Source organism: Pseudomonas chlororaphis, assembly GCA_001023535.1.
Lineage (GTDB): Bacteria > Pseudomonadota > Gammaproteobacteria > Pseudomonadales > Pseudomonadaceae > Aquipseudomonas > Aquipseudomonas chlororaphis_E.
This window is the reverse complement of record CP011020.1, coordinates 3,153,668-3,269,010: the sequence shown is the minus strand read 5'-3', so window position 1 is coordinate 3,269,010 and position 115,343 is coordinate 3,153,668. Positions and strand designations below refer to the sequence as shown.

Annotated in this window: 100 protein-coding genes and 1 pseudogene (2 of these 101 running past the window's edge); 38 read left to right on the top strand and 63 right to left on the bottom strand. The window is 62.5% G+C overall.

Features of this window, described 5'->3' with window-relative positions; genetic code table 11:
• The 10 genes from VM99_14490 to VM99_14445 form a co-directional block, all read right to left on the bottom strand.
• On the bottom strand, positions 1–858 hold the 5' portion of the coding sequence (locus VM99_14490; GenBank protein AKJ99218.1) for an isocitrate lyase. It extends 468 nt beyond the left edge of the window; only the first 858 of its 1,326 coding nucleotides appear in the window; the start codon lies at positions 856–858; its stop codon lies beyond the left edge, outside the window.
• Between the two features lie 504 nt (positions 859–1,362).
• The gene (locus tag VM99_14485; protein AKJ99217.1) at positions 1,363–2,124 is read right to left on the bottom strand and encodes a secretin; all 762 of its coding nucleotides are present in this window, start codon (positions 2,122–2,124) and stop codon (positions 1,363–1,365) included.
• 190 nt (positions 2,125–2,314) lie between these two features.
• A complete protein-coding gene (locus VM99_14480; protein ID AKJ99216.1) occupies positions 2,315–2,938 on the bottom strand; it encodes a hypothetical protein in 624 nt (207 codons plus the stop codon).
• A gap of 1,935 nt (positions 2,939–4,873) precedes the next feature.
• Positions 4,874–5,299, bottom strand: a complete 426-nt coding sequence (locus tag VM99_14475) for a GNAT family acetyltransferase (protein AKJ99215.1) — start codon at positions 5,297–5,299, stop codon at positions 4,874–4,876.
• The gene (locus tag VM99_14470) at positions 5,292–6,458 is read right to left on the bottom strand and encodes a cupin (protein AKJ99214.1); all 1,167 of its coding nucleotides are present in this window, start codon (positions 6,456–6,458) and stop codon (positions 5,292–5,294) included. Before VM99_14470 ends, VM99_14475 begins: the two co-directional genes overlap by 8 nt.
• 84 nt (positions 6,459–6,542) lie before the next feature.
• On the bottom strand, positions 6,543–7,913 hold the full coding sequence (locus VM99_14465) for an adenylosuccinate lyase (protein ID AKJ99213.1): 1,371 nt from the start codon (positions 7,911–7,913) through the stop codon (positions 6,543–6,545).
• Between the two features lie 272 nt (positions 7,914–8,185).
• Positions 8,186–8,809: a DNA repair protein gene (locus VM99_14460; protein ID AKJ99212.1), complete on the bottom strand. Its 624-nt coding sequence runs from the start codon at positions 8,807–8,809 to the stop codon at positions 8,186–8,188.
• Positions 8,806–9,930, bottom strand: a complete 1,125-nt coding sequence (gene mnmA / locus VM99_14455; protein AKJ99211.1) for a tRNA 2-thiouridylase — start codon at positions 9,928–9,930, stop codon at positions 8,806–8,808. Before mnmA ends, VM99_14460 begins: the two co-directional genes overlap by 4 nt.
• Positions 9,931–9,989: 59 nt before the next feature.
• Positions 9,990–10,436 carry an NUDIX hydrolase gene (locus tag VM99_14450; protein ID AKJ99210.1) on the bottom strand — a complete coding sequence of 149 codons (447 nt, stop codon included), beginning with the start codon at positions 10,434–10,436 and terminating at the stop codon, positions 9,990–9,992.
• Between the two features lie 196 nt (positions 10,437–10,632).
• On the bottom strand, positions 10,633–12,858 hold the full coding sequence (locus tag VM99_14445; protein ID AKJ99209.1) for an isocitrate dehydrogenase: 2,226 nt from the start codon (positions 12,856–12,858) through the stop codon (positions 10,633–10,635).
• 496 nt (positions 12,859–13,354) lie between these two features.
• Here VM99_14445 and VM99_14440 point away from each other — a divergent pair, with 496 nt between their 5' ends.
• On the top strand, positions 13,355–14,611 hold the full coding sequence (locus VM99_14440; protein ID AKJ99208.1) for an isocitrate dehydrogenase: 1,257 nt from the start codon (positions 13,355–13,357) through the stop codon (positions 14,609–14,611).
• Positions 14,612–14,690: 79 nt separating this feature from the next.
• On the opposite strand, the gene VM99_14435 is transcribed toward VM99_14440, so the two are convergent.
• Positions 14,691–14,957, bottom strand: a complete 267-nt coding sequence (locus VM99_14435) for a cold-shock protein (GenBank protein AKJ99207.1) — start codon at positions 14,955–14,957, stop codon at positions 14,691–14,693.
• A 226-nt stretch (positions 14,958–15,183) separates the two neighbouring features.
• On the opposite strand from VM99_14435, the gene VM99_14430 reads away from it, so the two are divergent.
• Positions 15,184–15,546, top strand: a complete 363-nt coding sequence (locus VM99_14430) for a Clp protease ClpS (GenBank protein AKJ99206.1) — start codon at positions 15,184–15,186, stop codon at positions 15,544–15,546.
• Between the two features lie 29 nt (positions 15,547–15,575).
• On the top strand, positions 15,576–17,846 hold the full coding sequence (gene clpA, locus VM99_14425; GenBank protein ID AKJ99205.1) for a Clp protease ClpX: 2,271 nt from the start codon (positions 15,576–15,578) through the stop codon (positions 17,844–17,846).
• A 235-nt stretch (positions 17,847–18,081) separates the two neighbouring features.
• On the opposite strand, the gene VM99_14420 is transcribed toward clpA, so the two are convergent.
• The 4 genes from VM99_14420 to VM99_14405 form a co-directional block, all read right to left on the bottom strand.
• Positions 18,082–18,300: a translation initiation factor IF-1 gene (locus VM99_14420; GenBank protein AKJ99204.1), complete on the bottom strand. Its 219-nt coding sequence runs from the start codon at positions 18,298–18,300 to the stop codon at positions 18,082–18,084.
• 100 nt (positions 18,301–18,400) lie between these two features.
• Positions 18,401–19,108: an arginyl-tRNA-protein transferase gene (locus VM99_14415; protein AKJ99203.1), complete on the bottom strand. Its 708-nt coding sequence runs from the start codon at positions 19,106–19,108 to the stop codon at positions 18,401–18,403.
• A 57-nt stretch (positions 19,109–19,165) separates the two neighbouring features.
• Positions 19,166–19,846 carry a leucyl/phenylalanyl-tRNA--protein transferase gene (locus tag VM99_14410; protein ID AKJ99202.1) on the bottom strand — a complete coding sequence of 227 codons (681 nt, stop codon included), beginning with the start codon at positions 19,844–19,846 and terminating at the stop codon, positions 19,166–19,168.
• Positions 19,847–19,931: 85 nt separating this feature from the next.
• Positions 19,932–20,891, bottom strand: a complete 960-nt coding sequence (locus VM99_14405; protein AKJ99201.1) for a thioredoxin reductase — start codon at positions 20,889–20,891, stop codon at positions 19,932–19,934.
• Between the two features lie 318 nt (positions 20,892–21,209).
• On the opposite strand from VM99_14405, the gene VM99_14400 reads away from it, so the two are divergent.
• The 6 genes from VM99_14400 to VM99_14375 all read left to right on the top strand — a co-directional run bounded on the left by VM99_14400 (position 21,210) and on the right by VM99_14375 (position 28,829).
• Complete coding sequence (locus tag VM99_14400; protein AKJ99200.1) at positions 21,210–23,615, top strand: cell division protein FtsK; 2,406 nt, start codon at positions 21,210–21,212, stop codon at positions 23,613–23,615.
• Between the two features lie 57 nt (positions 23,616–23,672).
• Positions 23,673–24,296, top strand: a complete 624-nt coding sequence (locus VM99_14395) for a membrane protein (GenBank protein AKJ99199.1) — start codon at positions 23,673–23,675, stop codon at positions 24,294–24,296.
• Between the two features lie 145 nt (positions 24,297–24,441).
• Entirely contained in the window at positions 24,442–25,767 is a 1,326-nt protein-coding gene (locus tag VM99_14390; GenBank protein ID AKJ99198.1) for a recombination factor protein RarA, read from the top strand.
• Positions 25,764–26,138: a camphor resistance protein CrcB gene (locus tag VM99_14385; protein AKJ99197.1), complete on the top strand. Its 375-nt coding sequence runs from the start codon at positions 25,764–25,766 to the stop codon at positions 26,136–26,138. The genes VM99_14390 and VM99_14385 overlap by 4 nt, the downstream gene beginning before the upstream one ends.
• Positions 26,139–26,153: 15 nt before the next feature.
• Entirely contained in the window at positions 26,154–27,434 is a 1,281-nt protein-coding gene (locus tag VM99_14380; GenBank protein ID AKJ99196.1) for a seryl-tRNA synthetase, read from the top strand.
• A complete protein-coding gene (locus VM99_14375) occupies positions 27,435–28,829 on the top strand; it encodes a sirohydrochlorin ferrochelatase (GenBank protein ID AKJ99195.1) in 1,395 nt (464 codons plus the stop codon).
• Between the two features lie 138 nt (positions 28,830–28,967).
• Here the strand turns inward: VM99_14375 and VM99_14370 are convergent, their stop codons facing one another.
• The 7 genes from VM99_14370 to VM99_14340 all read right to left on the bottom strand — a co-directional run bounded on the left by VM99_14370 (position 28,968) and on the right by VM99_14340 (position 32,903).
• Entirely contained in the window at positions 28,968–29,972 is a 1,005-nt protein-coding gene (locus VM99_14370) for a glutathionyl-hydroquinone reductase YqjG (GenBank protein AKJ99194.1), read from the bottom strand.
• An 88-nt stretch (positions 29,973–30,060) separates the two neighbouring features.
• Complete coding sequence (locus VM99_14365; GenBank protein ID AKJ99193.1) at positions 30,061–31,062, bottom strand: hypothetical protein; 1,002 nt, start codon at positions 31,060–31,062, stop codon at positions 30,061–30,063.
• On the bottom strand, positions 31,059–31,394 hold the full coding sequence (locus VM99_14360; protein AKJ99192.1) for a sulfurtransferase TusE: 336 nt from the start codon (positions 31,392–31,394) through the stop codon (positions 31,059–31,061). Before VM99_14360 ends, VM99_14365 begins: the two co-directional genes overlap by 4 nt.
• Positions 31,391–31,684 (bottom strand): sulfur relay protein DsrH, encoded by a 294-nt coding sequence (locus VM99_14355; protein ID AKJ99191.1) that lies wholly within the window; start codon positions 31,682–31,684, stop codon positions 31,391–31,393. The genes VM99_14360 and VM99_14355 overlap by 4 nt, the downstream gene beginning before the upstream one ends.
• Positions 31,684–32,046, bottom strand: a complete 363-nt coding sequence (locus tag VM99_14350) for a sulfur relay protein TusC (GenBank protein AKJ99190.1) — start codon at positions 32,044–32,046, stop codon at positions 31,684–31,686. Before VM99_14350 ends, VM99_14355 begins: the two co-directional genes overlap by 1 nt.
• Positions 32,046–32,438 carry a sulfurtransferase gene (locus tag VM99_14345; GenBank protein ID AKK01761.1) on the bottom strand — a complete coding sequence of 131 codons (393 nt, stop codon included), beginning with the start codon at positions 32,436–32,438 and terminating at the stop codon, positions 32,046–32,048. Before VM99_14345 ends, VM99_14350 begins: the two co-directional genes overlap by 1 nt.
• 129 nt (positions 32,439–32,567) lie before the next feature.
• On the bottom strand, positions 32,568–32,903 hold the full coding sequence (locus VM99_14340; GenBank protein ID AKJ99189.1) for a DNA repair protein: 336 nt from the start codon (positions 32,901–32,903) through the stop codon (positions 32,568–32,570).
• A 130-nt stretch (positions 32,904–33,033) separates the two neighbouring features.
• Here VM99_14340 and VM99_14335 point away from each other — a divergent pair, with 130 nt between their 5' ends.
• Positions 33,034–33,384 carry a lipoprotein gene (locus VM99_14335; GenBank protein ID AKJ99188.1) on the top strand — a complete coding sequence of 117 codons (351 nt, stop codon included), beginning with the start codon at positions 33,034–33,036 and terminating at the stop codon, positions 33,382–33,384.
• A 28-nt stretch (positions 33,385–33,412) separates the two neighbouring features.
• Here the strand turns inward: VM99_14335 and VM99_14330 are convergent, their stop codons facing one another.
• On the bottom strand, positions 33,413–33,847 hold the full coding sequence (locus tag VM99_14330; GenBank protein ID AKJ99187.1) for a GCN5 family acetyltransferase: 435 nt from the start codon (positions 33,845–33,847) through the stop codon (positions 33,413–33,415).
• A gap of 107 nt (positions 33,848–33,954) precedes the next feature.
• Here VM99_14330 and ggt point away from each other — a divergent pair, with 107 nt between their 5' ends.
• Positions 33,955–35,682 carry a gamma-glutamyltranspeptidase gene (gene ggt, locus VM99_14325; GenBank protein ID AKJ99186.1) on the top strand — a complete coding sequence of 576 codons (1,728 nt, stop codon included), beginning with the start codon at positions 33,955–33,957 and terminating at the stop codon, positions 35,680–35,682.
• 27 nt (positions 35,683–35,709) lie between these two features.
• A complete protein-coding gene (locus VM99_14320; GenBank protein AKJ99185.1) occupies positions 35,710–36,243 on the top strand; it encodes an isochorismatase in 534 nt (177 codons plus the stop codon).
• A gap of 76 nt (positions 36,244–36,319) precedes the next feature.
• Here VM99_14320 and VM99_14315 read toward each other — a convergent pair whose 3' ends face one another.
• Complete coding sequence (locus tag VM99_14315; protein AKK01760.1) at positions 36,320–37,282, bottom strand: membrane protein; 963 nt, start codon at positions 37,280–37,282, stop codon at positions 36,320–36,322.
• A 250-nt stretch (positions 37,283–37,532) separates the two neighbouring features.
• Between VM99_14315 and VM99_14310 the strand changes: the two genes are divergently transcribed.
• Positions 37,533–38,624: a gluconolactonase gene (locus VM99_14310; protein AKJ99184.1), complete on the top strand. Its 1,092-nt coding sequence runs from the start codon at positions 37,533–37,535 to the stop codon at positions 38,622–38,624.
• Between the two features lie 97 nt (positions 38,625–38,721).
• Here VM99_14310 and VM99_14305 read toward each other — a convergent pair whose 3' ends face one another.
• On the bottom strand, positions 38,722–39,378 hold the full coding sequence (locus VM99_14305) for an alginate lyase (GenBank protein AKJ99183.1): 657 nt from the start codon (positions 39,376–39,378) through the stop codon (positions 38,722–38,724).
• Positions 39,379–39,623: 245 nt separating this feature from the next.
• Here VM99_14305 and VM99_14300 point away from each other — a divergent pair, with 245 nt between their 5' ends.
• Positions 39,624–39,959: a lipoprotein gene (locus VM99_14300; protein ID AKJ99182.1), complete on the top strand. Its 336-nt coding sequence runs from the start codon at positions 39,624–39,626 to the stop codon at positions 39,957–39,959.
• A 43-nt stretch (positions 39,960–40,002) separates the two neighbouring features.
• Here the strand turns inward: VM99_14300 and VM99_14295 are convergent, their stop codons facing one another.
• The 5 genes and pseudogenes from VM99_14295 to VM99_14275 all read right to left on the bottom strand — a co-directional run bounded on the left by VM99_14295 (position 40,003) and on the right by VM99_14275 (position 44,882).
• Positions 40,003–41,766 (bottom strand): lactate permease, encoded by a 1,764-nt coding sequence (locus tag VM99_14295; protein AKJ99181.1) that lies wholly within the window; start codon positions 41,764–41,766, stop codon positions 40,003–40,005.
• Positions 41,767–41,856: 90 nt separating this feature from the next.
• The gene (locus VM99_14290) at positions 41,857–42,396 is read right to left on the bottom strand and encodes a thioesterase (GenBank protein ID AKJ99180.1); all 540 of its coding nucleotides are present in this window, start codon (positions 42,394–42,396) and stop codon (positions 41,857–41,859) included.
• 220 nt (positions 42,397–42,616) lie between these two features.
• Entirely contained in the window at positions 42,617–42,997 is a 381-nt protein-coding gene (locus tag VM99_14285) for an endoribonuclease L-PSP (GenBank protein AKJ99179.1), read from the bottom strand.
• Between the two features lie 165 nt (positions 42,998–43,162).
• A pseudogene (locus VM99_14280) lies at positions 43,163–43,774 on the bottom strand (hypothetical protein).
• 208 nt (positions 43,775–43,982) lie between these two features.
• Entirely contained in the window at positions 43,983–44,882 is a 900-nt protein-coding gene (locus VM99_14275; GenBank protein AKJ99178.1) for a LysR family transcriptional regulator, read from the bottom strand.
• Between the two features lie 100 nt (positions 44,883–44,982).
• Between VM99_14275 and VM99_14270 the strand changes: the two genes are divergently transcribed.
• Positions 44,983–45,855, top strand: a complete 873-nt coding sequence (locus VM99_14270) for an oxidoreductase (protein AKJ99177.1) — start codon at positions 44,983–44,985, stop codon at positions 45,853–45,855.
• Positions 45,856–45,870: 15 nt separating this feature from the next.
• Here VM99_14270 and VM99_14265 read toward each other — a convergent pair whose 3' ends face one another.
• The 8 genes from VM99_14265 to VM99_14230 form a co-directional block, all read right to left on the bottom strand.
• Positions 45,871–47,685 carry a potassium transporter KefC gene (locus tag VM99_14265; protein AKJ99176.1) on the bottom strand — a complete coding sequence of 605 codons (1,815 nt, stop codon included), beginning with the start codon at positions 47,683–47,685 and terminating at the stop codon, positions 45,871–45,873.
• Between the two features lies 1 nt (position 47,686).
• Positions 47,687–48,208 carry a potassium transporter KefF gene (locus VM99_14260; protein ID AKJ99175.1) on the bottom strand — a complete coding sequence of 174 codons (522 nt, stop codon included), beginning with the start codon at positions 48,206–48,208 and terminating at the stop codon, positions 47,687–47,689.
• Positions 48,209–48,316: 108 nt separating this feature from the next.
• On the bottom strand, positions 48,317–49,522 hold the full coding sequence (locus tag VM99_14255) for a transposase (protein ID AKJ99174.1): 1,206 nt from the start codon (positions 49,520–49,522) through the stop codon (positions 48,317–48,319).
• A 1,381-nt stretch (positions 49,523–50,903) separates the two neighbouring features.
• Positions 50,904–52,400 (bottom strand): deoxyribonuclease, encoded by a 1,497-nt coding sequence (locus tag VM99_14250; protein AKJ99173.1) that lies wholly within the window; start codon positions 52,398–52,400, stop codon positions 50,904–50,906.
• A 237-nt stretch (positions 52,401–52,637) separates the two neighbouring features.
• The gene (locus VM99_14245; protein ID AKJ99172.1) at positions 52,638–54,017 is read right to left on the bottom strand and encodes a histidine kinase; all 1,380 of its coding nucleotides are present in this window, start codon (positions 54,015–54,017) and stop codon (positions 52,638–52,640) included.
• Positions 53,992–54,666: a transcriptional regulator gene (locus VM99_14240; protein ID AKK01759.1), complete on the bottom strand. Its 675-nt coding sequence runs from the start codon at positions 54,664–54,666 to the stop codon at positions 53,992–53,994. Before VM99_14240 ends, VM99_14245 begins: the two co-directional genes overlap by 26 nt.
• 9 nt (positions 54,667–54,675) lie before the next feature.
• Positions 54,676–57,774, bottom strand: coding sequence for an acriflavine resistance protein B (locus tag VM99_14235; protein ID AKJ99171.1), 3,099 nt, complete (start codon positions 57,772–57,774; stop codon positions 54,676–54,678).
• A complete protein-coding gene (locus VM99_14230) occupies positions 57,771–58,928 on the bottom strand; it encodes an RND transporter MFP subunit (GenBank protein ID AKJ99170.1) in 1,158 nt (385 codons plus the stop codon). Before VM99_14230 ends, VM99_14235 begins: the two co-directional genes overlap by 4 nt.
• A 301-nt stretch (positions 58,929–59,229) precedes the next feature.
• On the opposite strand from VM99_14230, the gene VM99_14225 reads away from it, so the two are divergent.
• On the top strand, positions 59,230–59,472 hold the full coding sequence (locus tag VM99_14225; protein AKJ99169.1) for a hypothetical protein: 243 nt from the start codon (positions 59,230–59,232) through the stop codon (positions 59,470–59,472).
• Positions 59,473–59,498: 26 nt separating this feature from the next.
• On the opposite strand, the gene VM99_14220 is transcribed toward VM99_14225, so the two are convergent.
• Entirely contained in the window at positions 59,499–60,467 is a 969-nt protein-coding gene (locus VM99_14220; protein AKJ99168.1) for a LysR family transcriptional regulator, read from the bottom strand.
• A gap of 341 nt (positions 60,468–60,808) precedes the next feature.
• Here VM99_14220 and VM99_14215 point away from each other — a divergent pair, with 341 nt between their 5' ends.
• From VM99_14215 to VM99_14200, 4 genes are all read left to right on the top strand, one after another.
• Positions 60,809–62,269, top strand: coding sequence for an RND transporter (locus VM99_14215; protein AKJ99167.1), 1,461 nt, complete (start codon positions 60,809–60,811; stop codon positions 62,267–62,269).
• 67 nt (positions 62,270–62,336) lie between these two features.
• Complete coding sequence (locus tag VM99_14210) at positions 62,337–64,529, top strand: fusaric acid resistance protein (protein ID AKJ99166.1); 2,193 nt, start codon at positions 62,337–62,339, stop codon at positions 64,527–64,529.
• Positions 64,519–64,719, top strand: coding sequence for a Na+-dependent transporter (locus VM99_14205; protein AKJ99165.1), 201 nt, complete (start codon positions 64,519–64,521; stop codon positions 64,717–64,719). Before VM99_14210 ends, VM99_14205 begins: the two co-directional genes overlap by 11 nt.
• A 10-nt stretch (positions 64,720–64,729) precedes the next feature.
• Positions 64,730–65,593 (top strand): membrane protein, encoded by an 864-nt coding sequence (locus tag VM99_14200; protein ID AKJ99164.1) that lies wholly within the window; start codon positions 64,730–64,732, stop codon positions 65,591–65,593.
• 562 nt (positions 65,594–66,155) lie between these two features.
• Here VM99_14200 and VM99_14195 read toward each other — a convergent pair.
• The 15 genes from VM99_14195 to VM99_14125 form a co-directional block, all read right to left on the bottom strand.
• Positions 66,156–66,980 carry a short-chain dehydrogenase gene (locus VM99_14195; protein AKJ99163.1) on the bottom strand — a complete coding sequence of 275 codons (825 nt, stop codon included), beginning with the start codon at positions 66,978–66,980 and terminating at the stop codon, positions 66,156–66,158.
• A gap of 36 nt (positions 66,981–67,016) precedes the next feature.
• On the bottom strand, positions 67,017–67,481 hold the full coding sequence (locus VM99_14190) for a multidrug transporter (protein AKJ99162.1): 465 nt from the start codon (positions 67,479–67,481) through the stop codon (positions 67,017–67,019).
• Positions 67,482–67,641: 160 nt separating this feature from the next.
• Positions 67,642–69,093, bottom strand: a complete 1,452-nt coding sequence (locus VM99_14185) for a mannose-1-phosphate guanylyltransferase (GenBank protein AKJ99161.1) — start codon at positions 69,091–69,093, stop codon at positions 67,642–67,644.
• Between the two features lie 215 nt (positions 69,094–69,308).
• Entirely contained in the window at positions 69,309–69,974 is a 666-nt protein-coding gene (locus tag VM99_14180) for an alginate O-acetyltransferase (GenBank protein AKJ99160.1), read from the bottom strand.
• Positions 69,975–69,988: 14 nt separating this feature from the next.
• Positions 69,989–71,164 (bottom strand): alginate O-acetyltransferase, encoded by a 1,176-nt coding sequence (locus VM99_14175; GenBank protein ID AKJ99159.1) that lies wholly within the window; start codon positions 71,162–71,164, stop codon positions 69,989–69,991.
• Between the two features lie 11 nt (positions 71,165–71,175).
• A complete protein-coding gene (locus tag VM99_14170) occupies positions 71,176–72,741 on the bottom strand; it encodes a poly(beta-D-mannuronate) O-acetylase (GenBank protein AKJ99158.1) in 1,566 nt (521 codons plus the stop codon).
• Positions 72,742–72,927: 186 nt separating this feature from the next.
• On the bottom strand, positions 72,928–74,064 hold the full coding sequence (gene algL / locus VM99_14165; GenBank protein AKJ99157.1) for a poly(beta-D-mannuronate) lyase: 1,137 nt from the start codon (positions 74,062–74,064) through the stop codon (positions 72,928–72,930).
• 11 nt (positions 74,065–74,075) lie between these two features.
• Positions 74,076–75,524 carry an alginate O-acetyltransferase gene (locus VM99_14160; GenBank protein ID AKJ99156.1) on the bottom strand — a complete coding sequence of 483 codons (1,449 nt, stop codon included), beginning with the start codon at positions 75,522–75,524 and terminating at the stop codon, positions 74,076–74,078.
• Positions 75,525–75,535: 11 nt separating this feature from the next.
• Positions 75,536–77,125: a poly(beta-D-mannuronate) C5 epimerase gene (locus tag VM99_14155; protein AKK01758.1), complete on the bottom strand. Its 1,590-nt coding sequence runs from the start codon at positions 77,123–77,125 to the stop codon at positions 75,536–75,538.
• A 26-nt stretch (positions 77,126–77,151) separates the two neighbouring features.
• The gene (locus VM99_14150; protein ID AKK01757.1) at positions 77,152–78,636 is read right to left on the bottom strand and encodes an alginate regulatory protein; all 1,485 of its coding nucleotides are present in this window, start codon (positions 78,634–78,636) and stop codon (positions 77,152–77,154) included.
• 5 nt (positions 78,637–78,641) lie between these two features.
• Positions 78,642–80,147 carry an alginate biosynthesis protein gene (locus VM99_14145; protein AKK01756.1) on the bottom strand — a complete coding sequence of 502 codons (1,506 nt, stop codon included), beginning with the start codon at positions 80,145–80,147 and terminating at the stop codon, positions 78,642–78,644.
• Positions 80,148–80,162: 15 nt separating this feature from the next.
• Entirely contained in the window at positions 80,163–81,332 is a 1,170-nt protein-coding gene (locus VM99_14140) for a hemolysin D (protein ID AKJ99155.1), read from the bottom strand.
• Between the two features lie 35 nt (positions 81,333–81,367).
• Positions 81,368–82,858: a glycosyl transferase gene (locus VM99_14135; protein ID AKJ99154.1), complete on the bottom strand. Its 1,491-nt coding sequence runs from the start codon at positions 82,856–82,858 to the stop codon at positions 81,368–81,370.
• A gap of 91 nt (positions 82,859–82,949) precedes the next feature.
• Complete coding sequence (locus VM99_14130; protein AKJ99153.1) at positions 82,950–84,266, bottom strand: GDP-mannose dehydrogenase; 1,317 nt, start codon at positions 84,264–84,266, stop codon at positions 82,950–82,952.
• An 811-nt stretch (positions 84,267–85,077) separates the two neighbouring features.
• Positions 85,078–85,857, bottom strand: coding sequence for a hypothetical protein (locus tag VM99_14125; protein ID AKJ99152.1), 780 nt, complete (start codon positions 85,855–85,857; stop codon positions 85,078–85,080).
• 311 nt (positions 85,858–86,168) lie between these two features.
• Here VM99_14125 and VM99_14120 point away from each other — a divergent pair, with 311 nt between their 5' ends.
• From VM99_14120 to VM99_14100, 5 genes are all read left to right on the top strand, one after another.
• Positions 86,169–87,293 carry a polysaccharide deacetylase gene (locus VM99_14120; GenBank protein ID AKJ99151.1) on the top strand — a complete coding sequence of 375 codons (1,125 nt, stop codon included), beginning with the start codon at positions 86,169–86,171 and terminating at the stop codon, positions 87,291–87,293.
• Positions 87,294–87,631: 338 nt separating this feature from the next.
• Positions 87,632–89,026: an ATPase gene (locus tag VM99_14115; protein AKJ99150.1), complete on the top strand. Its 1,395-nt coding sequence runs from the start codon at positions 87,632–87,634 to the stop codon at positions 89,024–89,026.
• 258 nt (positions 89,027–89,284) lie between these two features.
• Positions 89,285–89,758, top strand: a complete 474-nt coding sequence (gene moaC / locus VM99_14110) for a molybdenum cofactor biosynthesis protein MoaC (protein AKJ99149.1) — start codon at positions 89,285–89,287, stop codon at positions 89,756–89,758.
• Positions 89,755–89,997, top strand: coding sequence for a molybdenum cofactor biosynthesis protein MoaD (locus tag VM99_14105; protein AKJ99148.1), 243 nt, complete (start codon positions 89,755–89,757; stop codon positions 89,995–89,997). Before moaC ends, VM99_14105 begins: the two co-directional genes overlap by 4 nt.
• Positions 89,998–90,000: 3 nt before the next feature.
• A complete protein-coding gene (locus tag VM99_14100; protein ID AKJ99147.1) occupies positions 90,001–90,453 on the top strand; it encodes a molybdenum cofactor biosynthesis protein MoaE in 453 nt (150 codons plus the stop codon).
• A 137-nt stretch (positions 90,454–90,590) separates the two neighbouring features.
• On the opposite strand, the gene VM99_14095 is transcribed toward VM99_14100, so the two are convergent.
• The gene (locus tag VM99_14095; GenBank protein AKJ99146.1) at positions 90,591–92,063 is read right to left on the bottom strand and encodes an ATP-dependent RNA helicase RhlB; all 1,473 of its coding nucleotides are present in this window, start codon (positions 92,061–92,063) and stop codon (positions 90,591–90,593) included.
• Between the two features lie 98 nt (positions 92,064–92,161).
• A complete protein-coding gene (locus tag VM99_14090; protein AKJ99145.1) occupies positions 92,162–92,818 on the bottom strand; it encodes a carboxylesterase in 657 nt (218 codons plus the stop codon).
• A gap of 472 nt (positions 92,819–93,290) precedes the next feature.
• Between VM99_14090 and VM99_14085 the strand changes: the two genes are divergently transcribed.
• The 8 genes from VM99_14085 (at position 93,291) to VM99_14050 (ending at position 101,026) form a co-directional block, all read left to right on the top strand.
• Positions 93,291–94,322 (top strand): amino acid ABC transporter substrate-binding protein, encoded by a 1,032-nt coding sequence (locus VM99_14085; protein AKJ99144.1) that lies wholly within the window; start codon positions 93,291–93,293, stop codon positions 94,320–94,322.
• A gap of 65 nt (positions 94,323–94,387) precedes the next feature.
• Positions 94,388–95,569 (top strand): amino acid ABC transporter permease, encoded by a 1,182-nt coding sequence (locus tag VM99_14080; protein ID AKJ99143.1) that lies wholly within the window; start codon positions 94,388–94,390, stop codon positions 95,567–95,569.
• A 10-nt stretch (positions 95,570–95,579) separates the two neighbouring features.
• Positions 95,580–96,677: an amino acid ABC transporter permease gene (locus tag VM99_14075; GenBank protein ID AKJ99142.1), complete on the top strand. Its 1,098-nt coding sequence runs from the start codon at positions 95,580–95,582 to the stop codon at positions 96,675–96,677.
• A 10-nt stretch (positions 96,678–96,687) separates the two neighbouring features.
• A complete protein-coding gene (gene glnQ, locus VM99_14070) occupies positions 96,688–97,452 on the top strand; it encodes a glutamine ABC transporter ATP-binding protein (protein AKJ99141.1) in 765 nt (254 codons plus the stop codon).
• A gap of 321 nt (positions 97,453–97,773) precedes the next feature.
• Entirely contained in the window at positions 97,774–99,102 is a 1,329-nt protein-coding gene (locus VM99_14065; GenBank protein AKJ99140.1) for an MFS transporter, read from the top strand.
• Positions 99,103–99,189: 87 nt separating this feature from the next.
• Positions 99,190–99,660, top strand: a complete 471-nt coding sequence (locus VM99_14060) for a ketosteroid isomerase (GenBank protein AKJ99139.1) — start codon at positions 99,190–99,192, stop codon at positions 99,658–99,660.
• A gap of 40 nt (positions 99,661–99,700) precedes the next feature.
• The gene (locus tag VM99_14055; protein AKJ99138.1) at positions 99,701–100,033 is read left to right on the top strand and encodes a GIY-YIG nuclease; all 333 of its coding nucleotides are present in this window, start codon (positions 99,701–99,703) and stop codon (positions 100,031–100,033) included.
• Positions 100,034–100,090: 57 nt separating this feature from the next.
• Entirely contained in the window at positions 100,091–101,026 is a 936-nt protein-coding gene (locus VM99_14050; protein ID AKJ99137.1) for a glutathione S-transferase, read from the top strand.
• 29 nt (positions 101,027–101,055) lie between these two features.
• On the opposite strand, the gene VM99_14045 is transcribed toward VM99_14050, so the two are convergent.
• Both VM99_14045 and VM99_14040 read right to left on the bottom strand, forming a co-directional pair.
• Positions 101,056–101,334, bottom strand: coding sequence for a hypothetical protein (locus VM99_14045; protein AKJ99136.1), 279 nt, complete (start codon positions 101,332–101,334; stop codon positions 101,056–101,058).
• Positions 101,335–101,509: 175 nt separating this feature from the next.
• The gene (locus tag VM99_14040; protein ID AKJ99135.1) at positions 101,510–102,514 is read right to left on the bottom strand and encodes a nucleoid-associated protein; all 1,005 of its coding nucleotides are present in this window, start codon (positions 102,512–102,514) and stop codon (positions 101,510–101,512) included.
• 396 nt (positions 102,515–102,910) lie between these two features.
• On the opposite strand from VM99_14040, the gene VM99_14035 reads away from it, so the two are divergent.
• A complete protein-coding gene (locus VM99_14035; protein AKJ99134.1) occupies positions 102,911–103,192 on the top strand; it encodes a dipicolinate synthase in 282 nt (93 codons plus the stop codon).
• Between the two features lie 96 nt (positions 103,193–103,288).
• On the opposite strand, the gene VM99_14030 is transcribed toward VM99_14035, so the two are convergent.
• The 5 genes from VM99_14030 to VM99_14010 form a co-directional block, all read right to left on the bottom strand.
• Complete coding sequence (locus tag VM99_14030) at positions 103,289–104,314, bottom strand: 23S rRNA methyltransferase (protein AKJ99133.1); 1,026 nt, start codon at positions 104,312–104,314, stop codon at positions 103,289–103,291.
• 255 nt (positions 104,315–104,569) lie between these two features.
• The gene (locus tag VM99_14025; GenBank protein ID AKJ99132.1) at positions 104,570–107,422 is read right to left on the bottom strand and encodes a valyl-tRNA synthetase; all 2,853 of its coding nucleotides are present in this window, start codon (positions 107,420–107,422) and stop codon (positions 104,570–104,572) included.
• A 128-nt stretch (positions 107,423–107,550) separates the two neighbouring features.
• Positions 107,551–107,928, bottom strand: coding sequence for a DNA polymerase III subunit chi (locus VM99_14020; protein ID AKJ99131.1), 378 nt, complete (start codon positions 107,926–107,928; stop codon positions 107,551–107,553).
• Positions 107,929–107,935: 7 nt separating this feature from the next.
• Entirely contained in the window at positions 107,936–108,364 is a 429-nt protein-coding gene (locus tag VM99_14015; GenBank protein AKJ99130.1) for a DNA polymerase III subunit chi, read from the bottom strand.
• Between the two features lie 60 nt (positions 108,365–108,424).
• Positions 108,425–109,915, bottom strand: coding sequence for a cytosol aminopeptidase (locus VM99_14010; protein ID AKJ99129.1), 1,491 nt, complete (start codon positions 109,913–109,915; stop codon positions 108,425–108,427).
• Positions 109,916–110,280: 365 nt separating this feature from the next.
• Between VM99_14010 and VM99_14005 the strand changes: the two genes are divergently transcribed.
• The 4 genes from VM99_14005 to VM99_13990 all read left to right on the top strand — a co-directional run.
• Positions 110,281–111,402: a permease gene (locus VM99_14005; GenBank protein ID AKJ99128.1), complete on the top strand. Its 1,122-nt coding sequence runs from the start codon at positions 110,281–110,283 to the stop codon at positions 111,400–111,402.
• Positions 111,395–112,456: a permease gene (locus VM99_14000; protein ID AKJ99127.1), complete on the top strand. Its 1,062-nt coding sequence runs from the start codon at positions 111,395–111,397 to the stop codon at positions 112,454–112,456. The genes VM99_14005 and VM99_14000 overlap by 8 nt, the downstream gene beginning before the upstream one ends.
• Positions 112,457–112,688: 232 nt before the next feature.
• Positions 112,689–114,485 (top strand): elongation factor 4, encoded by a 1,797-nt coding sequence (locus VM99_13995; protein ID AKJ99126.1) that lies wholly within the window; start codon positions 112,689–112,691, stop codon positions 114,483–114,485.
• A gap of 9 nt (positions 114,486–114,494) precedes the next feature.
• Positions 114,495–115,343: the 5' portion of a signal peptidase gene (locus VM99_13990; protein AKJ99125.1), read on the top strand. It continues 6 nt past the right edge of the window; 849 of the gene's 855 nt are visible here — the first part of the coding sequence; the start codon lies at positions 114,495–114,497; the stop codon falls past the right edge of the window.

Below are 115,343 nucleotides of genomic sequence, written 5' to 3'. Positions count from 1 at the left end.
GGCCAGGCCGCGGGCGATGGCCTGGTCGAGGCCGGCGCGGACCTTATAGAAGCCTTCCTGGGTGCGAGTGCCGGTCACGAACGGCTGGTCGTACGGGTCGCAGTCGGAGGTCAGCAGGTCAGCGGCGTTGGCGTCGGTACGGGCCAGGATGATGGTCGGTACACCGGCAACGTCGGCGGCCAGGCGGGCAGCGGTCAGCTTCTGCACGGCTTCCTGGGTCGGAACCAGTACCTTGCCACCCATGTGGCCGCATTTCTTCACCGAGGCCAACTGGTCTTCGAAGTGCACGCCGGCGGCGCCTGCCTCGATCATGCTCTTCATCAGTTCGTAGGCGTTCAGGACGCCGCCGAAACCGGCTTCGGCGTCAGCCACGATCGGTGCGAAGTAGTCGATGTAGCCTTCATCGCCCGGGTTCTTGCCAGCTTTCCACTGGATCTGGTCGGCGCGACGGAACGAGTTGTTGATGCGCTTGACCACGGTTGGAACCGAATCCACCGGGTACAGCGACTGGTCAGGGTACATCGACTCGGCGGAGTTGTTGTCCGCGGCCACTTGCCAGCCCGACAGGTAGATCGCCTGGATGCCGGCCTTGACTTGCTGAACGGCCTGGCCGCCGGTCAGGGCGCCCATGCAGTTGACGAAATCTTTCTCGGGACGGAAGGATGGCTTGGCGCCCTGGGTGACCAGGTTCCACAGCTTCTCGGCGCCCATCTTTGCAAAGGTGTGCTCAGGTTGAACCGAGCCACGCAGGCGGACGACGTCAGCAGCGGAATAATTGCGCTTCACGCCTTTCCAGCGCGGGTTTTCAGCCCAGTCTTTTTCAAGGGCTGCAATTTGCTGTTCGCGTGTCAGTGCCATGGAGATAAACCTCGTCGCGTCGTGTAGAAAAAATCGGTCTGGGTCAAATGTCCTGCGTGCCTACGGCGCCAGTCATTGGCGAAGGAGGCTGCTCGCTGGCCAGGGGGCCGGGCGGACAAGTCGGTTCAGGCGGGGCGGCGACGGGATGAACGATGGGCTCGAGGGGAAAGTGAGCAGGTAGGGGCGAACTGCGGGCGCATGCGGGCGTCGTGGGCCTTTATACGAACTCAGAGTGATGCCGGGTTACCTAGTTACGCTTCCGTCCCTCGGGACAACTTCGTTCCAGTCGCAACCTCGTCAAACACACCTTGTGGGCGGTACAGACACGAATCGGCTCGCAGGGTGGTTGCAAGCGTCGACCCGAAGGCCCTTGCCAGGGCCCCTGATTAGCGGGAGCGAGGCCATCATGCCTTCGGTTTTTTGGCTCGTCAAACGTTTTGTAGTGCTTTTTTTTGAGCACTACATCTTTGGTCTAATACGACTCATCAGTCAGTTTTTGGTGCTTCAGTTCAGGGTGTCGACCTTGACCCGCAAAATCATGTCATCGCGGCCCTGGGTCGAGTAGCTGCGGGTCAGCCCCTGTTTATCGGCCTGGGTCTGGCGATTCACGCCGGCCAGGGTGATCCATTCGCCCAGGCGCCCGCTGACGGTTGTGTCGGTACTTTGCACGTTCACTACATCGGGACGTTCCTGGCTCATGCGGTCACGGTTGGTACTGATGCTCAGGTGAACGGTTTCGCCGGTGACGCTGGCGGTGACGTAGAAACCCTGGGTGACGTTGCGGTATTCGGTCTGGCTTTGCACGCGACCGTAGTTGTCGCTCTGGCTGCTGGTGAACGGCACGCTCTGGCCCACCTGGATCAGGGCCGGCTGGCCTTCGCTGGCCTGCACCTGCTGCACGCCGCCGTCGCGGCTCGCGGTGCTGCGGTTGATGATGCGGGTCTGGCTGGGGGCGGCGCCGTTGATGGAATAGCCCTGGTCACCCTGCAGATTGTTCTCGTTGGTGTCGACCGTGATCAGCAGGCGCTTGGGGGCGGTGTCCAGTTGTGCCAGGAACTGGCGCAGTTCTTCGATCTTGCCGGGCTCGCCATTGACGATCAGTTGATTGCCATAGGCGCTGACCTGGCCGTCCTTGCCCATGAAATTCTGCGCCACCGGCAGCAAGTCGGCGCTGGTTCGGTAATTCAATGGGACGATTTGCGTGTCGGCCATCACAGACAGGCTGCACCCCAGTAGCAGGGTGGTCAGGAGGGTGCGTAGGGACATTCCATTTCTCCGCGGGACAAAGGCTTGATATTGCCAGTTTGTCGGCCCAGCGTGGTGCAAGTTGAATGATAGGCAGCAAAACGCCCCGGCATTGGAGGATGGCGGGGTGTTTTCTTGGACAGGCGTCTGGTAGAGCGATAGGCGGCGAACCGCCCATCTGATGAGATTGTCTCAGAAAGTCTGCCGCGCCTCAGCTGACAATGACTCGTATTAGGCTTGACTGGTTGTCATGCATGCCGTCTCCCCTGTCGTTCATTCTCAAGAAAATGTCTCCGATCTTCTGTTCACCTCGCTCCTCCGAATGCCAAGCGGGCAGCGGTGTCCCGTTTTCTCCCCATTTATAGATGAGCTGGCCATATCTGGCGCCTGGCCCGCTGTAGGGATAAGACGTGTCGCCGACGATGGAAATAAGTTTTTCCGATACGCCTGCTGGGCCGCAATCTCCTGAAATCGAGGCAACCGTAGTGGTGAGCGCCGGGGCTCCCCAGTTGTTTTTTCGTGAGACGGCCGGTGCATCGAGCGCCATGAATATCGGTTCACTGGAATTTCCCAAGTGAACGATCTTGTCCCAGTTCTGATGTCTGGTGATGCCGCACCTGACCCAGCCGCTGTCCGGGATTACTGTAACGAATACGAGTTCTCCACTGGGTCTGAATGTGCCGACGTAAACCTGCATGGCGCCGTAGCATCGGGTAAGCCGCTCGTCAGGTATGTTCATTCTCAGAAAAAGTTCACCTTGCTCGCTCAGTGTGCTTGCATAGTGTTCGTTATAAATCGGCAAGGCCTTTCCGTTCTCCCCAAACTTATAGAGCAATTGTCCAACATAGGCTCCCGGCCCATTGAAAGGGAAGTTATTGTCACCGCTGGCTATAGGATAATTGGTGTCGCCAGCTGCTTTGCAGTAAAGATTATGGCCGTATTCCCATGTGTCGGCAGGCAGGGGGATCGGCACCGGGAAAGCAACACTTGAAGATACAAATGACACCAGCCAGTCCCTGCTTACGGATACGCTGGCACGTTGCGGAGTCCGCGTATTTGCGTCGACTGTGAGTATGACCCCCGTGCGGTCGTGGCGTGTGGTGTCAGGTGTTCTATTCCATATGAAGCCATACTCTTTTATATCGTTGTATACATTCAAGGCGACACCTACAACATCTCCTGTAATAGGTATTGCACTTCCGCCCCCGGAGGGAGGGGTGTAAGCGCCGCTTTGTATAAGTCCAAGTATTTTATTCGCAAACGGGACAATCTCGTTTAAATAGCCAGTCACTTGGTGGGCGATCTTGTCAATGTCTGGGGGGGAGGGGGCCACATAAATATATCGATTGTTTGACCAACCATTACCATCGTTGGCGACCAGCCCGAACCTGGTCTGCGGCAGATCATCGGAGAGGATAATGTACCATCGTCCATACTGGTCAGCATAACCGCTGCCCCATATCTTGTTTCCGACATATGACTCGTAGATGTCAATTTTCGAATTTGGAGCAGCGGTTCCGGATACCATCGGACGCCGCGATACCTGAGTGTCCTCGCCGGGCCTGTCGATGTTCAGGGCGGTGTTTTGCCCTGGGGATGGATTGCCCAAGTTCGATACATTGACATATCGATTGTTCGACCATTGTTTGCCATCACTGGCAATCAGACCAAACCTGGTCTCTGGCAGATCCTCGGGAAGATCGATGCTCCAATATCCATATGGGTCGGTATTGCCACTGCCCCATATCTTGTTGCCGACATTAGCCTCATATATATCTATCTTTGAATTGGGTTCGGCGAATCCGGCTACCGTGGGGCGTCGTGGTACCTGATCATCCTCGTGAGGGTACCAGATGAGCAGAGAAAAAGACGGCGTCGGAGAGAGAACACCCGCCGTTACAGTGATATATCGATTGTTTGACCATTGTTTACCATCATTGGCAACCAGCCCAAACCTGACGTCTGGTAGATCTTCGGAAAGTGTAATGCTCCAAGATCCATATTTGTCGGCATGGCCGCTACCCCATATCTTGTTTCCGACATTAGACTCATAAATATCTATTTTTGAATCGGGTTCGGAGATTCCGGATATCGTGGGGCGTCGTATTACTCGGGCATCCTCTTCGGGGGTGTTAATGAGAAAGTCCCAATCCCGTACTTGGACATAACGATTATTCGACCATTCACCATTTTCCGAGACTACTAGCCCAAACCTCCCCAGCGGCAGGTCTTCGCTGGGTACAAGGGTCCAGTTGCCACTGGCATCTGCATAAGTGCTACCCCATATCTTATTACCGACATTGGACTCGTAGAGCGTGATGGCAGCGTTTGGGCTGCTGGTGCCTGTCACTTTGGGTCTGCGGGCGACTGCAATCTCATCATAAAGGGGATTTAGAATCATAGCTGTCATTTCACTTCTCCATTCGGCATAAACATAAACTGAAGGATTGGAAAAGCTAAACTCACATACTGTTCTGGGTGCCCATGTGTGCAACGCGTAGGCAGCAGACCTAACTTCATCGTCTTTTCCAAGTTTCAGTTCGATGCTAGGGGCTGACGATTCAAGCGGCTACTGTCAGAAATGGCAGTATTGACCAACGGTGATCCGTTTATCGGGAGGGTGCTTAAGGAAGGTTTCTGGTATTAGGTGTTATGCAAAAAAGCGGCCATCTCACGATGGCCGCTTTTTTGCCGATCCATTTATTTGGGCAACCTGCATGCAAGCCCATGGCTTTCTTGCTGGTGCTCGATCAATCGTGGGGCGCAGCGCTCAGGCGCTACCGCGCACCATATCCACATGAGGAATCCCGGCTTCCAGGAACTCCTCGCTGACCACGGCGAAGCCCAGTCGCTCATAGAACGGCGTGGCGTGCACCTGGGCGCTGAGTTTCTGTTGCTTGAGGCCGCGCTTCTCGGCCTCCGCGATCACCGCGTGCATCAGGGCGTCGCCGACCTTCAGGCCGCGCCAGTCCTTGAGCACCGAGACGCGCCCGACATGGCCGTCGGTCAGCAGGCGCGCGGTGCCGATGGGGAAATCGCCTTCGAAGGCGAGGAAGTGCACGGCGCCCTGGTCGTCGGCATCCCATTCCAGCTCGGGTGGGACGGATTGCTCGGCAATGAACACCGCTTCACGAATGCGCCGGATCTCGGCGTTATCCTTTTGCCAGTCTGCGACACGAACGTGAATTTTATTCATCGGCGAACCCCAGGCTGCCTTGTTTGACCAGCTCGCAGATCAGGCCGCGGCCGTCTTCATCGGCCAGCCAGGGGCCGAGGTTCTCGATGTGCAGGGCGTCGGCGGCGCAGATCATCTTCAGCAGATCGCGCAGCTTGCCCGGCAGGTAGCGGCTCTGGCCGCTGGCGAACAGCAGCAGGTCGTCGTCGACTTCCGACCAGGCCAGGCGCGCGCTCGGATTGCGGATGATCACCGCGCCTTGTTCCAGGCCGGCCAAAAGGTCGTCTTCTTCCAGTTCCGGGCCAACCACCAGTTCCGGGTAGCGTGGCTCGGTCATGAACTGGCCGAACCAGGTCAGCAGCAGGCGTTCGTCGCTCATGTGTTCGGCCAGCAGGCCCTTGAGGCGGTCGAGAGCATCGTGCTGGATCTGGTGTGGATCGCTTACCGGGCGCGCGTCGGCGTCGGTGTAGCGTTCTTCGTCCGGCAGGAACTGGCTGAGGAAGTCGGTGAAGTGGGTCAGCACTTCGGCCGCGCTCGGTGCGCGAAAGCCCACGGAGTAAGTCATGCAGTCATCCACGGCCACCCCGCAATGGGCCAGGCGCGGCGGCAGGTAGAGCATGTCGCCGGGTTCCAGGACCCATTCGTCGGTGGCCTCGAAGTCGGCGAGGATGCGCAAGTCGGCGTGGGGCAGCAGCGGGCTGTCGGAGTCGCACATCTGGCCGATCTTCCAGTTGCGCTTGCCATGGCCTTGCAGCAGGAATACGTCGTAGTTGTCGAAATGCGGGCCGACGCTGCCACCTGGGGCAGCGAAGCTGATCATCACGTCATCGATGCGCCAGCTCGGCAGGAAGCGGAAGTGCTCCAGCAGTTCGCTGACTTCCGGGACGAACTGGTCGACGGCTTGCACCAGCAGGGTCCAGTCTCGCGCCGGCAGTTGGCTGAATTCGTCTTCGGCGAACGGGCCGCGACGCAGTTCCCAGGGGCGCTCGCCGTGCTCGAGCACCAGGCGCGATTCGACTTCTTCTTCCAGGGCCAGGCCGGCCAGTTCGTCGGCATCGATCGGGCTTTCGAAGTCAGCAATGGCCTGGCGGATCAGCAGGGGCTTTTTCTGCCAGTAGTCGCGCAAGAACTCCCGTGCCGTGATGCCGCCCAAGAGTTGCAGAGGAATATCAGGATTCATGTGTAACCTATTGAAAAAATATACTTTTCATACGCGAATAAAAACGCCCGGCGCGGCCGGGCGTCTCAAGGGTGCAGCGGTGCGTCAGATGCGCTTGGCTTGTGCCGCGGCGTTGCCGATGTAGCTGGCCGGGGTCAGCTTCTTCAGTTCGGTCTTGGCGTCGGCGGGCATGTCCAGGCCATCGATGAAAGTCTGCAACGCTTCAGGGCTGATGCCTTTGCCGCGGGTCAGTTCTTTCAGTTTTTCGTAGGGGTTTTCGATGTTGTAGCGGCGCATGACCGTCTGGATCGGCTCGGCCAGGACTTCCCAGCAGGCGTCCAGGTCGGCGGCGATCTTCTGCTCATTGAGTTCCAGCTTGCCGATGCCCTTGAGGCTGGCTTCGTAGGCGATGACGCTGTGGGCAAAGCCCACGCCCAGGTTGCGCAGCACGGTGGAGTCGGTCAGGTCGCGCTGCCAGCGGGAGATTGGCAGCTTGCTCGCCAGGTGCTGGAACAGTGCGTTGGCGATGCCCAGGTTGCCTTCGGAGTTTTCGAAGTCGATCGGGTTGACCTTGTGCGGCATGGTCGAGGAACCGATTTCGCCGGCAATGGTGCGTTGCTTGAAGTAACCCAGGGAGATGTAGCCCCAGATGTCACGGTCGAAGTCGATCAGGATGGTGTTGAAGCGCGCGATCGCATCGAACAGCTCGGCAATGTAGTCATGCGGCTCGATCTGGGTGGTGTACGGGTTGAAGCTCAGGCCCAGTTCGTCTTCGATGAAGGCGCGGGCGTTGGCTTCCCAGTCGATGTCCGGGTAGGCCGACAGGTGGGCGTTGTAGTTGCCCACGGCGCCATTGATCTTGCCCAGCAGCGGCACGGCGGCCACTTGAGCGATCTGGCGCTCCAGGCGGTACACCACGTTCGCCAGTTCCTTGCCCAGGGTGGTCGGCGATGCCGGTTGACCGTGGGTGCGGGACAGCATCGGGACGTCGGCAAAGCGGATGGCCAGCTCGCGGATCGCCTGGGCGACCTGACGCATCAGCGGCAGCATCACCTCGTCACGGCCTTCGCGCAGCATCAGGGCGTGGGACAGGTTGTTGATGTCCTCGCTGGTGCAGGCGAAGTGGATGAACTCGCTCACGTTGGCCAGTTCCGGCAGCTTGGCCGCCTGCTCCTTGAGCAGGTACTCGATGGCCTTGACGTCGTGGTTGGTGGTGCATTCGATCTCTTTGACGCGCTCGGCATGCTCCAGCGCAAAGTTGTCCGCCAGGGTGTTCAACACCGCGTTGGCTTCGGCGGAAAACGCCGGGACTTCGCCGATGGCGGGGTGGGCGGCCAGGCGCTGGAGCCAGCGCACTTCAACCAGGACGCGGGCACGGATCAGGCCGTACTCGCTGAAAATCGGGCGCAGGGCCTGGGTTTTGCCGGCGTAGCGGCCGTCTACAGGGGAAACCGCAGTGAGCGAAGAGAGCTGCATGGGGTGTTCTCGGACAGTCGGGCAACGAAATGGGGCGCGTATCATACATGAAAACAATCGCCGATCCGTCGCCAACTGACCGGCGTGTTACGCGTAACGAAATAAAACTGTTTATTACCTGTGGCGAGGGGATTCATCCCCGCTGGGCTGCGCAGCAGCCCTAAAAGCAGCGAACTCAATCTTCTTGGCGCACCGAGTTACCTGGTTTGGGGCCGCTTCGCAGCCCAACGGGGATGAATCCCCTCGCCACAAAAAAAACCGGTTGAAGCGACTTATTCGTTGCGCATCAATGGGTAAAGCTCTTTCAGCAACTTGCGCCGGCTGATCACCAGTTGCCAGCGATGGCCGCCCAGTTGCCGCCACAACCGCGCCGAGCGGATCCCGGCGAGCAGCAGGGCGCGGATCTTCGAGGCGTTGCTCGGTTGCTGCAGGTTGCGCATGTCGCCGTGCACCTGGATGCGTTGGCGCAGGGTGCTCAGGGTATCTTGGTACAGGGCGCCACAGGCGGCCACGACATTCTCGTGGGACGGGCCGAAGTGTTCGACCTGGGATTGAATCTGCGGCAGACGCTTGCCGATGGTCTCCAGCATGTCGTCGCGCTTGGCCAGCTGGCGCTCTAGCCCCAGCATAGACAGGGCGTAGCGCAGCGGTTCGCGCTGCAAGGCGCTGGGGTCGCGCTCCAGGGCGCCGACCAGTGCGCGGTAGCCTTCGCGCAGGTTGAGGTCGTCGCCACCGTAGACTTCCAGGGTGTCCTTGGGGTCGCGAACCAGCAGGCTGCCGAGCATGCAGCTCAGGCCCGCTTCGGAGGCCTGGCCGGTCTTGGCGATCCGGTCCACCAGCACGGCGGCGAGAAACACGCCGCCCAACGCCGTCAGTTGTTCCTGGATCGGGGTCATGCCTTGCTGCTCCAGGGCTCGGCCACTTCGATGACGCCGCCGCCCAGGCAGATTTCGCCATCGTAGAACACCACGGACTGGCCAGGCGTGACCGCCCGTTGCGGATCGTCGAACGTGGCTCGGTAGCCGGTGGCGGTCTTTTCCAGGGTGCAAGGCTGGTCGCCCTGCCGGTAGCGGACCTTGGCCGTCAGGCGGCGTGGCTCGCTGAGGTCGATCGGGTTGACCCAATAGATGTCGGAGGCGAGCAGGGCGCGGGAAAACAGCCACGGATGGTCATTGCCCTGGCCGACGATCAGCTCGTTGTGTTCCAGGTCCTTGATCAGTACGTACCACGGCTCTTCGCCGGCGTCTTTCAGGCCGCCGATGCCCAGGCCCTGGCGCTGGCCGATGGTGTGGTACATCAGGCCATGGTGGCGGCCGATGACTTCGCCTTCGGTTGTCTTGATCTCGCCTGGCTGGGCCGGCAGGTATTGCTTGAGGAAGTCGCTGAAGCGGCGCTCGCCGATGAAGCAGATCCCGGTGGAGTCCTTCTTCTTCGCGGTGGCGAGGGCGTGTTTCTCGGCGATGGCCCGTACTTCGGGCTTTTCCAGTTCGCCCACCGGGAACAGCGTCTTGGCGATCTGTTCGCCGCCGACCGCATGCAGGAAGTAGCTCTGGTCCTTGTTCGGGTCCAGGCCCTTGAGCAGCTCGGTGCGACCGTCGATGTCGCGACGGCGCACGTAGTGACCGGTGGCGATCAGGTCGGCGCCGAGCATCATCGCGTAGTCGAGGAACGCCTTGAACTTGATCTCGCGGTTGCAGAGGATGTCCGGGTTCGGCGTGCGACCGGCCTTGTACTCGGCCAGGAAGTGCTCGAACACGTTGTCCCAGTACTCGGCGGCAAAGTTGGCGGTGTGCAGCTTGATGCCGATCTTGTCGCACACGGCCTGGGCGTCCGCGAGGTCGTCCATGGCGGTGCAGTATTCGGTTCCGTCGTCTTCTTCCCAGTTCTTCATGAACAGGCCTTCCACCTCATAACCCTGCTCGATCAGCAGAAGGGCGGAAACGGAAGAGTCCACGCCGCCGGACATGCCGACAATGACGCGCTTCTTTTGTGTGTCAGAAGGGGCTGGATCGCGCATAGCAGTTCAATGAGTGTCTTGAAAAAGGACGCGATTCTATCAGGCCCGGGCGCTCAAGGCTAAAGAGAAGGACGGATCAGCGTCAGACTGTGGCGATGACCGGCCAGATAATCGTCGATGCAGCGGATGATCAGCTCGCTGCGCCAGCGTTCGCGCTGTTCGAGCAGTTCGTCGCGGGTCAGCCATCGGGCGCCGAGAATGCCGTCGTCCAGCGGTGCCTCGGGGTGGTGCCTGAGCGCCTTGGCGGCGAAGCAGACCCGCTGGTAGGTCACGCCATTGCTGGGGGCGGTGTACAGGTAGATGCCCACCACGCTGGTGGGCTCGACGTCCCAGCCGGTTTCTTCCAGGGTTTCGCGCACGGCGGCCTCGATCAGCGTCTCATCCGGGTCCAGGTGCCCGGCAGGCTGGTTGAGCACCGCGCGCCCGCCCTTGGATTCCTCCACCATCAGGAAGCGGCCGTTGTCCTCGACGATGGTGGCGACGGTGATGTGGGGGGTCCAATTCATGTGGCGTCCTCGATCTCAATGTCTGAATGCGATTAATGTGGGAGCGGGCTTGCTCGCGAAAGCGGTGGGTCAGTCGGCCTATTCGTTCGCTGACCCACCGCCTTCGCGAGCAAGCCCGCTCCCACAAGGTGATGTGGCAAGGCTGAAAACACAAACCCCGGCACAAGGCCGGGGTTCGTGGTGCTTCCTGAGGACCTTACACCAGCGCAGCGATTGCCGCGTTGAAGGTGGCGCTCGGGCGCATGGCCTTGCTGGTCAGTTCCGGGTTGGCGAAGTAGTAGCCGCCAATGTCCACGGGCTTGCCCTGCACGGCGTTGAGTTCGGCAACGATCTTCTCTTCGTTGTCGGTCAGCGTCTTGGCCAGGGCGGTGAACTGAGCCTTGAGGGCTTCATCGTCATTCTGTGCGGCCAGTGCCTGGGCCCAGAACAGGGTCAGGTAGAAGTGGCTGCCACGGTTGTCGATGCCGCCCACTTTGCGCGAAGGCGACTTGTTGCGGTCCAGGAACTCGCCAGTGGCCTGATCGAGGGTCTTGGCCAGCACCAGTGCCTTGGGGTTGTTGTAGGTCACGCCCAGGTGTTCGAGGGACGCGGCCAGGGCCAGGAACTCGCCCAGGGAATCCCAGCGCAGGAAGTTTTCTTCCAGCAGTTGCTGGACGTGCTTGGGCGCGGAACCGCCGGCGCCGGTTTCGAACAGGCCACCACCGTTCATCAGCGGCACGATCGACAGCATCTTGGCGCTGGTGCCCAGTTCCATGATCGGGAACAGGTCGGTCAGGTAGTCGCGCAGCACGTTGCCGGTCACCGAGATGGTGTCCTTGCCTTCGCGAGTGCGGGCCAGGGTGAACTTCATCGCTTCGACCGGCGACATGATGCGCAGGTCCAGGCCGTTGGTGTCGTGGTCTTTCAGGTAGGCCTGGACTTTCTCGATGACCACGCCGTCATGGGCGCGCATCGGGTCCAGCCAGAAAATCGCCGGCGTGTTGCTGGCGCGGGCACGGTTGACGGCCAGCTTGACCCAATCCTGGATCGGCGCGTCCTTGGTCTGGCACATGCGGAAGATGTCGCCAGCCTCGACGTTCTGCTCCAGCAGAGTGCGACCGGTGCTGTCGGATACACGCACTACGCCGTCGACCTTGATCTGGAAGGTCTTGTCGTGGGAGCCGTATTCCTCGGCCTTCTTGGCCATCAGGCCGACGTTCGGCACGCTGCCCATGGTGGTGGGGTCGAAGGCGCCGTGTTGCTTGCAGTCTTCGATCACCGCCTGGTAGATGGTGGCGTAGCAGCGGTCCGGGATCACAGCCTTGGTGTCGTGCAGTTGGCCATCGGTGCCCCACATCTTGCCGGAGTCACGGATCATGGCCGGCATCGAGGCGTCGACGATGACGTCGCTCGGCACGTGCAGGTTGGTGATGCCTTTGTCGGAGTTGACCATCGCAAGGGATGGACGCACCGCGTAGACCGCCTGGATGTCGGCTTCGATCTGCGCCTGCTGCTCGGCCGGCAGGGCCTTGATGCGGGCGTACAGGTCGCCGATGCCGTTGTTCAGGTTGAAACCGATCTGCTCCAGCACCTCGGCGTGCTTGGCCAGGGCGTCTTTATAGAACTCGGCCACGATCTGACCGAACATGATCGGGTCGGAGACCTTCATCATGGTGGCCTTGAGGTGCACCGACAGCAGCACGCCTTGTTTCTTGGCGTCTTCGATCTGGGCTGCGATGAATTCGCGCAGGGCTTTCTTGCTCAGTACGGCGCAGTCGAGGATCTCACCGGCTTGCACGGTGGTTTTTTCCTTCAGGACAGTGGCAGTGCCGTCCTGGGCGATCAACTCGATTTTCACGCTGCCAGCGGCGTCGATCAGGGCGGCTTTTTCGCTGCCGTAGAAATCACCGTTGCTCATGTGGGCCACGTGGGACTTGGAGTCCGCTGCCCAGGCGCCCATCTTGTGCGGGTGCTTGCGCGCGTAGTTCTTGACCGACAGCGGCGCACGACGGTCGGAGTTGCCTTCGCGCAGGACCGGGTTCACGGCGCTGCCTTTGACTTTGTCGTAACGGGCGCGAGCGTCTTTCTCGGCATCGCTGGTCACGGTTTCCGGGTAGTCCGGCAGCGCGTAGCCCTGGGCCTGCAATTCCTTGATCGCGGCCTGCAGTTGCGGCACCGAAGCACTGATGTTCGGCAGTTTGATGATGTTGGCTTCAGGCGTAACGGCCAGGTCGCCCAGTTCGGCGAGGTGGTCGGCTACGGCTTTGTCACCCAATTGCTCGGGGAAGCTGGCCAGGATGCGCCCTGCGAGGGAGATGTCGCGGGTTTCCACGGCGATATCGGCCGAAGCGGTAAAGGCTTCGACGATCGGCAGCAGTGAATAGGTGGCGAGGGCGGGAGCTTCGTCGGTGAAGGTATAGATGATCTTCGAGCGGGTGGGCATATTCGGATTAACTCTCTTCTTTGCTAAAGCATGCGCAGAAACTCGAGGGGCGCCGGGTAAGCGCGTTCGTTCAAAGTCATCCGTGAGCCGAATGTCGAGGTTTCTTCGCGGTGATGTTGGGTGCATCAGTCGAGCGTCAAGCGGTGGAGCCGCGGTAACGGTCCGGCTTCGTAACTGGCGGAAAATCCTGGCTTTTTCTTCTCAAGCGCAAGCGTCCGGCCGTCGTGACCCTGTGGTCAGCGGCGGCATTATACATAGGTAGCTGGCAATCTGCCGATGCTTCATAGACTTCCGTACACGTCCATTGGTCTAAACGTCGCAGGCGCGGGCGGTCGGACTATGCTCATGTTTGGCACTTTTCCCTTGGTTTTCAGGCTTGTACGCGGCCAACTGCAGCGCTTTGTGCCGGATGAGTCGAACGTAGGGTTTGCGTGCCGATACAACTGGGTTACGCTCGAATGCAGCCAGATGTTCAATCCAAGCAATGGAGTTCAGCATGGGGTATCAAAAGATTCAGGTTCCAGCCGTCGGTGACAAAATTACCGTCAATGCAGACCATTCTCTTAATGTTCCCGACAACCCGATCATCCCCTTCATCGAAGGCGACGGCATTGGCGTCGATATCAGTCCGGTCATGATCAAGGTTGTGGACGCTGCGGTGCAGAAGGCCTACGGCGGCAAGCGCAAGATTTCCTGGATGGAGGTCTATGCCGGTGAGAAGGCCACCCAGGTCTACGACCAGGACACCTGGCTGCCCCAGGAAACCCTGGATGCGGTCAAGGATTACGTGGTGTCCATCAAGGGCCCGCTGACCACGCCGGTCGGTGGCGGCATCCGTTCGCTCAACGTGGCGCTGCGCCAGCAACTCGACCTGTATGTGTGCCTGCGCCCGGTGCGCTGGTTCGAAGGCGTGCCGAGCCCGGTCAAGAAGCCGGGTGACGTGGACATGACGATCTTTCGCGAGAACTCCGAAGACATCTACGCGGGCATCGAGTGGAAGGCCGGCTCGGCCGAAGCCACCAAGGTCATCAAGTTCCTGAAAGAAGAAATGGGCGTGACCAAGATCCGCTTCGACGAAAACTGCGGCATTGGCGTCAAGCCGGTGTCCAAGCAAGGCACCCAGCGCCTGGCGCGCAAGGCCTTGCAATATGTCGTCGACAATGACCGGGATTCGCTGACCATCGTGCACAAAGGCAACATCATGAAGTTCACCGAAGGTGCCTTCAAGGAATGGGCCTACGAAGTGGCGGCCGAGGAGTTTGGCGCGACGCTGCTCGACGGCGGCCCATGGATGCAGTTCAAGAACCCGAAGACCGGCAAGAACGTGATCGTCAAGGATGCCATCGCCGATGCGATGCTCCAGCAGATCCTGCTGCGTCCGGCCGAGTACGATGTGATTGCGACGTTGAACCTCAACGGTGACTACCTCTCCGATGCCCTGGCGGCGGAAGTGGGCGGGATCGGTATCGCGCCAGGTGCCAACCTGTCCGACACCGTGGCGATGTTCGAAGCCACCCACGGTACTGCGCCCAAGTATGCGGGCAAGGACCAGGTCAACCCGGGGTCGCTGATCCTGTCGGCTGAAATGATGCTGCGTCACATGGGGTGGACCGAGGCGGCCGACCTGATCATCAAGGGCACCAACGGCGCGATTTCGGCCAAGACCGTGACCTATGACTTCGAACGCCTGATGGACGGTGCCAAGCTGGTGTCGTCTTCGGGCTTCGGCGATGCCCTGATCTCGCACATGTAAACGGATCGGCGCCCAACGCGAATGCCCGGCTCGAGTCGATCGAGCCGGGCATTTTTCGTTCGTCCGGGGTAGTTGCCGGTCAAAGCGTCTCGACGACCCTGGCGGGTGCGGGGGCGGCGGTGTCTTCGACGCAGTCCACCTTGATGTTGACCGCGTGCAGGCCCTTGGGTCCCTGGATGACTTCGAACGTCACAGGTTGTCCAGCCTTCAGGGTCTTATAGCCTTCCATGCTGATTGCCGAGTAATGGGCGAAAAGGTCCTCATCCCGGCCGGCTGCGATAATGAATCCGTAGCCCTTGGCATTGTTGAACCATTTCACCTTGCCACTCATCTTGACAGCCGACATAAACCATATCCCTCTGCAACGCACTCCATCACTGGAGTATCATCCAGTCCATCCGCAGGCTAATCTTGAAAACAGGGTAGAAGCCACGGACCTTTTTAACCCACGATGGGCTCTATTGGTTGTAACACCGTTTTGCCGATAGTCAAGGTGGCCGGGTGGTCGTGGTTGAAATCGCCCGAAAGCGCCCCCATCACTGTATTCGCCAACTAAACGAACCTTTCTTTCCATGCATGCAGTCAGCCAGATTCGACTAACATTCAATCAGGATCGCCCGGATCTACACGACGACGATTCCGCAGGCATTGCTGTTCAGGAGGCAAAGCCTGCATTACAGGCGCCACCGATGTACAAGGTGGTTTTGTTCAACGATGACTACACACCGATGGATTTCGTCGTCGAAGTGCTCGAGGTGTTTTTTAACCTGAATCGCGAGCTGGCGACCAAGGTCATGCTGGCCGTTCATACAGAGGGACGGGCAGTATGTGGAGTGTTTACCCGCGACATCGCCGAGACAAAGGCCATGCAGGTCAACCAGTACGCCCGGGAAAGCCAGCATCCGCTACTCTGTGAAATCGAGAAGGACGGTTAACGCCGACCACTTGGGTATGAGGTGAAGCTATGTTAAACCGCGAGCTCGAAGTCACCCTCAATCTTGCCTTCAAGGAGGCTCGTTCGAAGCGTCATGAGTTCATGACCGTCGAGCACCTGCTGCTGGCCCTATTGGATAACGAGGCTGCCGCCACCGTATTGCGTGCCTGCGGCGCGAACCTCGATAAACTCAAGCATGACCTGCAGGAGTTCATCGACTCCACCACGCCCTTGATCCCCGTTCATGACGAGGATCGGGAAACCCAGCCAACCCTGGGCTTCCAGCGTGTCCTGCAGCGTGCTGTCTTCCATGTACAGAGCTCGGGCAAGCGTGAAGTCACTGGCGCCAACGTGCTGGTTGCGATCTTCAGCGAGCAGGAAAGCCAGGCCGTATTCCTGCTCAAGCAACAGAGCGTTGCACGTATCGATGTCGTCAACTACATCGCCCATGGCATCTCCAAGGTGCCGGGGCATGGCGATCATTCCGAGGGTGAGCAGGATATGCAGGACGACGAGGGCGGTGAGTCTTCTTCTTCGGGCAATCCGCTGGATGCCTATGCCAGCAACCTGAACGAACTGGCGCGCCAGGGGCGTATCGACCCGCTCGTGGGCCGAGAGCTCGAAGTCGAGCGCGTGGCGCAGATCCTCGCCCGGCGGCGCAAGAACAACCCATTGCTGGTGGGCGAGGCGGGCGTAGGCAAGACCGCGATCGCCGAAGGCCTGGCCAAGCGCATCGTCGACAACCAGGTGCCGGACCTGCTGGCCAACAGCGTGGTGTATTCCCTCGACCTGGGTGCCTTGCTGGCCGGCACCAAGTACCGCGGTGATTTCGAGAAGCGCTTCAAGGCGTTGCTCGGCGAGTTGAAGAAACGTCCGCAGGCGATCCTGTTCATCGACGAGATCCACACCATCATCGGTGCCGGCGCCGCGTCAGGTGGGGTCATGGACGCGTCCAACCTGCTCAAGCCACTGCTGTCGTCGGGTGATATCCGCTGCATCGGTTCGACCACGTTCCAGGAATTCCGCGGCATCTTCGAGAAGGACCGGGCCCTGGCGCGGCGTTTCCAGAAGGTCGACGTGTCGGAGCCGTCGGTGGAAGACACCATCGGTATCCTGCGCGGCCTGAAAGGGCGTTTCGAGCTGCACCACAACATCGAGTACAGCGATGAAGCCCTGCGCGCGGCGGCCGAACTGGCCTCGCGCTACATCAATGACCGGCACATGCCGGACAAGGCCATCGACGTCATCGACGAGGCGGGTGCCTATCAGCGCCTGCAACCGGTGGACAAGCGCGTCAAGCGCATCGACGTACCTCAGGTCGAGGACATCGTGGCGAAGATCGCGCGGATTCCGCCCAAGCATGTCACCAGTTCCGACAAGGAACTGCTGCGTAACCTGGAGCGTGACCTGAAGCTGACGGTGTTCGGTCAGGACGCGGCCATCGACTCGTTGTCGACGGCCATCAAGCTGTCCCGCGCCGGACTCAAGTCGCCGGACAAGCCGGTGGGTTCGTTCCTGTTCGCCGGGCCTACCGGCGTGGGCAAGACCGAGGCTGCGCGGCAACTGGCCAAGGCGATGGGCATCGAGCTGGTGCGCTTCGACATGTCCGAGTACATGGAGCGCCATACCGTGTCCCGTCTGATCGGTGCGCCTCCGGGCTATGTCGGGTTCGACCAGGGCGGCTTGCTGACCGAGGCCATCACCAAGCAGCCGCATTGCGTGTTGCTGCTCGATGAGATCGAGAAGGCCCACCCGGAAGTCTTCAACCTGCTCCTGCAGGTCATGGACCACGGTACGCTGACCGATAACAATGGGCGCAAGGCGGATTTCCGCAACGTGATCCTGATCATGACCACCAACGCCGGTGCCGAGACGGCGGCGCGCGCTTCGATCGGTTTCACCCATCAGGACCATTCGTCCGATGCGATGGAAGTGATCAAGAAGAGCTTCACGCCTGAGTTCCGCAACCGCCTGGATACCATCATCCAGTTTGGTCGCCTCAGCCATGAGGTGATCAAGAGCGTGGTGGACAAGTTCCTCACCGAACTTCAGGCGCAGCTCGAAGACAAGCGTGTGTTGCTGGAAGTCACCGACGCGGCGCGCAGCTGGCTGGCGGAAGGCGGCTACGATGTGACGATGGGTGCACGGCCAATGGCTCGCCTGATCCAGGACAAGATCAAGCGTCCGCTGGCGGAGGAGATCCTGTTTGGCGAGTTGTCCGAGCATGGCGGTGTGGTGCACATCGACATCAAGGACGGCGAACTGACCTTCGACTTCGAAACCACGGCCGAAATGGCCTGATCGAAACCCGTAACAAGCAAAAGGCGCCGAAAGGCGCCTTTTTGCTGTCTTCGCAACCGCACCCTAACCCCTGTGGGAGCGAGCTTGCTCGCGAATGCGGTTTCTCATTTGACATCCATGAAAGCTGATCCACCGCTTTCGCGGGCAAGCCCGCTCCCACAGGAGAGGCGGGGGATTATCAAATCGCGGACAAACAAAAACGCCCGGCATCAGCCGGGCGTCTTGTATTGACTTGTTAGCGAGCGCGGTAAGTGATGCGCCCTTTGCTCAAGTCATAGGGCGTCAGCTCGACGCGCACTTTGTCACCGGTAAGAATACGAATGTAGTTCTTGCGCATCTTGCCGGAGATATGCGCGGTTACGACGTGCCCATTTTCCAACTCCACGCGAAACATGGTGTTGGGCAGGGTGTCGACGACAGTGCCTTCCATTTCGAAGCTGTCTTCTTTCGACATGCAGTAAAGCCCTCGGTGTCCAGTGAATGGCCCGGTGCAACTGCGCCAGGCAAAAGCGGCGTGCATTGTGCCCGAAAAAGGGGGGGCAAGCCAAGGGGTTCTAGTTCAGGACAACCCAGCGCTGGTTAATCAGCAGTTCAATGGGGCGATATTGGGTCTTGTAGTTCATTTTCTTGCAGTTCTTGATCCAGTAGCCCAGGTACACCGCATCGAGCCCCAGGCGCCGGGCTTCGCTGATTTGCCAGAGGATGGCGAAGCGCCCCAGGCTGCGTCGCTCTTGCTCTGGCTCATAGAAGGTGTACACCGCTGAAAGACCGTTGGGGAGCAGGTCGGTGACGGCAATCGCCACCAACCGTCCGTCGAGACGGAACTCGTAGAAGCGCGAAAAAGGCAGGTCGCGCACCAGGAAGGTGGAAAATTGATCGCGGCTGGGCGGGTACATGTCGCCATCGGCATGGCGTTGCTCGATGTAGCGTTGATACAGGTCGAAATACTCCTCGGTGAACTGCGGCTTGGCCGGCCGGACCTGAAGGTCGGCGTTGCGCTTGAAAATGCGTTTCTGCTGGCGATTGGGCGCAAATTGCACCACGGGGATGCGCGCCGGGACGCAGGCGTTGCAGTGCTGGCAATGGGGCCGGTAGAGATGATCGCCGCTGCGACGAAAGCCCATTTCCGACAGGTCAGCGTAGACATGCACATCCATCGGCTGGCTGGGGTCGAGGAACAGCGTCGTGGCCTGCTCCTCCGGCAGGTAACTGCAAGAGTGGGGCTGAGTGGCATAGAACTTCAAACGCGCCAACTCGGTCATGATCAACCCTCGGGATAAGCTATGGGGTTAAGTGTAAGCCAGGAGCGCCAATGTCGCTCAGCAAACCCAGGTCGCGTGGTTGGGTTGATCCAGGTGCGCCTCGAGGTAGCCGGCGAACGTTGCACGAGGGATCGACCGGGCGCCCAGGCTGTGCAGGTGCTCGGTAGGCATCTGGCAGTCGATCAGCACGAAGCCGGCGGCCTTGAGGTGTTGGACCAGCGTGGCGAAGCCGAATTTCGACGCGTTGTCGGCCCGGCTGAACATGGACTCGCCAAAAAACAGCTGCCCCATTGCCAGGCCGTACAGACCGCCCACCAGCGCGCCCTGGTCCCAGACCTCCACGGAGTGGGCGAAGCCGCGCCGATGCAGCTCCAGGTAGGCGCTCTGCATGGCCTCGGTGATCCAGGTGCCTTCGGCGTAGTCCCGTGGCGCGGCGCAGGCCCGGATGACGGCGGCGAAGTCCTGGTCGAACGTCACCTGGTAGCGTTGCTTGCGCAACAGTTTGCCAAGGCTGCGGGAGACGTGCAGCTCGTCGGGAAACAGCACCGTGCGAGGGTCCGGAGACCACCACAGGATCGGCTGGCCCTCGGAGAACCATGGAAAGCAGCCGTGGCGATAGGCCTGGACCAGGCGGTCAGCGGACAGATCGCCACCAGCGGCCAGCAGCCCGTTGGGGTCGCGCATGGCTTTTTCCAGCGGTGGGAAATCCAGGGAGTTGCGTTGTAACCAGGTCAGCATTGTCATTCGCTTGCAGAAGGGGAGGGTGGGCGCGCGCAGATGAACTGTGGCGAGGGCTGTCAGGTCCTCGCCACAAGACTAACCGTCAAACGGCCGGAATGTCATCGAGATACTTCTCCGCATCGAGCGCGGCCATGCAGCCGGCGCCGGCAGACGTGATGGCCTGGCGATAGACGTGGTCGGCGACGTCGCCGGCGGCGAACACCCCTTCAATGTCGGTGGCCGTGGCATTGCCCTCGCTGCCGCCGCGCACGAGCAGGTAGCCGTCATGCATGTTCAACTGGCCCTGGAACAGTTCGGTGTTGGGCTTGTGACCGATGGCAATGAACACCCCAGCCAGGGACAAGGTGCTGGTTTCGCCGGTCTCGCTGTGGCGCAGGCGAGCGCCGGTCACGCCGCTGGCATCGCCCAGGACCTCGTCCAGGTTCTGGTTCCAATGCAGCTTTATGTTGCCGTTGGCGGCTTTTTCGAAGAGCTTGTCTTGCAGGATCTTCTCCGAGCGCAACTTGTCGCGACGGTGGATCAGGTGGACTTCCCGAGCAATGTTCGACAAGTACAGGGCTTCCTCGACCGCGGTGTTGCCACCGCCGACCACCGCGACCACCTGGTTGCGGTAGAAAAAACCGTCGCAGGTCGCGCAGGCGGAAACGCCCTTGCCGGCGAAGCTTTCTTCCGACGGCAACCCCAGGTACTGGGCCGAGGCGCCGGTGGCGATGATCAGGGCGTCGCAGGTGTAGGTGCCGCTGTCGCCGATCAGTTCGAACGGGCGCTGCTGCAACTTGGCGGTGTGGATATGGTCGTAGACGATCTGCGTGTCGAAACGCTCGGCGTGCCGCTGCATGCGCTCCATCAGCACCGGCCCGGTCAGGCCTTCGACATCGCCCGGCCAGTTGTCGACTTCCACCGTGGTGGTGAGCTGGCCACCGGCCTGCATGCCGGTGATGACAACGGGCTTGAGGTTGGCCCGGGCGGCGTACACCGCCGCGCTGTAGCCAGCAGGCCCGGAGCCGAGAATGATCAAGCGTGAATGCTTCACTTCGTTCATAAAAACACCTCATAAGCCTTTGTCACAAAAGACAATGCATGGTCCAATTGACGCCTGTGCAGGCCGTTGTGGGCCAGGTGGGGATCCAGGGGCCGGGCGATGCCTCGGGGCCGACAAACCCGTACAATGCTTGAGTTTTGAGCGCAGGATGGGCTAAAGATCAAAATTTTCGGCAGCACCTGCGGTTTTCTGGATGCACCTCACAGTGGTAAAAGTAGTACCGGTTGTGCACATTCACTTTTTTACCTGTTCGTCTTGAGCAGTTTTTTATAGTCATTCAACAGATGGACGCGCCGTTGGCGCAGGAAAAGAAGCGTTTTGAAGAAATCCACCGCAGCACCTAAAACAGTCGTTCCGCTCTGGCGCCAGCAATTGCACTACCGGCTCAAGGAAGGTGCGTTGATCGCGATCGGTGCCTTGTGCCTGTTCCTGATGATGGCTTTGCTAACCTACGGCAAGGACGATCCGGGCTGGAGCCACAACAGCAAGATCGAGGACGTGCAGAACTTCGGCGGGCCGGCCGGCTCCTACAGCGCCGACATCCTGTTCATGGTCCTGGGGTATTTCGCCTACATTTTCCCGCTGTTGCTGGCGATCAAGGCCTACCAGATCTTCCGCCAGCGCCACGAGCCGTGGGAGTGGAGCGGCTGGCTGTTCTCCTGGCGGCTGATCGGCCTGGTGTTCCTGGTGCTGTCGGGCGCTGCGCTGGCTCATATTCATTTCCATGCGCCCACCGGCTTGCCGGCCGGGGCGGGCGGGGCGCTGGGGGAAAGCCTCGGCGACCTGGCCAGGAACGCCTTGAACATCCAGGGCAGCACGCTGCTGTTCATCGCCCTGTTCCTGTTCGGCCTGACGGTGTTCACCGACCTGTCGTGGTTCAAGGTCATGGACGTCACCGGCAAGATCACCCTCGACCTGATCGAATTGATCCAGGGTGCGATGAACCGCTGGTGGGCGGCGCGCACCGAGCGCAAGCAACTGGTGGCGCAACTGCGTGAAGTCGACGACCGCGTCCACGACGTGGTGGCCCCGACGCTGCCGGACAAGCGCGAGCAGGCCAAGGTCAAGGAGCGCCTGATCGAACGCGAGCAGGCGTTGAGCAAACACATGTCCGAACGCGAGAAGCAGGTGCCGCCGGTCATCAGCATGGCCCCGCCCAAGCCGCCGGAGCCGAGCAAGCGCGTGCAGAAGGAAAAACAGGTGCCGTTGTTCGTCGACAGCGCCGTGGAAGGCACCTTGCCGCCGATCTCGATCCTCGACCCGGCCGAAAAGAAACAGCTCAACTATTCTCCCGAATCCCTGGCGGCCGTCGGCCATCTGCTGGAGATCAAGCTCAAGGAGTTCGGGGTCGAGGTCTCGGTGGATTCGATTCACCCGGGCCCGGTCATTACCCGCTACGAGATCCAGCCGGCCGCCGGCGTGAAGGTCAGCCGCATCGCCAACCTGGCCAAGGACCTGGCACGTTCCCTGGCCGTGACCAGCGTGCGGGTGGTGGAAGTGATTCCCGGCAAGACCACCGTGGGCATCGAGATCCCCAACGAAGACCGGCAGATCGTGCGCTTCTCCGAAGTGCTGTCGACCACCGAGTACGACAACCACAAGTCGCCGGTCACCTTGGCCCTGGGCCACGACATCGGCGGCAAGCCGGTGATCACCGACCTGGCGAAGATGCCCCACCTGCTGGTGGCCGGTACCACCGGTTCGGGTAAGTCGGTGGGGGTGAACGCGATGATCCTGTCGATCCTGTTCAAGTCGGGCCCGGAAGACGCCAAGCTGATCATGATCGACCCGAAAATGCTCGAATTGTCGATCTACGAAGGCATTCCGCACTTGCTGTGCCCGGTGGTCACCGACATGAAAGACGCTGCCAACGCCTTGCGCTGGAGCGTCGCCGAGATGGAGCGCCGCTACAAGCTGATGGCGAAGATGGGCGTGCGCAACCTGTCGGGCTTCAATGCCAAGGTCAAGGAGGCCGAAGAGGCCGGCACCCCGCTGAGCGACCCGTTGTACCACCGCGAAAACATCCACGATGAAGCGCCGCTGCTGCACAAGCTGCCGACCATCGTGGTGGTGGTGGACGAATTCGCCGACATGATGATGATCGTCGGCAAGAAGGTCGAAGAGCTGATCGCCCGTATCGCCCAGAAGGCCCGTGCCGCCGGTATCCACCTGATCCTGGCGACCCAGCGGCCGTCGGTGGACGTGATCACCGGCCTGATCAAGGCCAACATCCCGACCCGCATGGCGTTCCAGGTGTCGAGCAAGATCGACTCGCGGACCATCATCGACCAGGGCGGTGCCGAGCAGTTGCTCGGTCACGGTGACATGCTCTACATGCCGCCGGGCACCAGCCTGCCGATCCGGGTCCATGGCGCGTTCGTTTCCGACGATGAAGTGCATCGCGTGGTGGAAGCCTGGAAGCTGCGCGGGGCACCTGAATACAACGACGACATTCTCAATGGCGTCGAGGAAGCCGGCAGTGGCTTCGAGGGCGGCAGCGGCGGCGGTGAAGAAGATGCTGAAACCGACGCGCTCTATGACGAAGCGGTGCAGTTCGTCCTGGAAAGCCGCCGGGCCTCGATTTCCGCGGTTCAGCGCAAGTTGAAGATCGGCTACAACCGCGCCGCGCGCATGATCGAAGCCATGGAAATGGCCGGGGTCGTGACGGCCATGAACACCAACGGCTCGCGCGAAGTGCTGGCGCCGGGCCCGATGCGCGACTAACGACCCGAGCGGCGTGCTTCACGCCGCTCGCCCCCCTATGAATTCATGAGGATTCCCATGCGCCTGATTCGCATGTTGCTGTTGCCCGTACTGGCCCTGACCACCTTGTCGGCCCACGCTGACGAAAAGGACGTGGCCCGCCTGACCCAGCTGTTGGAAACATCCAAGACCCTGACCGCGCGCTTCTCCCAACTGACCCTGGACGGCAGCGGCACCCAGTTGCAGGAAACCGCCGGCGACATGGCGCTGCAACGTCCAGGCCTGTTCTACTGGCACACCGATGCGCCGGCCGAGCAGTTGATGGTGTCCGATGGCAAGAAGGTCTCCTTGTGGGACCCGGACCTGGAGCAGGTCACCATCAAGACCCTCGACCAGCGCCTGACCCAGACCCCGGCGTTGCTGCTGTCGGGTGACATTTCCAAGATCAGCCAGAGCTTCGACATCAGCGCCAAGGAAGCGGGCGGCGTGATCGACTTCACCCTCAAGCCCAAGACCAAGGACAGCCTGTTCGACAGCCTGCGCCTGTCGTTCCGCAATGGCCTGGTCAATGACATGCAACTGATCGACAGCGTCGGCCAGCGCACCAATATCCTGTTCACCGGCGTGAAGGCCAACGAGCCGATCGCCGCGTCCAAGTTCAAGTTCGACATTCCCAAGGGTGCCGACGTCATCCAGGAATAAGCACAGCCGACTTGTGGGAGCGGGCTTGCCCGCGAATGCGATGTAACATTCAACATCAATGTTGACTGACCTGCCGCATTCGCGGGCAAGCCCGCTCCCACAAGGGTCTCCGGCAACAGGATCGAGTGAGGTTGCATAAGCAGTGATGGACCTGTTTCGAAGCGCACCGATTGCCCAGCCATTGGCCGCCCGCCTGCGCGCGACCAACCTGGATGAGTACGTCGGCCAGGAGCATGTGCTCGCCCGCGGCAAGCCGCTGCGCGAGGCCCTGGAGCAGGGGGCCCTGCACTCGATGATCTTCTGGGGCCCGCCGGGCGTGGGCAAGACCACCCTGGCGCGGTTGCTGGCGGAAGTTTCCGATGCCCACTTCGAGACGGTGTCCGCGGTGCTGGCCGGGGTCAAGGAAATCCGCCAGGCGGTGGAAGTGGCCAAGCAGCAGGCCGGCCAATACGGCAAGCGCACGATCCTGTTCGTCGACGAAGTGCACCGTTTCAACAAGTCCCAGCAGGACGCGTTCCTGCCGTACGTCGAGGACGGTACGCTGATCTTCATCGGCGCGACCACCGAGAATCCGTCGTTCGAACTCAACAACGCCTTGCTGTCGAGGGCGCGGGTCTATGTGCTCAGGAGCCTCGACGAGTCGGCGATGCGCAAGCTGGTGCACCGGGCGCTGACCGAGGAACGCGGCCTGGGCAAGCGCCAACTGACGCTTGACGAGGAAGGTTTCCAGATCCTGTGTGCCGCCGCCGACGGCGATGGCCGGCGGTTGCTCAACTTGCTGGAGAACGCGTCCGACCTGGCCGAGGACAACAGCGAGATCGGCGTCGAGCTGTTGCAAAGCCTGCTGGGCGATACCCGTCGTCGTTTCGACAAGGGCGGCGAGGCGTTCTACGACCAGATCTCGGCGCTGCACAAATCCATCCGCGGTTCCAATCCCGACGCGGCCTTGTACTGGTTCGCGCGGATGATCGATGGCGGTTGTGATCCGTTGTACTTGGCGCGGCGCGTGGTGCGCATGGCCAGCGAAGACATCGGCAACGCCGACCCGCGGGCCTTGAGCCTGTGCCTGGCGGCCTGGGATGTGCAGGAACGCCTCGGCAGCCCGGAAGGCGAACTTGCCGTGGCCCAGGCCATCACCTATCTGGCCTGCGCGCCCAAGAGCAATGCGGTGTACATGGGCTTCAAGGCCGCGATGCGCAGCGCCACCGAGCACGGCTCCCTCGAAGTACCGCTGCACCTGCGCAATGCGCCGACCAAGCTCATGAAACAGCTGGGCTATGGCGAAGAATACCGCTATGCCCATGATGAACCGGACGCCTACGCCGCCGGCGAGGATTATTTCCCCGAGGCCCTCGAACCCCAGCGGTTCTATGAACCCGTGCCCCGGGGCCTGGAATTGAAGATCGGCGAAAAGCTCAACCACCTGGCCCAACTCGATCGCCTGAGCCCACGGCAGCGGAGAAAACCTTGATCCCCCTGATCCTTGCAGTGTCCGCCGGCGGCGTGGCCGGCACGTTGTTGCGTTTCGCCACGGGCAATTGGATCAATGCAAATTGGCCCCGGTACTTCTATACCGCGACGCTCGCCGTTAATATCGTGGGCTGTCTGCTGATCGGCGTTCTATACGGTCTGTTTTTGATTCGTCCCGAAGTGCCCATTGAAGTGCGCGCGGGGCTTATCGTCGGCTTCCTCGGCGGCCTGACGACTTTTTCATCCTTTTCACTGGATACGGTGCGCCTGTTGGAAAGCGGGCAGGTGCCGCTGGCCCTGGGCTATGCGGCCATCAGCGTATTCGGCGGGCTGCTCGCCACCTGGGTCGGCCTGTCCCTGACCAAACTTTGATAACGAGAGACCGACATGCTCGATTCCAAACTGTTACGTAGCAACCTCCAGGACGTAGCGGGCCGCCTGGCGTCCCGCGGGTTTGTCCTGGACGTCGCGCGCATCGAAGCGCTGGAAGAACAGCGCAAGACCGTCCAGACGACCACCGAAAAGCTCCAGGCCGAGCGCAACGCCATTTCCAAGAGCATCGGCCAGGCCAAGCAGCGCGGTGAGGATATTGCTCCGTTGATGGCCAGTGTCGAGAACATGGGCAGCGAACTCAACAACGGCAAGATCGCCCTCGACGCGATCCAGACCGAGCTGGACGCGATCCTGCTGGGCATTCCGAACCTGCCACACGAGTCGGTGCCGGTCGGTGAGGACGAAGACGGCAACGTCGAAGTGCGCCGCTGGGGTACGCCGAAGACCTTCGACTTCGCGGTACAGGACCATGTCGCCCTGGGCGAGAAGTTCGGCTGGCTGGATTTCGAAACCGCCGCTAAATTGTCCGGTGCCCGTTTTGCCTTGCTGCGTGGGCCGATCGCCCGCCTGCACCGCGCCCTGGCGCAATTCATGATCAACCTGCACGTGACCGAGCACGGGTACGAGGAAGCCTATACCCCGTACCTGGTCCAGGCGCCGGCTTTGCAAGGCACCGGCCAGTTGCCGAAATTCGAGGAAGATCTGTTCAAGATCGGCCGCGAAGGCGAGGCCGACCTGTACCTGATCCCGACCGCCGAAGTGTCGCTGACCAACATCGTGGCCGGCGAGATCGTCGACGCCAAGCAACTGCCGATCAAGTTCGTCGCTCACACCCCATGCTTCCGCAGCGAAGCCGGGGCATCGGGGCGCGACACCCGCGGGATGATCCGCCAGCACCAGTTCGACAAGGTCGAGATGGTGCAGATCGTCGAGCCTTCCAAGTCCATGGAAGCGCTGGAAAGCCTGACGGCCAACGCCGAGAAGGTTCTGCAACTGCTGGAGCTGCCGTATCGCACCCTGGCGCTGTGCACCGGCGACATGGGCTTCAGCGCGGTCAAGACCTATGACCTGGAAGTGTGGATCCCGAGCCAGGACAAGTACCGTGAGATTTCGTCGTGCTCCAACTGCGGCGACTTCCAGGCCCGCCGCATGCAGGCGCGTTTCCGTAACCCGGAGACCGGTAAACCGGAACTGGTACACACCCTCAATGGCTCCGGCCTGGCCGTGGGCCGGACCCTGGTGGCCGTGCTGGAAAACTACCAGCAGGCCGACGGCTCGATCCGTGTGCCCGAGGTGTTGAAGCCGTACATGGGCGGTATCGAGGTCATCGGCTAAATGGAATATTTGCCACTGTTCCACAACCTGCGCGGCAGTCGCGTGCTGGTGGTTGGCGGCGGGGAGATTGCCTTGCGCAAGTCCCGCCTGCTGGCCGATGCCGGTGCGCTGTTGCGGGTGGTCGCACCCGAAATCGAACCGCAATTGCGCGAACTGGTGAGTGGCAGCGGTGGCGAATGCGTCCTGCGCGGTTACCTCGAAGCGGACCTGGACGGCTGCGGCCTGATCATCGCCGCCACTGACGACGAGGCACTCAACGCCCGGGTCTCGGCCGATGCCCATCGGCGCTGCGTGCCGGTCAACGTGGTGGACGCGCCGGCCCTGTGCAGCGTGATCTTCCCGGCGATCGTCGACCGTTCGCCGCTGGTGATCGCGGTGTCCAGTGGCGGTGATGCACCGGTGCTGGCGCGGTTGATCCGGGCCAAGCTGGAAACCTGGATTCCCTCGACCTACGGGCAACTTGCCGGCCTGGCGGCGCGGTTTCGCAGCCAGGTCAAGGGCCTGTTCCCAGACGTACAGCAACGCCGGGCGTTCTGGGAAGACGTGTTCCAGGGGCCGATCGCTGATCGCCAGTTGGCCGGGCAGGGCGCCGAGGCCGAGCGTCTGCTGCGCGAGAAGATCGCCGGCCAGGCGCCGCATGCGCCGGGCGAAGTCTACTTGGTGGGGGCAGGGCCCGGTGATCCGGACCTGCTGACCTTCCGCGCCTTGCGGCTGATGCAACAGGCGGACGTGGTGCTCTACGACCGCCTGGTGGCGCCCGCGATCCTCGAGTTGTGCCGGCGTGACGCCGAGCGGGTTTATGTGGGCAAGCGTCGCTCCGAACACGCCGTGCCCCAGGACCAGATCAACCAGCAACTGGTGGACCTGGCCCGACAGGGCAAGCGCGTGGTGCGGTTGAAGGGCGGCGATCCGTTCATTTTCGGTCGCGGCGGCGAAGAGATCGAAGAACTGGCCGCCCACGGCATCCCGTTCCAGGTCGTGCCGGGTATCACCGCGGCCAGTGGTTGCGCGGCGTACGCGGGCATTCCGTTGACCCACCGCGACCACGCCCAGTCGGTACGTTTCATCACGGGCCACCTCAAGGATGGCAGCAGCGACTTGCCGTGGGCAGACCTGGTTTCCCCGGCCCAGACGCTGGTGTTCTACATGGGGTTGGTGGGCTTGCCGATGATCTGCAGCGAGCTGATCAGGCATGGCCGCGCGGCGGATACGCCGGCGGCCTTGATCCAGCAAGGCACGACGGTCAACCAGCGGGTATTCACCGGCACCCTGGCAGACTTGCCGCGGCTGGTGGCGGAGCATGAGGTGCATGCACCGACGCTGGTGATCGTGGGGGAAGTGGTGCAACTGCGCGAGAAGCTGGCGTGGTTCGAAGGGGCCCAGGGGCAGGTCTGAAGACTGCGTCGCGCCCTTCGCGAGCAAGCCCGCTCCCACGTTGGATCGTTGTTCACCATGAATCGGTGGCCATACACGGTCCAGTGTGGGAGCGGGCTTGCTCGCGAAGAGGCCCTCAGTGACAACGGACTTCCCGGATCAATCCCCAGTCCCCCGCCAAATCCCTTTCCCACTCAACCGCGTCCGATCATGGGCCCCGGTGAAGTCCTGCTTCGGCCCCTTCGGTACGATCCCATTGGGGTTGATGGTCTTGTGGCTGCCGTAGTAATGACCCTGGATGTGAACGAAGTCCACGGTCTCGGCGATGCCCGGCCACTGGTACAACTCCCTCAACCAGTTCGACAGGTTCGGATAGTCGGCGATGCGCCGCAGGTTGCATTTGAAATGGCCGAAATACACCGCGTCGAAGCGAATGATCGTGGTGAACAGGCGGATGTCCGCCTCGGTCAGGTATTCACCGGCCAGGTAGCGGCGGCTGGCCAACAGGGCCTCCAGCCGGTCCAGCTCGGCGAACAGGCCGTCGAAGGCTTCTTCGTAGGCGGCTTGGGTGGTGGCGAACCCGGCGCGATACACGCCGTTGTTCACCGCCGGGTAGATCCGCTCGTTGAGCGCGTCGATCTCGCTGCGCAGGTGCGCCGGGTACAGGTCCAGGTGATTTTCAGTCAGGCCGTCGAATGCGCCATTGAACATGCGGATGATCTCCGCCGATTCATTGTTGACGATGCGCCCCTGTTGCTTGTCCCACAGCACCGGCACGGTGACGCGGCCGGTGTAGTCGGCGGTGTCGGCGGTGTAGCGCTGGTGCAGGAAGTCGAGGTCGTCCAGTTTGTCGCCGGTGGAACCGTGGGTTTTGTCGAAGGTCCAGCCGTTTTCCAGCATCAGGTAGCTGACCACCGAGACGTCGATCAGGTTTTCCAAGCCTTTGAGCTTGCGGAAAATCAGCGTGCGGTGGGCCCAGGGACAGGCCAGGGAGACGTATAGATGATAGCGCCCGGCCTCGGCGGCAAAACCACCCTCGCCGCTAGGGCCGGCGCTGCCATCGGCGGTCACCCAGTGACGGCGCTGCGCCTGCTCGCGTTGGAAGCTGCCGTCCTTGCTTTCATACCACTGGTCCTGCCAGCGGCCTTCAACTAACAAACCCATCTCGATTTCCTCGATCTATAAACGTTGGAGAGGAGTCTATTCCGATAGGTTCGAACAAAAAGCGCAAAGGTTAGGCGTTAATCATCAGTTAAATCGAACGATCCCGGCCGTCCCAGTACTGGCGGGCGCGCTCGAACGCCGCTTCACGAGTCAGGCCCAGGCCGCGCAAGGCCAAGGCCATGGTGGCGATCAGGGCCAATTGCGGGTAGCTGTCCTGTACGTCACCGCGCCAGACGGCCTTCAAGTGTTCGGGGTCGAGGCTTTCCGGCTTGACGTGGCGCTGTTCGGCCAGTCGCGGCCATTGCTCGTCCCAGCTGACGCCGCCGGACGTTCCGTAGAGGTGGCTGTCGGCGTCCGGGTTGATCTCGATTTCGCCGCCGTCACCCTTGATCACGATGGCGGTATCGCCCAGCAAGCCGCTGGCTTCGCGGTGCACGGCCTGGTAGCCGGGGTGGAAAATGCTTTGCAACCCGCACCGTGCGCCCAGCGGGTTGAGGATCCGCGCCAGGGAATGGATAGGCGAACGCAACCCGAGGGTGTTGCGCAGGTCGATCATCCGTTGCATTTGCGGCGCCCAGTCCACCAGTGGCATGAAGGCCAGGCCGCCGTTGTCCAGGGCGCCGGCGACTTGCTGCCAGTCCCGGCACAGCGGGATTTGCAGAAAGCCCAGCAATTGTTCGGTGTAGAGGCGACCCGCCGTATGAGCGCCGCCGCCGTGCATGAAGATCCGCACGCCGTTCTGCCCAAGGCACTTGGCTGCCAGCAGGTACCACGGCAAATGGCGTTTCTTGCCGGCGTAGGTTGGCCAGTCGAGGTCCACCGTCAACCCCGGCACGACCAGGCGCTCACGCAGGGCTTCGGTGAAACCGGCCATTTCCTCGGCGCTTTCTTCCTTGTGCCGCAACAGCATCAGGAAAGCGCCGAGCTGGGGGTCCTCGACCTGTTCATCCAGCACCAGGCCCATGGCCTGGCGCGCTTCTTCGCGGGTCAGGTTGCGGGCGCCGCGCTTGCCTTTGCCAAGGATGCGCACGAACGGGGCGAACGGATGTTCGGCCGGGGTCTCTAGGGTCAGCGAAGCAAAGTCGGTCATAGGCAATTCGTCGGTTTGGGCAGGCCCGCCAGCTTGGCGGCAAGTTTGGCGGGAGTGCCTTTGAACAGTCGGTTCAAGTGCAGGCTGTTGCCTTTGTCCGCGCCCAATTTCAGCGCGGTGTACTTGATCAGTGGCCGGGTCGCGGGGGAGAGCTGGAACTCGCGGTAGAAGCCGCGCAGCAGTTCGAGGATTTCCCAGTGCTCGGGGCTCAGTTCGATTTCTTCGGTGGCGGCCAGGGCCGTGGCGACATCGGCCGACCAGTCGTCCAGGTCGGCCAGGTAGCCGTCCTTGTCCAGCGCGATGGCGCGTTCGCCCACATTCAACGTGTTCATAGCCAGGTGTTGACCTTGTCATGCTCGATCGACAGTTCGACGAAGGCCGGATAGTCGATGGCCTTGGCCCAGTCTGGCGCTTGCAAGGCGCGGGCCTGGACGTCTTCAGCGAGCACGAACAGTTTCAGGCCGCGGCCCAGCAGGGTTTCAAACGGCGCGGTGCCAGGTCGTAGGGCATACGTCGCGTCGCCGCACAGCAGCAGGGCATCGTGTTCGCCGAGTATGCGCAAGCAACTGGCGAAACGAGAGTCGCCGAAGGGCGAGTGAGACAATACGTGCAAGGTCGACATCAGAGGGTGATCACCTGGTCGTAGCGGTCAATGAGCGCGGCGATCTGTGCCGCGTCCAGTACATTCACGTCGTCCAGCGCCAGCGTGTCAGGGGCGACGCCGCGCTCGGCGGCGCTGTCGGCGCAGACAAACAGTTGCTCGACGCCGAACAGCGGCAGTGCCTGCAGGTTCGCGCTCAGGTCCTTCTGCTGGACGGCCCTGGCGTCTTGCGCCGTGAGTAACTGGAGCACGCCGTCGTCGAGAAACAGCAGGCCGATGGGCAGGTCGAACGCGCCGCCGGCCAGGACGATGTCCAGCGCTTCGCGGGCGCTCGGGCCCGACCATGGGGCCTGGCGGCTGATCAGCAGTAATGACTTGGGCATCAAGCGCCTCCAAAACAGATCAGGCGGTCCGCGTCCTGGATTGCATCGTGCAACTGGCCGAGGCCGGACAGGGCCCAGGGCGCCTCGACACTGGCCGCCGAACGCTGGTAGCGCTGGGCTTCCTCATCGTTCAACACACCCCGGCGCAACGCCGCGGCGATGCACACCACGCCGTCGAGCTGGTGGTCGCTGACGAACGTGCGCCATTCGCGTGGCAGGTCCTGTTCGTCCTGGGGCGTGACGATGCTGGCGCCGGCGTTATAGACGCCGTCCTGGTAGAAAAACAACCGCACGATTTCGTGCCCACCGGCCAGCGCAGCCTGGGCGAACAGCAAGGCACGGCGCGAGGAGGGCGCGTGGGCGGCGGAAAACAGCGCGATGGCGAACTTCATGACAGACCCGGTCAGCGAAACTGCGGCCATGATAAAGCTTTATGGGCGGTGGGGCGATTGCCAAGGGGGCTCGACACGAAGGGCATGGCGATCACTGTGTGGTGAGCGAGCTTGCTCCCTCGCCACGGTTCACGGCTTGTCTTCAAGGCCATGCAGCTGGCAATACTCCGCCCAGTCCATCCCCGCCATTTCCGCCACTTCCTTGTGCACCTCCAGGCGCTGGACCTGGTAGTCCTCGGGCGAGGCGGCGGTCAGTTGCAGGGTCAATTCCCAGGCGAACAGGTGCTGGCGCTCGGCCTCGGCTTCGAAGGCTTCATGCAGCCGTTCGGCGCGATATTGTTCGGCGGTCTCGCCCTTGGCCTGGGCGAGCAGCGGGTTGAGGGTGTCCAGTTCATGGCGCAGGTGCGGGCGTTCGTCGAGAAACCTTGCCAGGGCCCGTTCGTGTTGTTGTTCGGTTGCCGCCATGGTGACTCCTTTGGTTGATGGCCCACAGGTTGCGCGAATCGAGGCCTGCTGTCGCGGGTAAATTTCAGTAAAGCAGCGCGACGGTTCGGGTCCTAGTGCTACAGTCGGCTTTTTTCGGTGAGAGAACGCAATGCGAATGTTGACGGTGGCCCTGGCCGCTACCTTGCTGGCCGGCTGTGCGGGTTCGGCGATGAACCAGGCCCGGACCCAGGCGCCCTACAAGACCCTGGCCTCGGACAAGCCTGCGCAGGTCGTGGCCCAGTGCGTGCAGTTTGCCTGGCAGGACGAAGCAGTGTTCGGCGTCGATGCCGCGGCGTACCTGCAACCCGGCGAGAAGGGTGGCCTGACGGTGTACACCCGCTCCGCCGAATCGTTCGTCGATGTCCTGGCCGGCGCCAACGGCACCGCGTTGAACTACTACGCCCAGCACGACGACTTCGTCGCCAAGCGTCGGTTGGCGGCGCTGGCGACCTGTTTGTAAGTCGCCAGCCCAGCAGCCCTGTGGGCGTTCAGTCCGCAGCTTTCAGGCGCTTCTGGAAGAAAAAGTGCTGGTGGCCCGGAGGGTAGTCGTCGATGTGGCCGACTTCCGTGAAGCCTTGCTTGCGATAGAACGCCGGTGCCTGGAAGTCGAAGGTGTCCAGAAAAATGCCCACGCAGTTTTTCTCCCGCGCCAGGTCTTCGGCCATTTGCATCAGGGTCGAGCCCGTGCCTTGGCCGCGGGCCTGTTCCGGCACGACCAGCAACTCGATGTAGAGCCAGCGGAAAAATATTCGCCCGTAGAGCCCGCCGACGACTTCAGTGCTGTGCTCGTCGCGTATCAGCAAGGCGACGAGCTCGGGCACCGTGGCGCCGGTCTGGGCGCTGTTGTAGGCGCGCAGCGGCGCGAGAATGGCCTGGCGCTCCTCGTCGGTGGGCGCATCGGTGCGTTCGATTCGCAGCGTCATTGGGGATGTCCTCAAGCGGGAATGATCTGCGCGAGACTATCGCAACGGGCGCATTGCGCAAACCGGGCCATACTGGCTAGGTCCTAAAACAAGAAGAGACCTGACCCATGATGTTCCAATCCCTTGCCAGGACCCTCCTGGCCACCTCGCTGACCCTTGGCTGCCTGGCCGCGCAGGCCGCGTCCCAGGCGCCGGTTGCCGCCGAAAACGGCATGGTGGTCACCGCCCAGCACCTGGCCACCCACGTGGGCGTCGATGTGCTCAAGAACGGCGGTAATGCCGTGGATGCAGCAGTGGCGGTGGGCTATGCCCTGGCGGTGGTCTACCCGGCGGCGGGCAACCTGGGGGGCGGCGGCTTCATGACCCTCCAACTGGCCGACGGCCGCAAGACCTTCCTGGACTTCCGCGAAAAAGCCCCTCTGGCGGCCACCGCCAACATGTACCTGGACAAGGACGGCAACGTCGTGCCCGAACTCAGCACCCGTGGCCACTTGGCGGTGGGTGTGCCCGGCACCGTGTCCGGCATGGAGCTGGCGTTGCAGAAATACGGCAGCAAGCCCCGGGCTGAACTGATCGCCCCGGCCATTCGCCTCGCCGAAGAAGGGTTCACCCTCGAGCAGGGCGATGTCGACCTGCTGGAAACCGCAACCGATGTGTTCAAGAAGGACATGCGCGACTCCGGGGCGATTTTCCTGCACAACGGCGAGCCCATGCAGGTTGGCCAGAAACTGGTGCAGAAGGACCTCGCCAAGACCCTGCGGGAAATCTCCGCCAAGGGCGCCGATGGCTTCTACAAGGGCTGGGTCGCCGATGCACTCGTTACCTCCAGCCAGGCCAACAAGGGCATCATCACCCAGGCCGACCTGGACAAGTACAAGACCCGTGAGCTGGCACCGGTGGAGTGCGACTACCGCGGCTACCACATTGTCTCGGCGCCACCGCCCAGTTCCGGTGGGGTGGTGTTGTGCCAGATCATGAACATCCTCGACGGCTATCCGATGAAGGAGCTGGGCTTTCATTCGGCCCAGGGCATGCATTACCAGATTGAAGCCATGCGCCACGCCTACGTGGACCGCAACAGCTACCTGGGTGACCCGGACTTCGTGAAGAACCCCATCGACCACCTGCTGGACAAGCAATACGCCGCCAAGTTGCGCGCCGCCATCGAGCCGCAAAAGGCTGGCGATTCGCAGAAGATCAAGCCGGGCGTGGCGCCCCATGAGGGCAGCAACACCACCCATTACTCCATCGTCGACCAGTGGGGCAACGCCGTTTCCGTCACCTACACCCTCAACGACTGGTTCGGTGCCGGGGTGATGGCGAGCAAGACCGGGGTCATCCTCAACGACGAGATGGACGACTTCACCGCCAAGGTCGGCGTGCCCAACATGTACGGCCTGGTGCAGGGCGAGGCCAATGCCATCGCACCGGGCAAGGCGCCGCTGTCGTCCATGAGCCCGACCATCGTCACCAAGGACGGCAAGACGGTGATGGTGGTGGGGACGCCGGGCGGCAGCCGCATCATCACGGCGACCTTGCTGACCATCCTCAACGTGATCGACTACGGCATGAACCTCCAGGAAGCCGTCGATGCGCCGCGTTTCCATCAGCAGTGGATGCCCGAGGAGACCAACCTGGAAACCTTCGCCGCCAGCCCCGATACGCAGAAGCTGTTGGAAAGCTGGGGCCACAAGTTCGCCGGCCCGCAAGACCCCAACCACATCGCGGCGATCCTGGTCGGTGCGCCGTCGCTGGGTGGCAAACCGGTGGGCAAGAACCGCTTCTATGGCGCCAACGACCCTCGCCGTAACACTGGGTTGTCGTTGGGTTACTGATCCCATCAACGTTTGCAGAGGAAAGTCATGAGCACCGCATTGCTGATCATCGATGTCCAGAACGGACTGTGCAGTGGCGAAGAAGAATGTTTCGACATCCAGCGCGTCATCCGGACCATCAACGACCTCAGCGCCAAGGCCAGGGCGGCCGGCTGGCCGGTGATCCTGGTCCAGCATGAGGAGCTGGAAGGTTCGCTGACCCATGGCTGTGACGCCTGGCAACTGGCTGACGGCCTGCTGACTGACGCAGACGATCTGCGGGTGCGCAAGACCACGCCGGACGCCTTCTACCAGACCGACCTGCTGTCGCTGCTGCAAGCGCGGAGTATCGATCGGCTGGTGGTCTGCGGGCTGCAGACCGATTACTGCGTCAACGCCACTGTGCGCCAGGCCCATGCTCTCGGCTATGACCTGGTGCTGGCGGCCGACGCCCACTCTACGGTGGACAACGGCAGCATGACGGCAGAGCAGATCATCGCCAACCACAACAACCGCCTGGGGCGCCTGAGCAGCGCGGTGTCGCGGATCGATGTGGTGCCGGCGGAGGCCGTGCGGTTCTGACCCCACTCAGCACCTGTGGCGAGAGAGCTTGCTCCCTCGCCACAAACCCTGGTCGCCAGGTCCGAACGTCGGTGCTTCAGTTACGCCCAGCCACCCCGGCCACGGGCGCCTTGTCCCGTTCAACCTTGCGGTACGTCAGCAGCACGATACCGGTGACCACGATCGCGCCGCCCAGCACCTGGCCCGGGTTGAGCATCTGGTCCAGCACCAGCCAGCCAATCAGCAGCGTGGCCAGCGGTTCGATGTTCATCACTGGGGCGTTGCGCGGCATGTCCAGGCGCGGCACGCAGATGAACAGGACGGTGAACCCGGTGCCGTAGAGCACCACCAGCGTGGCCAGGGCCAGCCAGCCGGTGCTGCTGGCCGGCAGGTCGAAACCGCCGGGCAGGGCGCCGGTCAGGCCGGCGAGGTTGACGCTGCTGAAGACGATGAAAATCGTCAGCAGGCTGCGCACCGAGCCGCGCACCTGGGACAACTTGTGGTCGGTAATCCACAAGGCGCAGGCAAACACGCAGGCGGCGCAGAAGGCCAGCCCCACCCCGACCAGCCATTGCGGGCCGACGCTCTGTTCAGAGGCGAGCCGCGCCGGCACCTCCAGTACGAACACCAGGCCCACCAGGATCATCCCCATCAGCGCGGCGGTGCGCGCGGTCGGGCGGGGCCCACCCAGTGCCCAGGTGAGCAGCGCCAGCAGAATCGGAAAGAGGTTGCCGACCAGCAGCGCCAACGCCACGGGCACCCGCGCCACGGCGGAGTAGAGGCATAGGCTCTGGGCACCGATCAACAACCCCAGCGTCAGCTGCCAGCGCCACGCACCGCGGGGCAGGCGCAGGCTCTGGCGTTGCCACAGCACCAGGGCGGCCAGCACCAGCAAGGTCCCGCCCGAGCGCAGCAGGATCGCCAGCAACACGCCGGCACCGTCGTCGAAGGCGGCCCGGGCGGCGACATGATTACCGGCAAAGGCGCAGCCCATGCACAGCAGGACAAGCACCGCGAGGTGCCGGGGAAGTGGAGTGGGAGCGGCAGTAGCGAGGGTCATGGCGGTCTCGAAGGGCAGGCCGCCGAGCAAGTATTTCGGATGGCCGTTATTGTTATTAGTTATCGTACAACATGAGTTTTTACCCCACGAAGGGCCAGGAAACAAGCGCGCAGTCGGTATCAGTGGCTCGCCATCAGTGGGCTGAAATGCGGAGCATCGCGAAAAAACGCTGAATTGCCTGTCTTGTACGATGTCTTATCACGGAGTAAAACTGTGCTCCCGTCCAATAACAATAACGGAGAGACGCACGATGGATGCTTCGCAATCTTCAACCGCCGCCGATCAGGGGCGTCGGGTCTTCCTGAAAAAATCCCTGGTGGTTTCGGCGGCTGCCGCTACCTTGGGCAACCTGCCGGGGCTCGCCCAGGCCGAACCGCTGAGCCAGCGTTACCCGGACCCGTTGATCAATATCCTCGACCCTAGCTTCATGGACTTGCGCATCTTCAACGCCAGCGTGGAAAAGCTCGCCACCGGCCTGCGCTGGGCGGAAGGGCCGGTGTGGATCGGCGACGGTCGTTACCTGCTGGTCAGTGACATTCCCAACAACCGCATCGTGCGCTGGGATGAAATCACCGGCGATCTCTCGGTGTACCGCGAACACTCCAACTTCTCCAACGGCATGTGCCGGGATCGCCAGGGACGATTGCTGGTGTGCGAAGGTTCCACCACGTCCAGCGAAGGCCGGCGCGTGACCCGCACCGAGCACAACGGCACGATCACCGTGCTGGCGGACAGTTTCGAGGGCAAGCCGCTCAACTCGCCCAACGACATCGTCTGCAAGAAGGACGGTTCGATCTGGTTCACCGACCCGCCGTTCCAGACCGGCAACAACTACGAAGGGCACAAAGTCACGCCGGCCCAGCCCCATGCGGTGTACCGCATCGATGGCGAGACCGGTACGCTCAGCCGGGTGATCGACGACCTGGCGGGGCCGAACGGGCTGTGCTTTTCCCCGGACGAGAAAATCCTCTACGTGGTCGAAGGCCGGGCCAAGCCCAACCGCCTGATCTGGGCGATCACGGTCAAGGACGACGGCACCTTGGGCGAGCGGCGCAAGCACATCGAGGGCCTGGACTACGCCGCCATCGATGGCATCAAGTGCGACGAAAGCGGCAACCTCTGGTGCGGCTGGGGCGGCAACGGTGACCCCAAGGCCGACCTGGAAAAACTCGATGGCGTGCGGGTGTTCAACCCTCAAGGCAAGGCTATCGGGCACATCTCCCTGCCGGAGCGCTGCCCCAATGTCTGCTTTGGCGGCCGGGAAGGTAACCGGTTGTTCATGGCGGGCAGCCATTCGTTGTATTCACTGTTCGTGAATACGCGGGGGGCGACGTTCGCCTGATCGATCGAGTGCTGTCAGGCAGCCCTTTTCCTGTGGCGCGGGCTGCCTCGCAGCCCCGCGCAAGCAAGCGCCCTCGCCACGGAAGGGGCGACGCCGGTCATTTATGGCCGACGTCCAGCCTGGTGTAGGTCACTTTCCCGCCTTCGCTGGCGTACCCGACGTTGTCCAGGGTGTAGACGCCGGCCTTGAAGTAAAAGTCGTAGGCGTACCAGGAAGGGTTCAGCTTGACCTGCTTGCCGAGGCTGTTGATCAGCACGGTGAGCGTGCCTTGCTTGTCCATCTGCAACGCATAGGTGAAGGCTTTGTTCAGCGCCATGTTCGGCACGCTGAAGAGCACCGGGCTCTTCACGTCCTTGGGCTTGACCCGGTATTCCACGTCGAGGTTGCCGGTGCCCTTGGCGTAGCGATACACCAGTTTCAGCAGCGGGGCGGGGGCGTCCTTGGCGTGGATCTGCGCCACCACGACCCGTCCTTCCGACGGTACCTGGTTTACCGACAAGGTGCCGTTGAGGGTGTTGAGGCCACTGTTGTAGCGCCAGTTGCGCAGCTTGCCGTCCTTACCGGTTTCCCGCAGTTCGGAGCGCGGGAAGTCGCTTTTGCCGGTGTGGGAACCGGTCACCGGTGCCCAGAACACGATGCGCTCGCCGTTGCGGTTGAAATACGGGCTCTGCAGCGTCGGCATGGCCTTGGTGGCTACGGTCAGGGCCGGCGTTTGCACGGGCAGGGTGATGTTCCAGACAGTCAGGTCAATCATGCTCAAGCGCTCCAACGGGGCTGGCCGTCGTTCATCGATACTTGGTCTGCTGGGCAACCAATGGCCTTGCCGGGCGCAGTGACTGGTTTATCGACGGCGCGCCGTTTCGCTGGAGCGGCAACTGACGAGCGGCTCTGGGTGGCGCCTCGCAGCTGAACAAGTGAATGCTGTCAATCTGATGCTGATCGGTTAGAGTACGCGCCGCCCGAGAGATGGATCCCGGGCGTTTTCCCATGGAGTATTCAATGAACCACCTCAGCAAGATCGCTGCCTGCGCACTGCTCGGCCTGGCCCTGGCGGGCTGCACCGGCGCCCCGATGAAAACCCAGCAATACGACAGCAGCCAATACACCGTAGTCGGCCACAGTGAAGCCAAGGCCACCGGCCTGCTGCTGTTCGGGGTGATCCCGATCCAGCAGAACAGCCGTTTCGTGCGCGCCCAGACCGCTGCGATCAAGGCTAAGGGCGGCGACGCCATGATCAACACCCAAGTCCAGGAAAACTGGTTCTGGGCGTGGGTCCTGACCGGCTACACCACCTCGGTGTCCGGTGATGTGGTCAAGCTGAAGAACGTTCAGTAAGCCATCGCTGTGGCGAGTCAGCGTCTCCCTCGCCACAGTCCCCTCAGTGCCCCCCGACCACCATCCGACTGAACGGCACCACATACGCCTGCAACGTCACCAGCCCGCCCACCAGGATCGCCAGCACGACCGAGTGGAAGAATACGTAGCGCAGGATTTCCCCTTCATGGCCGTACCAGCGAGTCGCGGTTGAGGCGACCACGATCGATTGCGCATCGACCATCTTGCCCATCACCCCGCCGGAACTGTTCGCCGCCGCCATCAGCACCGGGCTGATCCCCAACTGTTCCGCCGTGACCCGCTGCAAGCCACCGAACAGCACGTTGGACGCCGTGTCCGAACCGGTCAGCGCCACGCCGAGCCAGCCCAGCAGTGTGCCGAACATTGGGTAGAAGATGCCCGTCGCGGCGAAGGCCAGACCCATGGTGGCGTCCAGTCCCGAATAGCGCGTGAGGAACCCCAGGGCCAGCATCGCCACGATGGTGATCAGCGAATAGCGCACCACCCAGAGCGTGCGCAGGTACTGGCGCAGCAGTTGCGGGATCGAATAGCCCATCAGCAGGCCGCCGAGGATGGCCGCCAGGAAGATGCCGCTGCCGGTGGCGGTGAACCAGTTGAACTTGTAGATCGCTTCCTCGGTTTTCGGTTGTGGCACCACCGGCGGGACTTTCTCGATCTGCTGGTGCAGGGTAGTGAATGTCAGCATCGGCGAGAACAGCGGATTGGCCTCGCGCACCGGCTTGCCTTGCTGATCCAGCTTGACCGACTGGGTCTGCGGGTCGAGCGCCGGACGGGTGTCGAACAGGTTCTTGAAGCCCTGGGTGCCCCAGGCGAAGACGAACACGGTGAGGATGATCCACGGCATCCACGCCCGCAGCACGGCCGGGCGCGCATCGCTGGCGAACGCACCGCCGGCGACGGGCTGCGCCTGCTCGCTGGCCTCGATCTTCGAGTCATCGACCCGCCCCGACAGCGCGGCGGAGGTGTGCACCGTGGCCGGTTTCCAGACCTTGAGGAAGCCGGTCAGGCAGGCCATGGAAATCAGCGCGGCAATCACGTCCACCAGCATCGGCCCGTGGTAGTTGGAGACCAGGAACTGCGGGATGGCGAAGCTGACGCCGGCCACCAGGATCGCCGGCCAGATTTCCAGCATCTTGCGCCAGCCGGCGAATGCCCAGATCAGCCAGAACGGGACGATGACCGAGAAGAACGGCAGTTGCCGGCCGACCATCATCGACAGCTCCATTTCATCCAGGCCGGTGACCTTGGCTAGGGTGATGATGGGCGTGCCCAGGGCGCCGAACGCCACGGGCGCGGTGTTGGCGATCAAGGCCAGGCCCGAGGCGGCCAGGGGCGAGAAGCCCAGGCCGATCAAGATGGCCCCGGTCACCGCCACCGGCGTACCGAAGCCGGCCGCGCCTTCGAAGAATGCGCCGAAGCAGAAGGCGATCAGCAGCAATTGCAGGCGCCGGTCGTCGGTGATGCGTGCGAGGGAATCCTGCAGGACCTTGAACGAGCCGTTCTCGGTGGTCAGTCGGTGCAGGAAAATGATGTTGAGCACGATCCAGCCAATGGGTAACAGGCCGTTGGCCGCGCCGTACAACGCCGCCGACCCGGCCATCCCGGCGGGCATGCCGAAGGCGAAGATCGCGATCAGCAGGGCCGACGCCAAGGCCAGCAGCGCCGCCAGGTGCGCCTTGATATGAAAGAACGCCAGGGACGCCAGCATCACCACCACCGGGACCGCCGCCAGGAGCGTCGACAGCACTGCATTACCGAAGGGATCGTAGACTTGTTGCCAGACCATGTTCCACCTCTGCTTTTTATTATTGGAAGTGCAGGCCCCGTGGGGGTTGGCAGAACAGTATAGAAGGGGATTGGGCGGTAGGCCGTCCCGTCAGTTTTGCTCCTCTCGCAGCGCCAGGCTCAAGCCGTCGCAGCTTTGCGACCAGGCACTCAACCAGGGCGCCAGCGCCGGCGACTGTTCGGCCAGCCCCAGTGCGCGGATGAACTCACCCGGTGCAACCGTGCCCCGGGCCGAGCGGAACAGGCCCCGCATGATCACCACGCCGACCACGCGCCCCTGGCTGATGAAGCGATGCTCCATGAAGGTCCACTTGTCGTCCCAGCCGAGCATCCGCGAGTGCACCTCGAACGCTTCGAACAACTTGAGTTCGCGCCGGAACTTGCCCCAGACATCCCCCACGATCGGCACCGCGCGTTGGCGCAGGGCGACTTTGTAGGCGCCGCTGCGCAGCACGTAATCCATGCGCCCGACGTCGGCCAGGGTGAAGTAGCGCCCGTTGGTGACGTGGCGGTTGAGGTCCAGGTCCAGTGGCCAGACGCGCATCCGCACCACGGTGGTGCCCAAAGGGTCAGTGGGCTTGCGCCAGGGACGACGCAACAGCATCAACAAGAGTCGGAACCAGAGATTCATGAGCACGCCACCAGGATGGAAACGGCGCACTTTAGCGGCGTGGTCGAGGCCGGGCTAGGTGCGTAAATGACTGTTTTTCGGGAAAACGCGCGTTTGGGGCAGGTGGCATATCCTGTGGCGAGGAAACTTGCTCCCGTTGAGTGATCAACCCGCCGGGAGCCTGGGACCGCTGCGCGCTCCAGCGGGAGCAAGCTCCCTCGCCACGGGGTGGATTGTTGACTCAGGCCTTGGCGGCCATTGCCGTCACTTCCACGCGCATGCCTTCTACTGCCAGCGCCGCCACGCCCACGGCCGCGCGTACCGGCCAGGGTTTGGCGAAGAAGCGTTTGTAGACTTCGTTGAAGGCACCGCGATCCGCCATGTCGGTAAGGTAGATGGTCAGGTGCAGGACCCGGTCCATGGAACTGCCGGCGCGCTCCAGGGCGGTCTTGAGGGCTTGCAAGGTGCATTCGCTTTGCAAGGTGATGTCGCCCAGCTCCAGGCTGCCATCGGCCCGGGTCGGGATCTGGGTGGAAACCAGCAGGCCGCCGAAGCCGGCAACGTCGGAGGAGATGGAATCTGCGTCTGGGTCGGGGGTGAAGGTGATGTCTGGATTGGCCATGCAAGTCTCTTGTTCGAAAGGATGAGGGGCGGTGTTGCGCGGCCAGTCTACCGTCCCTCGTCGAGCCTTTCGTGATTTCCTTGAGTGGCGCTGTCAGCCTCGGCCCTGGATCAGCCGTTGGGGTGGCGGGATGTGTCCGAGGGGTGGGTTGATCAGCGCCGCGCTCGCCGCGATCTGCTGCGCCTGTTCCCAATCCAGGTCGGGCCGTAGCCACTGGAGGGCTTCCTCGCCGGTGAAGGCCAGCAGGCGCTGCTGCTTGCTGGCGATGTCGCCGTAGGTCACCAGGGTCAGGCCGTCGCAGCCGTTGGGTGTTTCGCTGGCCTGGGCCAGAGCCGCGAGGAAGATCGGCGCGCCCTGGTTGGACGCGGTGTAGCTCAGGCGCGGGGAGGCGGGCGCCACGGTGGCGTCGGCCGACTCGTACCAGCCGTTCACCGCCACCAGCACCCGGCCCTCGCGCTTGATTCGATCGAAGACCTTGGAGCGCATCACCAGGTGCAGCGGCAGATGGGTCAGCGGCGGCATCGTTCCGACGGACCAGATCGGCGACCAACCCCAGCGCACCTTGATGCACTCCAGGCGCCCGCCCCGGCAGCGAATGGCACTGAGCTGCATGTTCGGCTTGATCAGGTTCTGCTGGTCGTGGGGTTTGAACTGAGCCGTCACCGACAGCCCGGCGGCGGGCGCACTGGCCTTGAAACCCGTGCCGTGGGTATCGCGTTGGGCAAAAAACGCCAGGGACTCCTTCGAGGAAACCTGTTGGACTAGGCATTCGTACATGGCGAAACTCCGGCAGTGAACTGCAAGGACACTCAATGCGCCCGCCGTTCAAGCCGTGATGCCCCGTCGCTTGCAGCGGTGTCATGTAGCTACGAGCCGTAGCGAGACGCTTGGTTCGAAAATCCTGAGGGCGGGGGGACGAGTGGCGGGTGGGCTGGGCCGAAACCGCCGGATCGGCGTGCAGCCCTGTCGAGGCGGGCCGCCACCGTCATTTGCGGGCCTGGATGAAATCCACGAAGGCCCGCAGCGGCGAGGGCAGGTAGCGGCGGCCGGGGTAGTAGAGGAAGGGGCCGGTGAAGCGCTGCCACCAGGGTTCGAGGACCGGTTCGAGGGCGCCGCTGTCGAGGTAGGGGCGCAGCCAGTCTTCGAACAGGTAGATTACGCCTAGCCCATCCAGGGCGGCCTGGACCGCCAGGTCCACCGCGCCGCCGATCCGCACGATCAACGGGCCGCTCGGGTCGACGCTCACGGTTTCGCCGTCGCGTTCGTACTCCCACGGCGGCATGGCGCCGCTGGCGAACTTGCCCCGCAGGCAGGCGTGCTGGAGCAGGTCCCGCGGGTGTTCGGGGCGGCCCCTGGCGTCCAGGTACGCCGGTGAGGCCGCCGTGGCGAAGCGTTGGAAACGCGGGCCGATGGGGATAGCGATCATGTCCTGCTCAAGGCGCTCGTCGTAGCGGATGCCGGCGTCGCAACCGGCCGCGAGCACGTCCACGAAGCTTTCTTCGGCAATCACCTCCAGGCGAATGTCGGGGTAGCTTTTCAGGAACGGCGTGACGATCGCGGGCAGCACCAGCCTGACCGCGCTGGCCGGTACGTTCAGCCGCAGCGTGCCCGAAGGGCGGTCGCGAAATTCGTTGACCACGTCCAGCGCCGACTCGACCTCGCCCAGGGCCGGCACGATGCGCTCCATCAACCGGGCACCGGCCTCGGTTGGTACCACGCTGCGAGTGGTGCGGTTGAGCAGGCGCACGCCCAGGCGCTGCTCCATCCGGCGTACCGCATCGCTGAGGCTGGAGGCAGACTTGCCGCTGAGCCGCGCGCCTTCGCGAAAGCCCCCTGCGTTGACCACCGCCACGAAGGCCAGCAAGTCCTGGATATCTGCCGCCATTGTTCTCTCCGTCGTACAAGCTGTGCCGATTGCACCTGATTATCAGCGCAATGGTCAATGCTTATAGTGCTCGTACTTTCATTGATCCAAGGGGCACGCGATGAGCATTGCAGACAAGGCAGGCACTTTTCTACTGGGCGACCGTGCGGTCAAGCGCATGGGCTACGGGGCGATGCAACTGGCGGGGCCCCATGTATTCGGGCCACCCAAGGACCCGGCGGCGGCCGTCGCGGTGCTGCGTGAGGCCGTGGCTAGCGGGGTCAACCACATCGACACCGCCGACTTCTACGGCCCGCACGTCACCAACCGGTTGATTCGCGAAGCGTTGCACCCCTACGCCGAGGACTTGACCCTCGTGACCAAGGTGGGCGCAGTGCGCGGCGCCGATGCATCCTGGAACCCGGCCCAGAGCCCCGCCGAGTTGACCCAGGCGGTGCACGACAACCTGCGCAACCTGGGCCTGGATGTGCTGGATGTGGTCAACCTGCGGGTATGGGGCAATATGAATTCACCGTCGGACGAATCCATCGAGCAATCCTTCACGGCCCTGGCTGAGTTGCAGCACCAGGGGCTTATCCGGCATTTGGGCGTGAGCAACGTCACCGCCGCGCAGGTCAGGCAGGCCCAGGGCATCGCCAAGGTTGTCTGTGTGCAGAACCACTTCAACCTGACCCATCGGGCCGACGAGTCCCTCATCGCCGAGCTTGGCCGCGAAGGCATCGCCTACGTGCCGTTCTTCCCGTTGGGCGGCTTCACGCCGTTGCAATCGCAAACCCTGTCCAGCGTCGCGGCGCGCCTGGAGGCGTCGCCGCTGTGCGTGGCCCTGGCGTGGCTGCTGCAACGGGCGCCCAACATCCTGTTGATCCCGGGTACGTCATCGTTGGCGCACCTGCGGGAAAACCTCAGTGCCAGCGAGCTGACCCTTGCACCGGCGCTGCTCGCCGAGCTGGACGCCTTGGTGGAGGTGGGCTGACGTCGGGCGCGCGACTCAGTCCGGCTCCGGCCGATGCTGTTCGGACCAGCCGTGGGTCGGCCGGGCGCGGTCTTCGTTGAACATTTCTTCGAGCAATGCGTTGGCTCGTAGGTAGGCGTTGTGGCGGAAGTCGAGGTCGTCCGCCGGGTGGGCCACGATCTCGTCGAGCATCTGCAGGTTCAGGCGACGGAACTGGTCCGCGCGCTCCCGTGCCTCGTAGCTGCCCACACCCATCTGCACCAGGGCGCTTCGACCCAGCGCCAGCGCGCTTTCGAAGGTTTCTCGCTCGGCGGCCTCCACGCCCAGTTGCCGCAGGGCGATGATGTGCCCCATGTCCCGGGCCCGGGCAAGCAGCTTCAAGCCGGGGAAGTGTTCCCGGACCAGGCGCGTCAGCTTCAGGTTGTCTTCCTGGTCGTCGATCGCATTGATCATCACCACGGCCTGGCCCGCGCCGGCCGCTTCCAGCAGGTCGAGGCGGGTGGCGTCGCCGTAGAACACTTTCACGCCGAATTTGCGCAAGGTCTCGATGTTGTCCGGGTCGTGGTCCAGGACCACCACCTCGACGCCGCAGGACATCAGCAGGCGGCCGGCGATTTGCCCGAACCGGCCGAACCCGGCGATGATCACCCGGGGCGTCTGCGGGTCGACCAGGTCGGATTCCTGGCGGTTCTTCTTGCTGGCGGACTCCATGCGCGCCAACAGCAGGATGAGCAACGGCGTCAGGCACATGGACAAGGCCACGGCCAGCGTCAGGCTTTTACCCCATTGCTCGGTCAGGATGCCCGCGACCGTCGCGGCGCCGAACACCACGAAGGCAAATTCGCTGCCCTGGCCGAGCAGCACCGCCTGCCATGAGCGCTGGCCACCGGGGACATTGAGCACGCGTGCGATAAGCCGGATCACCAGCAGCTTGATCAGGATGAAACCCAGGGTCAGGGTCAGGACCTTCAGCGGCGCATGGATCAGGGTGCCGAAGTCGATCGACATGCCCACGCCGATAAAAAACAACCCCAGCAGTAAGCCTTTGAACGGCTCGATGTCGCTTTCCAGGGCGTGCCGGTATTCCGAGCTGGCCAGCAGCACCCCGGCGAGGAATGCGCCCATCGCCATCGACAGGCCGGCTTCCTCCAGCAGGAACCCGAAGCCGAATACCAGGAAGAGGGCGACGGCACTGAAGATTTCCCGCAGGCCGGATTTGGCGACAAAGCGCAGCAGCGGCCGGGAAACGTAACGGCCGAGCACCACGACAAGGCCGACTGCCGCGACGATCTTGCCGATCGACAAGGCCAGGTCGGCGCCTGACGGGGTTCCGCCGTGGGCCGCCAACAGGGGGATCATGGCCACCAGGGGAATGGCGGCGATGTCCTGGAACAGCAGCACGGCAAAACTGCTGCGCCCCACGGCAGTCGCGGTCAGGTTGCGCTCACTCATGGCCTGCATGGCAATGGCCGTGGAGGACAGGCTCAAGGTCAGGCCCACCAGCAGCGCCGCCGTCCAGTTCAGGCCAAGCAGCGCGCAGAACGAGGCGATGGCTGCGCCACAGGCGAGCATTTGCAGCGCGCCGCCGCCAAACACCATTTTGCGCAGCGCCCACAAGCGCTTGGGGTCCAGTTCGAGGCCGATGATGAAGAGCATCAGCACCACGCCGATCTCGGCGAATTCCAGGATCGCCTTGACGTCGGTGACGAGCTTCAGGCCCCAGGGACCGATGGCGCAACCGGCGAGCAGGTAGCCCAGCACCGGGCCCAGCCCCAACCGGACGGCGATCGGCACGATCAGAGCCGCCGAGCCCAGGTAGATGAGCATTTCAATCAGGCTATGTGTTTCCATTTCAATCGTCCTTCCAGACGGCCAGGCGAGCGCAATAGTGCTCGATTTGTGCGTCTTGGGCGTCGCAGGCACCGGCATACGCGCCGTGCACGGCTACCGGCTCCAGCCACCGCATGTGGCAATAGAGGGCTGTCGCGTGGAGGGGTTGGGCCAGCGCCAAAAAACCGGGGTAGTCGCCCATCTGGAAATGATCGTGCGCGCCACCGGTGGTGACGGCCCACAGCAAGGGCTTGCCCTTGAGGGCGACGGCGCCCTTGCCATAGGCCCAGCCCTGGGTGAACACCTTGTCGATCCACAATTTCATCAGCGGTGGGGCGCTGTACCAGTACATCGGGTGTTGCAGCACCACCAGTTGCGCTTGCTCGACTGCCCGCTGTTCGGCCTCGACATCGATGTCGAAGTCCGGATACAGCTCGTAGAGGGAGCGGATGACCACGTCCGGGTGACGGGCGGCGCGCCTGAGCATCTCCTGGTTGACCCGCGATTTATCGGGGTAGGGATGGGCGTAAATGATAAGAATCATCGGGTGAACTCCATAACGTTCAATTGGCTCCGTCGATCCTTTGGCACACGTGAGCGAAGGGGGAACGATTGCGCCCGAGCGCGGTGTCGGGCAGAAAAAAAAGGTTCATCACGGATTGCCGGGAAAGACGCTCTTGATCTTCATGAAAAAGAATTCGCTATCCCGGTAACCGTACGCCATCCGCTTGATGACCTTTATTCGATTGTTTATTCCTTCCAACTGACCGGTGTGCATCGGCCAGCGAACCCGGCTCACGATGCCCCGCCAGTAACCCTTTAGCCGTTTGGCGAACTGGATCAGAGCCGGTATTTCGCTTTCATGCGCATGACGCAGCCATTGCTTCCAGGCCGCTCGCCAACCCCAGGCAGTACTCGGCGTCCAGAGTGTTTTGAGTTCAGCCTTCATCAAATAGACCGTCATCAACGCTTGGTTGGCCGCCAGCAGATCCTCCAGGCGGACCTGTTGCTCCGGTGTTTTCAAGTTCTGCGGATTGCGCAGCAACAGCCATCGCGCCTGCTTGATGACCTTGCGGGCAGGCTTGTCGTGACGCAACCGGTTAGCCTCGTCGACGCGGACCCGATCAATCACCTCTCGGCCATATTTGGCCACCACATGGAAAAGGTCGTAGACCACTCGCGCGTTGGGACAGTGCTGGCGAACCTCCAGGTCAAAAGCGGTGTTCATGTCCATCGCCACCGCTTCGATGCGAGCACAACCCTCGGGTCCCAGTTCTTCGAAGAAAGGCCTGACCGCCGCTCGGCTGCGGCCTTCACCGATCCACAGCACGCGTCGTGTGTCCGCATCCAGGACCACGCTGGCGTAACGATGACCTTTGAACAGGGCGAACTCGTCCATCACCAGGCGTCGCGGTTGCGCCTTTGGCAAAACGCTCAACGCCGCTTGCAAGGCTCGACGCTCCAGCAACCGAACGGTGTCCCAATGCAGCCCGAACAGTTGAGCCACGTGCAGTGTGGGGAGGCGTTCGCAGGCCTGAATGACCGCCTCGGCCAAACGGCGCGTCATGCGGGCATAGCGGTCCAGCCAACTGACGGCCTCCATGCGTTTACCGCAGTCACGACAGCCCACCCGCCTGAGCAACACGCTCAGGCGTACCGCACGACCGAGAATCGGCAGGTCACGAACGGTACGCTCGCAATACTCATGAGTGGTTGAACAGGGTTTCTGGCACCCGCCGCAGGATGGGAATCGGGTGGGATGGGGAATCAGATCGATTTGTAGATCGTCGCCATCAGGCTTGATCGTGACGACAGAAAAGCCCTCCCAAAAAGGAAGGAAAGTATTAATATCGCGCATAAGAACGCCGGTTTGTTAGATGTGTTTGCTCGCACGAACATCATCAATCAAATCGGCGTTCTTGTTTCTGTGTTTCCCGGGATTCCGTGAAGAACCTTTTTTTATGCCGGTTGTTTATCAAGGGACCGTTTCGGATAAACCCCATCGCACAGAGGTTCAGTGTGAGCGGGTTTTCGTGGCGAGGGAGCTTGCTCCCGCTGGGCTGCGAAGCGGCCCTCTCTGGAGCAGGCGCCTGGGTGTATCAGGCATATCGCATTGATCTTTTTTGGGCCTGCTGCGCAGTCCAACGGGGATAAATCCCCTCGCCACAGGGGCTTGTGTGAGCTTGTTTTTGTGGCGAGGGAGCTTGCTCCCGCTGGGCTGCGAAGCGGCCCCCCCTGGAGCAGGCGCCTGGGTGTATCAGGCGCACCGCATTGATCTTTTTGGGCCTGCTGCGCAGTCCATCGGGGATAAATCCCCTCGCCACAGGGGGGCGGTGTGAGCTTGTTTTTGTGGCGAGGGAGCTTGCTCCCGCTGGGCTGCGAAGCGGCCCCTGGAGCAGGCGCCTGGGTGTATCAGGCGCACCGCATTGATCTTTTTTGGGCCTGCTGCGCAGTCCAGCGGGAGCAAGCTCCCTCGCCACGGTTGTGTGGTTGCCCATTATGCAAGTGAGGGACTGTGGCGAGCGCTTTTGTGGCGAGGGGATTTATCCCCGATGGGCTGCGAAGCGGCCCCCCTGGAGCAGGCGCCTGGGTGTATCAGGCATATCTCATTGATCTTTTTTGGGCCTGCTGCGCAGTCCAACGGGGATAAATCCCCTCGCCACAGAGGTTTGGTGTGAGCGGGTTTTCGTGGCGAGGGAGCTTGCTCCCGCTGGGCTACGAAGCGGCCCCCCCTGGAGCAGGCGCCTGGGTGTATCAGGCGCACCGCATTGATCTTTTTGGGCCTGCTGCGCAGTCCATCGGGGATAAATCCCCTCGCCACAGGGGGGCGGTGTGAGCTTGTTTTTGTGGCGAGGGAGCTTGCTCCCGCTGGGCTGCGAAGCGGCCCCTGGGGCAGGCGCCTGGGTGTATCAGGCGTACCACATTGATCTTTTTGGGCCTGCTGCGCAGTCCAACGGGAGCAAGCTCCCTCGCCACGGTTGTGTGGTTGCCCATTATGTAAATGAGGGACTGTGGCGAACGCTTTTGTGGCGAGGGGATTTATCCCCGTTGGGCTGCGAAGCGGCCCCCTGGAGCAGGCGCCTGGGTGCATCAGGCATATCTCATTGATCTTTTTTGGGCCTGCTGCGCAGTCCAACGGGGATAAATCCCCTCGCCACGGAGGTTTGGTGTGAGCGGGTTTTCGTGGCGAGGGAGCAAGCTCCCTGGCCACGGTTGTCCAGATGTAGAGAGGGCGGGGATTACATGGCGCACACGACGCGGTTGCGGCCGCTGGCCTTGGCTTGGTACAGCGCCTTGTCGGCGGCGACCAGGAGTTGTTCGAGGTCGCTGTACGGTCCTTTGGCCCAGGTGGCGATGCCGATGCTGACGGTCATCGGGGCTTCTCCCGGGACGGGAGGCGGCAGTTGTTCAACGGCCTGGCGGATATTCTGGGCCATGGTGAAGGCGCCGGCGGTGGTGGTTTCCGGAACCACCACCGCGAACTCTTCACCCCCATAGCGCGCGGCGAGGTCGGCGGGGCGACGGACGTGTTCGTCGATGAGCTGGGCGAGGCTTCGCAGGGCTTCGTCCCCGCCTTGGTGGCCGTGGCGATCGTTGTAGGCCTTGAAGTGGTCGGCATCGATCATCATGACCGACAGCGGTTGCCCCGAGCGCTGGGAACGCAGCCACTCCTGATGCAGTTTCACATCCAGGGTCCGGCGGTTGGCCAGGCCGGTCAGGGCGTCGATCGACGCCAGTTGTGCCAGGTTCCGCTCGGCCCGATGGCGGCGGCGCAATTCGCGACGTAGCAGCCAGGTGAGCCAGAGCAAGGCGATGCACAGCGCGCCGGTCGCGCCGCTGACCATCAACGCCGTGCGTTTCCACGAGGCGAACACTTCCTGGGACGACAACGCCACCACGACAATCAACGGCAGGTTGCCCACCTGGGAAAAGGTGTACAGGCGCGTGCTCTGGTCGACGCTGGACACGCTGGTAAAACTGCCATTGCCTTCCTTCAGGATGCGCACGAAGTTCGGTCGGTTGCTGAAGTCCTTGCCGATCATGTCGTCGGCCAGGGGCGGCTCCTGTGCCAGCAGGATCCCGTCGCGGCTGATCAGGTTCACCGTGCTGCCGTGGCCAATGTTCAGGCTCTTGAACAGCTGGCTGAAGTAGTTCAAGCGCATCCCGGCCTCGGCCACGCCCATGAACTCACCCTGTTCATCGTTCAATCGATAGCTGAAGCTGATGCGCCAGTCCTGGGCGACACTCCTGGAGCGAAACGGACGGCTGATCATCATGCCCAGGCTCGGGTCGTCGAGGTGCACGCGAAAATATTCCCGGTCGGCGTAATTGCCCTGGCGCGGGATGACCGAGGCGGAGTCGGCGATCACGTCACCGCGCCTGTCGAGCAGCAGGATGTCGCCCTTGTAGGGCGCGGCGGTGGCGCGGTCGAACAGGGCCAGGTGACGAATCGCCGGCGACACCCCGATGAGGTCACTGCGCTTGGCCGTGCTGATCAGGCCTTGTAGCGACAGGTCATAGAGCTCGACGTTGCGCAGCACGTCGGCGTCGATCAGTTGCACGATGTTGGTGGCCGCGCGGGTAGCGGCCAGTTGTGCGCTGGTATGTTCGCGAATCAGCAGGAACGTCACGATGCTCAGGATGGCCGTGACCACCAGCGAGCTGGCGAAAACGAGTGCCCGTTCCGAGCGTATCGAAAACAGGGTATTGCCGGGTGTCGCACTGCTCGTGCTCATGGTTACAGTGTCTGCATTGTTTGTGGCGGGGATCCATCCCAAAGGGCACACGGCTGGCAAATGAGCCGTATGCTGGCCTTTTGCTGATTGTGCTTGGATCGGTGAGGGCGGGCAATCCATCTCTGCGTAATCACCCGTTCGCCGATGTCCCAGGCCGTGATCGCCTGATTCTGATTCAATTGCCTTTCGCCCAGCATTCAATGGGCAAAAGGCCGTTGGGATGCGACGTGTGGAACGTCAGGCGGGCAAGCGGATCCCGAAGGTGTTGGCCCCCCGCTCGCTGCGCACGAACACGTCGCCGCCATGCATCAGGGCGATGGCCTTGACGATCGCCAGCCCCAATCCGTGGTTGGCGCCGCTGTTGCTGCGCGAGGCATCGACCCGGTAGAAGCGTTCGAACAGGCGCGGCAGGTGTTCACCGGCAATCGGCTCGCCGGGGTTGGTGACGGCCAGGGTGATCTGGTCGGCCTGGACCTCGATGCGCACGTCGATGACCTGTCCGGCAGCGGTGTGCTGCACGGCATTGCTCAGCAGGTTGATCAGCGCCCGGCGCAGGTGGGCGATCTCGATGTTGGCCTGGGCGTCGCCGCTGACCCGAACCTGGACCTGGGCGTCTTCCAGGATGAAGTCCAGGTAGTCGAGGGTGGTCGCCACTTCGCTGGCCAGGGAGGTGCTGGTCAGCTTGGTGGCCTTGCTGCCCTGGTCGGCGCTGGCGAGGAACAGCATGTCGTTGATGATCGAGCGCAGCCGTTCCAGCTCTTCGAGGTTTGACTGCAGCACTTCGAAGTAATGTTCGGCCGAGCGCCCGCGGGTCAACGCCACCTGGGTCTGGCCGATCAGGTTGGTCAGCGGGGAACGCAGTTCGTGGGCGACATCGGCGTTGAACGATTCGAGCCGCGAGTAGGCCAGTTCGACCCGGTCGAGGGTGGCGTTGAAGGAGCTGACGAACTGACTCAGCTCCGGCGGCAATGGCGTCAGTTGCAAGCGCCCGGACAGGCGCGGCGGCGTCAGGCGCTGGGCTTCGTCGGACAACTTGATCAAGGGCTTGAGGCCGATCCGCGCCACCCAATACCCCAGCAGGGATGCCAGCAGCACGCCGACGATGGCCAGGCTCACCAGCGCCACCAGCAGACGGTGCTGGGTCTGGTAGAACGTCTCGGTGTCGATGCCGATCATGAAGCGCAACGGTGGGCGTTGGTCCTTGGCCGGGAACTGACTGACCAGCACTTTCATCGGATAGGGGCGGTGAGGCAGCTTCAAGTCGCGCTTGCCCAGCGGCCCCTCGGCGAAGGCGCGGATCTGCGCATCCGGGTTGCCGTACTCGAAGCGTGGGTCGCCGCTGACGATCCAGAAATGGATGCGTTTGTCTTCTTCGCCCAGCAACCGCAGCTTGTTATTGATCTTCACCCAGTGTTCGGGGGTGCCGTAGCGGCCCACCGTGGATTCGAGCACGCTGTAGCGCGCATCGAGTTCGGCTTCCGGCAACAGGCCCAGGCCCTTGGCAACCTGCTGGTACAGCGCGCCGCCGATCAACAGGAACACCAACGCCGCCACCAGCGTGAACATCCCGCTCAGGCGCAGGGCGAGGCTGTTACTCACTGCGGCTCTCCAGCACATAGCCCATGCCGCGGATCGTGTGCAGCAGCTTCTGCTCGAACGGCCCGTCGAGCTTGGCGCGCAGGCGCTTGATCGCCACTTCGACCACGTTGGCGTCGCTGTCGAAATTGATGTCCCAGACCATTTCGGCAATGGCGGTTTTCGACAGGATCTCGCCCTGGCGACGGGCCAGGACGCTGAGCAGGGAAAACTCCTTGGCGGTCAGGTCCAGGCGTTGCCCGGCCCGTGTGGCCTTGCGGCTGATCAGGTCGATCCACAGGTCGGCGATGGTCACCTGCACGGGTTCGTGGCCACCGCTGCGGCGGGTCAGGGCTTGCAGGCGGGCCACCAGTTCGAGGAAGGAGAACGGTTTGCCCAGGTAGTCATCGGCGCCGTCGCGCAGCCCCTTGATGCGATCCTCGACCCGTTCCCGGGCGGTCAGCATGATCACCGGGGTCTGCTTGCGGGCGCGCAAGGCCCGCAACACGCCGAAGCCGTCCAGGCCCGGCAGCATCACGTCGAGCACGATCACCGCGTAATCGGTTTCCAGGGCCAGGTGCAGGCCCTCTATGCCGTCCGGCGCGACGTCCACGGTGTAGCCCTGTTCGCTCAAGCCGCGGTGCAGGTAGTCGGCGGTTTTTTCTTCGTCTTCGATGATCAGGACACGCATGGGCCGGCCTCAGTGTGTGGTCGCCAGGGCCGTCGGCGCTGGCTTGGGCCGATGGAACAGTCGCTCGAGCCACAAGTATATGACCGGCGTGGTGAACAGCGTCAGCGCCTGGCTCACCAGCAGGCCCCCCACCACGGCGATGCCCAATGGCTGGCGCAGTTCCGCGCCAGTGCCGTAGCCGAGCATCAGCGGCAGGGCGCCGAGCAGGGCGGCCAAGGTCGTCATCATGATCGGCCGGAAGCGGGTCACGCAGGCCTGGAAGATCGCTTCCTGAGGGGACAGCCCGCCGTTGCGCTGGGCGTCGAGGGCGAAGTCGATCATCAGGATGCCGTTTTTCTTGACGATGCCGATCAGCAGGACCAGGCCGATCAGGGCCATGATCGAAAAGTCCTGGCCCAGCAGCCAGAGCATGATCAGCGCACCGAGGCCCGCCGAGGGCAGGGTGGAGATGATGGTCAACGGATGCACGAAGCTCTCGTAAAGCACGCCGAGGATGATGTACACCGCCACCAGCGCGGCGAGGATCAGCCACGGCTGGCTGGCCAGCGAACTCTGGAACGCCTGGGCCGCGCCCTGGAAGTTGCCGGTGATGGCGGCCGGCATGCCGATCTCGTTCTTGGCCTGGTCGAGCATCCACACCGCATCCCCCAACGCCACGCCCGGCGCGAGGTTGAACGAGAGGTTGGCGGCCGGGAACATGCCGTCGTGGGCAATCGACAACGGGCCGCTGCTCGGTGCGTCGAAGCGGGCCAGGGCCGAGAGCGGCACCATCTCGCCGCTCAGGGGCGAGCGCAGGTAGAAGTACGCCAGGCTCTCGGCCTTGCCGCGTTGTGCGGTGTCGAGTTCCAGGATGACGTTGTACTGGTTGGTCTCGGTCTGGAACTCGTTGATCTGCCGCTGGCCGAAGGCGTCGTACAAGGCCTGGTCGACGTCGCTGGCGGTGAGGCCGAAGCGCGCGGCGGCACTGCGGTCGATGTTGATGTGAGTGATGCTGCCACCTGGTTGCAAGTCATTGGAGATGTCGCGGAACGCCGGGTTGCCACGCAATTTGTCGGTGAGCTTCTGGGTCCAGGCCGTGAGGCTCGGCCCGTCGTTGCTCTTGAGCACGTATTGATACTGGGCACGGCTGGGGCCGGAGCTTAAGTTGATGTCTTGCCCGGCTCGCAGGTACAGGACCACGCCGGGGATCTTCAGCAGCTTGGGGCGAATCCGGTCGATGAAGCCGCTGGCCGAGACATCCCGCTGGTCCCGAGGCTTGAGGGCGATCCAGAAGCGGCCGTTGGCGATGGTCTGGTTGTTGCCCGAAACGCCGACGGAGTGGGAAAAGGTTGCCACGGCCGGGTCGGCGGCGACGATGTCGGCCAGGGCCTTGTGCTTGGCGACCATGTCCGGGAACGACACGTCGGCGGCGGCCTCGCTGGTGCCCAGCACCAGGCCGGTGTCCTGGACCGGGAAGAAGCCCTTGGGAATGAACACGTAGCCGCCCACGGCCAGCGCCAGGGTCAGGCCGAACACGCCGATCATCAGCTTCTGGTGAGCCAGGGCCCGCCGCAATCCGCGTTCGTACCGGGCTAGCAGGCGTTCGCCGAAACCCGGCTTGCCGTGGGCATGATGCACCGGGGCGCGCATGAACAGCGCGGCGAGGGTCGGCGCCAGGGTCAACGACACCACCACCGAGATCAGGATGGTGGAGGTGGCCGTCAGGGCAAATTCCTTGAACAGCCGCCCGACCACGCCGCCCATGAACAGCAGCGGGATGAACGCGGCGATCAGCGAGAAGCTGATGGACACCACCGTGAAGCCGATCTCGCCGGCGCCCTTGATCGCCGCCTCGCGCATGCCTTCGCCGGCCTCAAGATGACGGTGAATGTTCTCCACCACCACGATCGCATCGTCCACCACGAAGCCCACCGAAATGACGATCGCCACCAGGGTCAGGTTGTTCAGGCTGAAGCCCATGATGTACATCAGGGCGAAACTGGCGGTCAGCGAAACCCCCAGCACCGCCGAGACAATCAGGGTTGCCGAGAGCTGGCGCAGGAACAGGGCCATGACCGCCACCACCAGCAACACGGTGATCAGCAGGGTGATTTCCACTTCGTGCAGCGAGGCGCGGATGGTCTGGGTACGGTCGATCAGCACCTTGACCTGCATCGCGGCGGGCAACATGGCTTGCAGGGTCGGCAGGGCCGCCTGGATACGGTCGACGGTCTCGACGATATTCGCCCCCGGCTGCCGGAAGATCACCAGGTTGAGCCCTGGTTCGTTGTCGGACCAGGCCTGGACGTAGGCGTTTTCCGAGCCGCTGATGACCTTGGCGACGTCCTTGAGGTGCACCGGTGCGCCATTTTTGTAGGACACGATCAGCTCACGGTATTCCTCGGGCTGGAACAGCTGGTCGTTGGTGGACAGGGTGGAAATGCTCGATTCACCGTACAGGGCGCCCTTGGCCAGGTTGAGGCTGGCCTGTTGCAGCGACAGGCGGATGTCGGCCAGGGTCAGGCCGATGGCGGCGAGCCGGTCGGCCGAGGCCTGGACCCGGATCGCCGGGCGTTGCTGGCCGGTGATGTTGACTTGTCCTACGCCATCGATCTGGCTGATCTGACGGGCAAGAAGCGTTTCAACGTAGTCGCTCAGCTCGGTACCGGGCATCAGGGTGGAGCTGATGCTGAGGATCAGCACGGGGCTGTCGGCCGGGTTGACCTTGCGCCAGGTCGGCAGGTTCGGCATGTCGTTGGGCAGTTTGCCGGCGGCGGTGTTGATGGCCGCCTGCACTTCCTGGGCGGCGGTGTCGATGCTTTTGCCGAGGCTGAATTGCAGGATCAGGTTGGTCGAGCCCAAGGCGCTGCTGGAGGTCATCTGGGTGATGCCGGGGATGGCGCTGAATTGCACCTCCAGCGGTGTCGCCACCGACGACGCCATGGTTTCCGGGCTGGCGCCGGGTAGCTGGGCGTTGACCTGGATGGTCGGGAACTCCGCCTCCGGCAACGGCGCGACGGGCAAGCGGGGAAACGCGATCAGCCCCAGCAGGACCAGGGCGAATGTCAGCAGCACCGTGGCGATCGGGTGGTTGATGCACCACGTCGAAATCGAGCCGCGGCCCTTCATGGTTGCGGCTCCGCGGACTTGGCCAGGGCCGGTGGGTCACTGAGCACCTGGATGTGGCTGCCGGGCTTGAGCCGTGATTGGCCGTCGCTGACCAGTTGGTCGCCGGGGTTCACGCCCTTGATGATGTTCAGGTCGCTGTCCTGATGGACCATCACCACCGGCACGCTCTCCACCGTATCGCCCTTGACCCGGTACACGAAGTGTTGCTCCAGCCCGCGCTGGACCACGGTCGGCGGCACCACCAGGGCGTCCTTGTCGACCGTGGTTTGGATCTTCAGGGTCACCAGTTGCCCTGGCCACAGCCGTTGCGCGGCGTTGCTGAACTCAGCCTTGGCCCGCAGCGTTCCAGTGTTGGCGTTGATCTGGTTGTCGATCAGGCTCAGCCGACCCTCGCCGAGCAGTTCCCCGGTCGTGGCATCGGCGCCGATGAACGCCTGGACCAGGGCCTGGTCGGGCGCGGCGATCAAGCGTTGCAGGGTGGGCAGCATTTGCTGGGGCAGGGAGAACTCCACCGCGATCGGGTCGATCTGGGTCACCGTGAACAGGCCTTCGGTGTCGCTGGTGCGCAGGAAGTTGCCTTCGTCGACGTTGCGGATGCCGACGCGCCCGGTCACCGGGGAACGGATCTGGGTGTAGGACAACTGCACCGTGGCCGCGTCGATGGCCGCCTGGTTGCCCTGGGCCGTGGCCTTGAGCTGATTGACCAAAGCCTGTTGCTGGTCGTAGGTCTGCTTCGACACGCCGTCGTCGACGCTCAGCAGCTTGTAGCGCTTGAGATTGACCTGGGCCACCGCCAGTTGAGCCTGGCTCTCGCCGAGCTGGGCCCTGGCCTGGTCGAGGCTGGCGCGGATCGAGCGGTCGTCGATGGTCGCCAGCAGGTCGCCTTTTTGCACCCGTTGCCCTTCCTTGACCAGCAGGCGGGTCAGGATGCCGTCGATCTGCGGACGAATGACCACGCTGTGCAGCGACAGCACCGTGCCGATGCCGCTGGCAAAGCGCGGCACATCCTTTTGCACCACGCTGACCACCCGCACCGGAATGGCGGCGGGCGCGGCAGGCTTGGCGGTGACGGGCTTCATGAGCAACCAGAAGACCAGGGCCGCCAGGGCGACCAGGAACGCAACGAGCAGGACGGTTTTTTTCTGGATGTGCATGGATGCGAAGAGCCGGTTCAGGACGGTGGGATTTCTACCGCTCTTATATAGCGTTGCGAGGCGGTCAGGAAGGTGACGCCTAACTGACAGGCGCGTCAGTTTCGTCCCAAGGGGCTGTCGGACGAGTGGTGACGCTGATCGAATCTGCCCGATGCATTGCCGTGGCGGGCGGGTATACTGCGCGCTTTCGTGGCTCGCTCAACCGCCCCGACACGCACCTATTGTGGGGCTGCTGCGCAGCCCAGCGGGAGCAAGCTCCCTCGCCACGGATTGATGTCCCACCTCAAGTGAACACATTGACATGACTTCCCCGACACCGTCGCTCGCCGACGACCAGGCCGAGCGGCCTGACAGCGATGTTCCCAGCGCCGAGCGCGACAAGGCGGCGATCCCGGCCTTCAAGTTTCCGTTCAAGCCCGGCGAGTTGGCCGCGGCCAAAGGGGCCGCGCAACAGCCGTGGTACAAGAACGGCGCGAAGAGCGGCCACACCAAGACCCCGGGCGCCGCGCCTCCCGGCACGCGTCGCTCGATGGGCAAGCGCTGAGCCGCCTCTGTTGAGCACGAGCGGTTTCAGTTCACCGCCCGTGCGCCCGCCAGGCTGCCACTCAATTCATAGGCCGTGAGCTCGGCCTGGTGCGCCGCCAGGATTTCCGGCAACGAGCCGCGCAGGTATTCGACCCAGGTCTTGATCTTCGCGTCCAGGTATTGGCGTGAAGGGTAGATGGCGTAGAGGTTCAGTTCCTGGGAGCGGTAGTTGGGCATGACCCGCACCAGCGTGCCGTTACGCAGGCCTTCGATGGCGGCGTACACCGGCAACACCCCGATCCCCATGCCGCTGATGATCGCGGTTTTCATCGCGTCGGCAGAATTCACCAGGAACGGTGAGCTGTTGATGGTGACCATTTCCTGGCCTTCCGGGCCGTCGAACACCCATTTTTCCAGCGGAATGACCGGGCTGACCAGCCTCAGGCAGGCGTGGTTGAGCAGGTCGCTGGGCTTTTGTGGGCAGCCGCTGGCCTTCACGTAGGCCGGGGACGCGCAGACGATGCTGTAGGTGATCCCCAGGCGCTGGGAGACAAAACCCGAATCCGGCAGCTCGCTGGCGAGCACGATGGACACGTCGTAGCCCTCGTCGAGGATGTCCGGCACCCGGTTGGCCAGGGTCAGGTCGAACGTGACGTCCGGATGGGTCTTGCGGTAGCGGGCAATGGCGTCGATCACGAAATGCTGGCCGATACCGGTCATGGTGTGGACCTTCAACTGCCCGGCGGGGCGCGCGTGGGCATCGCTGGCCTCGGCTTCGGCTTCTTCCACATACGCCAGGATCTGCTCGCAACGCAGCAAGTAGCGCTTACCCGCCTCGGTCAGGGCAATCCGTCGGGTGGTGCGGTTGAGCAAGCGGGTTTGCAGGTGGGCTTCGAGGTTGGAAACCGCGCGCGAAACGTTGGCCGTGGTGGTGTCCAGTTGCGCGGCGGCAGCGGTGAAACTGCCAGCTTCGGCAACACAGCTGAACGCGCGCATGTTTTGCAAGGTGTCCATGGAGGGCTCTCTTGGGAGGTAGCAAATTGTGACATGAAGTTACAGCGCTACGGGACCCCGACGATGGGATTATCGCGTTAACGGTAACAAAGATTCGCAGAAAGGTCGGCTTATCGCCGATGAGCCTCGTACCTAGAATTGCCTCCACTGTTGCAGCGCCTTACACCGAGGTCTTGAGCCCGGGCTTGCTGTGGGAGCGAGCTTGCTCGCGATAGCGGAGTGTCAGCTTGTAAAGAAGCTGACTGTGACGCCTTCATCGCGAGCAAGCTCGCTCCCACAGGTTTGGCGGTAACAGGCAACTACCTTCCTTCTGTCATGCCCATCTCAGGATATTTTCGCAAGTGCCGCGTTGCATCAGCAGAGAGCTGAAGACTCTCAGTGTTTGGGTTCTGGCGTTCACCATCAGCGGTTGCATCGGTACGGGAGGGATTGCGCCGCGGGGCGAGGCCATGCCGGCCGATCAACTGGCCACCGATGCCGCCATTCGCGAAGCCGCCCGCGATGCCCACTGGCCCGAACGCCAGTGGTGGCAGGCTTATGGCGATCGGCAGTTGGATCGCTGGATCGACCTGGCCCTGCAAGGCAACCCGAGCCTGGCGATGGCCGCGGCCCGGGTTCGACAGGCCAAGGCCATGGCCGGTGTGGTCGAGGCCGCCGAGTCGCTGCAGGTCAACGGCGAAGCGACCCTCAAGCGTCACAACTGGCCCACCGATCAGTTCTACGGCCCTGGCGAGCTGGCCAATACCACCACCTGGGACAACAATGCCGCCCTGGGCTTGAGCTATGCCCTGGACCTGCGGGGCCGGGAGCGCAACGCCAGCGAGCGGGCGGTGGACCTGGCCCACGCGAGCGTGGCCGAGGCGCGGCAGGCGCAACTGGAACTGCAGAACAACATCGTGCACGCCTACATTCAGTTGTCCCTGCACTACGCCCAGCGGGATATCGTCGTCGCGACGCTGCACCAACAGGAGCAGATTCTCGACTTGGCGCAAAAACGCCTGAAGGGCGGCATCGGCACCCATTTCGAGGTGAGCCAGGCCCAGGCGCCGTTGCCCGAGACTCACCGTCAACTCGACGCCATCGACGAAGCCATTGCCTTGAGTCGCAATCAATTGGCCGCGCTGGCGGGCAAGGGACCGGGTGCGGGCGCGCAGTTGCAGCGTCCGACGCTGGTCCTTGGCGCCCCCCTGAAACTGCCCTCGGCACTGCCCGCCGACCTGCTCGGCCAGCGTCCGGATGTGGTGGCGGGGCGTTGGCAGGTGGCGGCCCAGGCCCGGGGCATCGACGTGGCTCACGCGGGGTTCTACCCCAATGTCGACCTGGTGGGCAGCCTGGGCTACATGGCCACCGGCGGTGGCATGCTGGAGTTTCTCACCGGCAAGAAGCTCACCTACAACGTCGGGCCGGCGATCTCGCTGCCGATTTTCGAGGGTGGGCGCCTGCGCGCACAGTTGGGCGAGGCGGCCGCCGGCTATGACCTGGCCGTAGCGCATTACAACCAGACGCTGGTCAATGCGCTCAAGGGCATCTCCGACCAGCTGATCCGTCGCCAGTCCATGGACAAGCAACACGCTTTCGCCGCCGAGTCCGTGGCGGCGGCGCAACGCACCTACGACATTGCGCTGGTGGCGTTCCAGCGCGGGCTGACCGACTACCTCAACGTGCTCAACGCCCAGAGCCTGTTGTTCAAGCAGCAACAGGTGCAACAGCAGGTGGAGGCCGCGCGCCTGAGTGCCCACGCCGACCTGGTGACGGCGCTGGGCGGCGGGCTCGGCGCCGGTAGTGATGTGCCCGCGAAATGAACTGGAACCGTACCGTGGCGAGGGCGCTTGCCACAGGGGCAGTGTTTTCCTTGGTTGAGTGCTGCCTATGACACCGTTATTTGCCTCCCTGCGCTGGCTCTACCGCCTCGAATGGCGCCGCGGCTTCTACGACTGGGCCCGCAGCGACGGGGTGACCTGGGTCTACATGTTCAAGGTCCTGCTGGCCGCCTTCCTCACGCTGTGGTTGGCGATGCGCCTGGAACTGCCACAGCCGCGCACGGCCATGATCACCGTGTTCATCGTCATGCAGCCGCAGAGTGGCCAGGTGTTCGCCAAGAGTTTCTACCGCTTTCTCGGCACCCTGGCCGGCTCGGCGGTGATGGTGGCGTTGATTGCCCTGTTCGCCCAGAACACCGAATTGTTTCTCGGCAGCCTGACGCTCTGGGTCGGTCTCTGCACGGCCGGCGCGGCGCGTTATCGCAACTTTCGTGCATACGGTTTCGTACTGGCCGGCTACACCGCCGCGATGATCGGCCTGCCCGCCCTGGCGCACCCGGAAGGGGCGTTCATGGCGGCGGTGTGGCGGGTGCTGGAGATTTCCCTGGGAATTCTCTGCGCCACCCTAGTCAGCGCCGCGATCCTGCCGCAGACCGCCAGCGCCGCCATGCGCAATGCCTTGTACCAGCGCTTCGGCGTGTTTGCCCTGTTCGTCACCGATGGCTTGCGCGGACGCAGCCGGCGGGAGGCATTCGAAGCCGGCAATGTGCGCTTCATCGCCGAAGCTGTCGGCCTGGAAAGCCTGCGCAGTGTGACCGTGTTCGAAGACCCGCACATGCGCCGCCGCAATGGCCGGCTCAGTCGCCTGAACAGCGAATTCATGGGCATCACCACCCGCTTCAACGTCTTGCACCAGTTGCTCGAACGCCTGTGTGGCAGCGCCGCCGATCACGTGGTGAATGCCATCAAGCCGGGCTTGCAGACGCTGGCGGAACGGCTGGACGGTTTCAGTGGCCGGCCGCTGACCGACACCGATGCGGCGCGGCTGGCGGTGGCGCTGGCCGAGTACAAGGCCGACCTGCCGGCGCAGGTGCGGCGGCTGCGGGCGCTGTTCCAGGAAACGGCGCCGAGTGACGCCCAGCAGTTGGATTTCCATACGGCTTATGAACTGCTCTACCGCTTTGTCGATGACCTGCACGGTTATGCCCTGACCCACGCCTCCCTGGCCGACCACCGTCACGAACGTGAGCGCTGGGACGAGCCGTTCGTGCCCCAGACCAATGGCCTGGCGGCGGCCGCCTCGGGGTTTCGCGCCGCCTTCATCCTGTTGGTGCTGGGCAGCTATTGGGTGGCCACGGCCTGGCCGAGTGGCGCGACGATGACGATGATCGCCGCGGCTACCGTGGGTTTGTCGGCGGCGACGCCGAACCCCAAGCGCATGGCGTTCCAGATGGCTTGCGGCACTTTGCTTGGCGCGTTGATCGGCTTCGTCGAGATGTTCTTCGTGTTTCCTCTGATCGACGGTTTCCCGCTGCTCTGCGTGATGCTCGCGCCGGTCATCATGCTGGGGTCGTTTCTCAGTTCCCGACCGCAGTACGCCGGCGTCGGGCTGGGGTTGCTGATCTTCTTCTGCACCGGCTCGGTGCCGGACAATCTGACCGTCTACAACCCCTACGCGTTCATCAACGATTACCTGGCGATGATCCTCGGCATGCTGGTGTGCGCGGCCGCCGGCGCGATCATCCTGCCGCCCAATAGCCGTTGGCTGTGGCGTCGGCTCGAACAGGATTTGCGCGAGCAAGTGGTGTTCGCCATCAGCGGCAAGCTCAAGGGCCTGGCCTCGGGGTTCGAAAGCCGTAGTCGGGACCTGCTGCACCAAGCCTATGGCTTGGCGGCGGGCCAGCCTGGGGTGCAGCGTGATCTGCTGCGCTGGATGTTCGTGGTGCTGGAAGTCGGCCACGCGATCATCGAGTTGCGCAAGGAGCAGGCGATCCTGCCGGTGCACCCGGCGTATGCCGAAAGCCAGCCGTGGCGCCAGGCGATCCGCGGGATGGGCAGGGCGCTGGTGCGGCTGTTCCGCCAGCCGGGCCACAGCAACCTGGAACGGGCCCTGGCGGCGGTCGATCACGCCATCGGGCGCGTGCAGGCCACTGACGAACCCTTCGCGCCGCACTTCGACACGTCCGCCCTGCGGCGGGTGAAAAGCTACCTGCATTTCATCCGCACCTCGCTGCTCGACCCGCAATCACCATTGGCGGCCTACGCACCGCCGCTGCGCCAGGAACCTGAACATGCCCCGTGAGATCGCCTTCCATGGCGTGTACATGCCGACCATGACCCTGATGTTTTTCATCGCCGCCGCCTTGGCCTGGGCCCTGGACCGTTTCCTGTCCGGGCTGGATCTGTACCGCTTCTTCTGGCACCCGGCGCTGCTGCGCCTGAGTCTGTTTACCTGTCTGTTCGGCGCGTTGGCGCTGACGGTCTACCGTTGAGATCGATGCGATGAAAAAGTTTTTCAGCCTGCTTGCGACGCTGCTGGTGCTGGCCTTGGCGCTGTGGATCGGCCGTGCGTTGTGGGAGCACTACATGAACACGCCCTGGACCCGAGATGGCCGGGTGCGGGCCGACATCGTCAACGTCGCCGCCGATGTCAGTGGTGAAGTGGTCGAGGTGGCGGTGCGCGATAACCAGCGGGTGAGCAAGGGCGACCTGCTGATGCGCATCGACCCCGAGCACTATCGCATTGCGGTCAAGCAGGCCCGTTCCTTGGTGGCGTCACGCAAGGCCACCTGGGAAATGCGCAAGGTCAACGCCCATCGCCGTGCCGACCTCGACAGCCTGGTGATCTCCCGGGAAAACCGCGACGACGCGAGCAACATCGCCGACTCGGCCCTGGCCGATTACCAGCACGCCCAGGCGCAACTGGAGGCCGCCGAGTTGAACCTGACGCGCACCGAAGTTCGTGCGGCGGTGGACGGCTACGTGACCAACCTCAACGTCCACCGTGGCGACTATGCGCGCATCGGCGAAGCGAAAATGGCCGTGGTGGACATGAACTCGTTCTGGGTCTACGGCTTCTTCGAGGAGACCAAGCTGCCCAAGGTGCGGATCGGCGATCCGGCGCAGCTGCAACTGATGAGCGGTGAGGTGCTCAAGGGGCACGTGGAAAGCATCTCCCGCGGCATCTACGACCGCGACAACCCGCAAAGCCGCGAGCTGATCGCCGACGTCAACCCGACCTTCAACTGGGTGCGCCTGGCCCAGCGGGTGCCGGTGCGCATCCACCTCGATGAAGTGCCCGAGGGCGTGTTGCTGGCAGCGGGGATGACCTGCACCGTAGTGGTCGAAAACCAGGCCGAGCGGTGACTGTGGGAGCAGGGATTTTGTGGTGTATGTGGATTTGTGGCGTGCCACGAAATCTGTGGGAGCGAGCTTGCTCGCGAAAGCGGTGGTTCAGTGGGCATTGACGGTGGCTGTGCTGGCGCTTTCGCGGGCAAGCCCGCTCCCACAAGAGAGCCGGGGCTGAGGCCAAATCTGCGCCCAAACCACAATCCTCCTGTGGGAGCGAGCTTGCTCGCGAAGGCGGTGGTTCAGTGGGCATTGACGGTGGCTGTGCTGGCGCTTTCGCGGGCAAGCCCGCTCCCACAATAGAGCCGGGGCTGAGGCCAAATCTGCGCCCGAACCACAATCCTTCTGTGGGAGCGAGCTTGCTCGCGAAGGCGGTGGGTCAGTTGGCATTGATGGTGGCTGTGCAGGCGCTTTCGCGGGCAAGCCCGCTCCCACAATAGAGCCGGGGCTGAGGCCAAATCTGCACCCAAACCACCCCCCTCCTGTGGCAGCCGCCGGGAGGTTTGTGGCCGTCGCGGTCCCCGTGGCGAGGGAGCTTGCTCCCGCTGGGTGGCGCAGCCGCCCCAAAAAATGCCCGGCGTTAAAGCGAGCCCCCCAGGCCAAACCGCTTCCTCAAGCCCTTCTCCAGCAACCCCTTGGGCAGCAAGCCCGCCATCAAGGGCAAGGCCCGGCTGCCGTTGCCCAGGCGCAGCAGGCGAGGTGGTTTGGGTTGTTGGGCGGCCTTGAGCAGTCCGGCGGCGAATTCGTCGGCTGGGGTCGGGTTGTCCTGGGAGGCCCTGGCCCTGGCGCGGATGCCGTCGCGCAGGGGCCACCAGGGTGATCGTTCGGTGAGCAGCTGTTCGGCTTCATGGCCGGCGTTCTTGGCGAAGCTGGAGGCGATGGCGCCGGGCTGGACCTCCATGACCCGGATGCCGAACGGCGCCAGCTCCATGCGCAAGGCATCGCTCAACGCATGCACGGCGGCCTTGGAGGCGCAGTAGGCGCCTGCGAACGGCGTGACCAGCACCCCGGAAACGCTGCCGATGTTCACCACCAACCCCCTGGCCCGACGCAGTACCGGAAACAGCGCGCGCGTCACGCCGACGATGGCGAACACATTGGTCTCGAACTGGCGCTGCATGGCCGGCACACCACCGTCGAGCAACGGGCCCATGGCGCCATAGCCGGCGTTGTTGATCAGCACATCGAGGCCGCCGTGCTGCTGGTTGATCCGCTCGCTCAACTGCTCCAGCGCCGCGCCATCATTCACGTCCAACTGAACAGCGGTAAACCCGGCGGCGCTCAGCGCCGCCACATCCTCAGCTTTACGTGCACTGGCCCAGACCTGATACCCGGCGGTCTTGAAGGCATCCGCCAGGGCGCGGCCGATGCCGCTGGAACATCCGGTGATCAACGCGACAGGCATGGTGCATTCCTTGTGCAAGAAAGTGGAGGCGTGGAATCAGTTGGAGAAACTACCGTGCAATCGCTCGGCGCGAAACTCCAGGCTCTGCGCACGATAGCCCGGACGCAGTGGCGGCAGCGGCAGGCAGTCCTGCCAGCTGGCGCCCGGTTGCAGTTCGCCGGGGCCACGATAGCGCGGTGCATCGTAGGGATTGTCGGCCAGGTTGAGGGTATCACCGGGGGCGTAGGCTGCGACCTGCCAGTACAGCTCGGTCAACGGCACGTCATTACCGTTGTTCAGGTTCAGCGACAGTGGACGGTCGGCGGGGCAGCGCTCGGGCGCATAGGTGATGCGCAGCTCCAGGCGATCGAGCTGGCGGTTCTCGCGGTTTTCCTGCCAGAGCACCCACGCCGCCACCAGGCCCAGCCCGACGAACGCGGCCAGGGACACCGGCAACGCCTTGGCCGGGTAGCGCAGCAACAGGATGAGCCAGGTGATGACCAGCAAGACGCCGATAAGCATGGTGGAAGCCTCCGATACCGTCGTCACATCCTACCGAACGCAACGGCGGTGGCGAAGCGCTGATGCGTGCCAGGACCGCAATGAAAAAAAAGCCCCCACCCAGGCCACTGCGGATAGGGGACGCAGTGGCCTGGATGGGGACTTTTTGTCTTGCCCGGTGTTATTGCGCGATGGTTTTCACCGACACGCCACGTTCGACGGGAGTGGAACGCCCGTAGATGTCCTCGAAGCGCTCGATGTCGTCTTCGCCCAGGTAGCTACCGGACTGCACTTCGATGATTTCCAGCGGGATCTTGCCCGGGTTGCGCAGGCGGTGGACCGACGCGATCGGGATGTAGGTCGACTGGTTCTCGCAGAGCAGGAACACGTTCTCGTCGCAGGTCACTTCGGCGGTGCCGCTGACCACGATCCAGTGTTCGGCACGGTGGTGGTGCATCTGCAGCGACAGGCACGCGCCCGGCTTGACCGAGATGTGCTTGACCTGGAAGCGACCACCCATGTCCACCGAGTCATACGAGCCCCACGGACGATACACTTCGCAGTGGTTCTGAGTTTCGGTACGACCCTGGGCGTTGAGGGTGTTGACCATCTTCTTGACGTCCTGGACCTTGTCCTTGTGGGCAATCATCATGGCGTCCTTGGTCTCGACCACCACGATGTTCTCCAGGCCGATCACCGACACCAGCTTGCCGTTGCCGTGGATCATGCAGTTGCGGCTGTCCTGGACCACCACGTCGCCCTTGGTGACGTTGCCGTCGGCATCCTTGGGATTGACTTCCCACAGCGACGCCCAGCAGCCGACATCGCTCCAGCCCGCCGACAGCGGCACCACGCAGGCGCGCTGGGTTTTTTCCATTACCGCGTAGTCGATGGAATTGTCCGGGCAGCAGGCGAAGGTGGCTTCGTCGAAGGTGATGGTGTCCGCGGTCTGCTCGCTGCGCTCAAGGGTCAGCAGGCAGGTGTCGTAGATGTCCGGATCGTGCTTTTTCAGCTCTTCCAGGAAACGGCTGGCGCGGAACAGGAACATGCCGCTGTTCCAGAAGTAGCCGCCGGCCTCGACGAACTCGGTGGCGCGCTTGACGTCGGGTTTTTCGACGAAGTGCGACACGCGGCTCACGCCTTCAGGCAGCAGCGCGTCGTTGGTCGACTTGATGTAGCCATAACCGGTTTCCGGTTTGGTGGCGGGTACGCCGAACAGCACCATTTCGCCTCGCTCGGCGGCCACGGTGGCCAGGGCCAGGGCGCGTTGCAGGGCCTTCTGGTCATCGATCACGTGGTCGGCCGGCAGCACCAGCATCAGCTCGTCGCGGCCTTCGTTGACCAGCATCATCGCGGTCAGCGCCACGGCCGGGGCGGTGTTGCGCCCGAATGGCTCCATCAGGATGCGCTGGGCTTCCAGGTTGCGGCCTGCCAGCTGCTCGTTGACGATGAAACGGTGGTCTTTGTTGCAGACCACGATCGGCGTGTCCATCCCTTCGAACACCAGGCGCTCGAGGGTTTGCTGGAACAGGGTGTGTTCGCCGGTCAGGGCCAGGAACTGTTTAGGGAATTGCTTGCGCGAAAGCGGCCAAAGACGTGAGCCGCTACCACCTGACAAGATCACCGGAATCATGTGTGTTACTCCTTTGAAGCGTAATGGTTATAGAGCTACTGCGTTCTGTCGTTTCACTCTTGTTTTTATTCCGTGCCCGACTGACACCCCAATTCAGGGTGGGAGCGGGCTTGCTCGCGAAAGTGGTGTTTCAGCCAACATCAATGTTGAATGTGAGACCGTATTCGCGAGCAAGCCCGCTCCCACAGGGGCACAGCGTCAATCAGGTGAATTCATCAGCGGGTCGACACTGGGCGTTTCACCCATACCGGCGACAGGCTGCTGCCGGAACCGGTGACGTAGAGCACGGCGGCTTCGCCACGCTCCAGGGCCACAGGCTTGAGGTCGCCGACTTTCTTGTCGCCTTCAAACAGCGCCAGGCTTACTTTCACCGGGTTGATTTCACGCTCGCCACGGCCTTTGGCCGCCACGTTCGGGACCACTTCGGTCTTGCCGTCGGCGGTCTTGAGGGTCAGAGCCTTGTCGCTGAGGTTCTGCACGCGCACCAGGGACTTCTGCTTGTTCTTGAACGGTGGTTCTTCGATCAGCTGAGGCTGGCCGCTGGCGTTGTTGACCAGGGTGTAATAGTGATCGGGAGCCAGTTTGACCGGGACGGTCTGGCTGCCGACCTTGGCGCTGTAGTCGCCGCCAGGCATGAAGCTGAAGTCGCTGCTGGCCAGTGGGGCCACGTCGTTGAGGTTGGTGCTGCCGACGGTGGCGCTGACTTCGGCGTTGCTGGCGTTGTAGATGCGCACGAAGCTCGAGCCTTTTGGCGCGACTGGGCCGTACAGGGCCGAGTCACCGGCAAAGGCGGAGAGCGAGAGGGCGCTCATGCTGGCGACGAGGGCGACAGCCTTGAAGGAGCGAGCGGCGAGACGGCGAGGAGTAGTGTTGAAAGTCATGGTGGACCTCTCTTTCAGTTTTGCGCCCGGTCGGGCGTCTCGGATGGGGTGTTGGCGGCTACGTTCTGTTGACGCGCGCCGGCTTGCTTGAGCTCTGCGACCCACTGCGGGTCGGCGTCGCCGATTTCGTTGTTCACAGGCAGGTAACGTTCAGGAAACTCCCAGATCAGCACCTGTGGCGGGCTGTTCTTGAAGGCGTCGCTCTTGAGGTAGCTGAGCATCGGCAGAATCGGGCCGTGGCCGTCTTCGGCGTAGTTCACGACGTCGCTGTGCAGGGCTTGCTTGAGGGCACCGACGAAGTTCCAGTTGGGGTTGGCGCTGTAGCTGGTGCCGATCAGGGCCACGGGCACCTGGGCATCGGCGAACAGCGCGTCGCCTTCGGCCGGCTGGTCGTCGGCTTCGCGGGTGTTGCGTTTGACCAGCGGCTCCTGGGCTGGCATCAGGTTCTCGAACAATGGATCGAGTGGCAGGAACTGGCGCAGGTCGCCCTTGTGGGTGATTTTCTCCGCGGGCTCGGTCACGAAACGCTGTGGCTGGCCTTCCAGCGGCGTGCGTTCGGCAATCGCCTTGGCGATGTGCTCGGCCGCGACCTGGGCACCTTCCGGAGTCCAGTGGGTGTCGGTGCGCAGGAACACTTGCTGGCCGCTTTGCTTGGCCTGTTGCAGGGGGCCAAGCAGGTCGGGCGCGAGGATCTTGTCAGCCGCCACGCGGCTGTGGAAATCCTGGTAGAGGTTGGCGTGAATGCTCGAAGGCTTCACTTCACCCAGGTGCTCGGGGTACAGCCGCGCCTTGGCCGGCACGATCGCCATGACCAGGGTCACGCCTTGTTCCTTGAGCTTCTGGCGCACGCCTTCGACCAGCGCGTAGTTGCCTTGCAGGTTCAGCTCTTCGTTGACGATCGGGTTGAACTCTTCGTCGCTGTACAGCCACTGGTCGCGGCCCAGGACCACGCCCTTGCGGCCTTCGTTGAACAGCTTGTAGTCCAGCGCGGCCCAGATGTTGGTGCCCAGGCGCTTGATCGGGAACTCGTCGTCGTAGTGCGTTTCCACGGCTTTGGCCCAGCGACCGTTGAGCACGGTCGCGTCCGGGTTGGTGTTGAAGCCGAAGAAGCTGCGCATCGACCAGAGACCCAGGGCCGTCAGGATCACCATGAACAGCGTGACATAGAAGATGCGTAATGAGCGGGTCATGTTCAGATCCCTCAGAACTGGAAGTAAAGGAACGGCGAGAAGCTTTGCGCCGAGAGTTTGAGAATCGAGGCAATGAACAGCAGCAGTACCAGGGCGCGCATCACGTAGCGCGACCAGTCCACGGTCCAGTAGGCCGGTTGCACCTGGGCTTCGACACCGACGGTGTAGCCGGGTTCGTGGATAGCCGACGGGTTGTCGCCTGGTACGGCCTTGATCAGGCCCGGTTGGGCGGTGGCCGGGCCGTTGGCCTCGGTGTTCACTTCAGGCTTGGCCTTGACCGGCGGACGGTTGGTGTAGAAGTCGCGCAGGCCGAAGAAGGCGAGGGTGACGTAGGCCACCACCAGCGTGGCGATCTGCAGGCCGGTGAGGTTGGCGCGGGTCAGTTCCGACAGCGACCAGTCGCCGAAGCTGAACATGGCGCCGTACATGCGACCGGCCACGTGCAGGTTCTCGGCACGGAAAATCACCCAGCCCATGACCACCAGCAGGAAGGTCAATGCCCAGCGGATCGGGTTGATGGTGCGTGGGGTGGTGTTGATGCCCACGGCCTTCTCGATGGCCAGCCAGATGCCGTGCCAGGCGCCCCAGATCACGTAGGTGATGTTCGCACCGTGCCACAGGCCACCGAGCAGCATGGTCAGGAACAGGTTGCGGTAGGTCATCAACGTGCCTTTGCGGTTACCGCCCAGGGTGATGTAGAGGTAGTCGCGCAGCCAGGTGGACAGGCTGATGTGCCAGCGGCGCCAGAACTCGGTGATCGATTGGCTGATGTAGGGCTGCTTGAAGTTTTCCATGAAGCGGAAACCCATCATCAGGCCCAGGCCGATGGCCATGTCGCTGTAGCCGGAGAAGTCGAAGTACAACTGCGCGGTGTAGGCCAGCGCACCGAGCCAGGCGTCACCGGTGGTCGGGTTCTGCAGGGCGAAGCAATGGTCGGCCACCACCGCCAGGGTGTCGGCGATGAACACTTTCTTGATGAAGCCCTGCATGAAGCGCGTGCAGCCTTCGGAGAACTTGTCCAGGGTGTGGGTGCGGTTGTTGAACTGGTCGGCCAGGTCGCGAAAGCGCAACACGGGGCCGGCGATCAGGTGCGGGAAAATCGCCACGAACGCCGCGAAGTCGATCAGGTTGCGGGTGGCCGGGGTGTCACCGCGATAGACGTCGATGATGTAGCTGATGGACTCGAAGATGTAGAACGAGATCCCGATCGGCAACAGCACGTGGGTCAGGATGAACGGCTCCAGGCCGAAGCTGGTCATGATCGCATTGAGGCTGTCCACGCCGAAGTTGGCGTATTTGAAGTAGCCCAGGATGCACAAGTCCACTGCCACGCCGAGCAACAGCCAGCGCTGGGCCGGTTTGGTCCGCACGCCGGCGGCGCCGACCTTCAGGCCGATCCAGTAGTTCCACAGGGTGACGGCGGCGAACAAGGCCAGGAAGTCCACCCGCCACCAGGCATAGAACACATAGCTGGCAATCAGCAGCAGCAGGTTGCGATAGCGTTGCCCGCTCAAGTAATACAGGCCGAGAAAGATCGGCAAGAACAGGAACAGGAACACATTGGATGAAAATACCATCCCGATCTCTCCATGTTGAATCAACAGTCAAGGGCCAGAGCCCCCCCAAACCCCCCCATGAAAACCGGGGAGTGATGACCCTGTGGGAGCGGGCTTGCTCGCGAAGGCGGTGTGTCAGTCGACATCGATGCTGGATGTCAGAGCGCTTTCGCGAGCAAGCTCGCTCCCACAGGGTTTCGAGTGTGTCTACGAACCTTTGCTGCCTTTTTCGTTGGCCGGGTCATACACCTTGGTCAAGTCCCCGCCGAGGCGGAATGTCTTGAACGGTTGCATTTCATGCTTGCGTTCCAGCACATCCTCGGGGCAGCTGTAGAGGCTGCAGAACGGTTCGAGCCAGGCGAATTTCGAATCGACCTTCAAATCCTTCATGTCCTGCTCTTCGCCGTTCTTCTCTTCGAAGATCTCCGGGTCCTTCACCCCGGCCAGCACCCGGTCACCCAACCGCTTGAGGGCACCGTTGTTTTCCTGGCGCAGGTCGACACCGTTGACCTGGGCGAAACTGGCGATCATCGCCAGCGGCGGCAGGGCATAGTTGTGATACGACAAGGCCCGTTGCTTGCGCTTGAGTTCGTTGGGCAGGTAGCCGTCGGCGTCGACCTGGTTGACCCCGACCTTGTATTCCTTGACGGCCCAGTCGAACAGGTCGCGGCGGTTGGTTGCCACGGAGGTGGCCATCACCGACCAGGCGGCCCAGTACGAGTGGTTGTTGGTCTTGTCCAACGGCAGGTTGTCCCAGTCGCTGACCACCTGGTCGGCCATCTTGCTGAACCAGCTTTCGATCAGTTGCGCTTGTTCCTGATGGTTGGCCAGTGGCCGCGACTCGGAGAACTTCAAGCGCACATAGGCCGAGGCCATGCTGCCCAGGGCCCATTTGCGCATGGACTTGCCGGTGTGGTTGAAGTCCTTGGACATCAGCGCATCGGCCTTGGCCCAGGTGGTCAGCCAGTTCAGGGTGCATTCCAATTGTTCCGGGCGACCGTCACGCATGAATTGCATCACCTGCTTGCTGACGCCGCGCTCGATCTTGGTGATGTCGGCGGTGCTGTCGCGAAAGGCTTTTTCCGATTGCACGTTCAGGGTCGCGCGGGCCTTGTCGGAGCCCTCGTACTTGCTGCGAAATTGCAGGGAACCGGTGTAGGGCGTCGGGGTGGCATCGCAGCCTTGGGAGGCTTCGCCCACCTTGACCTTCTCGATCGGTGCGAAGTAGCCCTGTGGCGGGCGCAGCGGGGCCGCCGCCTGCGTGGCCCCGGCGAACATCGCCAGGGTCAGCAGGGACGGTGCCAGCAGTGTTTTCAACGTTCGGGTATGCGTGGTTCTGGTCATGAGACGAGACCTCATTGTCCGATCTGAGCCGTTTGTTCGGCTTGCACAGATGCGTTGCGTTTGCAGACTTTCGCTTCCACCTGCAGAGGGGCTGCACCGGCTTCAGGCCCCTGGACTTCCAGGGCCAGCAGGTTCTGGGAAGCCCAGTCTTCGTCGGTGCGCAGTTGGAAGGCGAAACGCCCGTCGGTTTCGGAGGTATCCGGTTTTTCGATCTTGATATCCTCGTGGCGCCCATTCATGTACCAGAGGGTGGCTTGCAAGGTTTTCACCGAGGTATCGGCGAAGCGGATGTCGATCTGGTGACTGCTGTTACGCAGGTCCATATTCTTGCTATTGACCATCAATTCGTTCTTGCCCGGCTTGAGGGCGGTCTTGCTGCTCATCAGCGCCGGCTTGCCTTCACAGCCGTTGTTGTCGAGCAACGCCATCATCTGGCGGTAGATGGTTTCCTGGTCCAGGCGATACAGCGGCGAGAACTCCCAGATGAGGATCTTCGGCGGGTTCTTCTGGAACTCTTCGCTGCCCAGGTACTGGATCATGGCGCCCTCGAAACCGCCGCCGGGGAAGGCCACGTTGAGGATGTCGGCGCCGATGGCTTCTTCCAGGAAACCGGCGAAGTTGTAGTTCTTGCCACTGTGGCTGGTGCCCACGAGGGTGATCTGCGGGTTGCCGGAATCACCGAACAGGTCGCCGTCACCAGCCTCGCCCTTCGGCTCGGTGGTGAACTGGTCCATATACTGGATGGCATAGCTGGTGCCGCACAGTTGGCCGGCCATGTTGTGCAGGGTGCCGGTCTTGCCCATGCGGCCGGACTTCTTGGTCTCGAATTCACGCTTGGGAATGTCGGCGAAGGCCGGGAGCTGCTTGACCTTCTCGGCAACGATCTTGGCCGTGCGCTGGGCACCGTAAGGCGTCCAGTGTTGGTCGCCACGGAAGTAGAAGTCGTGGGCCGGGAGGGTTTCAGGCAGGTTTTCGTTGGTCAGCGGCGACAGGTCCGGCACCACGTAACCCATCTGGGCGAAGCGGCCCAGCATGGTCTTGTAGTTGGTCAGGGCCTTGTCGAAATCGAAACTGGCCTTCTCCTGGGGGTTGAGCTTGTTGCGGTTCACCAGGCCACGGGTCGGCTGGTAGACCAGCACCAGTTCGACACCCTTGGCCTTGAACGCGTCATGCAATTGTTGCAGGCGCTTGTAGCCGGCCGGGGTGGTGTTGAACTCGGTACGCAGGTCTTCCTGGGTCCGGAACAGCCAGTCGCCCTGGGCCTGGACCAGCGTGGTGAAGTTCTGCTGGTAGCGCGTGGTGTAGTTCTTCGCATCGTGGGCCGCAGGGCACAGGTTGCAGCAAGGCTCGGCCGTGAAGGTCGGTGCCTGGATTTCATCGGCGCGCGCGCCCGAGGTGGCGGCGAGAATGCCGGCAGTCAGGGCGGACAGGCCCAGAAGCTTGATCATCTGTGGGTTCATAAAGGTCATCCTCAGTCCCGCAATTCGGTCTGGCTTTCGACAGGGTCGATCAGCACGGCTTTCTGCTGGCGCACCAGCAGGTCGAGAATTTCATCCTGGCGTTCACCCAGGATTCCCGTGAAGCTGATGCCGCTGGATTTGGTCGGCGCGAGCATGGACACGCGGTACAGCTCCACGCTCAAGGGCGAGTCGATGGACAGTGGGCCGCTGCCGTTGGCAGCCAGTTCACCACCCACCACGATCAGCGAAACCTCGGCGTCGAACGGGTCGAGCTTGATGTCGCGGTCGGTGTCGGACAGGTCCTTGATGTGGCCGTAGATCCCGGTCAGGCCGTTGGCCATGGATACGTTTTCGTAGAGGCGGATGTTCACGCTGTTACGAATCCGGATGCCGTGACGCTGGTTGCTGATCACCTTGTTGTCCCACAACAGGTTGTCGGCACTCTCGTAGAGGGTGATGCCGTCGGTGTGGTTCTTGTAGATCTCGTTGTAGGCAATGATGTTGTTGACGCTGTTACGGTCGATCACCAGGCCCGAGAGCTTGTTGTCGTAGCTGCGGTTGTTGAAGATGAAGCTGTCGTTGACCTCACGGGAAATGATGATCCCGTGCTTCTTCTTCGTCCCGTAGACCGTGTTGTCGGCGATGATCAGCCGATGGGAACGGTCGTGGGGGTCGATGCCGTAGACGATGTTGTCTTTGTAGGTGTTGCTCTTGACCACGAAGTCGCGGGTCTCGTAGCAGTAGAAGCCGTACCACATGTCCGAGAACTCGGAACCGATGATCCAGCCGGTCGGTTCCGGACGCTTGAGGACCTTGGCCATGTTCGGCGTGTACTGGGAAATACTCACCCCGTACGACTTACTGTTGGAGTAACCGAAGCTGGCCATCTTGGTATTGACGATGTAGGTCTCGGTGCCGCCCCAGGACAGCAGGAACGGACGGAATTCCTTGGGCGAGCGGAACGTGGCGGGGCCGTTGTCCTTTTCACGCCAGCCGGTGACCTTGGTGTCGCGGATGAACATCTGGCCATCGTTGACCAGGAACGAGCCGCCCTCCTGGGACAGGCGCAGTTCCTGGGTCTGTTTGTCGATTTCCAGGATGCCTTTCTGGCCGACCACGATCGGGATCTTCGCCAGGTAGACACCGGGCGAGGTCTCGATGATGTACTTGGGCACCTTCTTGGCCACGTCCTTGAGGTTCATGTAGCCGTCGTCGAGGAAGATGGCCTGGGGGATGCCGTGCTGGCGCACCACCCACTCGGCCATCTTGTTGTCGCCGCCGATGAAGTCCTTCAAGGCGTTTTCCTGCATCATCCGGCGCACGCTGACCTTGCCGGTCTTGGTCCGCACGATCTTGGCCGCGGCCGCTTCGGCGGTGAAACCCTTAAGGTCGGGCAAGGTCGGCTTGGCCAGTTCCAGCGGCGCGGTCGGCGCGCTGTTGACGGTGTAGGTCTTGGCGCGTTGCAGTTCCTTGACCACGTTGCCTGGCTTGACCGCCGGTTCAACGTTGGCGAACGCCGGCGAGCCGGCCAGCAGCATCGCTGCGACCAACAGGCTGATCGAACCTTTCATCGCCTGGCTGTTCCTGAGGTAGCGGTTCATTTCGGGCACTCCCATGGCCATTTGCATCAGAAGCGCCAGATCACGTCGACAAAGGCGCGATGCATGTACGAATCGACCTCTTTGCCGTAGGCATCGCCTGGCTTGAACACACCGCCACGGAAGCGCACCAGCGCCGATGGCTCATCGATGGACTGGCTCAACGCGGCAGGCAACAGACCTTGCTTGAAGTACTTGGTGACGACGAGGTCGACTTCCTGGCCCAGGTCCTTGTCGCCGTCACGCAGCGGCAGGGTCGAGGTGGACAGGATGGCGCCGGTGACGTCGTCGGTGTTGTTCTGCACGGCGTTGATGCCGTTGCTGCCCACCGGCTTGTTGCCGTCTACGCGCCAGAACTTGTGGTACACCAGGCTGGCGTCGTATTCGTCGCGCAACTGCCAGGAGCCGAACAGGCTGGCGCTCTGGGTGTTGGCCATTTCGCCGCGGAAGGCTTCGCCGAAACGGTGGACCCGCGAGCGCGTGCCGGTGAAGTTCGAGCGGTTGCTCTGCAGACCGTTTTGTTCGTAGTCCTCGCTGGCGCGGGCATAGGCCGCACCGACTTGCCATTGCGGGTCGAGGCGCAGGCGGATACCCAGGTCGGTGGCCCAGCCGTCGACGTCATCGCTGCGCTTGGCTTGCGCCGGGCGCGTGCCGTCGGCATTGAGCGCATTGACGGTGTCGCGGTCGCCGGTCATGCCGGTGATGCTGGCCCAGTAGTTGACGGTGTTGGTGTTGCGCCAGTTGTAGGCGTCGCTGTTGGCTTCCAGGCCCAGCCAGGTCAAGTCGCCGTTCTGGGTCTTGTCCAGGGTGTCGGTAGGCTCGCCCGGGGTCGGGTAGTCGAGGCTGCCGTTGTCATGGGTGTGGTGGGCACGGATCCCGGCCCACTGGCCTGGCATCCACTGGTAGCCGACGTCGCCATAGACGTGCAGGCGATCCTTGTCCTTGGGCGACAGTTCCTTGAGGTCGGTGCGGTACTCGCTGAAGCGTTCGGCAACGCCGAGGTTGGCCCGCAGCAACGTGGTGTCGAAGGTCCAGTTCAGGGCCTCGATATTGGTGTCGCGCCATTGGCCGTCGTCGTTGCGCAGGCGCTGGCGGCCGAACTTCAATTGCTCGCCCGGGTACGGGGTCAGGCCGCTGTAGCCAATCCAGAATTCACGCATTGCCAGGTAGCTTTTCTTGGCTTCGCGGTCGCCGCTGTCGGTCTGTTCGGTGGCGCCGTCGGATTGTTGCAGGGTGTCCGTTTCGATGATGTCGGTGGAGGTCACGGCCTGAGCCATGGCGTAGGCGCTCCAGTTACCGCTTTCACCATAGACCCAAGGGCGCAGGTCCAGGCCGATACCGTTGACGTCGCCACCGCTCTGGGTGCCGAGGTCGCGGTCGTCTTCGGACTGGCCGGTGATCTTCACTTCCAGGCCGAAGTTCTTGGTTTCAGTCAGGGCGGCCAGCGTCGGGCAGGACCAGAGCAGGGCGCATGTCAGGCCAATACCGGCCTGCACAAAAGGATTGAGCTTCAAAGGCTTCATAGTTGTTCCTCGCCGTCATCTTCTTTTAGGGCTTGCAGTTCCAGCGTATCGGGGCTCATGGCGCCCCGAATGGCCTGCTCCTGTTTTAGCAGGCGCTGGGCTTGTGCAAGTTGCTGCGGCGGTAATTGGGCTTCGAGGGTCTGGGCAAGTTCGATGGCTTGCGGGGTGTTCTGTACCTTGGCCAACTGGCTGAATACATAGGCGTTGACCGGGTTGGGCTTGGTGCCCTTGCCCTGGGAGAACAACTGGGCAATGGCGAAGTCGGCGCTGTTCTGGCCGTTGCGGGCGGCCTTGAGCAGATGGTCCAGGGCTTTTTGCGAGTACACCTGGCCCAGGTAGCCACGGCGATAGATCTGGCCGAGGTAGTAATCGGCGGCCACTTCGCGGCCCACGGCTTTCTGGAAATGTGCCTCGGCGGCCTTGGCATCGGCCGGGACCCACTTGCCTTCGTAGTACAGCTTGCCCAGCAACAGCTCGGCACGCGGCTGGTCGGCGGCGCGGCCGTTTTCCAGGTACTGCATCATCTTGTCGACGTCGCCCAGTTCAGGGAAATCGTAGAGCAACTGCGCCAGGCTGACCCAGGCAGCGGGGTAGCCGGGGGCGATGCCTTCGAGCAGCGACTGGGCGGTTTTTTCGTCGGTCTTGCCCAGGCTGGCATCGGCCAGGACCCGGGCAACACTGTCCACGCGCTGGGCGGATACGACGCCGCGGGCGTGACCGGCCTGCATCTGCTTGATCAACTCGGCCTGCTGTTCCGGCTGGCCGCGCTTCTGATAGACCGTGGCCAGTTCGACGTAGCAGATGTCGGTGGTGGCCAACGCGGCCTTGCAGACTTTCTCGACTTCGTCCAGGTGCTGGTCGTAGGTGCCCTGGGTGCGGTAGAGCAGGATCTGCGCCAGGCCCGCTTCCGGGTAGCCGGCGCTGCGCCATTGGCTGATCTGCTGCTGGGCGTTGACGTTCGGGAAACTGTGCGGGTATTGCAGGTACAGCATCGCCAGCGGGATCAGGGTGTTGCCTTCACCGTTGGCGAAGGCTTTTTTCAACAGGCCTTCGGCTTCGTGCTTTTCGGCTTCGGTGGAGCCGGGTTTGGCCACCAGCAGGCGACCCAGGCGCGCCTGGGCCCGTGGCGAGATGTCGGCGGCGGCGCGGTAGGTCGCCTCGGCTTTTCTCATCTGCTCCGGATCACGGCTGTCCACCTGAATATCGGCCAGGCCGACCTGGGCTTCGCTGTAGCCCAGGTCTGCCAACTGCTGGTAGTTCTGCTGCGCCAGCGCCGTGTCGCCGCGCTTGAGCGCTTCGTTGGCCAGGCGCTGGTCGGGCAGGCCGGCGCAGCCGGCCAGGCTGATTGCCAAGGCCAGTGCGCAGTACCCCGATCGAATGTGGGAGCGAGCTTGCTCGCGATGCAGGCCGCTCGATACATCAGACACACTGCGCTGATCCCATCGCGAGCAAGCTCGCTCCCACAGGGAATGCGGTGCGTTGTTGTTTTGTGGAGTGGTCACGGGCATATCCTCGACTTAGATACCGACAGCCATGGCTTTGTCGATCAGCCAGTTCAGGTTCGGGCCACGGTCGCTGTGGACTTCCACAGGACGGCCGGCCAGCGAGCTGTCCAGCGGCTCGTCAGGCTTGATCAGCACGCGGATGTCGGAGGAGAGGTCTTCACTTTTCAGGCTGGTGCTGCTGACGATCTTGCCGGTGCGGGTGGTGTCTTCGCCGGCCACCTGGAAGTTGACCGAGGTGCCTGGGCGCACGTCGCCGAATTGGCGATACGAGAAACGTGCCTCGACGTTGGCTTCGGTGCCGCGTGGCACCAGTTGGAAGATCACGTCGCCCTTGCTGGCGTACTGACCGTTGGCGACCAGTTGCTGGGCCACGATGCAGTCGCATGGCGAGGTCAGGGTGCCGGTCATTTGCTTGCCGAACAGTTCCTCGACCTTGGCCGGTTGCAGCTGGTTGTCGTCCAGGTGGCCCTTGAGCACGTCGAGCATGCTGGTGCTGAAGGTCGCCAGCGGAGCGCCCTTGGCGGCCACGCCGTCAGCCTTGACCAGGCTCTGCACGGTGCCGTCGCGCGGCATGGTGATGGCCATGCCGGGTACGTTCACCAGGCCCGCCTGGGCGTGGCTGACGAAGTACATGCCGTACACCGACTTGAAGATGAAGCCGAACGCGGCCAGACCGACGACGAAGATCCCGAGGCTGAAGGTCACTGCGCGCAGGCGACCGAAAGCGCTCATGCCGCCGCTTTCGTCTTTCTGCTTGCGTGCCTTGGTGAAGTTGTCGCGCTGCAAGGTCGCCAGCACGTCGCCGACACCGACGATGTCGCCGGCCAGGTGCGAGGTGATGATGTGACGCAGCGTGGCGATGTCCCGTGGCTCCAGGTTCTGGAACTGGCAACCGGTACGGCCGGTCTGGCGGTCGAAGGAGCGGATCTGCAATTCCACGTCCATGGCCAGGCCGAGGTTGTCGATCACGAACTGCAGGCGGGCCTTGTAGGTTTCACCCACCTTGAGCGGCATCTGGCCGGCGTTGAAGCAAAGGCCGCCAGCGGACAGGTCCAGGACCTTGACTTCCATTGGCGTGCGATCGGGGCCGAAGAAACGCAGCTTGGCCGGGATTTTCACTCGGGCGTGCTGGCGCTGGGCTTCGGATTCATGCACTACGTTGACGTTCACGGCGGTGTTCATAGGGGCGATTTCCTAGTTAATTCATTCAAGTCCGGTCAGACCATCGTCAGCAGCACAGCGACAAAAATGCTGCCGGCGGAGAAGGTCATGGTCCGAGACGACCAAGTGTTGAACCAACGTTGAAAGCTGGCGAGATCACGGGTCAGTGAGGTGGGCTGGCGGGTCCAGGACTGCTGGTCAAGGCGGAAGAACACATAGATCTTCACCAACGCGCCGACGATCTGGTTGTAATAGAGAATCGCCGGGTAGGCAGGGCCGATCCGGTGACCGGAGCACGACAACAGCAGCGTCAGGATCAGGCGGGTGATGCCGATCCACAGCAGGTACACCAGGATGAACGCGGTGCCGTACTTGAAGCTGGCGATCAGCGCCACGGTCAGGCCCAGCAGCGAGGTCCACATCGACACGCGCTGGTCGAACAGCACCACCGAGGTGAACAGGCCCAGGCGGCGCATGCCCAAGCCCAGGGCCCGGGAATTCTGCCGCAGGTTGTTGCCGTACCAGCGGAACATCAGCTTGCGACTGGCCTTGATGAAGCTTTTTTCCGGCGGGTGTTCAACGGTGTTGATCGCCGCATCAGGCACGTAGAAGGTGTCGTAGCCCAGGCGCATCAGGCTGAACCAGCTCGACTTGTCGTCGCCGGTCAGGAACTTGAAGCGGCCCAGTCGCCAGTGTTGCAGCGAGTCGCTCTCGACGTCGGCGATGAAGTCGGGGTTGGTCACTACCGTGGCGCGGAACACCGACATACGACCGGTCATGGTCAGCACGCGCTTGGACAGGGCCATGGAGCACATGTTGATGTGACGCTGGGCGAAACGCAGCTTGTGCCACTCGGCCATGATGTAGCCGCCGCGCACTTCGCAGAACTCGTTGGTGGTAAGGCCGCCGACGTTGCCGAACAGCTGGAACCAAGGGACGGTCTTGCGCACGACGCCTTCGGCGAGCACGGTGTCGCCATCGATCACGGCGACCACCGCGCGGTCGTCCGGCAGGTGGCGGGAGATGGCGCGGAAGCCGTAGGCCAAGCCGTCGCGCTTACCGGTGCCGGGGATGCGCACGAAGTCCAGCTTGACCCGCTCTGGCGGGTTCATGCGGGCCCAGAGGCTCTTGACCAGCAGCTCGTCGGACATTTCCACGATGGAGCAGACCACGGTGGTAGGCAGCCCACAGTCGATGGCTTCGCGAATCACCGAGCCATACACCTGGGCGGTGGTCAGCGCATCGATCCGGAAGCTGGTGACCATCAGGTACACGTGGGATGGATCGGCGGCCTTGCCCAGCTTGCGAACCTTGCGGCGCAGATGCGGGTAGACGATGTACAGGAAGATCATGCCGCGCACGAAATGCGTTGCGCCCATGGAGTAACGCCAGATGCCCACGGCGCCGATCAGGAAGATGAAGTCCTTGGATTCAGAGTCGAACGTGGACGTGGGCAACGCCAAGGCGATGCCCATCAATAAACTCAAGTAAAACAGCCAACCGGCGGCCTGAAGCAGGCCGTGCTTTAGCCTGTGCATAATCTGCATCCGTCTCTATCTCGGGCGGGCCTCGTGGGCGGCCCGATGGGTTAAGGCAGGCGAAAGGCCGGCCGGGATGTGCCCCGGCCGGCAAACAGACTTACCAGCAGATGCCTTCGGTCCGGCCACTCGGCGTGGTGGCCTTGGACATGAAGCCGACCAGGTCGATGACCTGCTTGCCTTCCGGTACGTTCTCGGTCAGCGCGCGGAACTTCTCGTCACGGTTGCCCAGGATGATGATGTCGGAGCTGTCGATGACCGAGTCGAAGTCGGAGTTGAGCAAGGACGAGACGTGAGGGATCTTCGACTCGATGTAGTCCTTGTTCGCGCCGTGGACGCGGGCGTATTCGACGTTGCTGTCGTAGATGCGCAGGTCGTAGCCCTTGCCGATCAGCATTTCCGCCAGCTCGACCAGCGGGCTTTCGCGCAGGTCGTCGGTGCCGGCCTTGAAGCTCAGGCCCAGCAGGGCGACTTTGCGTTTCTCGTGGCTGGAAACGATGTCGAAGGCGTTCTGCACCTGAGACTCGTTACTGCGCATCAGCGAGTTGAGCAATGGCGCTTCTACGTCCAGGGAGCTGGCGCGGTAGGTCAGGGCGCGAACGTCCTTGGGCAGGCAGGAGCCGCCGAAGGCGAAGCCTGGGCGCATGTAGTACTGGGACAGGTTCAGGGTCTTGTCCTGGCAGACCACGTCCATCACTTCACGGCCATCGACGCCGACTGCCTTGGCGATGTTGCCGATCTCGTTGGCGAAGGTCACCTTGGTGGCGTGCCAGACGTTGCAGGTGTACTTGATCATCTCGGCGACGGCGATGTCCTTGCGGATGATCGGCGCATCGAGTTCTTCGTACAGCGATTGCAGGACGTCGCCAGAGGCTTTGTCGAACTCACCGATCACGGTCATCGGTGGCAGGTCGTAGTCCTTGATCGCGGTGCTTTCGCGCAGGAATTCAGGGTTGACCGCGACGCCGAAGTCGACGCCGGCTTTCTTGCCGGAGCAGTCTTCCAGGATCGGGATGACAACGTTTGCGACGGTGCCCGGCAATACGGTGCTGCGGACCACGACAGTGTGGCGGGTGGTCTTGTCACGCAGCACGAAACCGATCTCGCGGCACACGGCCTCAATGTAGTTCAGTTCCAGGTCGCCGTTCTTTTTGCTCGGAGTACCGACGCAAATCATCGACAGGTCAGTATCGCGAATCGCTTCGGCGAAGTTGGTAGTACCGCGCAGTCGACCTGTTTTAATACCTTGGGCCAACAGCTCGCCAAGACCAGGTTCAACAATCGGCGATTTGCCCGCGTTGATCATGTCGATCTTGTCTTTGGCGACATCTACGCCAACTACGTCATGGCCCCGTGCAGACAGGCAACCGGCACATACTGCACCGACGTAACCCAAACCAAATATGCTAATGCGCATCGCATTTACCTCTGTTTTTCACGCCAATAAATGGCCGGAGTTAATAGTGTTCAGCGGTCATCGTGCACTCGGAAGTGTGGAATGCAGGCGCCATAATGCCGTTGTGCAGGCATACTAAGTTCCGAGTGTCTAAATAATTGCACTCAAGTTGTGCGCAAAGCGGCCTTGTTGTTATGACCTGCCCTGTTATGCAGCCAGTCCTCGTTGTCGGGAACGCTCGTGCAAAGGTGTTTCACTTCTGATCTCTGGCGAAAAGCCCACAAAATCAAAAACTTCCGTGCTCGGGTGAGCACAATGTAGGGGCGCAGCCTTGGCCTTTTTGGGGATAGTAATGTTGCGTTATCTCCCATCCTTTAAGGGTGGATCCAATTAGGCGACCGTTTCGCTAAGTTGCCGTGACAACTTGGTTACTCCGTCCGACGTTGCCTGTAAGTTATCTCCTACACGCTCGGCGATAATCGTTACCGGTGGTATGAGCCGTGCGATTTCACATAGTTCCGATCCGCTCATCGCGATTTTCGAAATTTTTCGAAATATTATCCAAGATGGCACTGCTTTCATTTTGATATCACGCGCCGTTTCGCCCTTTATAAATGGGGAGTTAGCGGGGGTGGATAGTTTTGTGCCACTACGGTAGAAAAAAATGTGTGCCACTACGCAAAAAACTGACGAGTGTCGAGTGAAACAAAAGTTAGCCTGCGGGGTGGACGATTTGTTGGCGTCATGAAGCTGACGAAGTGGGAGGGGAAGCAAGATGACAAGTACGGGGTTGATCGAGGCCCCCGATCAGGGGGCCTTATAAAGTTATGCTTTATTCCGGAGCATGGTCGCGCAGGAAAACCAGTTTGTCGGGGCTCGATTGTTGGGCGTTGAAGCGATAGCCCTGTACATCGAATTGCTTGAGGGTGGCAGGGTCGTTGATGCGTTCCTGGATCACGAAGCGACTCATCAGACCGCGGGCTTTCTTGGCGTAGAAACTGATGATCTTGTACTGGCCGTTTTTCAGATCCTTGAACTCGGTGTCGATGACGCGCGCTTTCAGGGCGCTGCGCTTGACCGCCGAGAAGTACTCGTTGGACGCCAGGTTCAACAGGACATCGTCACCTTGTTCGGCCAGGGCTTCGTTCAGCCACTCGCTGATACGCGTGCCCCAGAACGCATAAAGGTCCTTGCCCCGGGCGTTGGCCAGCTTCGTGCCCATCTCCAGCCGGTAGGGCTGCATCAGGTCCAGCGGGCGCAGCAGGCCATACAGGCCGGAGAGCATGCGCAGGTGCTGCTGGGCGTAGTCGAAGTCGGCCTCGCCGAAACTCTGGGCGTCGAGGCCGGTGTACACGTCGCCCTTGAAGGCCAGCAATGCCTGCTTGGCGTTGGCCGGGGTGAAGGCCGGCGTCCAGCTGCCGAACCGTGCGGCGTTGAGGCCACCGATCTTGTCGGAGACGTGCATCAGTTCGCTGATCTGTGCCGGCGAGAGCTCGCGCAGTTGCTCGATCAGTTCCTGGGAGTGGTCCAGGTACTGCGGCTGGGTGAAACGCTCGGTGGCCGGTGGCCTTTCATAGTCGAGGGTCTTGGCGGGGGAAATCACCATCAGCATCTAGTCGTCTCCTTCAAAGGTGCGGCGATTCTAGGGGGTTGTCCGGGTGGACTCCAGCTATAGGGGCAATAGGGGATGGGTGGTGTGATGCGAGTTGTGGTCTGGAACCCGCATGTTCTTGTGGCGAGGGAGCTTGCTCGCGCTCGGGCGCGAAGCGGTTGCCGGCATTCCTGGGGCTGCTTCACAGCCCTGCGCGAGCAAGCTCCCTCGCCACAAAAGCGGGTATGTCCAGATAAGTGGTTGGAGCCGACAAGTCGTCGCCCCAGGATCAGCTATGATGCGGCGCGGGTTTCGTTATGGAGACATCCCTTTTGCGTATCGCCTTTGTGTTATCGGCCTGGCTGTTGAGTTGCAGCGTCATCGCCGCGCCCAACGACATTGCGACCCTCGACCGCAGCACCTGGCCGGAACAGCTCACCAGCCCGACCTTGTTCGACGTGGCCTCGCGGGCCGAGATCCTGATGTTCGCCCGGGTGCTGCTGGACGTCGACGCCATGGATGAAATCGCCCTCAAGCAATACCTGGGGCTGCGTACGGTCAACATGGCCGCGGTGGACGCGCTTCGTACCCGGTTGTGGCAGCGGCTGCTGGACAACTACAACTTTGCCCAACGCAGTTGCGACCAGGATGCCTCCTTCTGTTATCTGGTCGAGAACATGGCGACGCTGCGCGAAGAGGCGCGCAGGTTCCACCTCGATGAGAGTTCGTTCTATTACAAATGGGCCGGGCCGAGCCAGGTCTTCCACACCCAGTACCGCGACGAGCTGCTGCGAAAAGCCGCGCTTTTCCCGCAAACCAGCAGCGAAATTGCGCGGTTCGGTGATTACGAGCGCAACGGCGAAGCCATGCATGACCGGCTCTTCCTGCTGACCTTCGACAGCGGCGCCAACGTGACGCCGGACAATACCCCATGGGTGACGGATTACCTGCGCAAGTCGAACATGAACGGCACCTTCTTCGTGTTGGGCAAGGATATCGAGGCGCGGCTGGCGGAGCACGCCGTCAACGGCCTACAGAGCTTGTATTCCGGGCAGTGCGTGGGGGTTCAGGGCTGGGAGTTCCGTTCCCATAGCTATTGGCAGGACTGGCAGGATTCGGTGCGGCGCAGCGTCGACCTGGTCAAGAGCAAGTTGCCGGAGAACTACGTGCCGCTGTTCCGTCCGCCCCAGGGCCAACGCCGTGGCGACGCCGAAGGGTTCTTCCGGCAACAGGGCCTGCAAGTGGCGCTGTGGGACATCGATCCCCAGGACAGCACCTTGCGGCTCAAACCCGAGCAAAGCGCCCAGCGTGCGCTGACGCTGATGCTGTTATGGCGCCATGGGGTGATCAACTTCAATGCCAAGCAGGAGGGGGTGAAGACGGCGCTGCCGTGGCTGGTGACGCAGACGGCGCAAAGCGGGATCGGTTGGGAAGACTGTCAGGAAGCGTTTCGCTGAAAACCTGGAAAAGGCCCGGAAACATTGGGCGGGGCGTAAATTGCGGCGGACATTCAGGGAAACCGGACTTCCGACTTTAACGGTGCGGGGGCGGTACGCCAAGGGTTATTCGTCACTCTGAAAAATAAACTTCAAAAAAGCGTCAAAGTGCTTTTTCCTGTCATGGTTTTTGGAGTATCAAGAAGTCAGACCGCCGAAACCTGCAACACAGGTGGCGTCTTCCAAGACCCAGATTGTGTGCAGTTCACCTGAACCCTCGCGGGTGAATTCGGTGGCTACCTCGAGGCGCAGCACTGTCACGGTATTGCGTCGAATGGCCCCCACAAAGGTGACCGAGTATGGATGACCACGGACGTAGCCCTTCCTCCAACCAGCCAATCCTGTATGTACTCGATACCAACGTATTGATTCACGATCCAAACGCGCTCCTGAACTTCGAAGAACACCACGTCGCCATCCCGATGACCGTGCTGGAGGAGCTGGACAAGCTCAAGAGCGGGCATCACAGCGTGGCCGCCGAATGCCGCCAGGCGATCCGCCTGATCGACAAGACCCTGGGCGATGCCTCCCCCGAGGACGTCGAGCTCGGCGTGCCGATCCAGCGTGGCAAGAGCGGTCCCAAGGGCCTGCTCTCGATCCTGATGAGCAAGCGCACCGAACCGAACCTGGTGCTGCCTGAACACCTGAACGACAACATCATCATCAACCAGTTGATCGACCTGCACGCGCGCAACAAGGACCAGGCCGTGGTGTTGGTCACCAAAGACATCAACATGCGCCTCAAGGCCCGCGCCTGCGGGATCGCGGCGGAGGACTACAGCACCGACCAACTGGTCGACGACGTCTCGTTGTTGCCCAATGGCTACCACACCATGACCGGCTCCTTCTGGGACCGGGTGAGCAAGGTCGAGACCCGCCAGGATCACGGTCGCACCTGGCACCAGGTGCAACTGATCGACAACCTGCCGGCGGTGCACATCAACGAATTCATCATCGACGAACAAGGATTTGTCGGCTGGATCAAGGAAATCCAGGACGACAAGCTGCTGATCCTCGACCTGCACCAGGAGCCCCTGTTGCACCAGGAGGCCTGGGGCCTCAAGCCTCGCGACATCTACCAGAGCCTGGCGCTGTTCGCCTTGCTCGACCCGGACATTCACCTGGTCAACCTGTCCGGCGCCGCCGGTTCGGGCAAGACCATCCTGGCCCTGGCCGCCGCCATCGAGCAGACCATGGTCAGCAAGCGTTACCGGCGCATCATCGCCACCCGCAGCGTGCAGGGCCTGGACCAGGAAATCGGCTTCTTGCCCGGCACCGAGGCGGAAAAAATGGAGCCTTGGCTGGGGGCCATCACCGACAACCTCGAAGCCTTGCACATGGATGACGAAAGCACCCATGGCAGCGTCGACTACATCCTCAGCAAAGTGCCGTTGCAGTTCAAATCCCTCAACTACATCCGGGGCCGCAGCTTCCAGCAAAGCCTGATCCTGATCGACGAATGCCAGAACCTCACCCCGCACCAGATGAAAACCATCATCACCCGTGCCGGTGCCGGTTCCAAAGTGGTGTGCCTGGGTAACCTGGCGCAGATCGACACCCCTTACCTGTCCGCCACCAGCTCGGGGCTGACGTACCTGACCGAACGCTTCAAGGACTTCCCCAACGGCGTCCACATCACCCTGCAAGGCGTACCGCGCTCGATCCTGGCCGAATACGCCGAATCCCACCTGTAACCCAACCAGACCGGACGGCCTCCAGGCCGCCCGGTTTTTTACGGCTGTACAAAAACCTGTGTGAGCGGGATTGCCCGCGAAAGCGCGGTGTCAGACGCCTATTGAGCAACTGACCCACAGCATTCGCGAGCCAGCCCGCTCCCAAAAAGGGGATGTGCGGTGTCTGGGGCATTACAGCGCACCCCAGGTGCGACAATCAGGCGTGCCTGAATCTGACCCACGGGTTTACAATCGACACTCCCGATCAGGAGTAACCCTGTGCTGACTCATCTCGATTCCCAAGGTCGCGCCAACATGGTCGACGTCACCGACAAAGCCGTGACGTTCCGTGAGGCCACCGCCGAAGCCTTTGTGCGCATGCTGCCCGAGACACTGCAGATGATCGTCAGTGGCGGTCATCCCAAGGGCGACGTGTTTGCCGTGGCGCGCATTGCCGGTATCCAGGCGGCGAAAAAGACCAGCGACCTGATCCCGCTCTGCCATCCCCTGATGCTGACCAGCGTCAAGGTCGAGCTCAGTGCCGAAGGGCACGAGCGGGTGCGCATCGTCGCCCGGTGCAAGTTGTCGGGCCAGACCGGGGTGGAGATGGAAGCCCTCACCGCCGCCAGCGTGGCGGCACTGACCATTTATGACATGTGTAAGGCCGTTGACCGCGGCATGACCATCGAAGGCGTGCGCGTGCTGGAGAAACTCGGCGGCAAGAGCGGTCATTTCCAGGCGGACGCCTCATGAAAATCAACGTGAAATTCTTTGCCCGTTATCGGGAAGCGCTGGGCGTGGAAGCGGTTACCGTCGACGGTGAGTTCGCCACGGTCGAGGATGTGCGCGCGTTGCTCGCCCGCCGTGACGGTGCCGACGTGCTGCGCGAACAGAACCTGATGTGCGCGCGCAACGAAGACCTGTGCCAGCTCGACGAACCCCTGGCGGACGGTGACGAAGTGGCCTTTTTCCCCACCGTGACCGGAGGCTGAACCATGGCGATTCGGGTACAGGCCGAGCCGTTCGACCCGGGGGCTGAGGTCAATGCGATGCACGCGGCCAACGTCGGCGTGGGCGCGGTGGTCAGTTTTGTCGGCTACGTGCGCGATTTCAACGACGGCCTCGATGTGTCCGGGATGTTCCTGGAGCACTACCCGGGCATGACCGAGAAGGCCCTGGGCAAGATCGCCACCGAGGCCGAGCAGCGCTGGCCGCTGCTCAAGCTGGAGGTGCTGCACCGCATCGGCGCGCTGGAGCCGGGCGAACCGATCGTGTTCGTCGCGGCCGCCAGCGCCCATCGCCAGGCGGCGTTCGACGCCTGCGCCTTTGTCATGGACTACCTCAAGACCCGCGCGCCATTCTGGAAAAAGGAAAACACCGCCGACGGCCCGCGCTGGGTCGAGGGCCGGGACAGCGATCATGCGGCGGCGGATCGCTGGAAGTCGTGAGCAGGTCCCTTTCCTTGCAGTGACTTTCAAGCGCGTTTGCGAGCAGGCGTCCTCAGCCTTGCCCCTGTCCAATTGCGAAGACGTGAAGCCAAAAAAAACGCAGCCTTGGTGGGCTGCGTTTTTTTGTTGCGGCAGGCTCAGGAGCGCTTGCGCTCGACCGGACGCAGCAGATGCGTCGGCGGCATTTCGCAACTGATCTTGCGGCCCAGCAGCGCCTCGATGGACGGCAACTGGTAGGAGTCGTCTTCCCCGGCGAAGCTGATGGACACGCCTTCGGCGCCCGCGCGGCCGGTGCGGCCGATTCGGTGCACGTAGTCGTCCGGTACTTCCGGCAGGGTGAAGTTGATCACGTGGCTGATGCCGTCGATGTGGATGCCGCGACCTGCGACATCGGTGGCCACCAGGACGCGGATCTTGCCTTCGCGAAAGCCTTCCAGCGTCTTGATGCGCTTGTGTTGCGGCACGTCACCTGACAACTGCGCGGCGTTGACGCCATCGCGCACCAGGCGTTCCTCGATGCGGCGCACTTCGTCCTTGCGATTGGCGAAGACCATCACCCGTTCCCAGCCGTTGTCGTTGACCAGGTTGTAGAGCAGCTTGTACTTGTCGGCACCGGCCACCGCATAGATGTGTTGCTCGACGTTTTCGCTGGCCACGTTCTCGGCTTCGATCTCGACGATGGCCGGGTCGGTGGTCCACTGCTTGGCCAGGTTCATCACGTCATCGGTGAAGGTGGCGGAGAACAGCAGGGTCTGGCGCTCGCTTTTCGGCGGTGTCTGGCGAATGATCTGGCGGACCTGGGGGATGAAGCCCATGTCGAGCATGCGGTCGGCTTCGTCCAGGACCATCACTTCGACCATGTCCAGGTGCACGTCGCCGCGCTGATTGAAGTCCAGCAGGCGGCCCGGGGTGGCCACCAGGATGTCGCAGTGGCGGGCTTCGAGGTGCTTGAGCTGCTTGTCGAAGTCCATGCCACCGACGAACGTCATGACGTTCAGGCCGGTGTACTTGGTCAGGTCGGCGGCGTCCTTGGCGATCTGTACCACCAGCTCGCGGGTCGGGGCGATGATCAGCGCCCGCGGTTCACCCATGTAGCGTTCCTTGGGCGGCGGGGTCTGGAGCAGTTGGGTGATGATGGAGATCAGGAACGCGGCGGTCTTGCCGGTGCCGGTCTGGGCGCGACCGATGGCGTCCTTGCCGGCGAGGGTGTAGCCCAGCACCTGCGCCTGGATGGGCGTGCAATACGGGAATCCCAGGTCCTGGATGGCATGCATCAGTTCAGGGGCCAGCTTGAAGTCATGGAAGCGGGTCTTGCCTTCCTGGGGGGCGACGACGAAATCTTCCAGCTTCCAGGCGACGACCGGCGGCTTTGGCGCCCGTTCACGGCGTGGCCGGGGGGATTCGTTGCGTGGTTTCTCCGGCGCCGGGGCGACGGGTTTGGCGGCGGATGGCGCCGCCGGCTGTTTTTTCTCCTGCGCCACAGGGGCGGTCCGGCGCGGCTGCTGCGCATCGGGACGGCTCGGGGCGGGGACAGGCGCGTTGGCGGCAGGCGCGAGCTGTTCGGCCTCGCTTTTACCGAACATCTTCTTGAGTGCTTTGAGCACGGTCATCTCATCGATTGGTTAAGGAATGTACGCCGGCCAGTGTAATGCAAGAAACGGGCGCGGCGTAGTGGGTTCGTCAACGGCCTGGCGTGACGATTTACCTCTTAGCGCAAGCGCTCGGCCAGCCAATGGCCAATGTCACGAATCTCTTTGGGTAACACTTCGTGGCCCATTGGGTATTCCTGCCATGTCACGGTGACACCATGCTGTTTCAAATACTCCTTGGCGGTGCGCCCCATCGGGTTGAGCACCACTTCGTCGTACTGCCCGTGCAGCGCCAGCACGGGAATGCGTTGCTGGCTGGCCGACAATTGCAGTTCGTCGCCGAACGTCGGGGCATATGTGGAGAGGGCGATCACGCCGCCCAACGGGCCCTGCCATTTCACGAACGCGGTGTGGTAGACCACCGCGCCGCCCTGGGAGAACCCCGCCAGGAAAATCCGCGAGGCGTCTATTCCGCCGGCTCGCTGGGTTTCGACGAGGTCGATGACCCGTTGCGCCGAGACTTCCAGTTGCTGTTCGTCGATGGCCCGCGCCGGGCTCAGCGCGCGGATGTCGTACCAACTGGGCATCGCGTAGCCCCCGTTGATCGTTACTGGCTGGGTCGGCGCCTGGGGTAGAACGAAACGCGTGGTGAGCAGGCTTTGCTGCAGCATTTCGGCCACTGGCAGGAAATCAAAGCGATCGGCGCCCAGGCCGTGGAGCCAGATAACGCACGCGTCTGCGGTGCCGCTGGGCTCGAGAATCAAGGGGTCGGTCATGGCGGTGCTCCAAATCTGTGCGGGTGCGCCCTATCAGTGCATTGTTACGGTGCGCGTCCGGTGTCTCAGTTAATTAGATGTCGCAAACTTACAACTTTTTGTCTTGACGTGTTTTACAAGGGCCAAGCGCAGCGGTCTGGTACGGGCTTTGCTATGAGGATGCCTGAGTGATGATTCTTACGCTGCGCGGTAACACTATCAGCTTGACGCGACGCATGGGATATCAGAAATCCGGTGATGGATGTTCGCCAATAGCCGCTACGGGCTTCGCGAACGTGAAGGGCTACAGCCCGTTCGGCCGATTGGTGAGAAGTGGCATGACCACTGCTGGTGGACGTTCTCATTAATAGACTCATAGCGAAGGTCCAGACGTCGGTTGACCCTAAAAAAAGCCAACAAGGGTCGGCAATGCCTCAAAAGGGTGCGACAGGACTCAAGCTCCGACACAACAAGAGCAAAACTGGAGGTTTGAATGAAGTTACTGAAATCCACCCTGGCTGTCGTGACTGCAGCAGCTGTGCTCGGTGTCAGCGGTTTCGCGCAGGCGGGTGCGACCCTGGACGCGGTACAGAAGAAGGGTTTCGTGCAATGCGGTGTGAGTGATGGCCTGCCGGGTTTCTCGGTGCCTGATTCGACCGGCAAGATCGTCGGTATCGACGCCGACTTCTGCCGTGCCGTGGCTGCTGCCGTATTCGGCGATGCAAGCAAGGTCAAGTTCAGCCAGTTGAACGCCAAGGAGCGCTTCACCGCGCTGCAATCGGGCGAAATCGACGTGCTCTCGCGCAACTCCACCATGACCAGCTCCCGTGACGCGGGCATGGGCCTGAAATTCCCAGGCTTCATCACCTACTTCGATGGCATCGGTTTCCTGGCCAACAACAAGCTGGGTGTGAAGAGCGCCAAGGAACTGGACGGTGCAACCATCTGCATCCAGGCCGGTACCACCACCGAGCTGAACGTGTCCGACTACTTCCGCGCCAACGGCCTGAAGTACACCCCGATCACCTTCGACACCTCCGACGAAAGCGCCAAGTCGCTGGAATCCGGTCGTTGCGACGTGCTGACTTCCGACAAATCCCAGCTGTTCGCCCAGCGCAGCAAGCTGGCCTCGCCGAAGGACTACGTCGTTCTGCCGGAAACCATTTCCAAGGAACCCCTGGGCCCGGTCGTACGTAACGGCGACGACGAGTGGCTGGCCATCGTGCGTTGGACAGGCTATGCACTGCTCAACGCTGAAGAAGCCGGCGTGACCTCGAAGAACGTCGAGGCCGAAGCCAAGTCCACCAAGAACCCGGACGTCGCTCGTATGCTGGGCGCTGACGGTGAGTACGGCAAGGACCTGAAACTGCCGAAGGACTGGGTCGTCCAGATCGTCAAACAAGTTGGCAACTACGGTGAAATGTTCGAGCGCAACCTGGGCAAGAGCACTCCGCTTGAAATCGACCGCGGCCTGAACGCGCTGTGGAACGCTGGCGGCATTCAATACGCACCACCAGTGCGCTGATGGTTCTATCACCCGGTGGGCCAACCACCGGGTGATGTTCTGTTCCATTCTTTGCGGGGCACTTCATGCAAAATTCAATCGGCGCACCAAAGCAGAGGCTCAGCCTCAGCGATCCAAAAGTGCGTGCGTGGGTATTTCAGATCGTCACGGTCGTGGCGGTCATCGCGCTGGGCTGGTACCTGTTCGATAACACGCAGACCAACTTGGCACACCGGGGCATCACCTCTGGTTTCGGCTTCCTGGAACGCAGTGCCGGCTTCGGCATTGCCCAACACCTGATCGACTACACCGAAGCGGACAGCTATGCCCGCGTCTTCGTGATCGGTTTGCTCAACACGCTGCTGGTGACCTTCATCGGCGTGATCCTGGCGACCATCCTCGGCTTCATCATCGGTGTCGCACGCTTGTCGCAGAACTGGATCATCTCCAAGCTGGCGACCGTCTACGTGGAGGTTTTCCGCAACATTCCGCCGCTGCTGCAAATCCTGTTCTGGTACTTCGCGGTATTCCTGAGCATGCCGGGGCCGCGGGCTGCCCATAACTTCGGCGACACTTTCTTTGTCAGCAGCCGGGGCTTGAACATGCCGGCCGCGTTGGTGGCGGACGGGTTCTGGCCGTTCGTGGTCAGCGTGGTGCTGGCGATCGTCGCTATCGTGCTGATGGCCCGCTGGGCCAACAAGCGTTTCGACGCGACCGGCGAGCCGTTCCACAAGTTCTGGGCCGGCCTGGCGCTGTTCCTGGTAATCCCGGCCTTGAGCGCGCTGCTGTTCGGTGCGCCGGTGCATTGGGAAATGCCGCAGCTCAAGGGCTTCAACTTCGTCGGCGGTTGGGTGCTGATCCCGGAACTGCTGGCCTTGACCCTGGCCTTGACGGTGTACACCGCGGCGTTCATCGCCGAGATCGTGCGCTCGGGCATCAAGTCGGTCAGCCACGGCCAGACCGAAGCGGCGCGCTCGCTGGGTCTGCGCAACGGTCCGACCCTGCGCAAGGTGATCATCCCGCAAGCCTTGCGCGTGATCATTCCGCCGCTGACCAGCCAATACCTGAACCTGGCGAAGAACTCCTCCCTGGCGGCCGGTATCGGTTACCCGGAAATGGTGTCGCTGTTCGCCGGCACGGTGTTGAACCAGACCGGCCAGGCCATCGAGGTGATTGCGATCACCATGAGTGTGTACCTGGCGATCAGTATCAGCATTTCCCTGCTGATGAACTGGTACAACAAGCGCATTGCGCTGATCGAGCGGTGAGGAAACGCGCATGACATCCCATACTTTCAAGCCTGACATGCCGCCACCGAGCAACAGCATCGGTGTGGTGGCATGGGTGCGCGCCAACATGTTCTCCAGCTGGATCAATACGCTGCTGACCCTGTTCGCGTTCTACCTGATCTACCTGATTATCCCACCGCTGCTGCACTGGGCCATTCTGGATGCGAACTGGGTGGGTACTACCCGCGCCGACTGCACCAAGGAAGGCGCCTGCTGGGTGTTCATCCAGCAGCGTTTCGGCCAGTTCATGTATGGCTACTACCCGACGGAACTGCGCTGGCGCGTAGACCTGACGGTGTGGCTGGCAGTGATCGGCGCGGCGCCGTTGTTCATCTCGCGCTTCCCGCGCAAGGCGATCTATGGCCTGAGCTTCCTGGTGGTGTACCCGATCGTTGCCTGGTGCCTGCTGCACGGTGGCGTGTTCGGCCTGGACGCGGTGGCGACCAGCCAATGGGGCGGCCTGATGCTGACCCTGGTGATCGCCACGGTCGGCATCGCCGGCGCACTGCCGCTGGGTATCGTCCTGGCCCTGGGCCGGCGTTCGAACATGCCGGCGATCCGCGTGGTCTGCGTCACCTTCATCGAGTTCTGGCGTGGTGTGCCGTTGATCACGGTGCTGTTCATGTCGTCGGTGATGCTGCCGCTGTTCCTGCCCGAGGGCATGAACTTCGACAAGCTGCTGCGGGCGCTCATCGGGGTGATCCTGTTCCAGTCGGCCTACGTGGCCGAAGTGGTGCGCGGCGGCCTGCAGGCCATTCCCAAGGGGCAGTACGAAGCGGCCGCGGCGATGGGCCTCGGTTACTGGCGCAGCATGGGCCTGGTGATCCTGCCGCAAGCCCTCAAGCTGGTGATCCCGGGCATCGTCAACACCTTCATCGCATTGTTCAAGGACACGAGCCTGGTGATCATCATCGGCCTGTTCGACCTGCTCAACAGTGTGAAACAAGCCGCCGCCGACCCGAAATGGCTGGGCATGGCCACTGAAGGCTACGTGTTCGCCGCCCTGGTGTTCTGGATTTTCTGTTTTGGTATGTCGCGCTATTCCATGCATCTGGAACGCAAGCTCGACACAGGCCACAAGCGTTAGGAGTTGACTCATGAGTGAAGCAATCAAAAAGCCTGTGAGCCCTGAAGGCATTATTCAGATGCAGGGCGTCAACAAGTGGTACGGCCAGTTCCACGTGTTGAAAGACATCAACCTGAACGTCAAGCAGGGCGAGCGTATCGTGCTGTGCGGCCCGTCGGGCTCCGGCAAGTCCACCACCATCCGCTGCCTCAACCGCCTGGAAGAGCACCAGCAGGGCCGCATCGTGGTCGATGGCGTGGAACTGACCAACGACCTCAAGCAGATCGAAGCGATCCGCCGTGAAGTCGGCATGGTGTTCCAGCACTTCAACCTGTTCCCGCACCTGACCATCCTGCAGAACTGCACCCTGGCGCCGATGTGGGTACGCAAGATGCCCAAGCGCAAGGCCGAGGAAATCGCCATGCATTACCTGGAGCGCGTACGCATTCCAGAGCAGGCGCACAAGTACCCGGGCCAGCTCTCCGGCGGCCAGCAACAGCGTGTGGCCATCGCCCGTGCCCTGTGCATGAAGCCCAAGATCATGCTGTTCGACGAGCCTACCTCGGCCCTCGACCCGGAAATGGTGAAGGAAGTACTCGACACCATGATCGGCCTGGCCGAAGACGGCATGACCATGTTGTGCGTGACCCACGAAATGGGCTTCGCCCGCACCGTGGCCAACCGCGTGATCTTCATGGACAAGGGTGAGATCGTCGAGCAGGCCGCGCCGAACGACTTCTTCGACAACCCGCAGAACGACCGCACCAAGCTGTTCCTGAGCCAGATCCTGCATTGATCGGTCCCAGGCGCTGAAATGAACCCGGACACTGCTCCGGGTTTGTTTTTTGTACCGCGTGCGGGTCGCGGTCGAGCAAGCGCATACTTAATTTCCCTCCCCCATCGCCATAGGCGGTTGCCGTACTACATAAAGCTGACTAACATGTCAGAAAATTTAGTTTGTGATTTCACCGCCGCCATACGGCGCCCAGCGGGTTGTACCGCTATTTTTGTAGCGTGATCGGTGCGCAATCGCGCCGGCGCCCCCACATCGTTCCTCGTCATCAATCTGTGTTCGACTTGATCCGCAATGGGCCAAGTCCCTGCCGGCAATTGATCCATGAACCCTGAAACCGAGCTTTCCATGTCCCGTCATCCGCTTGACCACCGCCCCTCGACGACGCCCCGGCACGCCGCTGAACTCGAAGAAATGCTGATCGACGCCGAAGCCGACGACGAGCAGACCCAACGGAGCCATCCGTTGGTGCGCCGCCCTTGGCTGTTGCTGCTCGGCCTGATCCTGGTGGCGCTGAACCTGCGTCCGGCGCTGTCGAGCATGGCGCCGCTGCTCAGCGAGGTGTCCGCAAGCCTTGGCCTGTCGGCGGCCCAGGCCGGTCTGCTGACGACGCTGCCGGTGTTGTGCCTGGGCCTGTTCGCGCCGCTGGCGCCGGTGCTGGCGCGACGGTTCGGGGCGGAGCGCGTGGTATTGGGGATCCTGCTGACGCTGGCCGGGGGAATTGTCTTGCGCAGTTCGTTCGGTCAGGTCGGATTGTTCGTCGGCAGCCTCTTGGCGGGTGCCAGCATCGGTGTGATCGGCGTGCTGCTGCCGGGTATCGTCAAGCGTGACTTCGCCAGGCAGGCCGGCACCATGACCGGCGTCTACACCATGGCGCTGTGCCTGGGAGCGGCGATGGCCGCCGGGGCCACCGTGCCCTTGAGTGAACACCTGGACCACCGCTGGGCCCTGGGCCTTGGCTTCTGGGCAGTGCCAGCCCTGCTGGCCGCGGTCTTCTGGCTGCCGCAAGTGGGTCAGAAGCACGGTGCCCACCAGGTGGCGTATCGGGTCCGCGGTCTGTTGCGCGATCCGCTGGCCTGGCAGGTGACGTTGTACATGGGCCTGCAATCGTCCCTGGCCTACATCGTGTTCGGCTGGTTGCCGTCGATCCTCATCGGGCGCGGTCTGAGCCCGACCCAGGCCGGCCTGGTGCTGTCCGGCTCGGTCATCGTCCAGTTGGTCAGCTCCCTGGCCGCTCCGTGGCTGGCCACGCGCGGCCAGGACCAGCGGCTGGCCATCGTGATCGTCATGGCCATGACCCTCGGCGGGCTGTTCGGCTGCCTTTATGCGCCCATTGAAGGCTTGTGGGGCTGGGCTATCCTGCTGGGGCTGGGGCAGGGCGCGACGTTCAGCCTGGCACTGACGCTGATCGTCCTGCGTTCGCGGGACGCCCACGTGGCGGCGAACCTTTCCAGCATGGCCCAAGGCTTCGGTTACACGCTGGCATCGCTGGGGCCGTTCGCGGTGGGCGTGGTCCATGACCTGACCGGCGGCTGGAACGCCCTGGGCTGGATCTTCGGCCTGGTGGGCCTGGGCGCGATGATCGCCGGTATCGGCGCAGGCCGGGCGCGGTACGTCGGCGTCAGCAGCGAACGGGTCACCGGGCTTCGTTGATGTCATTTTCATGGCGAATGACGATAGTCTTCGTCGCCGAGGCAGATTATCGTGCACCTCTATTCAAACGAATGCCGGAGTCTGTCCATGAGTGATGCCCACAACGCCCTGATCACCCGTTTTTATCAGGCCTTCCAGCGACTGGACGCCGAAGCCATGAGCGCCTGCTACACCGACGACGTGGTGTTCAGTGACCCGGCGTTCGGTGAGCTGCGTGGTCGTGACGCGGGCGACATGTGGCGCATGCTCACCACGCGGGCCAAGGACTTTTCCCTGACCTTCGACAGCGTGCGCAGCGATGACCGCACCGGCGGCGCCCACTGGGTGGCCACCTACCTGTTCAGCCAGACCGGCAACATCGTGATCAACGACATCCAGGCGCGTTTCGTTTTCCGCGATGGCAAGATCTGCGAGCATCACGACAGTTTCGACCTGTGGCGTTGGTCCCGCCAGGCGCTGGGCGCCAAGGGCCTGTTGCTGGGCTGGACGCCACTGGTGCGCAATGCGGTCCGGGCCCAGGCCCTCAAAGGGTTGCGAGCCTTCCAGGCCAGTCGCTGATAAGATCGCGGTTTGTTTTTGCGCACCTGTTGAACATCCCTTGACGACCGCCAACGAACTTTCCGAGTTGCCTGCACAAGGCCCCACCGAACCGGGCAAGCCCTGGTTCGTCTACCTGGTGCGGGCGGCCAATGGTGCGTTGTACTGCGGCATCAGCGATGACCCGGTACGGCGTTTCGCCAAGCATCAAAGCGGTAAGGGCGCGCGCTTCTTCCTGTCCAGCCCGGCCGTGGCGCTGGTGTACACCGAAGCCTGCCGCGACAAGGGCGAGGCCCTGCGCCAGGAGCGGCTGATCAAGAAGCTCAGGAAAAGCGCCAAGGAATGCCTGGTCGCCAGCATCAACCGCGCTGATACACCTTCATCAGGCCAGTAGGCTGCTTCTGCGTGGCGCGCTAAGCTGCAAGCCCTCATTCCTGCAGTGGCCAATTCCATGTCAGAGCTGATCCTTCATCATTACCCGACGTCTCCTTTCGCGGAGAAAGCCCGGCTGTTGCTGGGGTTCAAGGGCTTGTCCTGGCGCTCGGTGCACATCCCGCCGATGATGCCCAAGCCTGACCTCACGGCATTGACAGGGGGCTACCGCAAGACGCCTGTGTTGCAGGTCGGCGCCGATGTCTATTGCGACACGTCCCTGATCGCTCGCCGGCTGGAGCAGGAAAAGGCTTCGCCGGCGTTGTTCCCCGAGGGCCGCGAAATGATCGCGGCATCTTTCGCCGCGTGGGCCGACTCGGTGGTGTTCCAGCATGCGGTGAGCCTGGTGTTCCAGCCCGAGTCGATTGCCATGCGCTTCGCCAAGTTGTCGCCCGAGGCGATCAAGGCGTTCATCGCCGATCGTGCCGGACTGTTCAGTGGCGGCAGTGCCACGCGTCTGGCGGCCGAGCAGGCCAAGCATCAGTGGCCAACGATCATGGCGCGCCTCGAGCAGCAGTTGCAGCGCGAGGAAGGCGACTTCCTGTTGGGGGAGCCCTCGATCGCCGACTTCGCCATGGCCCATCCGCTGTGGTTCCTCAAGGGCACCCCGGTGACCTCGCCGTTGGTGGACGCGTATCCGGCGGTGTCGGCGTGGCTGGCACGGGTGCTGGGCTTCGGCCATGGGGCAGCGAGCGAAATGAGTGCCGAACAGGCCCTCGACGTCGCCCGGAATGCAACGCCGGCAGCCTTGCCGGAGGAGTCGTTCGAGGAGCCGAACGGATTTGCCCTGGGGCAACGGGTGGCGATTGCCGCGACCGACTACGGTGTTGATCCGGTGGCGGGGGAGCTGGTGTTCGCCGGGCGGGAAACGCTGATCCTGCGTCGGGAGGACGAGCGCGCCGGGGTGGTGCATGTGCACTTTCCGCGGCTGGGGTTCAAGCTGTCAGCTCAGTAGCCCGGCGCCCCAGGCAGTTCAGCGCTGGATCATGGGCTGACAGGAATTTCGCACGTGATCCAGTTGTAGTCGGCATAGAAGCTTTCTTGTTTGAAGGTCGCCCTGGCCAGTGTCAGTGCGTCCTGGGTGCTGGATGCGCTCACGAAGAGGTTTTTTACGAAGACGAATCCCGGCATCGAATGGTACTTGCACAGATAGGACGCGGCTGAAGCGGAACCGGCATAGGTCCCGATGAGCAGGAACAACAGGCTCGGGCCGACGATTTGGATCAGCCGACGTTGAACAGGGCTGCGGCGTAGTGGGTTCATTTCCATAGGCTCCATCTGTTGAAGCAATCTGGCAGAGGACGGCCTCGGCGGTGTTTCTGCCGAGGCGCTGTCGTCTATGAAAATGGATTTGCCAGGGAGGGCGATACTGTAGACCTTGACAGTCCTGACCGGTGGTCAGGAGCGGGCTTGATGGGATATCAGGCCGCCCGACTCGTCAATTTCGCCGTTTCAGCTGGTCCGTCAGGGACGTTGGCAACCCTTTGATGATCAATGTGCCGGCTTCTTCGTCGTATTCGATCTTGGAGCCCAGCAAGTGCGCTTCGAAGCTGATGGACAGCCCTTCGGCGCGGCCGGTGAATCGGCGGAACTGGTTGAGGGTGCGCTTGTCCGCCGGGATCTCCGGTGACAGGCCGTAGTCCTTGTTGCGGATGTGATCGTAGAAGGCCTTGGGGCGTTCTTCGTCGATCAGCTCGGACAGTTCCTCCAGGCCCATCGGTTCGCCGAGCTTGGCCTGGCTGCTGGCGTAGTCCACCAGGGTCTTGGTCTTTTCCCGGGCATCGTCTTCGGGCAGGTCTTCGCTTTCGACGAAATCACTGAAGGCCTTGAGCAAGGTGCGGGTCTCGCCGGGGCCGTCGACGCCTTCCTGGCAGCCGATGAAGTCGCGGAAGTACTCCGAGACTTTCTTGCCGTTCTTGCCCTTGATGAAGGAAATGTACTGCTTGGACTGCTTGTTGTTCTGCCATTCCGACACGTTGATCCGCGCCGCCAGGTGCAGTTGGCCGAGGTCCAGGTGGCGGGAGGGCGTCACGTCCAGCTCCTCGGTCACGGCCACGCCTTCGCTGTGGTGCAGCAACGCGATCGCCAGGTAATCGGTCATGCCCTGCTGGTAATGGGCGAACAACACATGGCCGCCCACCGAGAGGTTGGATTCTTCCATCAGCTTTTGCAGGTGCTCCACCGCCACGCGACTGAAGGCGGTGAAATCCTTGCCGCCGTCCAGGTACTCCTTCAGCCAGCCGCTGAAGGGGTGCGCCCCGGACTCGGCGTGGAAAAAGCCCCAGGCCTTGCCTTGCTTGGCGTTGTAGCTCTCGTTGAGGTCGGCGAGCATGTTCTCGATGGCCGTGGACTCGTTCAGCTCGGAGTCGCGGGCATGGAGCACGGCAGGGGTGCCATCGGGTTTCTTGTCGATCAGGTGGACGATGCAGTGACGGATCGGCATGGATTTCTCGGCTGATGAAAGAGAGGAGGGCGCGCTCCCCGAAAAAGGGCTCAGTGTACCGCAATCACTGGTTTTGGAACCCGGCAAAGGCTCTTTCAGAGCCGTCCGACAGCCCATATGCATTTTTTTACCGTTTTAGCGCAAGAAAGCTGACCAAATGGGTAGCTAGAGGCGGATATTTCACAGGCGTTGTGCTAGTTTTGCCCGGTCTTACGCGAAGTCACTGCGTTAAGCGTGCATTCAGCATTTGTCAGGTCGAACCAAACCCGGTTTTTGGCATCTATTACCCCGATCCGTCGCGGTGATTGCCGAGGGTGCCTGATCAAGATGGATCGGGCTCGATGGCTGACACTGCACTCTGCAATCCATATGAATTTGATAGGGAAGGAACACTACATGGCTCTTACTAAAGACCAACTGATCGCTGATCTGGCTGAAGCCGTAGACGCGCCGAAAACCACCGTGCGTGCACTGCTGGACCAACTGGGCCAAATCGTTGCCGATCAGCTGGAAAACGGCGGCGAACTCACTCTGCCAGGCGTTGGCAAGCTGAAAGTCACCGAGCGTCCTGCCCGTACCGGCCGCAACCCTTCGACTGGCGCTGCCATCGAAATCGCTGCCAAGAAAGTGATCAAGCTGGTTGTGGCCAAAGGCCTGACCGACGCGGTCAACAAGTAAGACCGCTGCAAGTAGAACCGTGCCAAGGAGCGATCCGGGCACGGTTTTTTATTGCCTTGAAAAAGCCAATCAGCCTGGCATCGCGACCCTGATGTCTTATTGCTTGCGCAGCCAGCGCGCCTGGCGCCAGGCCTGTTGTTGCGCCTCGTCCTGAAACGTCCAGGCCACGAAGCGGCTCTGTTTCTGCCCTTGGGACATTTCCACCACCTGGCTGTGCCGCGCGCCGGCCTTTTTCAGCGCGGCCTGGATCGCCGGCAGGTTCGACGCCTTCGACACCAGGGTGCTGAACCACAGCACCTGCCCGGCCACTTGGGCGCTTTCGCTGATCAGTTGCGTGACGAAACGCGCTTCCCCACCTTCGCACCACAATTCGGCCGCCTGGCCGCCGAAGTTCAGCACCGGTAGCTTGCGCTTGGGATCCGCCTTGCCCAGTGCCCGCCACTTGCGTTGGCTGCCGCGGGTGGCTTCCTCCAGGGAGGCGTGGAAGGGCGGGTTGCACATCGTCAGGTCAAAGCGCTCGGCGTCATCGAGCAGGCCGAGCAAAATCTGCTTGCGCTGGGTTTGCTGGCGCAGTTGGATGACTTTGTTCAACCCGTTGGCTTGCACGATGGCCTTGGCCGAGGCGATGGCCGTGGGGTCTATCTCCGAGCCGAGGAAATGCCAGCGGTAATCGCTGTAGCCGACCAGCGGGTAAATGCAGTTGGCACCGGTGCCGATGTCCAGCACCTTCACCGCCGCCCCACGGGGGATTTCACCGTCGTTATGGCTGGCCAGCAGGTCGGCCAGGAAATGCACATAGTCCGCCCGCCCGGGCACCGGCGGGCACAGGTAGTCGGCGGGGATATCCCAATGGGCGATGCCATAGAAGGACTTGAGCAGTGCCCGGTTGAACACTCGCACGGCTTCGGGGCTGGCGAAGTCGATGCTCTCCTTGCCGTAGGGGTTGAGGATCACGAACCTGGCCAACTCGGGTGTGGACTTGATCAGCGCCGCAAAGTCATAACGGCCCTGGTGGCGGTTGCGCGGGTGCAGGCTGGCCTTCTCCCGTGGTGCCACGGTCTTGGCCTCGGTGGCGGGCTTGGGCTTCTGGCGGGCGGGTTTGGGCGTGCGAGGGGCGGTCATGGGCGAGTCGATTCGGGGGTGGCTCAAAAGGTGGCGGGCATTGTCCCACATCCAGCCTGGTCTTGAGGCTTGCGCCGATTAAATGTGAGAGCGGGCTCGCTTGCGAAGGCGGTGTGTCAGTTAACCAATGGGCTGTCTGATCCGGCGCTTTCGCGGGCAAGCCCGCTCCCACAATGAATCTTCATCGTCTGATAGAAAGTGCCGGGCATAAAAAAAGAGGTCCGATAGGACCTCCCTTTTCATAGCGAACCGCCGTTACAGGCTGGCAATCCGCGCGTGCTGTTCGGCCAGCTTGCCCAAGGCCTGTTCGGCCTCGGCCAGTTTGGCCCGCTCCTTCTCGATGACGTCGGCCGGGGCCTTGTCGACGAAGCCGGCGTTGGACAGCTTGCCGCCGACGCGCTGCACTTCGCCCTTGAGACGGCCGATTTCCTTGTCCAGGCGCGCCAGTTCGGCAGCCTTGTCGATCAGGCCGGCCATTGGCACCAGCACTTCCATCTCGCCGACCAGGGCGGTGGCCGACAGGGGCGCTTCTTCGCCGGCGGCCAGAACGGTCACCGATTCGAGCTTCGCCAGTTTCTTGAGCAGCGCTTCGTTCTCATTGAGGCGGCGCAGGTCTTCGGCGTTGGCGTTGTTCAGGAACAAAGTCAGCGGCTTGCCCGGACCGATGTTCATTTCGGCGCGGATGTTGCGCAGGCCCAGCATGAAGGTCTTGAGCCACTCGATGTCATCTTCGGCCGCTGGATCGATGCGGGTTTCATTGGCCACCGGCCAAGGTTGCAGCATGATCGTCTTGCCTTCGGCGCCGGCCAGCGGTGCGACGCGCTGCCAGATTTCCTCGGTGATGAACGGCATGAACGGATGCGCCAGGCGCAACGCCACTTCCAGCACGCGCACCAGGGTGCGACGGGTGCCGCGCTGGCGCTCGATCGGTGCGTTCTCGTCCCACAGCACTGGCTTGGACAGTTCCAGGTACCAGTCGCAGTACTGGTTCCAGATGAACTCGTACAGGGCCTGCGCGGCCAGGTCGAAGCGGAACTGTTCCAACTGGCGGGTCACTTCGGCTTCGGTGCGTTGCAGCTGCGAAATGATCCAGCGATCGGCCAGGGTCAGCTCATAGGCTTCGCCGTTCTGGCCGCAGTCTTCGCCCTTATCCAGCACGTAGCGCGCGGCGTTCCAGATCTTGTTGCAGAAGTTGCGATAGCCTTCGACGCGGCCCATGTCGAACTTGATGTCGCGGCCGGTGGACGCCAGGGAGCAGAAGGTGAAGCGCATCGCGTCGGTGCCGAAGCTGGCGATGCCGTCCGGGAATTCTTCGCGGGTCTGCTTCTCGATTTTCTTCAGCAGTTTTGGAGTCGGCTGCATCAGGCCGGTGGTGCGTTTCTCCACCAGCGCTTCCAGGTCGATGCCGTCGATGATGTCCAATGGGTCCAGGACGTTGCCCTTGGACTTGGACATCTTCTGGCCCTGGCCATCGCGCACCAGGCCGTGGACGTAGACCGTCTTGAACGGCACCTGCGGCGTGCCGTCCTCGTTCTTCACCAGGTGCATGGTCAGCATGATCATCCGGGCAACCCAGAAGAAAATGATGTCGAAGCCGGTGACCAGCACGTCGGTGGAGTGGAATTTCTTCAGGAACTCGGTCTGCTGCGGCCAGCCCAGGGTCGAGAACGTCCACAGGCCCGAGCTGAACCAGGTGTCGAGGACGTCGTTGTCCTGTTGCAGGGCCACGTCCGGCCCGAGGTTGTGCTTGGCGCGCACCTCGGCTTCGTCGCGGCCGACATAGACCTTGCCCGACTCGTCATACCAGGCCGGAATACGGTGGCCCCACCACAGCTGGCGGCTGATGCACCAATCCTGGATGTCACGCATCCACGAGAAGTACATGTTTTCGTATTGCTTGGGCACGAACTGGATACGACCGTCTTCGACCGCGGCAATCGCCGGCTCGGCCAAAGGCTTGGTGGACACGTACCACTGGTCGGTCAGCCACGGCTCGATGACGGTGCCGGAGCGGTCGCCTTTGGGCACCTTCAGGGCGTGATCGTCGACGCTGACCAGCAGGCCGGCGGCTTCGAAGGCCGCGACGATCTGCTTGCGCGCTTCGAAGCGGTCGAGGCCGGCGTATTCCGCCGGGATCTGGCCGTTGATGCTTTCGTTCAACGTGCCGTCGAGGTTGAACACCTGGGCAGCCGGCAGGACGTTGGCGTTCTTGTCGAAGATATTGAGCAGCGGCAGGTTGTGGCGCTTGCCGACTTCGTAGTCGTTGAAGTCGTGGGCCGGGGTGATCTTCACGCAGCCGGTGCCGAACTCGGGGTCGCAGTAATCGTCACCGATGATCGGGATGCGACGGCCGACCAGGGGCAGTTCCACGAACTGGCCGATCAGGGCCTTATAGCGCTCGTCGTTCGGGTTCACCGCCACGGCCGAGTCGCCCAGCATGGTTTCCGGACGGGTGGTGGCGACGATCAGGTAATCCTTGCCTTCGGCGGTCTTCGCGCCGTCGGCCAATGGGTACTTCAGGTTCCACAGGAAACCTTTCTCGTCATGGTTCTCCACTTCGAGGTCGGAAATGGCGGTGTGCAGCTTGGTGTCCCAGTTGACCAGGCGCTTGCCGCGATAGATCAGCCCGTCCTCGTGCAAGCGCACGAAGGCTTCCTTCACCGCTTCCGAGAGGCCGTCGTCCATGGTGAAGCGCTCGCGGCTCCAGTCCACGGACGAGCCGAGGCGGCGGATCTGGCGGCTGATGTTGCCACCGGACTCATCCTTCCATTCCCAGACCTTCTCGAGGAATTTTTCGCGGCCCAGGTCATGGCGATTCTGGCCCTGGGCTTCGAGGCGGCGCTCCACCAGCATCTGCGTGGCGATACCGGCGTGGTCGGTGCCCGGCTGCCACAGGGTGTTGCGCCCCTGCATGCGACGGAAACGGATCAGGGCGTCCATGATCGCGTTGTTGAAACCGTGGCCCATGTGCAGGCTGCCGGTGACGTTCGGCGGCGGGATCATGATGGTGTAGGAATCGCCCGCGCCTTGCGGAGCGAAATAATTCTCGGACTCCCAGGTGTTGTACCAGGAAGTTTCAATGGCGTGCGGCTGGTAGGTCTTATCCATGCGCGGCGGGACCCTATTGGCATTTATTCAGGAAAAGCCGGCAAGTATAGCCCTGCGGGCAGAGGCAAGCTATAAGCTGCAAGCTGCAAGAGGAGAAGCTGGCTTTTGCTTTTGCTTTTACTTGCGGCTTAAAGCTTGGCGCTTGTAGCTGCGGCGAGCAGCCGCTCCATCCTGGCATCCAGGCGACGTTTGAGCTCGGTCTCGATGTGCGGGGCGAAGTCGTCGATGACGTCTTGCAGGATCAGTTGCGCGGCGGCGCGCAGTTCGCTGTCCAGGTGCAGCAAGGCATCAGGCCCCTTGGGCTCGGCCTTGGCAGCGGGCTGGGGTTCGGGTTGGCCGTTGATCGGGTCGAACAGCAGCGGGATCTGTTCTTCGTGCGCAGGCTCATGCACGACGGTGTCGGTCAACAGCGGCGGCTGCAGGTTGTCGTCGCCGAGCAACTGGCGGATCGACTCGAGGTCATCCAGCAGGTGCGCGGGCTTTTGCGGTGGTTTTGGAGTGTCCATCGTAGGCTCAGAGTCGCTGTAAACGGTGGTCTTGCAGAGGATAGCCCTGTTCGCGGTAGAAACGGAAACTCTCCCGCGCGGCTTGCCGGATGGCCGGGTCTTCCACCACCACTTCCGCCACCCGGGCGAAGCGCGAGGCGAAGGCCGGTACTTTCAGGTCGAGGTTGACCAGCAGGTCCTGGTGCTGGCCGCAATCGGTCCCCAACCCCAGGACGATCAGCCCTTCGGGCTCGCTCTCGGCCGGGCCGTGGGGCACGAAGCTTTCGCCCTTGAAGGCCCACAGGCGCGCATCGAGGTCGTCGCGCTGGGCGGCATCGCTGCAATGCAGGTAGATGCGGTGGCCCATGCGCCAGGCCTTTTCCGTGAGCTTGCAGGCAAAATCCAGCCGTGCCGACGGATCGGCACTGGGCAGGATGTAGAAATCGACTTTGGTCATTGCGGTTCCTGAGCCGCTGCCGGCGTCACCCGTGGGCAACGCCGGCGACGGTCATTGGTGTCAGGCCTTGGCGCGGTCCAGCAGGTACTGGGTCAGCAGGGGCACAGGACGACCGGTGGCGCCCTTGTCCTTGCCGCCGCTGGTCCAGGCCGTGCCGGCGATGTCCAGGTGCGCCCAGTTCAGGTTCTTGGTGAAGCGCGACAGGAAGCACGCTGCGGTGATGGTCCCGGCTTTCGGGCCACCGATGTTGGCGATGTCGGCGAACGGGCTGTCCAGTTGTTCCTGGTACTCATCGAACAGCGGCAGTTGCCAGGCGCGGTCATCGGCCAGTTGGCCGGCGTTGAGCAGTTGGCCGATCAGCTCGTCGTTGTTGCCCAGAAGCCCGGAAGTATGGGCGCCGAGGGCGACGACGCAGGCGCCGGTCAGGGTCGCGATGTCGATCACCGCCTGCGGCTTGAAGCGCTCGGAGTAGGTGAGGGCGTCGCACAGCACCAGGCGGCCTTCGGCGTCGGTGTTGAGGATCTCGACGGTCTGGCCGCTCATCGTCGTGACGATGTCGCCTGGGCGCGAAGCGGTGCCGCTCGGCATGTTTTCGGCACAGGCCAGGATGCACACCAGGTTGATCGGCAGTTGCAGTTCGAGCACGGCGCGCAGGGTGCCGAACACACTGGCGGCGCCGCCCATGTCGTACTTCATCTCATCCATGCCGGCGCCCGGCTTGAGGCTGATGCCGCCGGTGTCGAAAGTGATGCCCTTGCCGACCAGCGCATACGGCTTCTCGGATTTCTTGCCGCCGTTGTATTGCATGACGATCAGGCGCGGCGGCTGGGCGCTGCCCTGGCCGACGGCGTAGAACGAACCCATGCCCAGGTCCTTGATCTTCTTCTCGTCGAAGACTTCGACCTTCAGGGCCTTGTATTCCTTGCCCAGGGCCTTGGCCTGTTCGCCGAGGAACGTCGGGTGGCAGATGTTCGGCGGCAGGTTGCCCAGATCGCGGGTGAAGGCCATGCCGTTGGCGATCGCGGTGGCGTGGGTCACGGCGCGCTGGACCTCGGCCTGGGCAGCCTTGATGGTCAGCAGGGTGATTTTCTTCAGGGCGCGAGGTTCGGCCTTCTGGCTCTTGAAACGCTCGAACTGATAGTCGCCGTCCACCAGGGTCTCGGCCAGCAGGCGGTTCTTGCCGTAGCTGTCGCGGCCCTTGACCACCAGTTCGTCCAGCGCCAGGGTGGCTTCGCCGCCGCCCAGGCCCTTGAGAGTGCCCAGTGCTGCGGCAATGATCTTGCGGAAGGGACGGTCGCCCAGCTCGGTGTCCTTGCCCACGCCCACCAGCAGCACGCGCTCGGCCTTGAGGTTGGGCAGGCTGTGCAGCAACAGGCTCTGGCCGACCTTGCCGGCCAGGTCGCCGCGCTTGAGCACCGCCGAGATGGCGCCGCCACTCAGGGCGTCGAGCTGGATGGCGACGACGCCGAGCTTGCGGTTTTCGCCGACGGCAACCACCAGTGTGGCGGTTTTCAACGTTTCTGGGCTGACGCTTTTTACAACCAGTTCCATGTCCGGATCCCTGAGTGATTGGTCAAGATGCCAGGCGCTGACTGTGGCGAGGGAGCAAGCTCGCTCGCCACAGTCCTGAGTGAAGCAGTCACGGTCGCGCCGGCGACAAAGGCCGCAGTTTGAACCCCGGCGCCCGAGCCTGACAACCCTCGGCGACGCTAACTTCACGGCTTTAAGCAGCGGCTTAAAGCGTGCGAAGTGACAGGCGCCTCCAATCACAGGATAATGCGGCTCTTTTTTCGGCGGCGCGCTGTGGTGGGCCGGCTCGATCTGTTCGCTTGTTTGGCCACCTTAGGTTTTTGTCTGAAAAGTCGCGCAGGCACTTTTCGTGCAAACCCTAGCCTGACAATCCTGGAGTGTCTGGTGTGATCGTCTTTCGTTATCTATCCCGCGAAGTCCTGCTGACCCTGAGCGCGGTCAGCGCCGTGCTGCTGGTCATCATCATGAGCGGGCGCTTCATCAAATACCTTGCGCAGGCGGCTTCCGGTGCCCTGGACCCGGGTTCCCTGTTCCTGATCATGGGGTTCCGCCTGCCGGGCTTCCTGCAACTGATCCTGCCGCTGGGCTTGTTCCTCGGTATCCTGCTGGCCTACGGCCGCCTGTACCTGGACAGCGAGATGACCGTGCTCTCGGCCACCGGCATGAGCCAGCAACGCCTGTTTCGCATGACGCTTTTCCCGGCCACGGTGGTCGCGCTGTTGGTGGCGTGGCTGAGCCTGAGCCTGTCGCCCCAGGGCGCCAACCAGTTCCAGTTGCTGATCAACCAGCAGGACGCGATGACCGAATTCGACACCCTGGTGCCGGGGCGCTTCCAGGCGCTGCGCGACGGGACGCGGGTCACCTATACCGAACAGCTGTCGGACGACCGGATCAACCTGGCCGGCGTCTTCATCACGCAAAAGAACCTGTCTTCCGACGGTAGCAAGGACCGCGGCATTTCCGTGCTGGTGGCCGAGAAGGGCAAGCAGCAGATCAGCCCCGAGGGCAATCGCTACCTGATCCTGGAAAACGGCTACCGCTACGACGGCAAACCGGGGCAGGCCGACTACCGGGCCGTGAAGTACGACACCTATGGCGTGTTGCTGCCCAAGCCCGAAGTCAGCGAAGAAGTCACCGACCGCGACGCCATGCCCACCGCCAGCCTGCTGGGCAGCGATGACATTCGCGCCCGTACCGAGCTGCAATGGCGCCTGTCGCTGCCGCTGCTGGTGTTTATCGTGACCCTCATGGCGGTCCCGCTGGCGCGGGTCAACCCACGCCAGGGTCGTTTCCTCAAGTTGCTGCCGGCGATTCTCCTGTATATGGCTTACCTGACCATCCTGATTTCCGCCCGCAGTGCCCTGGAGAAAGGCAAGATCCCGCCCACGCTGGGTCTGTGGTGGGTGCATGGGATATTCCTGGCCATTGGCCTGGGGCTGCTCTATTGGGAGCCATTGCGCCTGAAGCTGGCCAGTCGTTGCAGCGCGCTGGAGGTGGCCCGTGGTTAAACTCGACCGCTACATCGGCAGCAGCGTGTTCATGGCGATCCTCGCGGTACTGGGGATCATCCTTGGCCTGGCGACCCTGTTTGCGTTCATCGACGAGATGAGCGACGTCAGTGACACCTACACCCTGGTAGACGTGGCCAGCTACGTGCTTCTGACCGCGCCACGCCGGCTCTACGACATGCTGCCGATGGCCGCGCTGATCGGTTGCCTGATCGGCCTGGGCAGCCTGGCCAGCAACAGCGAACTGACCATCATGCGCGCCGCGGGCGTGTCCATCGGTCGGATCGTCTGGGCGGTGATGAAGCCGATGCTGGTGCTGATGCTGGTGGGGGTGCTGATCGGTGAGTACATCGCCCCGGCCACCGAGAACACGGCCCAGGCCAATCGCTCCCTGGCCCAGGGCGGCGGCGACGCGCAAAGCGCCAAGCATGGCCTGTGGCACCGCCAGGGCGACGAGTTCATCCATATCAACTCGGTGCAACCCAACGGCATCCTCTATGGCGTGACCCGCTACCGGTTCGACGACCAGCGGCACATGCTTTCGTCGAGCTTTGCCAAGAAGGCCAACTTTGCCGAGGACCACTGGCAACTGAGCGACGTCACCACCACCCTGTTCCACGACAAGCGCACCGAAGTGGTTGCCGCGGCGCAAGAGCGCTGGGACGTGTCCATCAGCCCGCAATTGCTCAGTACCGTGGTGATGGCGCCCGAATCCCTGTCGATCACCGGTTTGTGGGGCTATATCCACTACCTGGCCGACCAGGGCCTTAACAACGGCCGCTACTGGCTGGCTTTTTGGGTCAAGGTGTTGCAGCCGCTGGTGACCGCCGCGCTGGTGTTGATGGCGATTTCCTTCATCTTCGGCCCGTTGCGCTCGGTGACCCTTGGTCAGCGGGTGTTTACCGGTGTGCTGGTGGGCTTCACCTTCCGCATCGCCCAGGACCTGCTCGGCCCGTCGAGCCTGGTGTTCGGCTTCTCGCCGCTGTTCGCGGTGCTGGTACCGGCAGGCGTGTGCGCCCTGGCCGGGCTCTGGCTGCTGCGCCGGGCGGGTTGATTCAAACTCAAGGCGAGCGGGCTTCTGTGGCGAGGGAGCTTGCTCCCGCTGGGCTGCGCAGCAGCCCCAGGATCTATCAGCCGCAGGGGGCCGCTTCGCAGCCCGGCGGGAGCAAGCTCCCTCACAACAAACGCTCATCGACAGGCGAACGTGACGCTCGCGCGGTCTATCAGGTACAATCGCCGGCTATTTTTCGGCGGGCTATGCCTGCAGCCTTTTTGAGTGTTGACCCGTGAGTGATTTGAGTCATATCCGCAATTTCTCCATCATCGCCCACATTGACCATGGCAAGTCGACGCTGGCCGATCGCTTCATCCAGATCTGCGGCGGCCTGGCCGAGCGTGAAATGGAAGCCCAGGTGCTCGACTCCATGGACCTCGAGCGTGAGCGCGGGATCACCATCAAGGCCCACAGCGTTACCCTTTACTACAAGGCTCGCGACGGCATCACCTATCAACTGAACTTCATCGATACCCCCGGCCACGTTGACTTCACCTATGAAGTCAGCCGGTCGCTGGCGGCCTGTGAAGGTGCGCTGCTGGTGGTCGATGCCGGCCAGGGCGTCGAGGCACAGTCGGTCGCCAACTGCTACACGGCCATCGAGCAGGGCCTGGAAGTCATGCCGGTGCTGAACAAGATCGACTTGCCCCAGGCCGATCCGGACCGTGTGAAGGAAGAAATCGAGAAAGTCATCGGCATCGATGCCACCGACGCCGTGACGTGCAGTGCCAAGACCGGCCTGGGCGTGGACGAAGTGCTCGAGCGCCTGGTAGCCACCATTCCCGCGCCGACCGGCAACATCGAAGATCCGCTGCAAGCGCTGATCATCGACTCCTGGTTCGACAACTACCTGGGCGTGGTCTCCCTGGTTCGCGTGCGCCAAGGCCGCGTGAAGAAGGGCGACAAGATCCTGGTCAAGTCCACCGGCAAGATCCACCTGGTGGACAGCGTCGGCGTATTCAACCCGAAACACACTGCTACCACCGACCTCAAGGCCGGTGAAGTGGGCTTCATCATCGCGGGCATCAAGGACATCCACGGGGCGCCGGTCGGCGATACCCTGACCTTGAGTTCCACCCCCGACGTCGATGTGCTGCCCGGCTTCAAGCGTATCCAGCCTCAGGTCTATGCCGGTCTGTTCCCGGTCAGCTCCGACGACTTCGAGGATTTCCGCGAAGCCCTGCAAAAGCTGACCCTGAACGACTCGTCCCTGCAATACACCCCGGAAAGCTCCGACGCCCTGGGCTTCGGCTTCCGTTGCGGGTTCCTGGGCATGCTGCACATGGAGATCATCCAGGAGCGCCTGGAGCGCGAATACGACCTGGACCTGATCACCACGGCCCCGACGGTGATTTTCGAGCTGTTGCTCAAGAACGGTGAAACCATCTACGTCGACAACCCGTCCAAGCTTCCGGACCTGTCGGCGATCGAGGACATGCGTGAGCCGATCGTGCGGGCCAACATCCTTGTGCCTCAGGAGCACCTGGGTAACGTCATTACCCTGTGCATTGAAAAGCGTGGCGTGCAGCACGACATGCTGTTCCTCGGTTCGCAGGTCCAGGTGACCTACGACCTGCCGATGAACGAAGTGGTGTTGGACTTCTTCGATCGCCTGAAATCCACCAGTCGCGGCTATGCTTCGCTGGACTATCATTTCGATCGTTACCAATCGGCTAATCTGGTGAAGCTGGATGTGCTGATCAACGGTGAGAAAGTCGATGCCCTGGCATTGATCGTGCACCGTGACAACGCGCACTACAAAGGTCGTGCATTGACCGAGAAGATGAAGGAACTGATTCCGCGGCAGATGTTCGACGTGGCAATCCAGGCCGCCATTGGCGGGCAGATTGTGGCGCGTACAACCGTCAAGGCGCTCAGAAAGAACGTATTGGCCAAGTGCTACGGTGGCGACGTCAGCCGTAAGCGCAAGCTGTTGGAAAAGCAAAAGGCCGGTAAAAAACGCATGAAGCAGGTCGGTAACGTGGAAATTCCACAGGAAGCCTTCCTTGCAGTGCTCAGGTTGGAATAGTTAGGTCCTATGTCGCTAAATTTCCCGCTGTTGCTGGTTATCGCCGTGTTTGTCTGCGGCTTGTTGGCGTTGCTTGATCTGTTGTTCCTGGCGCCCCGGCGCCGGGCGGCCATTGCCTCTTATCAGGGCAGCGTCAGCCAGCCTGACGGTGTGGTGGTCGAGAAACTCAACAAGGAACCGCTGCTGGTCGAATACGGCAAGTCGTTCTTCCCGGTGCTGTTCATTGTGCTGGTGCTGCGTTCGTTCCTGGTGGAACCGTTCCAGATCCCGTCCGGCTCGATGAAGCCGACCCTGGACGTGGGCGACTTCATCCTGGTGAACAAGTTTTCCTACGGGATCCGCCTGCCGGTGATCGACAAGAAGGTCATCGAGGTGGGTGACCCGCAACGCGGCGATGTGATGGTGTTCCGCTTCCCGAGCGACCCGAACGTCAACTACATCAAGCGGGTGGTAGGCCTGCCAGGCGACACGATCCGCTACACCGCCGACAAGCGCCTGTTCGTCAACGGCGAATCGGTGGCCGAACAGTTGCTCGGCTCCGAGCCGGGCACCTTGGGCAGCGCCGAGCTGTACAAGGAAAAACTCGGCGCGGTCGAGCACCTGATCCGCAAGGAGATGAGCCGCTATCGCGCGACGCCGGACCATTCGTGGACCGTGCCGGCGGGGCACTATTTCATGATGGGTGACAACCGCGACAACTCCAACGACAGCCGGTACTGGGATGATCCGAACATTCCCAAGGACCTGCTGGGCATGGTCCCCGACCGCAATATCGTCGGCAAGGCCTTTGCAGTCTGGATGAGCTGGCCGGAACCCAAACTCAGCCACCTGCCGAATTTCTCGCGGGTTGGCCTGATC

Bases quoted from the DNA above. Each gene is read 5' to 3' on its own strand.
- VM99_14485 (AKJ99217.1), bottom strand. From the start codon at position 2,124: ATGTCCCTACGCACCCTCCTGACCACCCTGCTACTGGGGTGCAGCCTG.
- VM99_14475 (AKJ99215.1), bottom strand. From the start codon at position 5,299: ATGAATAAAATTCACGTTCGTGTCGCAGACTGGCAAAAGGATAACGCC.
- VM99_14470 (AKJ99214.1), bottom strand. From the start codon at position 6,458: ATGAATCCTGATATTCCTCTGCAACTCTTGGGCGGCATCACGGCACGG.
- VM99_14465 (AKJ99213.1), bottom strand. From the start codon at position 7,913: ATGCAGCTCTCTTCGCTCACTGCGGTTTCCCCTGTAGACGGCCGCTAC.
- VM99_14460 (AKJ99212.1), bottom strand. From the start codon at position 8,809: ATGACCCCGATCCAGGAACAACTGACGGCGTTGGGCGGCGTGTTTCTC.
- mnmA (AKJ99211.1), bottom strand. From the start codon at position 9,930: ATGCGCGATCCAGCCCCTTCTGACACACAAAAGAAGCGCGTCATTGTC.
- VM99_14450 (AKJ99210.1), bottom strand. From the start codon at position 10,436: ATGAATTGGACCCCCCACATCACCGTCGCCACCATCGTCGAGGACAAC.
- VM99_14445 (AKJ99209.1), bottom strand. From the start codon at position 12,858: ATGCCCACCCGCTCGAAGATCATCTATACCTTCACCGACGAAGCTCCC.
- VM99_14440 (AKJ99208.1), top strand. From the start codon at position 13,355: ATGGGGTATCAAAAGATTCAGGTTCCAGCCGTCGGTGACAAAATTACC.
- VM99_14435 (AKJ99207.1), bottom strand. From the start codon at position 14,957: ATGTCGGCTGTCAAGATGAGTGGCAAGGTGAAATGGTTCAACAATGCC.
- VM99_14430 (AKJ99206.1), top strand. From the start codon at position 15,184: ATGCATGCAGTCAGCCAGATTCGACTAACATTCAATCAGGATCGCCCG.
- clpA (AKJ99205.1), top strand. From the start codon at position 15,576: ATGTTAAACCGCGAGCTCGAAGTCACCCTCAATCTTGCCTTCAAGGAG.
- VM99_14420 (AKJ99204.1), bottom strand. From the start codon at position 18,300: ATGTCGAAAGAAGACAGCTTCGAAATGGAAGGCACTGTCGTCGACACC.
- VM99_14415 (AKJ99203.1), bottom strand. From the start codon at position 19,108: ATGACCGAGTTGGCGCGTTTGAAGTTCTATGCCACTCAGCCCCACTCT.
- VM99_14410 (AKJ99202.1), bottom strand. From the start codon at position 19,846: ATGCTGACCTGGTTACAACGCAACTCCCTGGATTTCCCACCGCTGGAA.
- VM99_14405 (AKJ99201.1), bottom strand. From the start codon at position 20,891: ATGAACGAAGTGAAGCATTCACGCTTGATCATTCTCGGCTCCGGGCCT.
- VM99_14395 (AKJ99199.1), top strand. From the start codon at position 23,673: ATGCGCCTGATTCGCATGTTGCTGTTGCCCGTACTGGCCCTGACCACC.
- VM99_14390 (AKJ99198.1), top strand. From the start codon at position 24,442: ATGGACCTGTTTCGAAGCGCACCGATTGCCCAGCCATTGGCCGCCCGC.
- VM99_14380 (AKJ99196.1), top strand. From the start codon at position 26,154: ATGCTCGATTCCAAACTGTTACGTAGCAACCTCCAGGACGTAGCGGGC.
- VM99_14375 (AKJ99195.1), top strand. From the start codon at position 27,435: ATGGAATATTTGCCACTGTTCCACAACCTGCGCGGCAGTCGCGTGCTG.
- VM99_14370 (AKJ99194.1), bottom strand. From the start codon at position 29,972: ATGGGTTTGTTAGTTGAAGGCCGCTGGCAGGACCAGTGGTATGAAAGC.
- VM99_14365 (AKJ99193.1), bottom strand. From the start codon at position 31,062: ATGACCGACTTTGCTTCGCTGACCCTAGAGACCCCGGCCGAACATCCG.
- VM99_14360 (AKJ99192.1), bottom strand. From the start codon at position 31,394: ATGAACACGTTGAATGTGGGCGAACGCGCCATCGCGCTGGACAAGGAC.
- VM99_14355 (AKJ99191.1), bottom strand. From the start codon at position 31,684: ATGTCGACCTTGCACGTATTGTCTCACTCGCCCTTCGGCGACTCTCGT.
- VM99_14350 (AKJ99190.1), bottom strand. From the start codon at position 32,046: ATGCCCAAGTCATTACTGCTGATCAGCCGCCAGGCCCCATGGTCGGGC.
- VM99_14345 (AKK01761.1), bottom strand. From the start codon at position 32,438: ATGAAGTTCGCCATCGCGCTGTTTTCCGCCGCCCACGCGCCCTCCTCG.
- VM99_14340 (AKJ99189.1), bottom strand. From the start codon at position 32,903: ATGGCGGCAACCGAACAACAACACGAACGGGCCCTGGCAAGGTTTCTC.
- VM99_14335 (AKJ99188.1), top strand. From the start codon at position 33,034: ATGCGAATGTTGACGGTGGCCCTGGCCGCTACCTTGCTGGCCGGCTGT.
- VM99_14330 (AKJ99187.1), bottom strand. From the start codon at position 33,847: ATGACGCTGCGAATCGAACGCACCGATGCGCCCACCGACGAGGAGCGC.
- ggt (AKJ99186.1), top strand. From the start codon at position 33,955: ATGATGTTCCAATCCCTTGCCAGGACCCTCCTGGCCACCTCGCTGACC.
- VM99_14320 (AKJ99185.1), top strand. From the start codon at position 35,710: ATGAGCACCGCATTGCTGATCATCGATGTCCAGAACGGACTGTGCAGT.
- VM99_14315 (AKK01760.1), bottom strand. From the start codon at position 37,282: ATGACCCTCGCTACTGCCGCTCCCACTCCACTTCCCCGGCACCTCGCG.
- VM99_14310 (AKJ99184.1), top strand. From the start codon at position 37,533: ATGGATGCTTCGCAATCTTCAACCGCCGCCGATCAGGGGCGTCGGGTC.
- VM99_14305 (AKJ99183.1), bottom strand. From the start codon at position 39,378: ATGATTGACCTGACTGTCTGGAACATCACCCTGCCCGTGCAAACGCCG.
- VM99_14300 (AKJ99182.1), top strand. From the start codon at position 39,624: ATGAACCACCTCAGCAAGATCGCTGCCTGCGCACTGCTCGGCCTGGCC.
- VM99_14295 (AKJ99181.1), bottom strand. From the start codon at position 41,766: ATGGTCTGGCAACAAGTCTACGATCCCTTCGGTAATGCAGTGCTGTCG.
- VM99_14290 (AKJ99180.1), bottom strand. From the start codon at position 42,396: ATGAATCTCTGGTTCCGACTCTTGTTGATGCTGTTGCGTCGTCCCTGG.
- VM99_14285 (AKJ99179.1), bottom strand. From the start codon at position 42,997: ATGGCCAATCCAGACATCACCTTCACCCCCGACCCAGACGCAGATTCC.
- VM99_14275 (AKJ99178.1), bottom strand. From the start codon at position 44,882: ATGGCGGCAGATATCCAGGACTTGCTGGCCTTCGTGGCGGTGGTCAAC.
- VM99_14270 (AKJ99177.1), top strand. From the start codon at position 44,983: ATGAGCATTGCAGACAAGGCAGGCACTTTTCTACTGGGCGACCGTGCG.
- VM99_14265 (AKJ99176.1), bottom strand. From the start codon at position 47,685: ATGGAAACACATAGCCTGATTGAAATGCTCATCTACCTGGGCTCGGCG.
- VM99_14260 (AKJ99175.1), bottom strand. From the start codon at position 48,208: ATGATTCTTATCATTTACGCCCATCCCTACCCCGATAAATCGCGGGTC.
- VM99_14255 (AKJ99174.1), bottom strand. From the start codon at position 49,522: ATGCGCGATATTAATACTTTCCTTCCTTTTTGGGAGGGCTTTTCTGTC.
- VM99_14250 (AKJ99173.1), bottom strand. From the start codon at position 52,400: ATGAGCACGAGCAGTGCGACACCCGGCAATACCCTGTTTTCGATACGC.
- VM99_14245 (AKJ99172.1), bottom strand. From the start codon at position 54,017: ATGTGCTGGAGAGCCGCAGTGAGTAACAGCCTCGCCCTGCGCCTGAGC.
- VM99_14240 (AKK01759.1), bottom strand. From the start codon at position 54,666: ATGCGTGTCCTGATCATCGAAGACGAAGAAAAAACCGCCGACTACCTG.
- VM99_14235 (AKJ99171.1), bottom strand. From the start codon at position 57,774: ATGAAGGGCCGCGGCTCGATTTCGACGTGGTGCATCAACCACCCGATC.
- VM99_14230 (AKJ99170.1), bottom strand. From the start codon at position 58,928: ATGCACATCCAGAAAAAAACCGTCCTGCTCGTTGCGTTCCTGGTCGCC.
- VM99_14225 (AKJ99169.1), top strand. From the start codon at position 59,230: ATGACTTCCCCGACACCGTCGCTCGCCGACGACCAGGCCGAGCGGCCT.
- VM99_14220 (AKJ99168.1), bottom strand. From the start codon at position 60,467: ATGGACACCTTGCAAAACATGCGCGCGTTCAGCTGTGTTGCCGAAGCT.
- VM99_14210 (AKJ99166.1), top strand. From the start codon at position 62,337: ATGACACCGTTATTTGCCTCCCTGCGCTGGCTCTACCGCCTCGAATGG.
- VM99_14205 (AKJ99165.1), top strand. From the start codon at position 64,519: ATGCCCCGTGAGATCGCCTTCCATGGCGTGTACATGCCGACCATGACC.
- VM99_14200 (AKJ99164.1), top strand. From the start codon at position 64,730: ATGAAAAAGTTTTTCAGCCTGCTTGCGACGCTGCTGGTGCTGGCCTTG.
- VM99_14195 (AKJ99163.1), bottom strand. From the start codon at position 66,980: ATGCCTGTCGCGTTGATCACCGGATGTTCCAGCGGCATCGGCCGCGCC.
- VM99_14190 (AKJ99162.1), bottom strand. From the start codon at position 67,481: ATGCTTATCGGCGTCTTGCTGGTCATCACCTGGCTCATCCTGTTGCTG.
- VM99_14185 (AKJ99161.1), bottom strand. From the start codon at position 69,093: ATGATTCCGGTGATCTTGTCAGGTGGTAGCGGCTCACGTCTTTGGCCG.
- VM99_14180 (AKJ99160.1), bottom strand. From the start codon at position 69,974: ATGACTTTCAACACTACTCCTCGCCGTCTCGCCGCTCGCTCCTTCAAG.
- VM99_14175 (AKJ99159.1), bottom strand. From the start codon at position 71,164: ATGACCCGCTCATTACGCATCTTCTATGTCACGCTGTTCATGGTGATC.
- VM99_14170 (AKJ99158.1), bottom strand. From the start codon at position 72,741: ATGGTATTTTCATCCAATGTGTTCCTGTTCCTGTTCTTGCCGATCTTT.
- algL (AKJ99157.1), bottom strand. From the start codon at position 74,064: ATGACCAGAACCACGCATACCCGAACGTTGAAAACACTGCTGGCACCG.
- VM99_14160 (AKJ99156.1), bottom strand. From the start codon at position 75,524: ATGAACCCACAGATGATCAAGCTTCTGGGCCTGTCCGCCCTGACTGCC.
- VM99_14155 (AKK01758.1), bottom strand. From the start codon at position 77,125: ATGAACCGCTACCTCAGGAACAGCCAGGCGATGAAAGGTTCGATCAGC.
- VM99_14140 (AKJ99155.1), bottom strand. From the start codon at position 81,332: ATGAACACCGCCGTGAACGTCAACGTAGTGCATGAATCCGAAGCCCAG.
- VM99_14135 (AKJ99154.1), bottom strand. From the start codon at position 82,858: ATGCAGATTATGCACAGGCTAAAGCACGGCCTGCTTCAGGCCGCCGGT.
- VM99_14130 (AKJ99153.1), bottom strand. From the start codon at position 84,266: ATGCGCATTAGCATATTTGGTTTGGGTTACGTCGGTGCAGTATGTGCC.
- VM99_14125 (AKJ99152.1), bottom strand. From the start codon at position 85,857: ATGCTGATGGTGATTTCCCCCGCCAAGACCCTCGACTATGAAAGGCCA.
- VM99_14115 (AKJ99150.1), top strand. From the start codon at position 87,632: ATGGATGACCACGGACGTAGCCCTTCCTCCAACCAGCCAATCCTGTAT.
- VM99_14105 (AKJ99148.1), top strand. From the start codon at position 89,755: ATGAAAATCAACGTGAAATTCTTTGCCCGTTATCGGGAAGCGCTGGGC.
- VM99_14100 (AKJ99147.1), top strand. From the start codon at position 90,001: ATGGCGATTCGGGTACAGGCCGAGCCGTTCGACCCGGGGGCTGAGGTC.
- VM99_14095 (AKJ99146.1), bottom strand. From the start codon at position 92,063: ATGACCGTGCTCAAAGCACTCAAGAAGATGTTCGGTAAAAGCGAGGCC.
- VM99_14090 (AKJ99145.1), bottom strand. From the start codon at position 92,818: ATGACCGACCCCTTGATTCTCGAGCCCAGCGGCACCGCAGACGCGTGC.
- VM99_14085 (AKJ99144.1), top strand. From the start codon at position 93,291: ATGAAGTTACTGAAATCCACCCTGGCTGTCGTGACTGCAGCAGCTGTG.
- VM99_14080 (AKJ99143.1), top strand. From the start codon at position 94,388: ATGCAAAATTCAATCGGCGCACCAAAGCAGAGGCTCAGCCTCAGCGAT.
- VM99_14075 (AKJ99142.1), top strand. From the start codon at position 95,580: ATGACATCCCATACTTTCAAGCCTGACATGCCGCCACCGAGCAACAGC.
- glnQ (AKJ99141.1), top strand. From the start codon at position 96,688: ATGAGTGAAGCAATCAAAAAGCCTGTGAGCCCTGAAGGCATTATTCAG.
- VM99_14065 (AKJ99140.1), top strand. From the start codon at position 97,774: ATGAACCCTGAAACCGAGCTTTCCATGTCCCGTCATCCGCTTGACCAC.
- VM99_14060 (AKJ99139.1), top strand. From the start codon at position 99,190: ATGAGTGATGCCCACAACGCCCTGATCACCCGTTTTTATCAGGCCTTC.
- VM99_14050 (AKJ99137.1), top strand. From the start codon at position 100,091: ATGTCAGAGCTGATCCTTCATCATTACCCGACGTCTCCTTTCGCGGAG.
- VM99_14045 (AKJ99136.1), bottom strand. From the start codon at position 101,334: ATGAACCCACTACGCCGCAGCCCTGTTCAACGTCGGCTGATCCAAATC.
- VM99_14040 (AKJ99135.1), bottom strand. From the start codon at position 102,514: ATGCCGATCCGTCACTGCATCGTCCACCTGATCGACAAGAAACCCGAT.
- VM99_14035 (AKJ99134.1), top strand. From the start codon at position 102,911: ATGGCTCTTACTAAAGACCAACTGATCGCTGATCTGGCTGAAGCCGTA.
- VM99_14030 (AKJ99133.1), bottom strand. From the start codon at position 104,314: ATGACCGCCCCTCGCACGCCCAAACCCGCCCGCCAGAAGCCCAAGCCC.
- VM99_14025 (AKJ99132.1), bottom strand. From the start codon at position 107,422: ATGGATAAGACCTACCAGCCGCACGCCATTGAAACTTCCTGGTACAAC.
- VM99_14020 (AKJ99131.1), bottom strand. From the start codon at position 107,928: ATGGACACTCCAAAACCACCGCAAAAGCCCGCGCACCTGCTGGATGAC.
- VM99_14015 (AKJ99130.1), bottom strand. From the start codon at position 108,364: ATGACCAAAGTCGATTTCTACATCCTGCCCAGTGCCGATCCGTCGGCA.
- VM99_14010 (AKJ99129.1), bottom strand. From the start codon at position 109,915: ATGGAACTGGTTGTAAAAAGCGTCAGCCCAGAAACGTTGAAAACCGCC.